Source organism: Enterococcus sp. 12C11_DIV0727 (assembly GCF_002148425.2).
Classification (GTDB): domain Bacteria; phylum Bacillota; class Bacilli; order Lactobacillales; family Enterococcaceae; genus Enterococcus_L; species Enterococcus_L lemimoniae.
On the sequence record NZ_CP147248.1, the window covers coordinates 2,833,594 to 2,948,936 of the forward strand.

The 115,343-nt window shown below is 36.3% G+C and carries 114 protein-coding genes, 1 pseudogene and 3 other annotated features (2 of these 118 only partly in view); of the genes and pseudogenes, 92 read left to right on the plus strand and 23 right to left on the minus strand.

All coding sequences use genetic code 11. The features are described 5' to 3' along the window. The 3 genes from metK to A5866_RS13485 form a co-directional block, all read left to right on the plus strand. Positions 1–180: the 3' portion of a methionine adenosyltransferase gene (gene metK, locus A5866_RS13475; protein WP_086445133.1), read on the plus strand. The gene continues 1,008 nt to the left of window position 1, outside the view; only the last 180 of its 1,188 coding nucleotides appear in the window; its start codon lies beyond the left edge, outside the window; the stop codon is at positions 178–180. A 521-nt stretch (positions 181–701) separates the two neighbouring features. Further along, on the plus strand, positions 702–2,162 hold the full coding sequence (locus tag A5866_RS13480; protein ID WP_086445132.1) for an MDR family MFS transporter: 1,461 nt from the start codon (positions 702–704) through the stop codon (positions 2,160–2,162). Between the two features lie 246 nt (positions 2,163–2,408). Beyond that, positions 2,409–3,197 carry an alpha/beta hydrolase gene (locus A5866_RS13485; protein ID WP_086281753.1) on the plus strand — a complete coding sequence of 263 codons (789 nt, stop codon included), beginning with the start codon at positions 2,409–2,411 and terminating at the stop codon, positions 3,195–3,197. Positions 3,198–3,247: 50 nt separating this feature from the next. Here the strand turns inward: A5866_RS13485 and A5866_RS13490 are convergent, their stop codons facing one another. After that, positions 3,248–3,895 (minus strand): TetR/AcrR family transcriptional regulator C-terminal domain-containing protein, encoded by a 648-nt coding sequence (locus A5866_RS13490; RefSeq protein WP_086281754.1) that lies wholly within the window; start codon positions 3,893–3,895, stop codon positions 3,248–3,250. 227 nt (positions 3,896–4,122) lie between these two features. Between A5866_RS13490 and A5866_RS13495 the strand changes: the two genes are divergently transcribed. Both A5866_RS13495 and A5866_RS13500 read left to right on the plus strand, forming a co-directional pair. Further along, on the plus strand, positions 4,123–5,832 hold the full coding sequence (locus A5866_RS13495; RefSeq protein ID WP_422389662.1) for an ABC transporter ATP-binding protein: 1,710 nt from the start codon (positions 4,123–4,125) through the stop codon (positions 5,830–5,832). After that, on the plus strand, positions 5,825–7,594 hold the full coding sequence (locus A5866_RS13500) for an ABC transporter ATP-binding protein (protein WP_086445131.1): 1,770 nt from the start codon (positions 5,825–5,827) through the stop codon (positions 7,592–7,594). Before A5866_RS13495 ends, A5866_RS13500 begins: the two co-directional genes overlap by 8 nt. A 76-nt stretch (positions 7,595–7,670) precedes the next feature. On the opposite strand, the gene A5866_RS13505 is transcribed toward A5866_RS13500, so the two are convergent. The 5 genes from A5866_RS13505 to A5866_RS13525 all read right to left on the minus strand — a co-directional run bounded on the left by A5866_RS13505 (position 7,671) and on the right by A5866_RS13525 (position 11,693). Next, the gene (locus A5866_RS13505) at positions 7,671–8,234 is read right to left on the minus strand and encodes a class I SAM-dependent methyltransferase (protein WP_086281757.1); all 564 of its coding nucleotides are present in this window, start codon (positions 8,232–8,234) and stop codon (positions 7,671–7,673) included. Position 8,235: 1 nt separating this feature from the next. Next, positions 8,236–9,204, minus strand: coding sequence for a TIGR01212 family radical SAM protein (locus tag A5866_RS13510; protein WP_086445130.1), 969 nt, complete (start codon positions 9,202–9,204; stop codon positions 8,236–8,238). 14 nt (positions 9,205–9,218) lie between these two features. Next, positions 9,219–9,869, minus strand: a complete 651-nt coding sequence (locus tag A5866_RS13515) for a phosphatase PAP2 family protein (protein ID WP_086281759.1) — start codon at positions 9,867–9,869, stop codon at positions 9,219–9,221. A gap of 134 nt (positions 9,870–10,003) precedes the next feature. Next, on the minus strand, positions 10,004–11,035 hold the full coding sequence (locus A5866_RS13520) for a DUF4097 family beta strand repeat-containing protein (protein WP_086445129.1): 1,032 nt from the start codon (positions 11,033–11,035) through the stop codon (positions 10,004–10,006). 1 nt (position 11,036) lies between these two features. After that, the gene (locus A5866_RS13525) at positions 11,037–11,693 is read right to left on the minus strand and encodes a DUF1700 domain-containing protein (RefSeq protein WP_086281761.1); all 657 of its coding nucleotides are present in this window, start codon (positions 11,691–11,693) and stop codon (positions 11,037–11,039) included. Between the two features lie 292 nt (positions 11,694–11,985). Here A5866_RS13525 and A5866_RS13530 point away from each other — a divergent pair, with 292 nt between their 5' ends. The 14 genes from A5866_RS13530 to wrbA all read left to right on the plus strand — a co-directional run bounded on the left by A5866_RS13530 (position 11,986) and on the right by wrbA (position 31,534). Beyond that, a complete protein-coding gene (locus A5866_RS13530; protein WP_086445128.1) occupies positions 11,986–14,070 on the plus strand; it encodes a muramidase family protein in 2,085 nt (694 codons plus the stop codon). 50 nt (positions 14,071–14,120) lie between these two features. Continuing rightward, positions 14,121–14,346, plus strand: a binding site (T-box leader). A 293-nt stretch (positions 14,347–14,639) separates the two neighbouring features. Next, the gene (gene leuS, locus A5866_RS13535; RefSeq protein ID WP_086445127.1) at positions 14,640–17,153 is read left to right on the plus strand and encodes a leucine--tRNA ligase; all 2,514 of its coding nucleotides are present in this window, start codon (positions 14,640–14,642) and stop codon (positions 17,151–17,153) included. A gap of 78 nt (positions 17,154–17,231) precedes the next feature. After that, complete coding sequence (fosX, locus tag A5866_RS13540) at positions 17,232–17,633, plus strand: FosX/FosE/FosI family fosfomycin resistance hydrolase (protein WP_086445126.1); 402 nt, start codon at positions 17,232–17,234, stop codon at positions 17,631–17,633. 447 nt (positions 17,634–18,080) lie between these two features. Then, positions 18,081–19,676: a ribosomal protection-like ABC-F family protein gene (gene abc-f, locus A5866_RS13545; RefSeq protein ID WP_086445125.1), complete on the plus strand. Its 1,596-nt coding sequence runs from the start codon at positions 18,081–18,083 to the stop codon at positions 19,674–19,676. Positions 19,677–20,035: 359 nt separating this feature from the next. After that, positions 20,036–22,684 (plus strand): fibronectin type III domain-containing protein, encoded by a 2,649-nt coding sequence (locus A5866_RS13550; protein WP_086445124.1) that lies wholly within the window; start codon positions 20,036–20,038, stop codon positions 22,682–22,684. Positions 22,685–22,694: 10 nt separating this feature from the next. Beyond that, on the plus strand, positions 22,695–23,234 hold the full coding sequence (locus A5866_RS13555) for a hypothetical protein (protein WP_086281767.1): 540 nt from the start codon (positions 22,695–22,697) through the stop codon (positions 23,232–23,234). Between the two features lie 63 nt (positions 23,235–23,297). Further along, complete coding sequence (locus A5866_RS13560; protein ID WP_086281768.1) at positions 23,298–23,954, plus strand: hypothetical protein; 657 nt, start codon at positions 23,298–23,300, stop codon at positions 23,952–23,954. 24 nt (positions 23,955–23,978) lie between these two features. Further along, on the plus strand, positions 23,979–24,311 hold the full coding sequence (locus A5866_RS13565) for a hypothetical protein (RefSeq protein ID WP_086281769.1): 333 nt from the start codon (positions 23,979–23,981) through the stop codon (positions 24,309–24,311). Positions 24,312–24,741: 430 nt separating this feature from the next. Continuing rightward, positions 24,742–25,575: a PRD domain-containing protein gene (locus A5866_RS13570; protein ID WP_086281770.1), complete on the plus strand. Its 834-nt coding sequence runs from the start codon at positions 24,742–24,744 to the stop codon at positions 25,573–25,575. Between the two features lie 150 nt (positions 25,576–25,725). Continuing rightward, positions 25,726–27,630, plus strand: a complete 1,905-nt coding sequence (locus tag A5866_RS13575; RefSeq protein WP_086445123.1) for a beta-glucoside-specific PTS transporter subunit IIABC — start codon at positions 25,726–25,728, stop codon at positions 27,628–27,630. A gap of 439 nt (positions 27,631–28,069) precedes the next feature. Next, complete coding sequence (locus tag A5866_RS13580) at positions 28,070–28,792, plus strand: glucosamine-6-phosphate deaminase (protein WP_086445122.1); 723 nt, start codon at positions 28,070–28,072, stop codon at positions 28,790–28,792. Positions 28,793–28,795: 3 nt separating this feature from the next. Beyond that, the gene (locus A5866_RS13585; protein WP_086445121.1) at positions 28,796–30,262 is read left to right on the plus strand and encodes a glycoside hydrolase family 1 protein; all 1,467 of its coding nucleotides are present in this window, start codon (positions 28,796–28,798) and stop codon (positions 30,260–30,262) included. Between the two features lie 181 nt (positions 30,263–30,443). Then, a complete protein-coding gene (locus A5866_RS13590; protein ID WP_086281774.1) occupies positions 30,444–30,761 on the plus strand; it encodes a rhodanese-like domain-containing protein in 318 nt (105 codons plus the stop codon). 164 nt (positions 30,762–30,925) lie between these two features. Beyond that, positions 30,926–31,534: an NAD(P)H:quinone oxidoreductase type IV gene (gene wrbA, locus A5866_RS13595; RefSeq protein ID WP_086445120.1), complete on the plus strand. Its 609-nt coding sequence runs from the start codon at positions 30,926–30,928 to the stop codon at positions 31,532–31,534. Positions 31,535–31,687: 153 nt separating this feature from the next. On the opposite strand, the gene A5866_RS13600 is transcribed toward wrbA, so the two are convergent. The 3 genes from A5866_RS13600 to A5866_RS13610 all read right to left on the minus strand — a co-directional run bounded on the left by A5866_RS13600 (position 31,688) and on the right by A5866_RS13610 (position 33,920). After that, on the minus strand, positions 31,688–32,506 hold the full coding sequence (locus A5866_RS13600; protein ID WP_086281776.1) for an amino acid ABC transporter substrate-binding protein: 819 nt from the start codon (positions 32,504–32,506) through the stop codon (positions 31,688–31,690). Between the two features lie 15 nt (positions 32,507–32,521). Further along, a complete protein-coding gene (locus A5866_RS13605) occupies positions 32,522–33,157 on the minus strand; it encodes an amino acid ABC transporter ATP-binding protein (protein ID WP_086281777.1) in 636 nt (211 codons plus the stop codon). A gap of 121 nt (positions 33,158–33,278) precedes the next feature. After that, positions 33,279–33,920 carry an amino acid ABC transporter permease gene (locus A5866_RS13610; RefSeq protein WP_086281778.1) on the minus strand — a complete coding sequence of 214 codons (642 nt, stop codon included), beginning with the start codon at positions 33,918–33,920 and terminating at the stop codon, positions 33,279–33,281. Positions 33,921–33,995: 75 nt separating this feature from the next. Beyond that, positions 33,996–34,235, minus strand: a binding site (T-box leader). 289 nt (positions 34,236–34,524) lie between these two features. Further along, positions 34,525–34,755, minus strand: a binding site (T-box leader). 253 nt (positions 34,756–35,008) lie between these two features. Between A5866_RS13610 and A5866_RS13615 the strand changes: the two genes are divergently transcribed. The 6 genes from A5866_RS13615 (at position 35,009) to A5866_RS13640 (ending at position 39,314) form a co-directional block, all read left to right on the plus strand. Continuing rightward, positions 35,009–35,731 (plus strand): gamma-glutamyl-gamma-aminobutyrate hydrolase family protein, encoded by a 723-nt coding sequence (locus tag A5866_RS13615; RefSeq protein WP_086445119.1) that lies wholly within the window; start codon positions 35,009–35,011, stop codon positions 35,729–35,731. Between the two features lie 73 nt (positions 35,732–35,804). Further along, positions 35,805–37,451 (plus strand): peptide ABC transporter substrate-binding protein, encoded by a 1,647-nt coding sequence (locus tag A5866_RS13620; RefSeq protein ID WP_086281780.1) that lies wholly within the window; start codon positions 35,805–35,807, stop codon positions 37,449–37,451. 228 nt (positions 37,452–37,679) lie between these two features. After that, on the plus strand, positions 37,680–38,243 hold the full coding sequence (amaP, locus tag A5866_RS13625; protein WP_086445118.1) for an alkaline shock response membrane anchor protein AmaP: 564 nt from the start codon (positions 37,680–37,682) through the stop codon (positions 38,241–38,243). A gap of 13 nt (positions 38,244–38,256) precedes the next feature. Then, on the plus strand, positions 38,257–38,472 hold the full coding sequence (locus tag A5866_RS13630) for a DUF2273 domain-containing protein (RefSeq protein WP_086281781.1): 216 nt from the start codon (positions 38,257–38,259) through the stop codon (positions 38,470–38,472). A gap of 39 nt (positions 38,473–38,511) precedes the next feature. Then, positions 38,512–38,982, plus strand: coding sequence for an Asp23/Gls24 family envelope stress response protein (locus A5866_RS13635; RefSeq protein ID WP_086281782.1), 471 nt, complete (start codon positions 38,512–38,514; stop codon positions 38,980–38,982). Positions 38,983–39,065: 83 nt separating this feature from the next. After that, positions 39,066–39,314 carry a GlsB/YeaQ/YmgE family stress response membrane protein gene (locus A5866_RS13640; RefSeq protein WP_069638886.1) on the plus strand — a complete coding sequence of 83 codons (249 nt, stop codon included), beginning with the start codon at positions 39,066–39,068 and terminating at the stop codon, positions 39,312–39,314. A gap of 60 nt (positions 39,315–39,374) precedes the next feature. Here the strand turns inward: A5866_RS13640 and A5866_RS13645 are convergent, their stop codons facing one another. Then, positions 39,375–39,695, minus strand: a complete 321-nt coding sequence (locus tag A5866_RS13645; protein ID WP_086445117.1) for a DUF960 domain-containing protein — start codon at positions 39,693–39,695, stop codon at positions 39,375–39,377. A gap of 247 nt (positions 39,696–39,942) precedes the next feature. Continuing rightward, positions 39,943–40,557: a 50S ribosomal protein L25/general stress protein Ctc gene (locus tag A5866_RS13650; protein WP_086445116.1), complete on the minus strand. Its 615-nt coding sequence runs from the start codon at positions 40,555–40,557 to the stop codon at positions 39,943–39,945. Between the two features lie 699 nt (positions 40,558–41,256). Between A5866_RS13650 and A5866_RS13655 the strand changes: the two genes are divergently transcribed. Together A5866_RS13655 and A5866_RS13660 are read left to right on the plus strand one after the other, a co-directional pair. After that, on the plus strand, positions 41,257–42,012 hold the full coding sequence (locus A5866_RS13655; protein WP_086281785.1) for a 16S rRNA pseudouridine(516) synthase: 756 nt from the start codon (positions 41,257–41,259) through the stop codon (positions 42,010–42,012). Further along, entirely contained in the window at positions 42,002–42,685 is a 684-nt protein-coding gene (locus A5866_RS13660; protein WP_086281786.1) for a YjjG family noncanonical pyrimidine nucleotidase, read from the plus strand. The genes A5866_RS13655 and A5866_RS13660 overlap by 11 nt, the downstream gene beginning before the upstream one ends. 108 nt (positions 42,686–42,793) lie before the next feature. Here the strand turns inward: A5866_RS13660 and A5866_RS13665 are convergent, their stop codons facing one another. Further along, a complete protein-coding gene (locus A5866_RS13665) occupies positions 42,794–43,246 on the minus strand; it encodes a GNAT family N-acetyltransferase (protein WP_086445115.1) in 453 nt (150 codons plus the stop codon). Positions 43,247–43,390: 144 nt separating this feature from the next. Here A5866_RS13665 and udk point away from each other — a divergent pair, with 144 nt between their 5' ends. From udk to lepB, 34 genes are all read left to right on the plus strand, one after another. Next, positions 43,391–44,017, plus strand: coding sequence for a uridine kinase (gene udk, locus A5866_RS13670; RefSeq protein WP_086445114.1), 627 nt, complete (start codon positions 43,391–43,393; stop codon positions 44,015–44,017). Positions 44,018–44,196: 179 nt separating this feature from the next. Beyond that, positions 44,197–44,865, plus strand: coding sequence for a response regulator transcription factor (locus A5866_RS13675; RefSeq protein ID WP_086281789.1), 669 nt, complete (start codon positions 44,197–44,199; stop codon positions 44,863–44,865). After that, positions 44,856–45,947, plus strand: a complete 1,092-nt coding sequence (locus tag A5866_RS13680; protein WP_086445113.1) for a sensor histidine kinase — start codon at positions 44,856–44,858, stop codon at positions 45,945–45,947. The genes A5866_RS13675 and A5866_RS13680 overlap by 10 nt, the downstream gene beginning before the upstream one ends. A 57-nt stretch (positions 45,948–46,004) precedes the next feature. Next, positions 46,005–47,351, plus strand: coding sequence for an ABC transporter permease (locus tag A5866_RS13685; RefSeq protein WP_086445112.1), 1,347 nt, complete (start codon positions 46,005–46,007; stop codon positions 47,349–47,351). Continuing rightward, entirely contained in the window at positions 47,351–48,034 is a 684-nt protein-coding gene (locus tag A5866_RS13690) for an ATP-binding cassette domain-containing protein (RefSeq protein WP_086445111.1), read from the plus strand. The genes A5866_RS13685 and A5866_RS13690 overlap by 1 nt, the downstream gene beginning before the upstream one ends. A gap of 94 nt (positions 48,035–48,128) precedes the next feature. Further along, the gene (locus tag A5866_RS13695) at positions 48,129–49,613 is read left to right on the plus strand and encodes an ABC transporter permease (RefSeq protein ID WP_086445110.1); all 1,485 of its coding nucleotides are present in this window, start codon (positions 48,129–48,131) and stop codon (positions 49,611–49,613) included. Positions 49,614–49,745: 132 nt separating this feature from the next. Beyond that, positions 49,746–50,420: an ABC transporter ATP-binding protein gene (locus tag A5866_RS13700; RefSeq protein WP_086445109.1), complete on the plus strand. Its 675-nt coding sequence runs from the start codon at positions 49,746–49,748 to the stop codon at positions 50,418–50,420. Then, on the plus strand, positions 50,413–51,900 hold the full coding sequence (locus tag A5866_RS13705) for a PASTA domain-containing protein (RefSeq protein WP_086445108.1): 1,488 nt from the start codon (positions 50,413–50,415) through the stop codon (positions 51,898–51,900). Before A5866_RS13700 ends, A5866_RS13705 begins: the two co-directional genes overlap by 8 nt. 503 nt (positions 51,901–52,403) lie before the next feature. Beyond that, positions 52,404–52,745: a type II toxin-antitoxin system PemK/MazF family toxin gene (locus A5866_RS13710; RefSeq protein ID WP_086281796.1), complete on the plus strand. Its 342-nt coding sequence runs from the start codon at positions 52,404–52,406 to the stop codon at positions 52,743–52,745. A 273-nt stretch (positions 52,746–53,018) separates the two neighbouring features. Next, positions 53,019–53,987, plus strand: a complete 969-nt coding sequence (locus A5866_RS13715; protein WP_086281797.1) for a Gfo/Idh/MocA family protein — start codon at positions 53,019–53,021, stop codon at positions 53,985–53,987. Positions 53,988–54,515: 528 nt separating this feature from the next. After that, positions 54,516–56,393 carry a BglG family transcription antiterminator gene (locus A5866_RS13720; RefSeq protein WP_086281798.1) on the plus strand — a complete coding sequence of 626 codons (1,878 nt, stop codon included), beginning with the start codon at positions 54,516–54,518 and terminating at the stop codon, positions 56,391–56,393. Continuing rightward, positions 56,390–56,728 (plus strand): PRD domain-containing protein, encoded by a 339-nt coding sequence (locus tag A5866_RS13725; RefSeq protein WP_086281799.1) that lies wholly within the window; start codon positions 56,390–56,392, stop codon positions 56,726–56,728. The genes A5866_RS13720 and A5866_RS13725 overlap by 4 nt, the downstream gene beginning before the upstream one ends. An 84-nt stretch (positions 56,729–56,812) precedes the next feature. Beyond that, the gene (locus tag A5866_RS13730) at positions 56,813–57,166 is read left to right on the plus strand and encodes a glycine-rich SFCGS family protein (RefSeq protein WP_086281800.1); all 354 of its coding nucleotides are present in this window, start codon (positions 56,813–56,815) and stop codon (positions 57,164–57,166) included. Positions 57,167–57,296: 130 nt separating this feature from the next. After that, positions 57,297–57,671: a DUF4312 family protein gene (locus tag A5866_RS13735; protein WP_086281801.1), complete on the plus strand. Its 375-nt coding sequence runs from the start codon at positions 57,297–57,299 to the stop codon at positions 57,669–57,671. Then, a complete protein-coding gene (locus A5866_RS13740; protein WP_086281802.1) occupies positions 57,672–58,454 on the plus strand; it encodes a DUF4311 domain-containing protein in 783 nt (260 codons plus the stop codon). It abuts the gene before it with no gap. 24 nt (positions 58,455–58,478) lie between these two features. Then, positions 58,479–59,141, plus strand: a complete 663-nt coding sequence (locus A5866_RS13745; RefSeq protein ID WP_086445107.1) for a DUF4310 family protein — start codon at positions 58,479–58,481, stop codon at positions 59,139–59,141. A gap of 123 nt (positions 59,142–59,264) precedes the next feature. Further along, positions 59,265–60,593, plus strand: a complete 1,329-nt coding sequence (locus A5866_RS13750) for a PTS sugar transporter subunit IIC (protein WP_086445106.1) — start codon at positions 59,265–59,267, stop codon at positions 60,591–60,593. A 301-nt stretch (positions 60,594–60,894) separates the two neighbouring features. Beyond that, entirely contained in the window at positions 60,895–61,983 is a 1,089-nt protein-coding gene (locus A5866_RS13755) for a DUF871 domain-containing protein (protein WP_086281806.1), read from the plus strand. 8 nt (positions 61,984–61,991) lie between these two features. Then, positions 61,992–63,101, plus strand: a complete 1,110-nt coding sequence (locus A5866_RS13760) for an amidohydrolase/deacetylase family metallohydrolase (RefSeq protein ID WP_086445104.1) — start codon at positions 61,992–61,994, stop codon at positions 63,099–63,101. After that, complete coding sequence (locus A5866_RS13765; RefSeq protein WP_086281808.1) at positions 63,091–64,185, plus strand: DgaE family pyridoxal phosphate-dependent ammonia lyase; 1,095 nt, start codon at positions 63,091–63,093, stop codon at positions 64,183–64,185. The genes A5866_RS13760 and A5866_RS13765 overlap by 11 nt, the downstream gene beginning before the upstream one ends. Before the next feature lie 26 nt (positions 64,186–64,211). Next, the gene (gene dagF / locus A5866_RS13770) at positions 64,212–64,955 is read left to right on the plus strand and encodes a 2-dehydro-3-deoxy-phosphogluconate aldolase (protein ID WP_086445103.1); all 744 of its coding nucleotides are present in this window, start codon (positions 64,212–64,214) and stop codon (positions 64,953–64,955) included. Positions 64,956–65,122: 167 nt separating this feature from the next. Further along, positions 65,123–66,133 carry a sugar kinase gene (locus tag A5866_RS13775; protein WP_086445102.1) on the plus strand — a complete coding sequence of 337 codons (1,011 nt, stop codon included), beginning with the start codon at positions 65,123–65,125 and terminating at the stop codon, positions 66,131–66,133. 194 nt (positions 66,134–66,327) lie between these two features. Beyond that, complete coding sequence (locus A5866_RS13780) at positions 66,328–67,338, plus strand: hypothetical protein (protein WP_086281811.1); 1,011 nt, start codon at positions 66,328–66,330, stop codon at positions 67,336–67,338. Between the two features lie 26 nt (positions 67,339–67,364). Further along, entirely contained in the window at positions 67,365–67,805 is a 441-nt protein-coding gene (locus tag A5866_RS13785; protein ID WP_086445101.1) for a YaiI/YqxD family protein, read from the plus strand. Positions 67,806–68,175: 370 nt separating this feature from the next. Further along, positions 68,176–69,252, plus strand: a complete 1,077-nt coding sequence (locus A5866_RS13790) for a D-alanine--D-alanine ligase (protein ID WP_086281813.1) — start codon at positions 68,176–68,178, stop codon at positions 69,250–69,252. Positions 69,253–69,364: 112 nt separating this feature from the next. Beyond that, the gene (locus A5866_RS13795; protein ID WP_086445100.1) at positions 69,365–70,732 is read left to right on the plus strand and encodes a UDP-N-acetylmuramoyl-tripeptide--D-alanyl-D-alanine ligase; all 1,368 of its coding nucleotides are present in this window, start codon (positions 69,365–69,367) and stop codon (positions 70,730–70,732) included. A 332-nt stretch (positions 70,733–71,064) separates the two neighbouring features. After that, positions 71,065–72,603, plus strand: a complete 1,539-nt coding sequence (gene cshA, locus A5866_RS13800) for a degradosome RNA helicase CshA (RefSeq protein ID WP_086281815.1) — start codon at positions 71,065–71,067, stop codon at positions 72,601–72,603. A gap of 229 nt (positions 72,604–72,832) precedes the next feature. Continuing rightward, positions 72,833–73,186: a holo-ACP synthase gene (gene acpS, locus A5866_RS13805; RefSeq protein ID WP_086281816.1), complete on the plus strand. Its 354-nt coding sequence runs from the start codon at positions 72,833–72,835 to the stop codon at positions 73,184–73,186. Positions 73,187–73,310: 124 nt separating this feature from the next. Next, positions 73,311–74,429 (plus strand): alanine racemase, encoded by a 1,119-nt coding sequence (gene alr, locus A5866_RS13810; RefSeq protein WP_086281817.1) that lies wholly within the window; start codon positions 73,311–73,313, stop codon positions 74,427–74,429. A 15-nt stretch (positions 74,430–74,444) separates the two neighbouring features. After that, a complete protein-coding gene (locus A5866_RS13815; RefSeq protein ID WP_086445099.1) occupies positions 74,445–74,825 on the plus strand; it encodes a type II toxin-antitoxin system PemK/MazF family toxin in 381 nt (126 codons plus the stop codon). Between the two features lie 497 nt (positions 74,826–75,322). Beyond that, a complete protein-coding gene (locus tag A5866_RS13820; RefSeq protein ID WP_254907604.1) occupies positions 75,323–75,919 on the plus strand; it encodes a hypothetical protein in 597 nt (198 codons plus the stop codon). Between the two features lie 35 nt (positions 75,920–75,954). Beyond that, positions 75,955–77,310 carry a hypothetical protein gene (locus A5866_RS13825; RefSeq protein ID WP_086445098.1) on the plus strand — a complete coding sequence of 452 codons (1,356 nt, stop codon included), beginning with the start codon at positions 75,955–75,957 and terminating at the stop codon, positions 77,308–77,310. A gap of 36 nt (positions 77,311–77,346) precedes the next feature. Beyond that, a complete protein-coding gene (locus A5866_RS13830; RefSeq protein ID WP_086281821.1) occupies positions 77,347–77,715 on the plus strand; it encodes a LysM peptidoglycan-binding domain-containing protein in 369 nt (122 codons plus the stop codon). A 171-nt stretch (positions 77,716–77,886) separates the two neighbouring features. After that, positions 77,887–78,729 (plus strand): signal peptidase I, encoded by an 843-nt coding sequence (gene lepB / locus A5866_RS13835; RefSeq protein ID WP_086281822.1) that lies wholly within the window; start codon positions 77,887–77,889, stop codon positions 78,727–78,729. Positions 78,730–78,967: 238 nt separating this feature from the next. Here the strand turns inward: lepB and A5866_RS13840 are convergent, their stop codons facing one another. Beyond that, entirely contained in the window at positions 78,968–80,449 is a 1,482-nt protein-coding gene (locus A5866_RS13840; protein ID WP_086281823.1) for a helix-turn-helix domain-containing protein, read from the minus strand. 191 nt (positions 80,450–80,640) lie between these two features. Here A5866_RS13840 and A5866_RS13845 point away from each other — a divergent pair, with 191 nt between their 5' ends. The 6 genes from A5866_RS13845 (at position 80,641) to A5866_RS13870 (ending at position 89,056) form a co-directional block, all read left to right on the plus strand. After that, positions 80,641–81,984: an FAD-dependent oxidoreductase gene (locus tag A5866_RS13845; protein WP_086445097.1), complete on the plus strand. Its 1,344-nt coding sequence runs from the start codon at positions 80,641–80,643 to the stop codon at positions 81,982–81,984. Between the two features lie 217 nt (positions 81,985–82,201). Beyond that, positions 82,202–82,429, plus strand: a complete 228-nt coding sequence (locus A5866_RS13850) for a hypothetical protein (RefSeq protein ID WP_086281825.1) — start codon at positions 82,202–82,204, stop codon at positions 82,427–82,429. A 251-nt stretch (positions 82,430–82,680) separates the two neighbouring features. Further along, complete coding sequence (locus tag A5866_RS13855) at positions 82,681–85,380, plus strand: YhgE/Pip domain-containing protein (RefSeq protein WP_086445096.1); 2,700 nt, start codon at positions 82,681–82,683, stop codon at positions 85,378–85,380. A 252-nt stretch (positions 85,381–85,632) separates the two neighbouring features. Continuing rightward, on the plus strand, positions 85,633–86,796 hold the full coding sequence (locus A5866_RS13860) for a cation diffusion facilitator family transporter (RefSeq protein ID WP_176271352.1): 1,164 nt from the start codon (positions 85,633–85,635) through the stop codon (positions 86,794–86,796). 147 nt (positions 86,797–86,943) lie between these two features. Beyond that, a complete protein-coding gene (locus tag A5866_RS13865; protein WP_176271351.1) occupies positions 86,944–87,282 on the plus strand; it encodes a hypothetical protein in 339 nt (112 codons plus the stop codon). A 112-nt stretch (positions 87,283–87,394) separates the two neighbouring features. Continuing rightward, positions 87,395–89,056: a MutS-related protein gene (locus A5866_RS13870; RefSeq protein WP_086445095.1), complete on the plus strand. Its 1,662-nt coding sequence runs from the start codon at positions 87,395–87,397 to the stop codon at positions 89,054–89,056. A 126-nt stretch (positions 89,057–89,182) separates the two neighbouring features. Here A5866_RS13870 and A5866_RS13875 read toward each other — a convergent pair whose 3' ends face one another. Beyond that, positions 89,183–89,791, minus strand: coding sequence for a hypothetical protein (locus A5866_RS13875; protein ID WP_086445094.1), 609 nt, complete (start codon positions 89,789–89,791; stop codon positions 89,183–89,185). 90 nt (positions 89,792–89,881) lie between these two features. Beyond that, a complete protein-coding gene (locus A5866_RS13880) occupies positions 89,882–90,205 on the minus strand; it encodes a winged helix-turn-helix transcriptional regulator (protein WP_086445093.1) in 324 nt (107 codons plus the stop codon). A gap of 504 nt (positions 90,206–90,709) precedes the next feature. Between A5866_RS13880 and A5866_RS13885 the strand changes: the two genes are divergently transcribed. Further along, a complete protein-coding gene (locus tag A5866_RS13885; protein ID WP_086445092.1) occupies positions 90,710–92,533 on the plus strand; it encodes an APC family permease in 1,824 nt (607 codons plus the stop codon). 116 nt (positions 92,534–92,649) lie between these two features. On the opposite strand, the gene A5866_RS13890 is transcribed toward A5866_RS13885, so the two are convergent. Then, positions 92,650–92,781 (minus strand): hypothetical protein, encoded by a 132-nt coding sequence (locus tag A5866_RS13890; protein ID WP_254907603.1) that lies wholly within the window; start codon positions 92,779–92,781, stop codon positions 92,650–92,652. 332 nt (positions 92,782–93,113) lie between these two features. Here A5866_RS13890 and A5866_RS13895 point away from each other — a divergent pair, with 332 nt between their 5' ends. From A5866_RS13895 to A5866_RS13935, 9 genes are all read left to right on the plus strand, one after another. Next, a complete protein-coding gene (locus A5866_RS13895) occupies positions 93,114–93,386 on the plus strand; it encodes a TIGR04197 family type VII secretion effector (RefSeq protein WP_086445091.1) in 273 nt (90 codons plus the stop codon). A gap of 57 nt (positions 93,387–93,443) precedes the next feature. Beyond that, positions 93,444–93,809 carry a hypothetical protein gene (locus A5866_RS13900; RefSeq protein WP_086445090.1) on the plus strand — a complete coding sequence of 122 codons (366 nt, stop codon included), beginning with the start codon at positions 93,444–93,446 and terminating at the stop codon, positions 93,807–93,809. Then, positions 93,781–95,322: an EndoU domain-containing protein gene (locus tag A5866_RS13905; RefSeq protein ID WP_339099686.1), complete on the plus strand. Its 1,542-nt coding sequence runs from the start codon at positions 93,781–93,783 to the stop codon at positions 95,320–95,322. The genes A5866_RS13900 and A5866_RS13905 overlap by 29 nt, the downstream gene beginning before the upstream one ends. 14 nt (positions 95,323–95,336) lie before the next feature. After that, positions 95,337–95,744, plus strand: a complete 408-nt coding sequence (locus tag A5866_RS13910; RefSeq protein WP_086445088.1) for a hypothetical protein — start codon at positions 95,337–95,339, stop codon at positions 95,742–95,744. Between the two features lie 180 nt (positions 95,745–95,924). Beyond that, positions 95,925–96,458, plus strand: a complete 534-nt coding sequence (locus tag A5866_RS13915; protein WP_140335141.1) for a hypothetical protein — start codon at positions 95,925–95,927, stop codon at positions 96,456–96,458. Beyond that, positions 96,451–96,768, plus strand: a complete 318-nt coding sequence (locus tag A5866_RS13920) for a hypothetical protein (protein WP_086445086.1) — start codon at positions 96,451–96,453, stop codon at positions 96,766–96,768. Before A5866_RS13915 ends, A5866_RS13920 begins: the two co-directional genes overlap by 8 nt. Next, positions 96,768–97,295, plus strand: a complete 528-nt coding sequence (locus A5866_RS13925; protein ID WP_086445085.1) for a DUF2247 family protein — start codon at positions 96,768–96,770, stop codon at positions 97,293–97,295. Before A5866_RS13920 ends, A5866_RS13925 begins: the two co-directional genes overlap by 1 nt. Before the next feature lie 32 nt (positions 97,296–97,327). Continuing rightward, positions 97,328–97,771, plus strand: a complete 444-nt coding sequence (locus A5866_RS13930; RefSeq protein WP_086445084.1) for an LMxysn_1693 family intestinal colonization protein — start codon at positions 97,328–97,330, stop codon at positions 97,769–97,771. A 29-nt stretch (positions 97,772–97,800) separates the two neighbouring features. After that, complete coding sequence (locus tag A5866_RS13935) at positions 97,801–98,397, plus strand: CPBP family intramembrane glutamic endopeptidase (protein ID WP_086445083.1); 597 nt, start codon at positions 97,801–97,803, stop codon at positions 98,395–98,397. A gap of 184 nt (positions 98,398–98,581) precedes the next feature. Here A5866_RS13935 and A5866_RS13940 read toward each other — a convergent pair whose 3' ends face one another. Genes A5866_RS13940 through A5866_RS13955 form a run of 4 tightly spaced genes read right to left on the minus strand, consistent with a single transcriptional unit; the run spans position 98,582 to position 102,018 of the window. Continuing rightward, positions 98,582–99,250: an ABC transporter permease gene (locus A5866_RS13940; RefSeq protein WP_010762606.1), complete on the minus strand. Its 669-nt coding sequence runs from the start codon at positions 99,248–99,250 to the stop codon at positions 98,582–98,584. Next, the gene (locus tag A5866_RS13945; RefSeq protein WP_086445082.1) at positions 99,250–100,182 is read right to left on the minus strand and encodes an osmoprotectant ABC transporter substrate-binding protein; all 933 of its coding nucleotides are present in this window, start codon (positions 100,180–100,182) and stop codon (positions 99,250–99,252) included. Before A5866_RS13945 ends, A5866_RS13940 begins: the two co-directional genes overlap by 1 nt. 2 nt (positions 100,183–100,184) lie before the next feature. Beyond that, positions 100,185–100,820, minus strand: a complete 636-nt coding sequence (locus A5866_RS13950) for an ABC transporter permease (protein ID WP_086445081.1) — start codon at positions 100,818–100,820, stop codon at positions 100,185–100,187. 4 nt (positions 100,821–100,824) lie between these two features. After that, positions 100,825–102,018, minus strand: coding sequence for a betaine/proline/choline family ABC transporter ATP-binding protein (locus tag A5866_RS13955; RefSeq protein ID WP_176271349.1), 1,194 nt, complete (start codon positions 102,016–102,018; stop codon positions 100,825–100,827). A gap of 303 nt (positions 102,019–102,321) precedes the next feature. On the opposite strand from A5866_RS13955, the gene A5866_RS13960 reads away from it, so the two are divergent. The 10 genes from A5866_RS13960 (at position 102,322) to A5866_RS14005 (ending at position 108,366) form a co-directional block, all read left to right on the plus strand. Next, on the plus strand, positions 102,322–103,065 hold the full coding sequence (locus A5866_RS13960) for a glycosyltransferase (RefSeq protein ID WP_086445080.1): 744 nt from the start codon (positions 102,322–102,324) through the stop codon (positions 103,063–103,065). Then, positions 103,053–104,285, plus strand: coding sequence for a glycosyltransferase family 2 protein (locus A5866_RS13965; protein ID WP_086445079.1), 1,233 nt, complete (start codon positions 103,053–103,055; stop codon positions 104,283–104,285). Before A5866_RS13960 ends, A5866_RS13965 begins: the two co-directional genes overlap by 13 nt. A gap of 62 nt (positions 104,286–104,347) precedes the next feature. Beyond that, on the plus strand, positions 104,348–104,485 hold the full coding sequence (locus A5866_RS13970) for a hypothetical protein (protein ID WP_254907602.1): 138 nt from the start codon (positions 104,348–104,350) through the stop codon (positions 104,483–104,485). 41 nt (positions 104,486–104,526) lie between these two features. After that, positions 104,527–105,015, plus strand: coding sequence for a hypothetical protein (locus A5866_RS13975; protein ID WP_254907601.1), 489 nt, complete (start codon positions 104,527–104,529; stop codon positions 105,013–105,015). Positions 105,016–105,053: 38 nt separating this feature from the next. Beyond that, positions 105,054–105,611 (plus strand): hypothetical protein, encoded by a 558-nt coding sequence (locus A5866_RS13980; RefSeq protein ID WP_086445078.1) that lies wholly within the window; start codon positions 105,054–105,056, stop codon positions 105,609–105,611. 169 nt (positions 105,612–105,780) lie between these two features. Next, entirely contained in the window at positions 105,781–106,098 is a 318-nt protein-coding gene (locus A5866_RS13985) for a PadR family transcriptional regulator (RefSeq protein ID WP_086445077.1), read from the plus strand. Between the two features lie 281 nt (positions 106,099–106,379). After that, positions 106,380–106,583: a hypothetical protein gene (locus A5866_RS13990; RefSeq protein ID WP_254907210.1), complete on the plus strand. Its 204-nt coding sequence runs from the start codon at positions 106,380–106,382 to the stop codon at positions 106,581–106,583. Between the two features lie 3 nt (positions 106,584–106,586). Next, on the plus strand, positions 106,587–107,327 hold the full coding sequence (locus A5866_RS13995; RefSeq protein WP_254907600.1) for a DUF4097 family beta strand repeat-containing protein: 741 nt from the start codon (positions 106,587–106,589) through the stop codon (positions 107,325–107,327). Beyond that, the gene (locus tag A5866_RS14000; RefSeq protein ID WP_254907599.1) at positions 107,328–107,654 is read left to right on the plus strand and encodes a hypothetical protein; all 327 of its coding nucleotides are present in this window, start codon (positions 107,328–107,330) and stop codon (positions 107,652–107,654) included. 205 nt (positions 107,655–107,859) lie between these two features. After that, positions 107,860–108,366 (plus strand): hypothetical protein, encoded by a 507-nt coding sequence (locus A5866_RS14005; protein WP_086281838.1) that lies wholly within the window; start codon positions 107,860–107,862, stop codon positions 108,364–108,366. Between the two features lie 144 nt (positions 108,367–108,510). Here A5866_RS14005 and A5866_RS14010 read toward each other — a convergent pair whose 3' ends face one another. Both A5866_RS14010 and A5866_RS14015 read right to left on the minus strand, forming a co-directional pair. Beyond that, positions 108,511–108,705 carry a hypothetical protein gene (locus A5866_RS14010; RefSeq protein WP_086281839.1) on the minus strand — a complete coding sequence of 65 codons (195 nt, stop codon included), beginning with the start codon at positions 108,703–108,705 and terminating at the stop codon, positions 108,511–108,513. 445 nt (positions 108,706–109,150) lie between these two features. After that, positions 109,151–110,041: pseudogene (locus A5866_RS14015) on the minus strand (VOC family protein). A 115-nt stretch (positions 110,042–110,156) separates the two neighbouring features. On the opposite strand from A5866_RS14015, the gene queA reads away from it, so the two are divergent. Then, positions 110,157–111,188 (plus strand): tRNA preQ1(34) S-adenosylmethionine ribosyltransferase-isomerase QueA, encoded by a 1,032-nt coding sequence (gene queA, locus A5866_RS14020; protein WP_086445076.1) that lies wholly within the window; start codon positions 110,157–110,159, stop codon positions 111,186–111,188. A 199-nt stretch (positions 111,189–111,387) separates the two neighbouring features. Here queA and spxA read toward each other — a convergent pair whose 3' ends face one another. After that, complete coding sequence (gene spxA / locus A5866_RS14025; protein ID WP_086445075.1) at positions 111,388–111,786, minus strand: transcriptional regulator SpxA; 399 nt, start codon at positions 111,784–111,786, stop codon at positions 111,388–111,390. Between the two features lie 420 nt (positions 111,787–112,206). Between spxA and A5866_RS14030 the strand changes: the two genes are divergently transcribed. The 4 genes from A5866_RS14030 to lanM all read left to right on the plus strand — a co-directional run. Continuing rightward, positions 112,207–112,962 (plus strand): MerR family transcriptional regulator, encoded by a 756-nt coding sequence (locus A5866_RS14030; protein ID WP_086445074.1) that lies wholly within the window; start codon positions 112,207–112,209, stop codon positions 112,960–112,962. Between the two features lie 7 nt (positions 112,963–112,969). Further along, on the plus strand, positions 112,970–113,578 hold the full coding sequence (locus A5866_RS14035) for a GNAT family N-acetyltransferase (RefSeq protein ID WP_086445073.1): 609 nt from the start codon (positions 112,970–112,972) through the stop codon (positions 113,576–113,578). 1 nt (position 113,579) lies between these two features. Next, the gene (locus A5866_RS14040; protein WP_086445072.1) at positions 113,580–114,584 is read left to right on the plus strand and encodes an alpha/beta hydrolase family protein; all 1,005 of its coding nucleotides are present in this window, start codon (positions 113,580–113,582) and stop codon (positions 114,582–114,584) included. Positions 114,585–114,731: 147 nt separating this feature from the next. Beyond that, positions 114,732–115,343, plus strand: the 5' portion of a protein-coding gene (gene lanM / locus A5866_RS14045; protein ID WP_086445071.1) for a type 2 lanthipeptide synthetase LanM. 2,265 nt of this gene lie beyond the right edge of the window; only the first 612 of its 2,877 coding nucleotides appear in the window; its start codon is at positions 114,732–114,734; its stop codon lies beyond the right edge, outside the window.

Genomic DNA, 115,343 nt, shown 5'->3' on the forward strand with positions numbered 1-115,343 from the left:
ATTAAAGCTGTTAGAGAAAACTTTGACCTGCGTCCAGCAGGAATAATTGAAATGCTTGACCTACGCCGTCCAATCTACAAACAAACGGCAGCATATGGTCATTTTGGTCGTACAGACATTGAACTATCTTGGGAGCAGACAGATAAAGTCGAAGCAATCAAGAAAAGCTTGATGGAGTAAACGAGGCGGCGCTACTAATGAAAATTAGTGGCGCCGTTTTGCTGTGAATCACCACGACTGGCTCCGCCAGAGTGGATGATGAACAGTACTTGGCGACCAAAGGGAGCGAAGTTTCATTACTAGTGAATCACCAAACGCTATAATGCTAATAACAAATAGAAGCCAGCGACCAAGGGAGCGAAGTTTCATCACTAGTGAATCACCAAACGTGTTAAACTAAATGACAAATAGAAGTCGACCACTTTATTAATCGAACGGCTGACAATCATAAAGTGTTGCAGAGCAGATGATGAACAATACTAGGCGACTAAAGGGAGCGTAGCTACCTTACTAGTGAATTGCTAAGCATGTTAAACCAAACAATAGATAAAAGCCAACAACCCACAAAATAAATCATCAAGTTAGTTACAATAAACTTAAAAACGCTCATATTCAATGTAAAGTCTCGAAATAGTCTCAACAAAACTCTGTAAATGAATAAGTAACCGTATCAAAAAGAATAGCCAAAAGGATGGAGATACATGGAAAGAAAAACAAACGTCAAACTTGTAACGATCAGTGTTTTTGTTGCAACCTTTATGACAGCAATCGAAGGAACGATCGTTTCAACTGCAATGCCGACAATCGTCGGATCATTACATGGTATGGAGATCATGAACTGGGTCTTCTCTATTTACTTATTAACTAATGCAATGTTAACGCCAATTTATGGGAAGTTGGCAGATAAAATCGGGCGTAAGCCAATTTTTATGATCGGAATTATTATTTTTATTATTGGATCATCCTTATGTGGTTTGGCGCAAAATATGATAACGTTGATCATTGCCCGAGCAATTCAAGGAATTGGGGCAGGAGCAATCATGCCTGTTGCTTTGACGATTTTGGCCGATATTTATTCAATTGACAAACGTGCAAAAATGCTAGGATTAAATAGTGCAGCTTGGGGAATTGCCAGTATTTTCGGTCCTCTGGCTGGAGGGTTCATCGTAGATACTGTTGGTTGGCACTGGATTTTCTTTATTAACGTACCAATTGGTATTGTGTTAATGGGATTGATTGCTTACTTTTTAGTTGAACCAAAACGAGAAAAAAGCAAAGTGCCGATGGATATTTTGGGTAGTATTCAACTGATGCTAGTCTTATTAACCTTATTATTAGGGTTTCAATTGATCGGTGATGGCGGTTTTGATTTAAAAGTATTCCTGTGCTTAGGAGCCTCATTTCTATTTTTTATCCTGTTCATCTTGGTGGAAAAAAGAGCCAAAGATCCTGTTATTGATTTGAAGCTGTTTAAAAACTCTACTTTTGTGATCGTCAATATCGTAGCGGCGTTGATCAGTGGCTTTTTGATGGGGGTAGAAGTTTATATACCAATGTGGATGCAAGGCGTACTAGGAAAAAGTGCCGGAATCGGTGGCTTAGTATTAGCCCCTATGTCGATTTTGTGGATGGTCGGTTCATTTATTGCTAGTAATTTAATGGAAAAACATACGACAAAACGAGTATTAACAATCGGGTTAAGTATTACGTTACTAGGGGGGATTTTCTTAGTATTAGTTCCAGCAACGATTTCATTTGTTTGGTTTTTTGCGATTTCTTCTGTTTTAGGCGTTGGTTTTGGGATCACGATCACAACTACTACTGTGACGGCTCAAAGCAGTGTCGATCCATCAGAAATGGGGGTTGCAACATCATTCAATACGTTAGCTAGAACAATCGGACAAACGTTAATGGTTTCGATTTTTGGTGTGATCATCAATGCCGTAACAACTTCAGAGTTAGCTAAAAGTACCTTGAAGGTTGACTCAGATGTTATGAACCAGTTAGTTAATCCGCATACAGCTAATACCATTCCAGCTGATTTACTTAAACCTCTGCGCGGCATGCTTTATGCTGGTCTGCATAATGTCTATGTAGTTGGTATTGGGCTAATCATCATTGCAATGATTTTGAATATCAGTGTCAAAAAGAAACTAGCATAATAATGGAGTTATGATTTTCTTTAAAAAAAATGACCATATTATACGTAAATTTGGCACATAAAGTTCATATTTACTTTGTATTATATTGACATACCAAAAGACAACAACTTAAGCAAATCATTTTTCATTTTTAACTCCTCCCCGCTCGTTCTTCCTAGAAGAACGAGTTTTTTGATATGTAGGTCTTAAGTCAAAACGAATCGATTTAATGGTACAATGATAGAAAAAGAAAATGAGGGATGTTGGATGGCTTTTTTACAAGTAAGTATTTATTCAAATGTATTGGAAATGGAAATGTCAATGAACGTTATACTACCACAAAAAACAGAGAAAAAAGTCGGTACAGCAACGAATGGTAGACTAACCGATGTTCCAGTAATGTATCTGCTTCATGGAATGGGCGGCAATCACAGTGTATGGGAACGACGGACATCGATAGAACGCTATGTCGCTGATTTAGGATTAGCTGTGATCATGCCATCTACTGATCTTGGCTGGTATACAGATACACGCTATGATATGAAATACTGGACCTTTATCTCAGAAGAATTGCCAACTATTTGCCATGAACTTTTCCCGCAATTAACAACGAAAAGAGCTAAAACATTTGCAGTTGGTCTTTCAATGGGTGGTTATGGTGCGATAAAACTCGGTTTGGCTAAGCCAGAAAGTTTTGGCGCTGTGGCTTCTTTGTCAGGGGCGGTAAATCTTGCTGATAGAATGGAAGATCTTTTGGCTGTTAGAGGACAAAAATTCTGGGAAGGGATTTTTGGTCCTTTCGAGCAAGTTCAAGGATCAAGCAACGATCCAATGTTTTTACTTGATCAATTAGTTAAAAGCGGCAAAACACCGCCTAATATTTTTCTTTGTTGTGGTGAGGAGGATTTGCTTTTATATGGAAATAAAAAGATGGCATCGGCGTTGACTTCTAATACTATTGAACACACATTTGAAACGGGTCCAGGAAATCATGATTGGATTTTTTGGGATACGTGGATTCAACGAGTATTGGCATGGTTGCCGTTAGAAAAATAAAGAAAAAAAGCTTGGATGAAAAAAACTCCAAGCTTTTTGCGTATTTATTATTAGAGGAACGTATCTAACCCATTTAAAAATACGCGCAAGGTTTTCATAAAAAATTCCTTTTGCTTTTCTTTTTGTCGGTATTGAATACTTTCGCTGATGTTGTTCAACTCATGTTCTTGCACGTATTGTTTCATCAAAATAATTTGTTTTTTTAAATAGTCATCCCCAGCCATGACTTTATTGTATAATTTTTTTTCCTCTGATGAATCCATTAGCATGCCGAATAATAAATGTTGTAAAGAAGTAATCGTCATATAACTTAATTCTATGGAGAACCCAGCTTCATTTAAAATTCCAAGGATCGCATCAAGGTTTCTTAAGCGGGATGGATAAGAAGGGATCGTTTGGATTTCAATTTCTGTGGCACAAGGATAGTGTTGATACAGCTCATAATAGTTTTCCATATAAGCATAAATCGTTTCTTTCCAGTTTGCTTGCGTTTTTGGCGGTATAAAGTGATTCTCGATTTCTTCAGCCATACTTTGGAGCAAGGCTTGTTTATTTTCTATGTGCCAATAAATTGCTGGGGCTTGAATACCAAGTTTTTGCGCCACTTTCCGCATCGATAGTTTTTCCAATTCAGGTTTTTCTGACAGCAATTGGAATGCTGCTTGAACGATTTTTTCTTTTGATAATTTTGAGTCCAAATTTTCTCATCCTTTTATCTAAAATAGAAGCTAACTCCTTGAATTACACTGCTAAAAATGGTAAATTGTTATGCAGCCTTATTTTACAGTGTTAAGTTTGTGAAATCAATTAAGGTAATTGTGTCTTGCCTACATCACATAATAACATTAAATGATCGTTGAAAGTTGCACAATGAATCAGGTAGGGTTAGTTTTACAAAGAAAGTTGGGATTAAGTGAGTATTATTATGGAACATGTCAAAAAGTACAAGCTAGAAGTTTCCATAGCCTTGATTACTGTTGTTGTCATGGTCATGTCGGCTTTATGGCAGCCTAAACTATTACAAAAAGTGCTAGAAGCAATTATTAAAGATGATAAGAGTCAAATGAAAGAACTTGGATTGTATTTGATTGGGATCGCAGGCTTAGGCTTGATTGCCGGTGTCTTCAATACGATTTATTCTGCTAAAGTCGCACAAGGTGTGAGTGCAGATATTCGTGAAGCAACATTTCGCAAAATCCAAACATTTTCATTTGGAAATATTGAAGAATTTTCAGCAGGTAACTTAGTGGTTCGTCTGACCAATGATGTCACTCAAATTCAAAATGTGATCATGATCGCATTGCAGTCATTATTTAGAATCCCGATCCTATTTATCGGAAGTTTTATTTTAGCGATGATGACATTACCACAATTGTGGTGGGTGATCGTCTTGCTAGTTGTTGCGGTATTCATTATTACGGCTCTATCATTTTCGCAAATGGGCAAACATTTTATGATCATTCAAACATTGATCGATAAAGTCAATGGCTTAGCCAAAGAGAATCTTTTAGGGATTCGCGTGGTTAAATCTTTTGTCCAAGAAAAAAATGAATTAAATCGTTTCACTAAAGTCAGTGAAGAGTTGACGAAACATAATTTGATCGTAGGAACGCTCTTTTCTGTGATGATCCCATCATTTATGTTGGCAGCTAATCTAGCGGTTGTAGGATCGATTTTTCTTGTTAGTAACTTAGTTAAAGATGATCCGACTGTTATCGGCAGTGTTGCATCATTTATGAGCTATTTGATGCAAATCATGATGGCTATCATTATCGGTGGAATGATGATGATGATGACTTCTCGTGCAGCTGTTTCTATCAAACGAATCAAAGAGGTGATGGATACTGTTCCAGCACTGACTTACAAAGATGTACCCGAACAAGAGTTAAATGGCAGTGTTGTTTTTGACCATGTTAGTTTCCGCTATCCAGGAGATGAGACTGATACTTTGAAAGATATTTCATTTTCTATTAAACCTGGTGAGATGATTGGGATCGTAGGAGCTACAGGAGCTGGTAAATCCACGCTAGCACAACTGATTCCACGATTGTTCGATCCATCTGAAGGAAGTGTAAAAGTTGGTGGAGTTGATTTGAAGGATGTTAATGAACATAGCCTACGTAAAGCTGTGTCATTTGTTCTTCAAAAAGCGATTCTTTTCTCTGGTACAATTTCACAAAATCTACGCCAAGGGAAAAAAGATGCGAATGAAGCAGATATGAGCCGGGCAACTGAAATTGCTCAGGCTAAAGAATTTATCGAGAAATTATCCTTACAATATGAAGCGCCAGTAGCTGAAAGAAGTAACAACTTTTCTGGTGGACAAAAACAACGTCTATCCATTTCACGTGGTGTGATCGGTGATCCGAAAATTTTGATTCTTGATGACAGTACTAGTGCATTGGATGCTAGATCAGAGCGTTTAGTTAGAGAAGCGTTAGATAACGATCTAAAAGAAACAACGACGATCGTAATTGCACAAAAAATTTCTTCTGTTGTTCATGCTGACCGAATTTTGGTGTTAGACAAAGGGCAATTAGTGGGTGAGGGAACGCACGAGGAGTTAGCGAAAACAAACCCTATTTATCAAGAAATCTATGAAACACAAAAAGGAAAGGATGAAAATAATGACTGATTTAATAAGAGCAAGTAAATTCTTTTTTCATTATTTAAAACGTTATAAACTTTCCTTCTTGTTTATTTTTGTGACGATTGTTATTGCTACTTATTTACAAGTGAAAGCACCTCAATTTATTGGTGAAGCTATTCAAGAGTTAGCAAACTATGTCGGCGCTTTGATGCAAGGAACAGATGATAAAAGCAAATTTATTGAGATTATCTGGAAGTTGTTGATTTTTTATGTATTGACCAGTGCAGCAAGCTTTATTTATAGTATCTTGTTTACCCAAGTGGTTGGGAAATCAACAAATCGGATGCGAATTGGTCTATTTAATAAATTGGAAAAATTAACGATCCGTTTCTTTGATTCACATCAAGATGGTGAAATTTTGAGCCGATTTACAAGTGATTTGGATAATATCCAAAACAGTTTGAATCAAGCGTTACTCCAAGTATTGACGAATGCTGCATTATTTGTCGGAATCTTGATCATGATGTTCCGTCAAAATGTCCAGTTGGCTTGGGCAACGATCGCCTCAACTCCTGTAGCAATTTTGATTGCAGTCGTTGTGATCAGTAAAGCGCGGAAATATGTCGATATTCAGCAAGATGAAGTTGGTAAACTGAATGGCTATATGGATGAAAAAATTAGTGGTCAACGAGTGATTATTACCAATGGCCTGCAAGAAGAAACGATTGATGGTTTTTTAGAGCATAATGAAACAGTACGTAAAGCAACCTTTAAAGGGCAAGTTTATTCAGGGCTTTTATTTCCGATGATGCAAGGGATGTCGCTTGTTAACACAGCAATCGTGATTTTCTTTGGGGGTTGGTTAGCGTTGAATGGTGACTTAGAAAAGACTGTTGCATTAGGTTTAGTTGTAACTTTCGTTCAGTATTCACAACAATATTATCAACCGTTGATGCAGATTTCATCAGGCTACAGCATGATTCAATTAGCAATCACAGGTGCTCGCCGTTTGAATGAAATGTTCGATGAACCAGATGAAGTCAATCCAAAAGATGGCAAGCAAATTGATGGAATCAGCGAATCTGTTTCCTTGAATCATGTTGATTTTGGTTATGATCCAGAAGTGCCGATTTTAAAAGATGTTTCGATAAATGTTAAAAAAGGTGAGATGGTCGCTTTAGTTGGCCCAACAGGTTCAGGAAAAACGACGATCATGAACTTGCTTAATCGTTTTTATGATGTAAATAGTGGTTCAGTAACGTTTGATGGAACAGATATTCGAGAAATAGAATTAAGCAGTTTACGTTCGCATGTAGGTATCGTGTTGCAAGACTCTGTATTATTTTCTGGTACGATTCGTGCCAATATTGCATTTGGTAATCCAGAAGCGAGTGAGGATGCAATCATTGCTGCAGCCAAACAAGCGAATATCCATGAGTTTATCATGGAACTAGAAAATGGCTACGATACAGAAATCACTGAAGAAAATAATGTTTTTAGTACAGGTCAAAAGCAGTTGATCAGTATTGCTAGAACAATCATTACGAATCCTTCATTATTGATTTTAGATGAAGCGACAAGTAATGTAGATACAGTTACAGAAGCGAAGATCCAAAAAGCGATGGATGAAGCAATCAAAGGCCGAACTAGTTTTGTAATTGCCCACCGATTGAAGACGATTTTGAATGCCGATCGCATCGTTGTTCTAAGAAACGGTGAAGTGATTGAAGAAGGAAATCATCATGAACTATTGGAGAAAGATGGTTTTTATTCGGAGCTTTATCATAATCAGTTTGTATTTGAATAAACGACTAAAAAAACTTGAGCCTTGCGTAAAGCAAGACTCAAGTTTTTTATTTATATACTCTGTTTGTTATGGCATCTTATTTTTTCTCAATACAAAACAAAATCGGTGGGTTATTCTTCTGATTAATAAACTGATAAGTCAGTACACTGTATTCTTCTTGTGGTAGTTGTTGACAATAGTTTTGTACCATAGCCAATTCAGCTTCACCACCAGTATGTCCATAATAAACAACCAAAACGATCCGTCCTTTAGATTCTAATCTAGCAAGAAGGGCACCTAAAGCTTGTTTCGTTGTATCTGGTTTTGTGATGATTTGCTTATCACTTTTAGGCAGGTAACCTAGATTGAAAATAGCTGCTCGCAATGTTGTTTCTTTTGGGATAATCGTTGCGATTGTTTCATGACCTTGATGGACTAGACGTACTTGCTCTCTTACTCCTGATTCTACAAGTTTCTTCTCAGTATTTTGCAGAGCTTGTTCTTGGACATCAAAAGCGTAGACTGAACCATTCAAGCCGACAAGTTGTGCCAGAAAAGCTGTATCATTTCCATTGCCCATCGTAGCATCTACAACCGTATCACCAGCTTGAATCACTTCTTTTAACAGTGTATGACTATAACGCATAGCAGTCTGTAACATATCAGATAAGAACCTCCTTAGCGGTACGGACATTATAGATTCCTTGCATACTATTGCGTCGTTTCATTTCATCATCGATCGCATTTAATACTTCCCATTTTTTCAAGCTCCACATGGGACCAACCAAAGCATCAGTTGGAGCGTCACCGGTCAGTCGATGAATCACGATCTCTGGCGGAATCATCTCCAACTGATCACAAATAACATTGACGTAATTTTCTCGAGTCATCAATTGTAGTCGACCTTCATGGTAATCACGTAACATTCGTGTATTGGTCATTAAATGTAGTAGATGCAACTTAATTCCTTGAATATCCGAATCAAGAATCGTTCGGCGGACATTTTCACGCATCATTTCTAAACTTTCACCGGGTAATCCGTTGATTAGGTGTGTGCAGACCCGAATCTGATGTTTGCGTAATTTCGCAACACCATCTAGATAGGTTTGATAGTTATGAGCTCTATTGATTGTATTACTGGTATGCTCATAAGTCGTCTGTAGACCTAACTCCACCCATAAATAGTAGCGTTGATTTAGCTCAGCTAAATAGTCAACTACATCATCTGGTAAACAGTCTGGACGTGTACCGATAGAAATACCGACAACACCTTTTTCATTTAACACTTGCTCAAATCGATGCCGAATTACTTCGACAGGTGCATGGGTATTGGTGAAATTTTGGAAATAAACGATATATTGATCGACCTGAGGCCATTTTTTATGCATCATATGCACTTCTTTTTGAAATTGAATCGGTAAGGGATCTTGGGGTGCTACGATCATATCTCCTGATCCAGAAACACTACAAAAGGTACAACCGCCCTTAGCCACCGTGCCATCACGATTAGGGCAATCAAATCCACCATCTAAAGGCACCTTGAAAATCTTTCCGCCAAACTGTTGACGTAAAGCATAATTCCACGTGTGATAACGTTTATTGGGATCTTCAGTATAATCAAAATCAGACATGTTCATTCTTCTTTCTATTGTTGTTTGCTTTTAAAACGCCAGACAAAGCGTTTTTCTAAATAAATCGGATAGGTCATCAATAGCCAAGCTAAACCAAAACAGAAGCCACCTAAAACGTCACTCGGGAAATGAACTCCAGCATAAATGCGGCTGATACCAATCAGCAAAATACCAAAACCTAAGATAATTTGTAAAAATAAACAAAGATTTTTTTGTTTAATAAATTGCGGTAAAAGTAAAATAATCGTTCCGTATAATAACACACTTCCCGTAGAATGCCCGCTAGGAAAGCTGTAACTATGTTCTGTGACCAAATGATCCAAGGTTGGACGCGGACGCATAAATACTAACTTGATCAATGGATTCGCCACACCAGCAATCAAAGCTGTATTGATCAAAAGCCAAAACATTTCTGCATAGTATTTTCCTCTATAGAAGATGAAAGCAATCGCAAAAGTGAGAATTCCAACAGTCAAAGGATCCGCAAATTTTGTATACCAAATAAAAAACTGATTGGCAGAAGGATAGGGAGTCCGTACGAGAGTGGTGATGGTTTGGTCAAATCCTTTCAACCAGCCAGGATAAAAACGGACGACATAACCTAGGAACATAAAGACAACTAAAAAACAGCTGCCTGCAAATTGATAGTATAATTTATTTTTCATAAAAGATCCTTTCCAAATTAGCTAAAATCCATTATAACATCAAATAAATAAGAACACATCTGAGAATATCAAAAAAAAGAAGCCTATACAAAAACTTTAAAAGTTCCAGTATAGGCTCTAAAAGCGATAGAAAATTAATCATCTTCTCCATCTTCATAATCTGATGGTCCCTCAACCGAAATATCACCAGAATTTGTTTGTAATGTGAATGTCTTCGTTCCTTTTCCTCGTGTATAAGAAGTTCGTTCTTTACCAAAAATCGTACTATCACCTAGCTTAGTCTTAGTTTTGATCGTCACGTCATATAAAACTTCTTCTGTATGCAAATCGATACTCCCTTGTTGGGTTTCGACAAATAAGTCTTTAGGAATCTCTGTTCCATATAAAGAAAAATCGCCATTAATGCTTTTGACTTTCGCTTGACCTTTAAGATCAGTTACTTGGATTTCACCATTGGTTGATTCTATTGTAGAAATTCCTTTGGCAGTATTTATATAGATATCGCCAGACGTACTAGTAGCAGACCAAGTAGAAGCAGCAAAATCATTTACTTGAAGATCGCCATTTGTTGTTTTAAGTGTTGCTTTGTCTGCTCGAACCTCACTATAAATATTAAGGTCACCATTAGCCGTTTCGATTGCTAATTTTTCTGCATTGACATCACTCACATTAATATCTGGATTATTTAGAGTGATGTCTAATTCTTTTGTTTGAACCGTTGAAAGATTGATTGTTCCAGTTGCTTTACCATCAATGATTAAACGCTCCGTATCATTTGGAATCGTTAAGGTTACGGCTGAACCTCTATCGAAAAGATCAAATTTTAATCCGTCAAGTTCCAATTTTTTCTTGTCACTATTTGCTGAAATAGCTAATTGATTGTCTTTTTCTTTAACATCTAGTGAGCTTTCAAGTGAAACTGGGACAGAACTTCGAGTCTGCATCTTTACCTTATTTGTATTTTCAGTCAAAATATAAAATTCAGCATTCCCTGAAAGATTAAGATGAATTTCTTTTGTACTTTGTTTATTTTTTATTTCGTAATTTTGTGTTTTCATGTCCGTCATAGAATGTTCAGCGCGTCTGAAATAAACGGCACTGCCTATTCCGCCGATGATCATTGCTAAAACTCCAATGGTTAGAAAAAAAGCAGTTGTCTTCTTCATATTAAATCTCTCCTCTTAAAACGCAAATATTCCATTGTAGGTAACGTCTTAATACTTTCCCAAAGAATTTTGTAAGTGGTGTCAGAATTAATAAGCCAATAACCCCAGCGCCAGAAAGAAATATACTAAAGAACAACTGGAATAGTGTACCGTCATTAAAGCCGGCAAAAACGGAGATGCCGCCCAAAATTGGTGAAAACAAGAAAAGAACAGCAACTAACCAACCAGAGAATAAAACCATAATAGCAGCAAAAATCATCCAAAACATAAAAAGAAAATTAAATGCAAGGACGCCAGCAACCTGACAGAATCGGACAAATCCGTTATGTCGTGGTCGTTCATAAGAACGGTAAGTATCATCATAAGGATGTTCTAATGTTTCTTCATAATAATAATCATCGTTTACAATCGGCTGAATTTCTTGCCAACCATCTCTTTCCAGTTTCTTTTCAGGAACGCTAATATCAAATTCTTGTAAGATTTCTTCAGCGATTCCCCGTGGTTTTCCTAAGCTTTTGGCAATTTGTTCCTCTGTTTCCCCAGCAGCGGATCGTTCTTCAAAAATTGTTTCATATTTATTCAAAACAAACATTTGCTGTTGGCTAGTCAGAGGTTTTAAGTAGATTTTCAATTCGATCAAAAAGTGCTCTTTATTCATTCGTTTTCCCCCATCTCATTTTACAATCCTGTAACTTCTTCTCCACTATAATTTTTTTTAGAGGGAATAACAAGCCCTTAATCAAAAAATCAGCCTAAGGTAAAGAGCGGAATCAGTCTTGAGACCTAGTCGGAAAAAATAATAACGGAATCAAGGTAAAACAATAAGAAAAAACTGTGTTTTAATTGTATATTTGAAAAATAAAAAAATAAAAAATATTTCTATTTTCTTTGAAAAAAGGGTATACTATAAGTTAGAGAATACTTTTTTTAGAAAATTCGGAGGATATATTATGGAGAAGTACAAATTGTCAAGAAAAGAGCGGAGGAAAGCCGAACAGAATAAGCTTGCTTATGGTCAGTTAAAAAAAGGGACAACTGTGCTTAGTTCTGCAATCGTTGTTTCATCGATTGCTGCACCGATTGCCGCACCTAAAATAGCTGAAGCCGCAGAAGATCAAAATGCTAGTGCACAAGTAAGTTACTCAGATACACCTACACATACAGAAGGCGTTCAAACACAAACGACGACTGACACAAACGATTCGATGACACAAGAGACAGAAACGACAGCACCTGATTCTTCAAGTGAAGAGACGTCTGGGACACAAGAATCATCTGAATTAAATACATCAGAAACAACCCAAAGTACTGAGACTACTGAAACGACAGATGCATCAACTGACTCTTCAACAACTGAAACCGAAAAACCAGAAGTACCTGAAACACCAAATCTTGCAATGCGTTCAGCATTTGCTGCGCAATCTAGAAGTATTAGTCCGAGTACGTTTATCGCTGAGATTGCTGGACATGCACGCTCTGTAGCAGCAGCAAATGATTTATACGCTTCTGTAATGATGGCCCAAGCTATTCTTGAAAGTGACTGGGGCAGAAGTACTCTATCGGCAGCGCCTAATCATAATTTATTTGGGATCAAAGGAAGTTATCAAGGACAATCTGTTACGATGAAGACATGGGAAGTACTGAATGGACAATGGGTTCAAGTCGATGCTGCGTTTAGAAAATATCCTTCGTATTCAGAATCATTTAGTGATAATGCTTACGTCTTGAGGAATACATCATTCCAAGCAGGAGTGTATTACTATTCTGGCGCTTGGAAAAGTAACACGAATTCATACAGAGATGCAACTGCGTGGTTAACAGGACGTTATGCAACAGATCCTAGCTATAATTCAAAACTAAATAATATTATTACAACGTATAATTTAACACAATATGATACTCCTTCATCAGGCGGCGGCAACACTGGTGGAAGTACAGGAGAAGGTAATACAGGCGGTAATGGCAATACAGGAGGCAACACAGGTGGTGAGACAAGCGGCCAAGATGTGACACATACAGTAAAAGCTGGTGATAGCCTTTGGGCATTGTCTGCTAAATACGGCACGTCGATCGCGAACATCAAGAGCTGGAATAAACTTTCTAGTGATGTCATTTATGTAGGCCAAAAACTGATTGTGAAAAAGGGCTCTGGTAATACAGGAGGTAACAATAACGGTAATACAGGCGGTAACACAGGAGGCTCTGGCAACACAGGTGGTTCTGGTAATGTTGGAACAACAAACACGTACTACACAGTAAAATCAGGCGACTCATTATGGGCGATTGCTAATGCGAATGGTATTAGTCTTACTAATTTACGCCAATGGAACAATTTAAGCGGAGATATGATTTATCCTGGACAAAAACTAATCGTGAAAAAAGGTGCTGGTAACGCTAGTGGTGGTAGCACAGGCGGTAATACTGGCGGTTCTGGCAATACAGGTGGTTCCGGTAATACTGGAACAATAAATACGAATTACACAGTAAAATCAGGCGACTCATTATGGGCGATTGCTAATGCGAATGGTGTTAGTATTGCTAATTTACGCCAATGGAACAATCTAAGCGGAGATATGATTTATCCTGGCCAAAAATTGATTGTGAAAAAGGGTTCCGGCAGCACTGGTGGTAATACGAGTGGCAGCAATAGCGGCTCAACAGGTAACACAGGTGGTTCAAATAATGCTGGATCAACAACTGGTTCGTACACAGTAAAATCAGGTGATTCTCTTTGGGCAATTGCTAATGCGAATGGTGTAAGTGTTGCTAATCTACGTCAATGGAATAATTTAAGCGGAGATATGATTTATCCTGGTCAAAAATTAATCGTGAAAAAAGGAACTGGCGGTTCTGCTGGGTCATCGAATACTGGTAATCAAGGCGGCGGACAAACAACAGGTTCGCATTCTGTAAAAAGTGGCGACACTTTATGGGGACTTGCTCAAAAATATGGAACTAGCGTTCAAAGAATCAAACAACTGAACGGTTTATCCGGCGATATCATTTATATTGGTCAAACGTTAAAAGTAAAATAAAAGATTGAACTTGACTTGAATATTTGGTAGTATGATAGCATATAGAATATAGCTAAACGGTGAAAAGGAATAGTAGAAAGAACCATGTTTTAGAGAGCGTATGGTTGGTGAAAATACGTACAGAAGCTTTCGAACTCGCCTTTGAGTTATTTTACTGAACAAGTATAAAGAATCCACTTTATTAAGTAAAATCGGCGGCGGTCGTTACAACGCTGAGGCTTGTATGTATACAAGTGAATTTAGGTGGTACCACGTTGTCAATTATACGTCCTATAGGAGTTTTTCCTGTAGGGCGTTTTTGTTGCAAATCACAGCGATTGCTTGCTGAGCTGATGATGCGCAATACTTGGCGACCACAGGGAGCGAAGTAACCATACTAGTGAATCACCAAAAGTCTAGATCTAAAAAAGTTAAGAGATGGTAAGTAAATCACCATTAAGGTCTTAAATGATCAAAGCTAGGCTACGCCAGAGTAGATGATGCATAATACAAGGCGTACAATGGCAGTAAAGTTAAATCGCCACTAAAACATACGAATAAAAAAGCTACTTAAACAGGAGGAGAAAAACGTGAGTTACAATCACAAGCAAATCGAGAAAAAATGGCAAAAATATTGGGCAAAGCACAATAGCTTTACAACCCATGACGATCCTAGCAAGGAAAAATTCTATGCTCTAGATATGTTTCCTTATCCATCTGGACAAGGTCTTCATGTTGGACATCCAGAAGGATATACTGCAACAGATATTTTATCTCGAATGAAGAGAAGTCAAGGATACAGTGTTTTACATCCAATGGGGTGGGATGCCTTTGGTTTACCAGCAGAACAATATGCACTTGATACTGGAAATGATCCAGCAGAATTTACGAAAAAAAATATTGAAACGTTTAAACGTCAGATCAATTCATTAGGATTCAGCTATGATTGGAACCGTGAAATTAATACGACAGATCCAGAATATTACAAATGGACACAGTGGATCTTTACAAAATTATATGAACATGGCTTAGCTTATGAAGCAGAAGTTGCCGTTAACTGGGTACCAGAACTTGGAACAGTAATTTCAAATGAAGAAGTTATTGATGGGAAAAGTGAACGCGGTGGCTATGATGTTGTCAGAAAACCGATGCGCCAATGGATGCTTAAAATCACAGCTTATGCAGATCGTTTACTGGATGACTTAGAGTTAGTGGACTGGCCTGAGAGCATTAAAGATATGCAACGAAATTGGATTGGCCGCTCAGAAGGTGCAAATGTTGATTTCAAAATCAAAGGCAGTGAGGACACTATCACAGTTTTCACTACCCGAGCAGATACTTTATTTGGTGCTAGTTACTTAGTTGTAGCGCCTGAATTGAAGATAGTGGATGATATTACGACCCCAGAGCAAAAGGCCGCAGTTACAGCTTATCAAGAAGAAGTAAGCAAAAAATCTGATTTAGACCGTACAGACTTATCTAAAACAAAAACGGGAGCCTTTACAGGAGCGTATGCAATCAATCCAGTGAATGGAAAAGAAATTCCAATTTGGATCGCAGATTATGTTTTAGGAAGTTATGGAACAGGAGCGGTGATGGCAGTACCTGCTCACGATGAAAGAGATCACGAATTTGCTACTAAATTTGAGATTGAAATGATTCAAGTCATTGAAGGTGGCGATATTACAAAAGCTGCTTATACTGGTGATGGTTTGCATATCAATTCTGATTTCTTAGATGGTTTAGGGAAAGATGCTGCAAATGAAAAAATGTACCAATGGTTAGAAGAAAAAGGATGCGGCAAAAAAGAAGTTACTTATCGTTTACGTGACTGGTTGTTTTCTCGCCAACGTTATTGGGGGGAACCAATCCCTATGATTCATTGGGAAGATGGTACAACGACAACTGTTCCAGAAAATGAATTGCCACTAAGATTACCAAAAACAGATGATATTAAACCAAGTGGAACAGGAGAATCACCACTTGCAAATATCACTGAATGGATCAATGTAGTTGATCCTGAGACAGGTAAAAAAGGCAAACGCGAAACCAACACAATGCCGCAATGGGCAGGAAGCTCGTGGTATCATTTACGTTATATCGATCCTCATAACAAAAATGAACTTGCTAACTATGAAAAACTAGAGCGTTGGTTGCCTGTCGATATTTATATTGGTGGAGCGGAACATGCAGTTCTTCACTTGTTGTATGCACGTTTCTGGCATAAATTCTTATATGATATCGGCGTTGTACCAACGAAAGAGCCGTACCAAAAATTATATAACCAAGGAATGATCTTAGGCCAAAGCTTCCGTAATAGCCGTGGTGTATTAGTACCAACCAATATGGTTGAAAAACGAGACGGAGTTTGGATCAATAGTGAAACTGGTGAAGAGCTTGAAGAAGCACCAGCCAAAATGAGTAAGTCATTGAAAAATGTTGTGAATCCAGATGATGTTGTTGAAAAATACGGAGCGGACACGCTTAGAATGTATGAAATGTTCATGGGACCTCTAGATGCTTCAATTGCTTGGAGTGAAAATGGACTTGAGGGTAGCCGTAAATTCCTAGATCGTGTGTGGCGCCTGATCGTAGATGAAAATAATAAAATGCGTGACCGAATTACAACGATAAATGATGGACGTTTAACTAAGGTTTATAATCAAACAGTTAAAAAAGTAACAGAAGATATGGAAAACCTACATTTCAATACAGCGATTTCTCAATTGATGGTCTTTGTTAATGAAGCAAACAAAGTAGATGTTTTACCATATGAATACATTGAAGGTTTTGTTCAATTACTAGCACCGATCGCACCGCATATCGGTGAAGAACTATGGGCGATCCTAGGAAATAAAGAAAGTTTAACCAATGCTCCTTGGCCGACATATGATGAAGCAGCCTTGATCGAAGATGAGGTTGAAGTTGTGTTCCAGGTCAACGGAAAAGTTCGTGCAAAATTGAATATTGCTCGAGGATTAAGCAGAGACGAATTAGAAGAAAAAGCTTTAGCAGCTGAAGAAATCCAATCATTTATCAATGGAAAAACAGTACGCAAAGTGATTGTTGTTCCAGATAAATTGGTAAATATCGTAGCAAATTAAAGAGGAAAGAAACAGAGATGCTGAATAAAACCAGTATCTCTGTTCTATTTTACTATCAATTAAAAAAGGAGCAAGAAAATGATTAGTCATGTAACCTTTATCGTTCAAGATTTAGAAAAAGCCACACTATTTTTTGAAACAATATTTGATGCAAAAGAAGTGTATTCAAGTGGCGTAGACACGTTTTCGATAGCGCAAGAAAAATTTTTTTTAATCGATGATCTTTGGATAGCAGTCATGCAAGGAGAATCATTACCAACAAAAACATACAACCACGTTGCCTTTAAAATCACTGAAAGTGACTATGAGACTTACTTAGACAAAATCAATTCTTTAGGTTTAGAAATAAAAGCTGGTCGCCCGCGAATAGCTGGAGAAGCAAGCTCGATTTACTTCTATGATTTCGATAATCACTTATTTGAACTACACACAGGTACACTATCTGAACGCTTAAAAGTCTATCAATCAGTTTCAGAATAACCCTATTTTGCACAATGTATGGGATCATGCTACAATATAACTAAGAAATGACGAAGGTGGTGAATAAGTACAATGGTCAACATGCCAAAAATAACAGCGGGTTTTTCATATATAATAACGTACCTAGCGTTTTGTCATGTTATTATTTCCGATTTTTTATCTCAAGGGACAAGTGTGTCCAAAAAAGGATAAAAAATTAAATAAAACAGACCATTCAGACTTATTTACTTGTAAATGACCAGTCATAAAATAACGTGAGGTTAGTTTTTTTAATCGCTCTATGTAATGAATCAGAGCATTAAATAATTAACGAACAGTAAATAATGAAGGTTGAGCGAAGAACTTTGTTCAGCCTTTTTGCTTACGCTAAAAAGTAAATAAAGTGTCGTTTAAAAACAGAACCAAGCTATTTTTATCGATCTGTCTGAGTGGCAGAAAGAGGAGTATATGTTAGTACAATTACAAAAAATAACTAAGAATTATGGAACTATCCCACTATTTGAATCATTAAATCTACAAATAAATCAGGGAGAAAAAATAGGGTTGATCGGTGTAAATGGCTCCGGTAAGTCGACTATTTTGAAAATCATTACAGGACTTGAAACAGTTGACTCAGGAACCGTCAGTTGTAAAAAGCATGGGCGGATTGGTTATTTGGCTCAAATGCCAAAAGCAAGTGAACAGTGTGTAAAAGAGTATCTGTTAGAGACGTTTACAGTGCTAAATTCGCTTCAAAAACAATTAACACATTTAGAAGAACAAATGATTAGCTCAGAGATAGAACTAGAAAAAGTACTCGTTCACTATGGGCAAAAGCAAGAAGAATTTCAACAAGCCGGTGGATATGAAATGGAAAACAAATTAGAGATGATTGCGAATGGTTTAATGATTAAGTACTTGCTATCAAAAAAACTTTCGGAATTAAGCGGTGGGGAACAGACTATCGTCAATTTAGCTAGAATTTTATTACAGGAAAATGATCTTGTCCTATTGGATGAGCCAACAAATCATTTGGATGCTAAAAGAATTACTTGGCTAGAGGGTTATTTATCACATGAAAAAACGGCTTATTTGATTGTTTCACATGACCGCTTATTTTTGGATCATACGGTAGAAAAAATTGTTGAATTGGAAGATGGGCGTATTCAAGAGTATAAAGGAAACTATTCTATCTATAAAAAGCAAAAAAATGAGCAACTAGAAAAAATAAGAAAAGATTTTGCAGAACAACAAAAAGAAATCAAAAAATTGAAATTAGCAATTCGGCGTTTTCGACAATGGGGGCATGAAGGAGATAATGAAAAATTCTTCAAAAAGGCCAAACAGTTAGAGAAACGCTTAGAAAAAATTCAAAAAATTCCTAAGCCTAAAGATGAATCAAGTAAAGTAAGTAAAAAATTCAAAGAAAGTAACCGATCAGGTAAAGAGGTTCTTCAATTTAAGGAAGTTAGCAAGTATTATTCGGACCGCTTATTATTTGATAAGATCGATTTTTCATTATTCTGGCAAGAACATTCTGCAATCATAGGCGAAAACGGTGTTGGTAAAAGCACGTTGTTGAAACTTGCCTTAAAAATAGAGGCTTTCGATAGTGGTGAAATCAAACAGGGGACAAATCTTCAAATTGGGTATTTACCTCAAGTAATTGAGTATAAAACACCTAGCCAAACAGTCTTGCAGTTCTTCAGTCAAGCTTGCTCATTAGGAGAACAAACCAGTCGCCAAGTGTTAGCGAGGTACTCTTTTTATAGTGAAGACGTAATGAAACAAGTTCGTTTTTTAAGCGGTGGTGAGAAAATCCGCTTAGAGCTAGCGAAACTAATGCATAAAGAGGTCAATTTTTTATTGTTGGATGAACCTACTAATCATTTAGATATTGAAACAAGAGAAGAGATTGAAGAGATTTTAGAAGAGTTTAAGGGAACTATGTTGGTAGTGTCACATGATCGTTTCTTTCTTCAAAAAATGTTTGAAACATTTTTAATTGTCGACCAGTGTAAGATCAGAAAAGAGATAGGAAAATATATGGATGTGACGATGTAAGAGTAACAATATAATCTAAAAAGGGAAGAATGAGATAAAACAGCGTCTATATTTTGTCTCATTCTTCACCAGTTAGTGCCAAGGAATTAAGAAAAAGAACATGAAAATATAAAAAAATAAAGAATGAATCGGAGAACTTTATAAAAACTTAATAAGTGTGAGTTAGCGAACAATTCCTTATAAATGTGGGAAAAAGAAATCAAAAGATTGAAATTGTTTACTATAATTTGAATATAAAATAAATGAAATATAAAAATTAGTACTATTAAATTGAAATTGGCCATGAATTGCAATACAATAATAAAGCATTATCAAAAAATGTTTGTTTTAGTTTCTATAAAATTGCTGGGAGGACTGTCATGAAAAAAATTAATCATTTGATATTTACTTGTTTAATTATTTTAATAATTTTTCCGAATGATTGGTCCTATGCCATGGGAACTAGTCAATCGGTTGAGGAGACTTCAAAAACGACTGAGACAACTGAGTCCGACTTATCATCAGATTCTACGGAAGTCGAAACTGTAGATTCTTCAATTATACAGGATTCCATCACCGAAGAAACGGATAGTACTGAAAATGAAAAAATAACAGATACTATTGATATAAAAAATAGAACAAATGAAGATGAACCTAAAACAGTTAAAAACAGAGCTTTGAAGGTCGCTTCACAAGCCGAAGATGGCTTCTGGCTAGTTGATTCGGTAGCTACATTGACCGAATATTTAAAAGACAGCCAAAAACTAAATTTTCGTTTAACAAATGATATTGACTTAGGCTCAACTGGTTTTCAGCTTAAAGATAAGATGATTATTGATGGGGCAAATCACATTATTACATATAATAAAGGTGGCTCATCTGCAAGCGGTTTTTATGCAAATCAAGCAAATGCTGTAATTGAGATTCGTAACACACAATTTGGTAATAGCGATGGCTCAGGTGCAGTAGGCTATTACGGAATTATCTCCGGTGGATCGGCAGCTAATATGACTTTTATCTTTGACAGGGTTGATTATTATTCTACAAACGGGCAAATGATATACAACGTAAATGGATCGGTCATCATGCGCGGGCAAAATACGATTGACCAAAGAGGCACAAGTACATATTCCCAAGAATGGGCAGAAATAAATTATGTAGAAATTCAAAGTGGTCATACATCAATCAAACATTCAGGGACGACAGAAGCATTTATTTGGTCGAATGGTAATGCTGCTGCTAATCCGCATGCGGGAACTTCTCAAATCGTAGTGAAAGAAAATGCTCAACTAGATATACAAACGAATGGAAACGTTATGTATGGAACACTATCTCCGAGTTATATTGTTGAAAAAAATAGTGTTTTCAATTTGGACAAAGTTACGTTAGCGTCAACAAGTTCAAGAAACCGATTTTTTGCCGCCAACCTAACACAACCAATTACGTTTGATTTTAAAGAGAATTCGCAAGTGAATTTTACATTACCATTGCCTATTAATCTTTATACGGCTAATGGTGGTATGACAATTGGTGAAAATGCAGATGTTTCAATAGATGTCGCAAATGGCAGTGTCTTTTCATCATCTGCTTCCAGCTCTTTTGCAGTTAATATGAACAAAGTCAAACAAGCTTCATTTGCTGGTACAAGTCCTGGAACTTTGGGACTTAATGGTGCTAGTGGTGCTAATAATTTGTCATTTACAAGTAATTACTTACAAAAAATTGAGACATTTTCAAGTAAAGAGAATAACACGCCCACACAAGAACTATTTAAAAGTGCTTCTGATTTAAGTGTCCAAGGAAGTAACTTTAGCAATATCGCTAGTTCGCCAGATCCTTTTACTGCACAAGAAATTAGTGCTTTAAACGGGGCTAAGAAACTTGTTTTTAGTGAATTTATGGAAGTTCCGGATCAATTAGGCTTGACTGCGGCTGATGAAACAGATACGTCAGTTTCACTATACGGTTCATCAATAAACAATGGCAGCGCGGCGACAGAAGTGAAATTTTTCTTGTTTACTGCACAAGAAGATACGAATGATTTGGGCAAAGCTAAGCACATTGTGACGTTGGATGACTTTACCGAGCAAGAAAATACCAGACTTAATTCAACTTATAAGGTAACGATTGCTGATTTAAACCCGAATACTACGTATTGGGCGCAAATGGTTGTTATCAATCAAGCTGGTGCAAGTGAGTTTTCTGATTCTGAGCAGTTTGTTACGAAGCCTCAACTAAAAAAAATCACGGCAGATGTTACTACGACTTCAGCATTCATTAATGGCGAACTAGCTAGCGATACGGGACAATGGACCGATTATTCAAATGGAGAAGATGGTGCTATTCCTGGTCAACCAGCCTATTATGGCGGTGTTTATCAACAAGTCAAGGTTGAGTATAGCCAAAATAAAGACTTTCCAGCTCAGGAAACAAAATCCCAATTTGCAGATCTTTCAGGCGACAAAAACCAAAAATTCTCAACCAAATTAAAAGGATTAGTTGGTGACGTCACGTACTATGTTCGGTTAAGAGTCATTGGCATTTCTGGTGAAGAAGTTATCTTGGCGATGACGCCTTTGACTGAATTTCAAACAGTAACGGAAATCATCAAAGTTGAAGTACCGATCGAAATGGCTTTTCAGACACAGAATAAAGATCTTGGCACAGCTCAAGCAGGTGAATTATCATCTGGAGATTATCAGGTTATAAATAAAGGAAATACAGATACAAAGATATCAATAACAAATCTAATTAAAGAAAATAAAGATGCTGATCAGTTGCTACTATTGAACAGTCTTTCTGGAAATGCTGGGCAAAATGAACTTGCTTTACAAATGCTGATCAATAATGATCAAGCAGCCCCACTTTTTTTAACGAGTGATTTAACAAGCAATCCTTTATCGATCGGTACATTGAATGCCAATGAACAAAAAAATCTGACGCTTAGAGGAAAGTATTTTAACCCAACGAAACAAGCGATATTTCCATCGTATAAGATGACGTTTAAAGTTGAAAAAAATGAAGAATGAGAGGGATTCTATGGATAAAACAACTCAAACTGATGAAGAAAAAAAGAAAAAGAAACGATTACTGCTCATACTTTTACTACTCTTGTTAGCTGTTTCAGCAGGTGGCTTATATTATTATTTTTCAACAAAAACAGAACCAGTTCAAGTCGTTTCCGGAGATTACTTGCCTGATACAAAAGGTGCTAAGAAAATGAACGACAAGGAAGTAAAAGAGGCTGAACAAAAAGCAGTTGATGCGAGTAAGTTCAATATGGTCATCAAATCAGAAGCTGTCTTTGAGACTGGTGACAGTGAAGGTAGTCTATATATTCAAAATCCAGTTGAAAACGGCTATCCAATCAATGTGGTGATTCGTTTAGACAGTAATAATGAACAGATTTATTCATCTGGCGCAATTCAACCAGGTTATGAAATAAATGGAGCAAAACTGGATAAAAAACTTGCTCAAGGAGATCATCCAGCAACGGCCACATTTGACATCTATGATGCAAAAACAACTGAAAAACGTGGACAAGTACAAGCTGGAATTACAATTCGTGTCAACAACTAATATCGTTATTTAGCAGGTTTTCTGTTAAAAATAAATCATCTAACACATAGAGGGAGAAATAATATGAAAAAAACGAATTTTTTACTTACTGCAATGATGCTAGGTCTAAGCATATCAGGATTAACACAACTAGCTTCAGCTGAAACAATCGATGGAGAAAACTCAGCAGATGTTATTATCAATGGAACGATTGGTAAATTAGATAATACAGATCCAGATACAAACATTCCAGAAGGGTCTGATGAATGGATCAATGTTACAGTGGATACAACAACTGCATTCCATACAACAACTGCAAGCGCACATAAAAACATTGAGTCCGCTGATTATAGCATTACAAATAATTCAGGTCGTGGTGTTGCTGTGACCTTGAATAAAATGGTGGGAACACCCAAATATGTCGACACCCTAACAATCAATGCTAAAGGTAGTGGTTTAGTTGCGGCCCCTACAGCAACTAATTTAGTTGAGAGCAATGCATTAGCAGATTTGACAAGTGCACCTGTTTGGATGCGTTTAGCTAATAAAGATGGACGTTTAAATATTGATACAGATGCTGCCTCTGCGTATGCTAACACTGCAAAATTCTACTATACAGGTACAACGGTTGCTGATTTACCAGCAAATGTTGAGCAAAACACGACAGCAGAAAACTACACATTGACATTAAAATTCACATCGATCCAAAAAGATGGGACGACACTTGGTGTAACACCATAATTCAATAAAGGACTGTGATAAACAATGAAGCAATTTAGTTGTCACATCATTATGCTCATTCTTTTGATTGTGGGAATTGGTTTTCATCAAGAAGCTATCTATGCTGTTTCAGCGGAAGTTGAAGTGAATGGGCAAATCGGTGGAAATAAAACGAATGCGCAGCCACAACCGCCAAAAGAAATCGAATCAGAACCAAATCAAAAATTAGCACAGCCGAAACAAACACACATAGGACTAAGAGAATTTCCAAGTACAGGTAGTATTATAGAAGTGATCACGCCCATTGGGTTATTATTGCTATTGATTTATTTACTACTTAATAGATGGGAAGCACATAGAAAAACTACTCATAAATGATGAAGAGCCTAAAGCGTAACTCCAAAAGTTATGCTTTAGGCTCTTAGTATTCGAAGAAATGGTGGGAGCAGAGAGAACTACTACTCTTTCTGAGTGCTAAGAATTGAAGGATTGTGGCTGGCTTTTTTCAGAGTAGATAGTGAAGTTCTTTCAATTGCATTTCAACAATAAAAGTAGTAAAAAAGGAATTGACAGCGTTTTCTTGTTGTGCTATATTTAGTGTAGTTGATGGAATTGTTACTGATTTTTTCAGGCATAACCATAATATAGTAAAGATGATAAAATCGTTTTTTTATCGTTCTTGCTATGTTATGGTTTTTCTTATTTTATGTTGTTACTGTTTCAATTATCTGACTTCGTGGTTTAGTATTACGTTTTTAGAATTATCTAGCTTCACGAGCTCGTTCAGCTTTTAGAATGGAGGTGGAACATGCATATAAAAAAACGGATCAATAATAATGTTGTATTAGCTATGGATGGCGAATTAGAAGTGATCGTTGTTGGTAAAGGCTTAGGCTTTCAGGTATATCCTAATGATCCTATAGACACAACACTGATTCAAAAAATCTATCTGCCTACTGAAAAAATGAGTGTTAAGCAAATGGCTGTTTTATTGAATGAAGCAAGTTTTGAAGAGATTTTATTGGTAGAGAAAATAGTTAAAATTGGTGAAGCTGAGCTAGGTAGAACAATCAACCCAGTTATTTTATTTAGTTTATTGGATCATCTATTATTTGCTTTTAAGCGGCATGAAGAAAACTTGAGAATTCGTAGTCCAATCGAATGGGAGATCAAACAATTTTATCCAAAAGAAGTTGAAGTTGGTTTGCAGGCAATCAGCTTAATAAAGGAAGAAAAAGAGATTGTTTTAGCCGAATCAGAAGCTATCTTTATCGCGATGCATTTTGTGAATTATCAATTTGATCAAGAGTCAATGGAGACAACTATGGATTATATGGAAGCGATGGGGGATATTACACAGCTCGTTCGGTACTACTTTCAAGTAGAGTTAGACGAAACTTCAATCAACTATCAGCGTTTCTTAAATCATTTACGTTACTATTTAATGCGTTTGAATACACAAGAAACGATGAATCCACTTGATAATGAGGAAATCGTTTTGACTGTTAAAAAGAAATACCCAAAAGAATTCAAATGCAGTTTGAAAATTAGCAATTATTTAGAAGAACGCTACAATAAACAAGCTACCTTTGATGAACAGTTGTACTTAACATTGCATTTGGTCCGCTTGTTGCATTCGTAAATATCAATACAAGGATTCGTTACAGTTTGGCTGGCAAAACCTGTTTGAAAAAGATTATTTTCTAAAGAAAATAGTTTTTTTGAACAGGTTTTGTTTTTTTATGAAAGTGTTGGATATAAAGAAACTATTGAGTAGAAAAGAGGAGAAAATATGCAGGATTTAGCCAAGAAAATCATTACACTTGTGGGCGGTGATGAGAATATCAACAGCTTGACTCATTGTGTCACAAGACTACGGTTCAATTTAAAAAATGAATCTAAAGCACAAACAAAAGCGCTTGAAGAACTTGATGGAGTGATGGGGGTTCAAAGACAGGGCGGACAATATCAAGTAATCATTGGCGGAAAAGTCGGAAAAGTCTACGCTGAAATTATCAAAATTTTGCCTCGTCTAGATGACTATGATGCGCAAGAAGAGACGAGTGGAGAAAAAGATTCTTTATTAAACCGTTTGATCAATACCTTATCAGCGATTCTTGTTCCCAGTTTGGCGCCAATTGTAGGCGGAGGGATGCTAAAAGGATTCTTATTTATGCTGACTAGTCTAGGGTGGGCTGATCCAGAAAGTGGTACGATGTTTGTACTAAATATGACTGGGGATGCAATGTTTTATTTTTTCCCATTTCTATTAGCGGTGAGCAGTGCACGTAGATTTAAAACGAATGAGTACATGGCATTAAGTTTGGCGGGAGTTTTGATGTATCCAACATTGCTTAATGCGGCGCTTGCAGGTGAGATGACCAATGTTCAGTTTTTAGGTTTCTTACCTGTTCCAGTTGTCAATTACAGCAGTTCGATTTTACCGATTATTTTGGCGGTTTGGCTATTGAGTTATGTTTATCGTTTCTTTGAAAAAGTGATTCCAAGTATGATTACAGTGATTTTTACACCATTGCTTACGTTGCTCCTGATGGTTCCAGTGATGCTAGTCGTTTTAGCACCGATTGGTTTTTATGTCGGGGAATATATTGCCCTAGGAATTGAAGCATTGATCAATTTTTCACCATTAGTATCCGGGTTTGTGATTGGTGCAAGTCGACCGTTACTAGTCTTAATGGGGATGCATCATGCGATTCGTCCAATCACGCAACAGCAAATCGCAACTTATGGCTATTCTACAATGGGACCAATGAATTTTATGAGCACAATGGCTCAAGCTACGGCTGCTTTTGCTATATATTTCTTGATTTCAAATAAAAAAATGAAACAAGTAGCATTGTCTTCAACGGTTTCAGGTTATCTTGGAATTACTGAACCTGCTTTATATGGTGTTTTAGTAAAGTATAAAGCTGCTTTTGTCGGTGCGTCTTTAGGTGGTGGAATCGGTGGTGCTGTTGGGGCTCTTTTAGGGGCGAAATCGATGGCACCGGTAATGCCAAGTGTTCTGTCTATTCCAGTTTTTCTGAATGATGGGGCAGCGGGATTTATTATTGGTTTGATTGTTACGTTGATTGCTACTTTCCTCATTACGTTTTTATTAGCCAAGAGTATCCTTAAAATCGATGATCAACCTGAAACAAGTAAGGTGAAAGAAGGGCAGATTGAGAAGGGACAAAATGTTGTAACAATTGGGACTCCAGTTTCAGGTACTGTATATCCAATTAGTGATGTTGCAGATCAAACATTTTCAAAAGAACTCGTTGGCAAAGGAATTGCGATTATGCCGGATGAAGATAGAATCGTCTCGCCGATCGACGGTATAGTCACAATCGCTTTTAAGACAAAACATGCTATTGGTTTAACGACAAAAGAGGGGATCGAACTATTGATCCATGTAGGGTTAGACACGGTGGAGCTGGAAGGAGAGCACTTTGAGTTATTGTGTAAACAAGGACAAACAGTTCATGTAGGAACGCCTCTGATTCAATTTGACCGTAAGAAAATCAGCGAATTAGGGTACGATATCAGTGTGATAGTTGTTGTTACAAACTCGGATGAGTATTTATCTGTTTTGGCACTTGATGATCAAAAAAAGATAACGGAAGAAGAGACGTTGATCACGATTGTGCCTGGACTATCGCATGCTGAGGATGAGGTAGATTTAGTTTTGGAGTAAGTGGGAAAAAGATGTGGAAAAGGACAAGGTGAAGTGGAGCGGAACGATGTTACCATATGTTATCTAGCTGCACAAATCAATCCTTAGGAAAATAGATAAATTGTCAGTGAAACAAAGAACGTTTCAATGCCAATTTCCTAATTTTCTACAGGATTAAACGATTTGTTCCGCTTTTATAGTTATCTAGCTACATGGGCTAGCTCTTCGGGAAAAAGATAAAAATAGTTTGTGGTAAAGAGCACCACAATCGATTTTTCCTATTTTCCTGTCAGAGCTGAACGAGCCCGCTACGCTTTTAATGTTATCTAGCTTCACGGGCTAGCCTCTCGGAAAAAAAGATAAAATCTGATTGTGACAAAGAACGTCACCCTCATATTTTCCAATTTTTCTGTCGAGGCTTAACGAGCCCGCTACGCTTTTAAATTTAGGAGGAAATAATATGAAAATTATTACAGTAAAAAATTATGATGAATTAAGTAAAGTTGCAGCACAAATGTTGATAGGAGAAATGTTTCAACGTCATGAACGGGTGAATTTAGCTATTACAGCTGGGACTACACCGATTGGGATGTATGAAAAACTGGTTGCGGAAGTGAAAAATAAAGATTATTTTTCTAATGTACACTACTATAATTTTGATGAAATCCCTTATAAATCAGGGATACGTGAAGGAGTAACGATCGGAGATCTAAGAGAATTATACTTTGATCCTGCAGGGATTTCAGAGGATCAAATCCATATTTTAGATGGAGAAAATTATGAAAAGCAAGATGAACGAATTGAGGCTGCTGGTGGTTTAGATGCAATTTTATTAGGAATTGGTTCAGATGGACACTATTGTGGAAACTTGCCTGGAACAACTAAGTTTACTGATTTTACAACGAAAGTTATTTGTGATGAAGCGATGAAAGAACGGATTGCTCCGCATTTTGAAGATCGTGCTGAAACACCAGATTTTTATGTTACAATGGGACCTAGAAGTGTGATGGCTGCAAGACACTTGATTCTTTTTGCTAGTGGTACAAAAAAAGCGAAAATTATGAAAGCGTTTATTGAAGGCGCAATCACTGATGAAATCCCTGCTTCTATTTTGAAAATGCATCCGCATTTGACAATTATTCTTGATGAGGAAGCAGCTAGTTTATTAGATAAGGAGAAATGATCAATGAGTAAATCAGTATTTCCAGACAATTTTTTATGGGGCGGTGCGACAGCTGCTAATCAATATGAAGGGGGGTATCTTTCAGGTGGCAAAGGGTTAAGCACTTTAGATGCAATCACAGGTGGTAACCATACAACACCAAGAATGATCACTTATAAAACTAAAGAAGGTAAGATCGAAACCTGTACGAGGGGAGCTGCGTTGCCAGAAGGGGCAGTTGGGTATGTGGATCCTAACCAATACTATCCAAGTCATGTAGCAACCGATTTTTACCATCATTATAAAGAAGATATTGCTCTATTTGCAGAGATGGGGTTTAAATGTTTTAGACTATCGATCGCTTGGTCTAGAATTTGTCCAAAAGGAACGACTGAAATCAATGAAAAAGGATTAGCCTTTTATGATAAAGTATTTGATGAGCTATTAAGCTATGGCATTGAGCCAATCGTAACGATTAATCATTTTGATATCCCCATGTATTTAGCAGATGAACTAGATGGTTGGTCAAGTAGAAAAGTAATTGATTACTTCTTATTTTTCTGTGAAACGTTATTTAAACGCTATAAAGATAAAGTCAAATACTGGATGACGTTTAATGAAATTAATTTTTTACGTAGTTGGACTCAAATCGGTATCCATCAAAATGATAAACAAGCAAAATATCAAGCAGCCCATCACTTATTTGTAGCAAGTGCTAAAGCTGTTACATTAGGTCGTGCGATCAATCCGGATTTTAATATTGGAATGATGGTGGCTTATATCCCAAGTTATCCAATGAGCTGCAATCCAGAAGATGTGATGGAAGCAATCCAATTTAATCGTGAGCAAGAATTTTATATTGATATACAAGTTAAGGGCTATTATCCAGCTCATAAACTGAAAGAATTCGAACGGGAAAATATTGTGATCAAAAAAGAGGCTGGTGATGACGAGCTTATTCAAGCTGGAACAGTTGATTACATTGGCTTTAGTTATTATATGTCAACCGTTTCTGCATCTAATCCAGATGAAGTCAAATTTGTGGGGGGAAATCAAATGCCCGCTGTTAAAAATCCATACTTACAAGAATCAGATTGGGGTTGGGCGGTTGATCCATTAGGGTTGCGTATTTCTTTATGTAAACTGTATGATCGTTATAATGTACCATTATTTGTTGTAGAGAACGGTTTTGGTGCGGTGGATCAAGTTGAAACGGACGGTACGATCCAAGATGATTACCGGATCGATTACTTCAGTAAACATATCGCTGCAATGAGCGATGCAATCGAATTAGACGGTGTGGAATTGATTGGGTATACGCCTTGGGGATGTATTGATTTAGTTTCAGCTGGAACTGGTGAAATGAAAAAACGTTATGGTTTTATTTATGTCGATATGGACGATGACGGTAATGGGACATTAGATCGCTCTAGAAAACAGTCGTTTTATTGGTATAAAAAGGTCATTGCCGCAAATGGCAGACAAGATTAAGCAAAATTGGGCTTACTTCAAGAAATTGAAGTAAGTTTTTTTATAAAATTCAAAAAATGGACGTAAAATGTTGTAGTAAAAGTCAACCGTGGTATACTGCTAATGAGGCAAATTTACTGATTACAGCATTGAATGCTAATAGTCGGATAATTGAAAAAGCTGCAGGGGGAATAATACTAGGATGAAAAGAGTATCAATCAAGGAACTTAAAAAATTAATCGAATTAACGGTGAACGAACCAGTTTCGATCATTGATGTACGAGAAGTAGATGAATTTGCGGAAGGTCATATTATAACAGCCAAAAATTATCCACTGTCTACTTTACCAGAAGCAATGTCACAAATTGATCGGGAGCAACCCCATTATGTTATTTGCCAACATGGCGTGCGTTCTGAGCATGCCTGTTCATTTCTTGAAAATTATGGATACAATGTTGTCTCAGTGTCAGAAGGCATGTCCGTTTGGGATGGAGAAAGTAAAGTCAATACTTATAGATAAGAGAAGCCGTGATGAGTAAGCACTCATTACGGCTTTTTTGTTGATGAAACAAAGGGATTTGAAAGAAACTTATTTTTAGTAAGTAAAAATGCTTGTCAATTCACTTACTTTTTGTTAGTATATAAATGTAGATAAGAAACCAATAGTTATTGGAGGAAAAAAACATGACAACAAAATTATTAATTGCATACTACAGTTCAACAGGAACAGGAACACAAATGGTAAACTGGGCGAAAGAAGCTGCTGAAGCAAATGGTGCTGAAGTTCGTTTGAGAAAAGTCCATGAATTAGCTCCTGATGTGGCAATCGATTCAAATCCAGCTTGGCGTAAAAATGTTGAAGCAAGTGCTGATATCCCAGAAGTAACAAGTGATGACTTATTATGGGCAGATGCTTATATCTTCTCTTCACCTTCACGTTTTGGTGTAATGGCTAGTCAGTTAAAACAATTCTTTGACTTACAAGGTGGTCTTTGGGCACAAGGGAAATTAGCAAATAAATTTGTAACAGCCTTTTCTTCTGCACAAAATCCAAATGGCGGACAAGAGCAAGTAATTCAAGGAATTTATACAGTAATGCAACACTGGGGTGCCATTATCGTACCAGCTGGATACGTAAATCCATCAACTTTTGCAGCAGGAGGCAATCCTTATGGAACAAGTGCATCTATTGATGGTGAAGGAAATATGTTGAAAGCTGCCGAAGTGAAAGCTGCTATTCAAGATCAAACAAAACGTTTGGTAGAAGTAACAAGCAAGTATCTTAGTGAATAAAATAGTCTCTTTTGATCGTTTAAAAAAATAATATAATTAGTGTACAAATAGCGATAGTATGGAAACATTAAACCCCAAGAGAATGAGCTTCTCTTGGGGTTTTTCATTTTAGCATACGTAAACTAAAAACTATTGTATCTGAAGAACATCATTTTATTTCGTTACATCTTCTCCAAACCATTCCTTAGAGATCTCAGCCAGTTTACCGGATTCTCTAAGCTTTGCAAAAGCAATATTGATTTTATCTGCTACTATTTTATCTGACTTTCTCAAGCCCACAGCAAATGCTTCACTTTCAAATTGACCACTAACAATCGAAAAATCGGCTAAATTATCTTCATGAGAAAGGTAATAGTTAGCATAAACTCGATCGATCAGTAACCCATCGATTCGTCCAGATTTCAAATCCATGAAAGCTTCATTAAAGCCATCATATAAAATAGCGGTTTGATCTTTGACTAAATTTTTTAAAATTTCAGGTTGTTCTTCAAAGCTGTTATAACCAGAAGAACCATTTTGTGCGCCTAAAATTTTTCCTTTCATATCAGCGAAACGATTGATATTGTTCTTTTTTAGCGAAACGACTACTTGTTCATTTTTCATATATTCATCACTGAAAAGGACTTTTTCTTTTCGTTCAGCACTCTTCGAATAGCCATTCCAAATCAAATCGATCGTTTGATTTTGTAATTCATTTTCTTTCATTGACCAATCAATTGGCTGGAAATCAACAGTGATATCGTATAAATCAAACACAGCTCGAGCTAAATCTACATCAAAACCAATGATTTCGCCCGCCTTATTTTGAAAGCCCATGGGAACAAACGAATCATCTAAGCCAACGATCACTCGTTTTTCAGAACTGATCCGAGACCACTGATCTGTATCTGTTTTTTTTCTACCACAGCCAGCTATTGTTAGAACAAAGAATAAAGTGGCTATAGTAAATAGTAGATATTTTTTTTTCTTCATAGTTTGTTGTCCTTTCTACTGAACAGGTTTTACTGTTAATAAGTTATCAGCAATATTTTCAGCGAATGTCATATCATGTGTGACCACGATTTGGGTCATGCCTTGAGCTTTAAGCGTTAAGATCACTTCTTCGACTTGTTGACGCAATTCAGGATCAAGTGCACTAGTTGGTTCATCGTAGCCCAATACTTTTGGTTTCATGGCAAGGGCGCGAGCAAGAGCGACTCTTTGCTTTTGACCACCAGATAATTGATAAGGATACAAGGACTCTTTTCCGCTAAGCCCAAATTTTGTCAGCAAATCAAGTGCTTCTGCTTCACTTTCAGTTTTCGTTTGTTTGAGAGATAGAATCGGTGCCAAGGTGATATTATCTAATACAGAAAGGTGAGGGAATAATTGGAAATCCTGAAACACGATCCCAACCACTTGATCCGCATTGTCCATTTCAACAGGATTAAAGGCTACTCCATCCATCGTCAACTCACCAGAATCAATCGTTTCTAAACCAGCTAAACAACGTAGCAAAGTTGTTTTTCCACCACCTGAAGGTCCGACGATAGTTAAAATTTCGCCATCTTTAATTTCTAAATTTAATTGATCGATAATTCGCCGACCGTCAAAGCTTTTTGTTAAATTTTTTATTAATAACATGATTTTCCTCCTTATATAAGTAACAACATTCCGCTTTGCTACACCTTGTACTTTTCAACTTTTCGAGAGGTTAGCCCGAGAAGCTGGATATTATATGGTAATAACGTTCCCCATCCTCAACTCATTTATAATACTGATAATGTTTTTCTAATTTTTTCGATGCTAAAGTCAATATTGCGGTTAACAATAGATAAATAATCCCTACTAAAACCAATGGTAATAGATTAACATCACGGCTCATCGCAATTTTACCTGCTCGTAATAAATCTCCTAAACCAAGTACATAAATCAATGAAGTATCTTTCACTAAATTAATAACTTCGTTGCCAATTGAAGGCAAGACGACTTTGATCACTTGAGGTAAGATAATCTTTTTAACTGTTTGAAAACGAGTCAAACGTAAAACCTTTGCTGCTTCATATTGTCCTTCTGGAATTGACTGAATTCCTCCTCTAAAAATTTCAGCAAAATAAGCCGCATAGTTTAAGATAAACGCAAATAATGCTGCATCGTATCGTTCAAAAACGATTCCAATCAAGGGTAAACCATAAAAAACAAAAATAAGTTGTAATAGTAAAGGTGTTCCCCGCATTAGCCAAATATAAATATTGATCAAAAAGTTCAAGGGTTTAAAATTGGTTTGTAAAGCAAATGCAACGATGATCCCGAGCGGAATGGATCCCAGTAGTGTAAAAATAAAGACTTTCAATGTCATAAGTGCACCGTCTAATAATGCCGGCATGATTTCTAAAATGTACTCCATAATTTCTCCTCCATTTTTTGTTTCGTGTAATATTGTGTTATAAGATAATGCAAAAAGTCCCCTTGGCAAGTATGCCAAGAGGACGAAAGAATCGTGGTTCCACCTCAATTTGTTAATACCTCGCGATAGTAACCTCATGGAATCTTTAGTGTTAGTAAAGATTCTTTTCTGATAACGGAGAAAGCCGCATCTTCTTACTTATTTCAGAAGATGACTGAATCAGATGTGTTCATCACAGGTTTCCAGCTTTTTTTCTCAGCGAATAAAAAAGTCTCTGTCAGGAAATGGTCTGTGATTACTTGTTCTGATTGTGTGTTCGTTTTATTGGAATGGTTTGTTTCTGTTTGTTGTTTAGATGTTAGTAAGGAAACTTCGCTCCTTTTGTTAGCCAAGTGTTATTCGTCATCTATTGTGCAACACTCTATGAGTATCAGCCGTTCAATCAATAAAGTAGTTGATTTCTATTTGTTGTTTAGTTTAGCGTGCTGGGTGATTCACTAGTAAGGAAACTTCGCTCCCTTTGGTCGCCAAGTAGTGTTCATCATCTGTTCTGTCCTTTGGCCAATCACAGTGATTCACATCAAAAAGTCCTCTAGCAATTAAGCTAAAGGACGTAAAATTCGTGGTTCCACCTTTTTTCATTATCGTCTCACAACGGTAATCTCATGAAGTCATAGACTTCCATGCGCTAACGGGCACTCCCGAACTTTCCTACTGACTACTTTCAAAAAGTTAACTCCCAGATGTGTTTCGCTTTATTTTCCTGTCTTTTTCCACCAGCCAAAGACTCTCTTTAACGAAATAATAAAGGTACTCTTCTGTTCTTTGTTTTTTATAACTTTACCACCAGTTTTTCTGCCTGTCAACCGTTGATTGTATAGAATATTCAGAAAAAATTTCTTTTAAGCATAAAAGTTACTGATTCAATGAATTTAGGGTAAAATAGTATTAGTTATTCACTTTTAAAAAGTAAGTAAACGGTGATAGTTAAAAACTATCGCACAGCCTTGATTTGTACTATCCTTTCACCTATATATCTGATAAACTATGTACAATTATTATCGGATAGTAAAAAGGAGTGGTGTTGATTGAGACGGTCAATTATAGGGATTGCAGCGAATGAGATTAATGATGCGGGAGCAAAGTTGTATCATTTACCGATCAGTTACACACCTTGCGGCTATGTAAAAGCCATTCAAAATGCTGGTGGATTGCCATTAGTTTTACCAGTTGGCTCGCCTATTTTAGCCAGAGAGTATATAAATCAAATCGATAAGTTGATTTTAGCAGGTGGGCAAAATGTCTCACCCACATTATATGGAGAAACGCTCCAAGTTGAAGAAGCGTCGTTATCTGAAGAACGTGATCAATTTGAATTAGCTTTGATTGAAGAAGCTATCAAGCAAAAAAAACCTATTTTTGCAGTTTGTCGCGGGCTACAGTTAGTCAATGTAGCACTTGGGGGGAGTTTGCATCAAGATATTAGTCAGTTGAACAAGAGTACTGTTGCGCACATGCAAGCACCGATAGCTAGAGAAATTCCCACACATCAGATTCGGACAGAAGCTGGAAGTGTTTTACGTAAAATTTATGGGAAAGAAACAATTGTTAATTCATTTCATTTTCAGGCAGTAAAAGAGTTAGCAGAGGAATTAAGTGTTACAGCTCTTAGTGAAGATGGCATCATCGAAGGTGTAGAAAGTACCGATCCTAGTTTAGCTTTTTTAGGCGTACAGTGGCATCCTGATTTTGCTTATGATCATTTAAAACAAGAGCAGGCGGTTTTTCGTTATGTTGTTGAAGAGTTATAAAGTATTTAGCTTGACAGAACTATTCAAGAAGTAAGCGTTCTATTCAGCTTTAAAAAAGAGGAGGAATTAGAGAATGAAGAAAAAATTTGGTGTTTTTGTTTTAGCGGCGGGATTGTTATTAACGGCCTGTGGCGGTGGTAATGGGGCAACGGATACGTCTGGTAAAAAAGATGACGGAAAAACAGCAGAGACGCAAGTAATCAAAGTTGCTTCAGGGGGCGAATTGTCAACACTGGATAGTGCTCATTACACAGATGTTTATAGCTCAGATATGATCGGTCAAGTGGTCGAAGGTCTTTATCGAATGGATAAAAATCATGATCCAGAATTGGCAGTTGCAGCAAGTGAACCAACTGTTAGTGATGATGGGCTTGTCTACACCTTCAAACTAAAAGAAACCAAATGGAGCAATGGCGATCCAGTTATAGCTGGCGATTTTGTATCTGCATTTAAAAATGTTGTTGATCCAAGTTTTGGTTCAAGTAGCAGTAATCAAATGGATATTTTTAAAAATGGTCGAAAAATCCGTGAAGGACAAGCCAAGTTAGATGAGCTTGGTGTAAAAGCTATCGATGATCAAACCTTGGAAATGACACTGGAATATCCAATTCCTTATTTAGCTCAAGTCTTAGTTGGGACACCATTTATGCCCAAAAACGAAAAATTCGTCAAAGAAAAAGGCGATGCGTATGGAACCTCTACGGATAATTTTGTTGGAAATGGTCCATTTGTTATTTCTGGTTGGGACGGTAACACAGAAAATTGGACATTGACAAAAAATAAAGATTATTGGGATCAAAAAAATGTCAAACTAGATACGATCGATGTTAATGTTGTGAAAGAAATCGGTACAGGTACAAATTTATTCGATGCAGGCGATTTGGATTATACTGTTTTAGCAGATACTTATGCATTGCAATATAAAGATTCACCTCAAGCACATTTTACGCCTAAAGCCATGGTCGGATATTTGAGCCCTAACCATAAACGTGAAGTTACGGGAAATGTAAATGTTCGCAAAGCGATTTTACAAGCAATCGATAAAGATACGTTTGCAAAAGATATCTTAGGTGATGGTTCAACGGCAATCAACGGTTTTGTGCCTAAAGATTTTGCAAAAGATCCAGAGAATGGTGAAGATTTCCGCAAAGAAAATGGTGATTTCTTGCCATTTGATTTAAAAGCGGCTCAAAAAAGTTGGGAAACAGCTAAGAAAGAATTAGGCAAAGAAGAAATCGAATTAGAATTGCTTTCAGCTGATTCTGCGCTGGCTAAAAAAACAATTGAATATGTTCAAGGACAATTACAACAAAATCTACCTGGTTTAAAAATTACATTAAAATCAGTACCACTGCAAAATCGTTTAGATTTACAAACAGCTAGCAACTTTGATTTAGTTTTTGGTACATGGACACCAGATTACGCTGACCCAATCAATTTCTTAGAGTTCTATGATTCTAAAAGTGGATTGAATACGGCAGGCTATAATAATCCAGAATATGATAAAGGGTTGAATGATGCAAGAATCACTCTAGCTAATGAACCAGAAAAACGCTGGGACAAACTGAAAGAACTAGAAGAAACACTGATTGAAAAAGACGCCGCTGTACTTCCTTTGTATCAAGGCGCAATCGGCTATCTTAAAGCCGATAAATTAAAAGATCTACAAGTATTCCCATTCGGAAGAACTGTTTCTTATCGTTTGGCTTATGTAGCGTAAGTAAAAAAACAAGTTGAGTGACTATGGTGAAAACTGTAGCATTCAACTTTTTTTGTGAATTAATTTAATTGCTTGAACGAACTCATACCGGGGTTTAGAAGGGGGATGCATCCTGAAAATCAGACAAGAGGTATGCGTATCTTTTGTAATTGTCGGAAAATGAGTTTAACATAAAATGTAGATATGGAAATAGAAATAGTTGAAAAAATAACGTTGGAGGGACATTCTATGCGAGTGATCAAAGGACTTATTGCTTTACTATTAATAGCAGGTATTTTTGGTATTCTTGGCTTGTATTCTCAATTGGAAAACCTAGGCGTTGTGACGACATTTTTCCAAGATTTATCGTTTCAGTACGATTGGTTGTTCTATTTTTATCAAGTGGTTATGTTAACGCTATTAGCGATTTTAGTTTTAGCATTTGGGTTGGTTTTATTCAAGCCAATCCGCAAAAAAGAAATCTATCTGAAAAAAGAAATGGGGCAAGTAAATGTACCATTACGCTCATTAGAATCAATTGCTAGAGTTTCGTTACGTGACATTGTCAACATTGAGGAGACACAGGTGAAAATAAGACTGACAAAACACCAAAAAGCGGATGTCGAAGTCACCGTAATCGACGAAAAACAGCAACAACTTTTGAGTAAAGGAAAACAAATCCAAGAGCAAATCCCGCAAGCATTACAGCAGATGGCCAAACTTGAGACAAATAAGACGAAAGTTGTTTTTAAAAAACGTAAAGCAGACGCTTCTTTGTTGCCAAGTAATAAAAAAGGCTCACGTGTGATTTAAAGGAGGAACTAGCTTGAAAAAACTAAAGACATTAGCTCCTTATCGAAACCAGATTCTTTTTACAAGTTTGTTTATCGTTGTAGCGATTCTTTTGATGACGATTGGTTTTTGGAAAACTGTTTTACTCATTCTATTTCCTTGCATTGGTTATTTTATTGGAACGATGCAAGATGAAAAACGTTCTATCTCTTCAATTTTAGCGTCCATACAGGCTTTTTTTGAAAGATGAAAATAAATTGAAACAAATCACAGAAAGGTTGAGAAGAAAATGGATAACAAAGCAAATGTGAACACAACTGAAGGAACAAATGCAACAGGAATCAAAACGAAACTAACATTTGACGATCAAGTCGTGAAAAAAATTGCTGGTATCGCCGTATCGGAAATTCCTGGTATTTTAGGATTGAGCGGAAATGCCATTACTAACTTGACCGAAAAATTTACGAATGGCAATAATCCGACGAAAGGCATCAGTGCCGAAGTGGGGACGAAGCAAGTGGCGATTGATTTGGATGTCATTGGCGAATATGGTAAAAATATTGCCCAAGTATTTGACACTGCTACGAAAAAAGTTGCAGAAGAAGTTAAAAATATGACAGGGTTAGATGTGATTGAATTCAATATGAATGTTGATGATATCATGACGAAAGATCAATATGCTGAGAAGTTTGAAAATAAGAAAAAAGAAGATAGTGAGTCTGAAAAAACAAACGAAAATAGTACGCGTACGTTAGAATAAGTAATCTATTATTTTAATGTTGAAAAGTACAAGGTGCTGCGAAGCGGAACGTTGTTACTTATATATTAAGGAGGAAAATTATTATGTTAAGTTTTATTTGGTCATTAATCGTAGGTGGTGTGCTAGGTGCGATTGCCGGAGCGATTTTAGGGAGAGATGTGCCAGGTGGTGTAATCGGCAATATTATTGTCGGTTTTATCGGAAGCTGGGTCGGTACAATGTTGCTAGGTAATTTTGGTCCGATCATTGGAGGATTTCCAATTATATCAGCTTTGATCGGTGCTGTAATTTGTATTGCGATTTATTCATTTATTGCGAAACGAATGGCATAATCATAAAAATAAAAACAATACCAGACAGTTTAATAAACTGTCTGGTATTGTTTTTTATCGTTATTCCAACATTTCTGCTGGCAGTAAAATCGTTTCTTTGTTTCCATCATCAAAGGCAAAAACTTGAGATGGATATTCTTCATAGTAAGGAAAAGGCAAATCAACAGCCATTTGGACATCACTGATTTCTTGTGAAAAATGAATCGTTACTTTTCCGCCATTATCAATCAAATCAAAATATAACATGTTCGTCAGAGGAATGACTCCTTTTAAATCCAAATCAATAATCAGCCAGATACTGTCAATCAAAGCACCTGGTAACCTTTCAACCACACCAAGAGAAGCATAACGACTACGTTTATTATCAAAACTTTCAACCATTTATTTGACCCCCTTTAGCTATCTAATATCCATAGTATACCTTATTTAGTCAAAACTGGCTTCTGTCATGTTTGATGAAAAAATCAAGTAGAATGCTTGATAAATGAAAGAAAAGAGGGTAGGACATAACTCTATGAGTCATATCCTATCCTCAAGGAATCTGAATAAACGGTGGGTACAGAAGCAACTCCTTCGGAATTAAACACTTCTGACCCAACCTCTTTAAAAGTATAGTTAATGAAGCTAATTATTCTGGTTTTTCACCGATCACTGTTGGTTCAGCGGCAGCTTCAGAAGTTTCTTCTTCAGTTGCAGATTTTGCTTCAACAACCGCTGCGATTTGTTCTTCGCCATCCGTTATAATGTCGTAATCTTTATTAACTGGTAAATCAGCAACTGTGATTGCATCACCAATAGCAAGTTTTGTAATGTCTACTTCAACACGTTCTGGTAATTTATCAGGTGTCGCTGAAACTAAAACATTATATAAGTTTTGTGCTAGCTCACCACCAGCTTTTACACCTTCAGATTCGCCAACAAGAACGATCTCAGCTTCAACTTCTGTTGTTTCTTTCATGTTTACAGCTAGAAATTCAATATGTTTCATTTGACTTGTGAAAGTGTCCAATTGTACTTTAAACACTAACGTATTGATTTTTTTACCACCAATCGTCATTGTGATTACGGCATTGGCACCATTATCTCGTAAAATTTTTGTTAATTCTTTTTGATCAACTGAAACAGGTGTGCTTTCGATATCGTACCCATAAACGACTGCAGGAACTTGACCAGAGTGACGTAGTTGATTTCTTAGGGAACGTGGACGGACAGCTCTTTCTTTAACTTCTAATGATACTGACATAACCAAAATCCTCCTTAAATTTAAAGCGGAACAAATCGCTTGATCCTGTAGAAAATTAGGAAATGGACATTGAAACGTTTTTTGTCTCATTGCAATTTATCTATTTTCCTAAGGATTGATTTGAGCAGCTTGATGTGATTTATTGCTGAACGAGCTCGTTTAGTCTCGACAGAAAAATAGGTAAATATGTTTGTGACGCTTTTTGTCATAGGCATATTTTATCTTTTTTCCGAAAGGCTAGCTCGTGAAGCTAAATAAATCAAAATGAATTTGTATTTGGTTATCTGCAAAAGGCAAAATGATGGAAAATAGGAGTCTTACTTGTTGCTGTGAATCCATGTAAAGTCAATTACTTAGCTAAGCATTCCTGTCCAAATAAAAATTGAACAAAGAGCCTTTACAAAATGCACTGCAAAAACAAAAAATCCCGAATAATTGTGCACAATTATCCAGGGGAAAATTCCTATAATACGTTATTCTCTCCCAGGTCATTACGCTGTTTTTGAGAAACCTTATTCACTTTCTATAGCAACCATAACGCGAATCCAAAGTTAAGTCAAGGGAAGTGAGGAATAGAAGGAAGTCTTTTAAACATTACTTAAAGTTTATTTTGTTAAAATACGTGTCGTTTTTGAATCCTGTTTTCTTTTCATTCTCCAAAGTTTATACTAAACTATTAGTTGAAATGAGGAAAAATAGATGCGTTTAGATAAATTATTGGAACTAGAAAAAATTGGTTCTAGAAGAAAAGTCAAAGCACTGATTCGCAGTAAACAAGTCACAGTGGATGGACAGATCATACTAGATGAAAGCCAAAACGTAGATGCCGAGCTGCAAAATATTTATGTTGGTAATAAAAAAATCAAGCGAAGCGCTCATGTTTATTATATGTTGAATAAGCCTCAAGGTGTTGTGACTGCAGTCAAGGATGCACACCATCAAACAGTCATTGAGCTACTGGATGTAAAGGATCAAAGAGCAGGAATCTATCCGATTGGGAGGTTGGATCGCGATACAGAAGGGCTGTTGTTGCTTACTGATAATGGTCAGTTGGGTTATCAATTGCTACTCCCGCACAAAAAAGTAACGAAACGCTATGAGGTTGTGGTGAATGAACGATTGACTGAAGCTGACTGTGAAACCTTTGCGGACGGAATCATTTTTTCAGATGGTAAAAAATGTAAGCCAGCAGAACTGACGATTTTATCTTCAGAAACAAAGAAAAGTCGTGCATACTTAGATATTACGGAAGGCAAATTTCATCAGGTGAAAAAAATGTTTTTATCTGTTGGAAAAAAAGTAGTTTATTTAAAACGTTTATCCATGGGACCGATCCAATTAGATCCTACCCTTAGTTTAGGCGAGTATCGTTCGTTGAACCAAGAGGAATTAAAGACGCTACTACCTTATTTTACGATTCATAAAAAAGAAAAGAGAGTGGACTATGAAATTTAAAACCTTATTATTTGATGTTGATGATACATTGCTAGATTTTCAATTAACAGAAAAAAAAGCATTACAGGCACTTTTTGAAGAAGAAGATATAACGTTGACGGATGAAATAGAAGCAACTTATAAAAAAATCAATAGTCAATTATGGCGTGAATTTGAGCAAGGAAAAACAGATAAAAAGACAGTTACTGATACTCGTTTTAGTTTGTTGTTTGCGCAGCTGGATAAAAAGGTAGATGGGAAAAAAATGGGAGAACAATATCGTGAACATTTAAGTCAAGGTCACGATTTGCTTGGAAATAGTAAAGCGATTATTGAACGCCTTAAACCTGATTATGACTTATATATTGTGACAAACGGTGTAGCAAAGACGCAGTATCAACGGCTAAAAGATTCAAGTATGACTGAATTTTTTAACGATATTTTTGTTTCAGAAGAAGTAGGTTATCAAAAACCGATGAAAGAATATTTTGATTATGTGTTTGAACGAATTCCTGATTTTGAACATGAAAAAACAATGATCATTGGCGATTCCTTGGCTTCAGATATTCAAGGGGGGAATTTAGCTAAAATTCAAACATTATGGTTAAATCCATCAAAACAACCAGCACATTCAGAGATTCAGCCAACGTATGAAATTAGTCGTTTGGATGAGATTTTTGATGTATTAGAATAATAACAAAAGAGAACAAACGCTTTGTGAAGACTGAACCGACCCAAAAAATTAGATTTTTGGTCTAACTTTTTGGAGTCACTAAAAAGACGTTTGCTCTCTTTTTTTAGGTTATACATCAATACTTAAACGAACCATATCTTTTAAAATCAGCTTATTTTCTACGATTTCTTCTTCATAGTGACGAAGAAAGAAGTCTCGATCAATACTAGTCATCCGGAAGCCACATTTTTGATACAGATATAATTGACCAAAACTAGTGCTACCCGTGCCGATTTCTACTGTTTTGTACTGGCCATTTTGAGCATAACTCAGTGCAAATTGTAGCAATTCCTCGCTGATTCCTTGACCTTGATATGGTTTAGCTACAGCAATATTGACGATTTCCAAGGTTTCTGGCCTAGTAGGAAGCAAAGCTAAAATACCTGCTTCGGTATCGTCAAACACAGCTTCAAAACAAACGCTACGTTTGACGTAGTTTTCAACTAAAAGTTTGTCTGGATCGGCTAATAATAATAGGTCGTAGTGGGCAGCTTGAAGTTCTCGGATTTCTCTAATTATCATCGGATCGTTCCTTTCTAATAAATTGATTGAATAAATGAACAGTTTTTTTAATTAAATAGATAAAATTGTAGCTTTCTTGCTCGTTTCTATTATAATAGAAAAAGGTTATTATGACTATTACACATAAGAGAGAGGTTTCGTTGAATGAAAAATACTCAACCAATCGTGATTGGTGTTACTGGCGGTTCCGGCAGTGGAAAAACCAGTGTTAGTCGGGCGATTTTCAATCATTTCCCCAATCATTCGATCATGATGTTGGAACAAGATTCTTATTATAAAGATCAAAGCCATCTGAGTTTTGAAGAAAGACTGGCCACGAATTATGATCATCCGTTTGCTTTTGATACAGACCTGTTGATCGAACATTTACAGCAGTTGATAAACTATCAGACGATTGAAAAACCAGTGTATGATTATGTTGCCCATACAAGAAGTTCGGATATCATTATTCAAGAACCAAAAGAAGTAATTATTTTAGAAGGTATTTTAATTTTGGAAGATAGCCGTTTAAGAGAATTAATGGATATTAAATTGTATGTAGATACTGATGATGATATTCGGATCATCCGTAGAATCAAACGTGATATGGAAGAGCGTGGTAGAACATTAGACTCTGTTATTGAACAGTATCTGACTGTGGTAAAACCAATGTACCATCAGTTTATTGAGTCTACGAAGCGTTATGCAGATGTGATCGTTCCAGAAGGTGGCGAAAATCATGTAGCGATTGATTTGATCACGACAAAAGTCGCTAGTATTTTACACGAATGATCAATAAAGATAGGTAAAAAAATCCAGCAACTGTATTTGAAATTCCCAAATACAATTGATGGATTTTTGTTATTTTATTTTCGCGCTCAAAAATGAAGCATAGACAAATCATTCTTGGGTGTAGTATCTTATGAGATACCTATTGAGCCGTGTCGGCTATTTGGAAAGGAACGTGACAGATGAGAATATTAATTATTGAAGACAATCGAGAGTTGGCATTATCTGTACAAAAAGGCTTAGAACGAGAAAAGTTCGTAGTAGACTTAGCTTTTTCTGGTTTGGCTGGAGAAGAAAAAGCTTATGTAAATACATATGATGCTATTTTATTAGATTTAAATTTACCTGATAAAGATGGTTTATCGATTTTAAACTTTTTAAGGAATTCCAATATAGATAGCCCGATTATCATTATCACAGCGAGAGATGAAATTGAAGAGCGGGCGAAGGGACTTGATTTTGGAGCGGATGATTATTTAGTGAAACCTTTTGAATTATTAGAATTAGTTGCCCGCATTCGTGCGGTTATTCGGCGTTTTCATGGGCGCTCCTCGCCACATATCAAGATTGGGCAATTAACGATTGATCCAGTCAAGCGTTTTGTCAGCTATAGCGGTAAGGAAGTTATTTTAAAGCCTAAAGAATTTGATATTTTATTGTGTATCGCTCAAAGCTATCCTGCTGTAGTTTCAACAGAAGAGATTGCGGAGCATGTCTATGACGAAAACTTTGATCCATTTTCTTCTGTTTTACGAGTACACTTGGCTCGCTTAAAAAAACAGCTAGCTCAGGTTTCAGACAAAGAACTACTTAAAACAATTCGAGCGAAAGGATATCAATTATGCGAGTAAATTTGAAAATCAGTTTGACTGTATTGACGTTTGCCTTTTTTGTCATTTTGATTATTAGCGGTGGTTTTTTTGCAATAAAAAGTAACTGGAGTTCTATGAATATTGGTCAATCGCTTGGTTCTGCTGTCTATGTCATCAATGATTCAACGGAAATGACGGCCCAACCAGCTACTACATTAGAAGTTAGGGCTGATGAGATGGTCAGCACCAAAGCGCTGGATGATATTTATTTAAATAGCCTCTTAAAGTATTTACCAATGATCATCTTGGTCGTATGTTCTGCTTTGTTAGTCTTGACCATGACATTATGGTATGTGCTGCGGCGCATTTACACGAAGCAAATGGTGACGATTATCCATGATCTGCAGTTTTTAGAAAAATTCTCAGAAAAAGAAGTGGAAGATCAAGCAGTTGCTAAAGCGTTTAAACAGCTTAAAGGTAAATTTGATGGGCATTTGAATGATTATAAACGCTTAAGCAGCTATCTAACACATGAGCAAAAAAATGCGATCGCAATTTTAAGAGCTAATCTAGAATTAGAGCAAAACGAAACCGCTAATCTGCATATTTTGGACCGTCTGACGGATAGCATCGATGATATTTTAACCTTGTCAAATAGTACAGACGAAGCGATGAGTGAACAAGTAGATGTCTCATTGATTTGTGCGGAAGTGTGTGATACCTATCGTAAAAGTTACCCAGAGCTTTCATTTTCTTTTGACGAAGTTGGTTCAACCTTTATTTTAGGAAAGAATCGCTGGATTTATCGCGCAGTGTCAAATTTAGTCGATAATGCCATTAAATACGGTGAACAAAAACCAATAACTGTTTCTGTCAATAATCGTAAAGGGAGTATTATCGTTGAGATCAAAGATCAGGGAAAAGGAATTGATCCCAATGTGCATGCGACTATTTTTGATCATAACTATCGAATCAATGGACTAAAACAAGATGGTTACGGAATCGGTTTATCCGTAGTTTCCCATGTATGTGATTTATGTCAGGGCTTTGTGTATGTAGAAAGCAAGAAGAATTTGGGGTCGACTTTTTATCTGTCATTTCCCCAAGTTGCTGAAAGTTAACATTCAGTTAACAATTGGTTTGGTATGGTAGGAACAAGAAAGGAGGAGAGCAAGAACATGTTCGTCTTGAAACATGCTTTCTTAAATCTTAGAAGACATAGTTGGAAATGTTTAGTTGTCTGTATTTTTTTATTTCTGTTGATTTTAGGCATCATCGTTACTGAAACTATTTATACTTCAGCCAAACGCTTTACAAGTGACTACAGCCAACAATTTTCCACTGTCGCAACGGTTATAGAACCAGATTTAAGTAATTCAACGCATGAAAAAAAACTAACAAAAGAACAGTATCTCAAATTTGGAGAGTCTAAATATGTCAATAGTGTAAAAATGATGGCTAGTATTCCGATTTCATTCAATACGTTAAAACCAATCGAAATACCAAGTCCTATTCAGTTTCAGAAATTAGAGGGAAATGAGCTGGAAAAGAGTTTCTATCAAGTCAGCGCAAATTGGTTTGGTGTAGGTCCACAAGATTTGGTTAAAGAGCTTGCTGAAAGTGGCATGGAAATCAGTACGGGAAATTCAACGTTAAAGATGAATGAGTGCGTGGTCAGCAGTGAGTTCGCTCAGCTAAATGAACTGAAAATAGGGGATTCGATTCAAGTAACGGTAACAGGAAATGAAAAACTGGAGCCTCAAACGTTGAGTATTGCCGGAATATATCAACCTAAAAAAACAGCCAAAATAGTTGGAACTAGTGAATTTATGGTGATTCAAAGCAATGATATTTTTACAAATTGGGAAACGATCCATGCTGTGGAAAATTTCGACCAGGTTGGCTATAACAATGTGTCATATGAATTGAAAAACCAGAACGATTTTGATCGTTTTCTAAAGGAAATGGAAACAAAGGGGTTACCTAGTGAGTACCAAGTCATGACGAACGAAGCTAATCTTAAAATGCTTTTAAGTCCAGTTAATGGAGTAGGAACACTTGCTGGGACTATTTTGCTAGGGATTTTTATTTTTGGCAATTTTGGATTGGCATTGTTTTCACTGCGACAATTTAGGCAAAGACAGGCGGAGATTTGTGTATTGCGTAATCTAGGCATTACTAAGAAACAATTGATCAAAAGTCGGCTACTTGAATTACTTGTCGTGACAGGATTTAGTTTTGGCATAGCCCTACTAGTGACAAACTGGATCGTACAACCGATCGCTGATTGGCAATTATTAAATCAGAAAATGTGGATGGGAAATGTTGACCAGTTATTCAGCAACATGCCTAATGGGAAAACTGAAACTATAAAATCAATTCCGATGATGCTCAACAAGAGTTCCTTTTTCAACACATTGGGAATCACCAGCCTATTTTTAATGACAATTACAGCCATTGATAGTTATCAGCTTTTCAAATTTGAACCACTTGAATTTTTGTTAGAAAGGAACGTAGACGAGTGATGATTCTCTCTCTTAAAAATATAGTATATACGCATAAAAAGAACAACGTGACTGTGTTGGACGATGTAACCATCGATTTTTCGTTGGGGCAGGTCTATGGTGTTTTAGGGAAAAGTGGTGCGGGTAAAACGACGTTACTGGCACTGCTTGCCGGACTGGATCAGGTCAGTTCGGGTGACATTCTTTTTAAAAATCATAATCTAAATGCAATTAATCGAGACCATTATCGTCAACAAGAGCTAGGGGCCATCTTTCAACAGTACAATGTTCTCTCTAATGAAACAGCTTTGACGATGCTTAAATTGTGTGCACTCAATTCGACTGTGCAAGGAAAAGGTGATCCCTATTTTTATGAAGCTTTAAAAAAAGTTGGGATCAATGAGAAATTGGCCAAGCAGAAAATAAAAAAATTATCTGTTGCCAATCAGCAAAGAGTCTATTTGGCCCAAGCGGTGATCAAGGATCCTAAGATTGTTTTGATCGATGAACCGATTGAGTCATTAAGTGAACTTTCGCTAGAGATGGTCATGGAGTACATACGTATATACGCAAAAAATGAAAACAAGTGTGTCATCATCAGTTCACGATCAAAAGCGATCGCAGAGCATGTTGATGAGTTATGGGGATTGAATGGTGGGAAACTATCATTTATCAAAGACAATGTAGAACAAAAAACGTTTTAAAGGATATCGAAGGTTGTTGTTGATTCGACTGAATAGTGTAATGATATCTGACTAAGCCGTTTCTTCATTGTTTTTAAGTAGGAAGGAAGACTATATGAACTATTGGAATCGAGCATTATGCAGTGTTACAAGAAGAAAAGGAAAATCAATTATTTTATTTGCAGTTATTTTTATATTAGGCAATGTGATTGCAGGATCGATCGCGATACAGCAATCAACCGCAAATGTCGAAAAGAAAATTAAACATGACCTAGGTGCAACGGTCAGTGTTGAGTTAGATTATCAAAAAATGATGGATGAAGGTCAGTCATTTTCACCAGATGCCTTAAAAGTCGAGGACATCAAAAAATTAGGTGATTCGACGTATGTTAAAGAATTTGACTATAATGTAAAAACCAATCTTTTTGTGAAAAAAATCAAAACGTATGAAATGGAAAATGCTTCGACAATGAGTAACATGCCAAAAACCTTGAGTCTTAAAGGGAATAATTTACTCGAACCCTTGGACTTTAAGGATAAAAAAGTGAAATTAGTCGAGGGGCGAACGTTTAAACAAGATGAGATCAACAGTGGTAAAGATGTTGCAATCATTTCAAAGAAAGTTGCCGAAGCAAATGGATTTAATGTTGGCGACAAAGTTGTTTTAGATAGTTCTGTGATGGACTTTAAGCAAGATGGATCAATGGAAGAACTGGCTAGTCAAGACCATCCTGTTGAAATCATTGGGATATTTGAACCTACAAGTGTTGAGAAGAAAAAGTCAGATGGCAAAGATCAAAAGGGCTTCGAAGCACAATTTATGGAAACAGAGCAGTTTAATACGGTTTATATGCCAAACGATGCTGTGATGACTATTAATAAAGTCGAATTTGAAAAAGGGAAAGCATTAGTGCCTGATCGCTATAAAAAGGCCGATGGCACAGAGGCAAGCGAAGAAGATATGAATCAAATTACCCCTATCTATGTGCTTAAATCGCCAGAAGATGTGGAGGCCTTTAAAGAAGAAGCGAAATCTTCGATTCCAGAGGGGTATAAATTGACCGCATCGACCGATCAGTATGATCAAGTTGGCGGTACGTTTAAAAAAATGTCGCAAATTTCTGGTTATGTAGTTCTTTTAGCGATTGGCGCAACCTTATTGATTATTTCATTAGTCGTTATTCTCTTCTTGCGTGACCGTAAGCATGAATTGGGCATTTACTTATCGCTAGGTGAAACAAGGACAAAAGTGATGCAGCAGATTCTAATCGAATTATTGTTGATCAGTCTAGTAGCGATGTGCTTATCGTTGATCACTGGAAATCTGCTTGGAAAAATGGTTTCAGAATCGTTGATTGCGAGTGATGCCTTTGCTCAAGCAGGAGACGCCGCAAATAGTGGTGGTACCATGATGATAGGAGGGACCGGAGCGAGTATGCCGACTTTAACAACGGAAGATGTTTCCAGCGCATATGAAGTGAAATTTTCAATCAGCTATATCCTGACATTCTTGATTGCAGGATTAAGTACGGTTCTATTATCTGCGGTTTTACCTTTAACCTATGTTTTGCGGTTGAATCCAAAGAAAATCATGATGTAGCGACATCATAAGTCAGCATCTCGGAAAAATGATAAAACATCAATGTGACAAGAAACGTCATATTCATATTTTCCTATTTTTGGTCGATGCTAAACGGGATTATTCAGCTTTTAAAACGAGGAGGAAACGAATATGACAATTTTACAAACAAAGAATGTGAGCTATTTTTATCAAGACGGAGATAAACGTCGCATGATTTTACAAGATACATCGATAAATTTTGAACAAGGACAATTCTATACGATTTTAGGACATTCTGGTTCTGGTAAAACAACCTTCTTGTCATTGATCAGTGCCTTGGATGAACCTAAATCTGGGGAAGTTCTTTATAAAGGGCAAAATATTAAATCGATCGGATTAGAGAAATACCGCCGAGACGATATTAGTATTATTTTCCAAAGTTATAATTTAGTTCCTTATTTAACTGCTCTAGAAAATGTGCTAGTAGCAATGTCGATCACAGATAATGACATGCCAAAAGATAATCGCGAAGTAGCCTATAACTTATTAGATTATATTGGGATCAATAAAGCAAAGGCAGATCGTTTGGTCGGTCAGTTATCAGGTGGTGAGCAGCAGCGGGTAGCGATTGCCAGAGCTTTGGCAACAAACGTTGATATCATTCTTGCAGATGAACCAACCGGAAATTTAGATGAAGGGATGGAGCAAGAAATTGTTGATATCTTTAAAGATTTAGCCGAGACACATAACAAATGTGTAGTCGTTGTAACACACTCAAATGAAATAGCAAAGCAATCAGATAAAACCTATTTTTTAAAGCAAGGTGAGTTGATGCTGAATGAGTGATTTTTTATCTAATTTCAATAAATCGAATTATGATAATACCAAAGAGAAAAAATTACAAGATGGCTCTGATAAAAAAGAACAAACCAAACAGGAATCAGAAAGATCATCATCGAACGAACGAATTAGCGAAAAGAAAGATCCTGTTCAAGAGCCCATCGGACCAGTTAATGTAACGGAGCCGAAAAAGGATCAGGATAAAATAGAGCAAGAACCAATGACACAAACAAGGAGTAGTCAGCCAGATGATGGAACCGAAATAGACCCAACTTACCATAAGAGAAGAAAACAAAAATTTAGATTGATTGGTATTGGGACCTTTGTAGCACTTTGTCTCCTGTATTTTGGCTACTATCAAATGACCCACGTAAAACTACCAGATTTTACTGGTAAAGATCTATCTGAAGCACGAGCATGGGCAACTGAAAATAAACTAAAATTAAAAGTGGATCAAAAGTATAATAACAAGATAGAGACCAATAAAGTCATTTCACAAAAGCCAAAAAAAGAGAGCAAAATTAAAAAAGGTTCCGAATTAATAGTAGAATCAAGTTTAGGGGCTGACCCAGAAGAAAAATTGACATTGCCAGATTTTATGACAATGAAAAAATCAGATGCGGAAAAATGGATCAAAGAAAATAAAGCAGAGAATATTTCTTTGATCGATGAATACAACGAGACGTTAGAAAAAGGCAAGCCAGCTCGATTTGAAATCGTTAATAAAGAGGTCACAAAAGAGAATTACAAACGCAAAGACAAAGCGAATATGTATTATTCTAAAGGAAAAGAGACCTTTGAAAAAAATATTTCTGTTCCCGATTTTACTAAAAAAATGAAGACGGAAGTTGAAAGCTGGGCTAAAACAAATGATATAAAAGTAACCTATGAAGAAGCCAGTTCAGCAGAAATTCCAGCAGAAAGCATTATATCTCAAAGTGTTGCCAAAGACCAAAAGGTGGCTAAAAAAGATAGTTTAACGGTGACGGTATCTTTAGGTAAAGGTTACACAGTTCCTAATTTCGCTGACTATACACAAGAAGAAGCTGGAACTGCTGTAGATGGATTAACAGTTCAAGCCAAAAGTGTTTTTACAAATAATGTACCATACGGCCAGTTGATTTCTCAAAGTGTTGAGGCGGGAACTCAATTGACGAGTAAAGATGATTTGAAAGTCAAAGTGTATTATTCTGCTGGTCAACCTTATCTCAAAGATTTGAGAGGAAACACAGTAGAAGGGGATCTACAAAAAAAATTCTATGAAGAATTCCAATCAAAAGGTGCAAATATTCAGTACACAGTCAAATACGTTGATTCAGCAGAACCTAAAGGAACTGTTGTCGGCATGAGTGCATACAATCTATATGTACCGTTAGAGTACACGGTGAATCTAGAAATTAGTTTGGGCAACCTAGCAGGCGGGTCAAATTACTCCCCTAAATCTCCTGAGAAAGGTTCTGAGGAGAAGGACATGTCACAGCCATAATCTAGAAAAAGGAGGCAAGAAAGGAGTTTTCTTGCCTCCTTTTTCTCATTTTTCTAAAAACTATAAAATGAAATTTTGGTGAGAAATAGATTTTTATTGAACCAGAGGTGAAAATTAAGCAGCATAGATAAATGAAAAAAATTATAAAAAAATACTATTTTTGATGGAAACGAAAAAAAATCAAAGTACTTTTTAATAATGATTATTTATCTATTGTTTTCATCTAAATATGGCTAATAAAGTGATTTTAAGTTATGTATGATAATTTTTATGATTTAAATTTCTATTGTTTCTTTATTTAATGGTTTTAGCCCTTATTTATTTAGAGATTATTGTTTTTTTTGAATGAAAGGAAAATGACTATTTTTTCTCATGAAATCCTCTTTTTTGTAGAGTTTATCAAAGTTTTAAGGGATGGGTACAAAATATTGAAAAACTCCTCAATAAAAGCATGATATAATTTACACAAGTGCAGTTTTGTTAGTTAGGGGTGATAAACTATTATGATGCGAAGGGGAGAAATTTTTTATGCTAATCTCTCACCTGTTGTTGGTTCAGAGCAAGGAGGAATTAGACCAGTATTGATTATTCAAAATAATAAGGGGAACTTATTTAGTCCAACGTTGATCGTTGCACCTATCACGCGGAATGTGAATAAGAAAATGCAGCCGACTCAGGTCAAAGTGGATATACCTCATGACGATCGTATGACGCCGTCATTGGTATTACTAGAACAAATCCGAACATTGGATAAGGAACGAATCCTTCACAAAATTTGTCAGCTACAGGAAGAGGATATGGTGAAGGTCAATCAAGCATTGAAAATAAGTATTGGGATTCGTTGAATGGGAGTAGTACATAGATAAAGATATACATAAATATTCGTAGACAATGGATTGAATAAATTAGGGTGTATGGAATGATTAGACAAACGATTCACGAATATGCTTTTTTATCAGATGAATGAGCTATCATTTATTTGTATTTAGGGTGTGAAACAAAAGTGTTTTTTACTTTTGTCTCACACCTGTTTGTTTTTTATGAAGGAATCATCTCAAAGAAACTTTTTGAAATTTTCTTTGTTTATAGCTATAGTATGATCAAAGGAGTCGATCAAGATGAAGGAAATTCACTATGGGATTTTGAGTACCGCTCAAATCGTGCCGCGCTTTGTAGAAGGAATCAAAAAAAGCCGGATGGGGCAAGCAACCGCAATTGCATCAAGAAGCTTGGAAAAAGCAGAAAAGATGGCAACAGAGCTGGCTATCACTAGAGCTTATGGTAGTTATGAAGAATTATGTATGGATAATGAGATAGATGTTGTTTATGTTGCAACCTATAATAAAGGTCATTACGCAGCTGCAAAAATGGCATTGGCACATCACAAGCATGTTTTAGTTGAAAAGCCTTTTACATTACAGACAGATCAAGCGGAAGAATTATTTAAACTGGCAGAAAAAAATGGTTGTTTTTTGATGGAAGCGCAGAAGTCAGTCTTTTTACCAATTAGTTTACAAGTAAAAGAAGCAATCAAAATGAATAAAATTGGAAAGGTTCATTGGCTACAGTCGATTACAGCTTACCCAAATGTTGATCACATTAGTTGGTTTCACTCGCTTGAAGCTGGCGGAGGAACCTTACATGGATCGGGAAGTTACCCAATCCAGTATATGCAATTTCTATTAGACCAGCCAATTAAAGAGACCAGTGGTAGTGTGACGAGACAAAAAGGTGCAACGGATGATCAAGTAAATTTAACGTTGAAGTTTCAAAATCAAACAGTTGCCAATATTTTTATTTCAGTAAAATTAGCTATTCCGAGTAAAATGACGATCTATGGTGAAAAAGGGCGGATAGAAATTCCCTATTTCTGGAAAACGAAGCAAGCAACTATTCATTATGAAGATGGAAGCCAAGAAAAACTGACTGGCGATTTTAAAAGTGAATTTGTTTTTGAAGTTGAACACGTGAACGAATGCTTGCAAAATAATTTGTTGGAGAGTCCAGTAATGACAAGAAAAATGACTTTAGAAACAGTAAACATAGTAGAACAATTATATTCCGGTTGGCTGATAGAAGATGAGTAAGCATAAAGAGGTTGCAAACAAGGGATATCTGTGTTAAAGTAATCCTCATGCGACGAGTTGACTTAATCAGACAGTTTCGACTGTTCCGTTTTGACGGCTAGTGATTAACAAAACAACAGAGGCACATATGTTAAATCATACCTACCGGATGTAGGCGTGTCGGATAAATATTTTTGTGGAGAAGATGTTATCTATTTATTTTTATAAATACTGTGGTAAAAAAGAAGACTTCGGTCTTCTTTTTTGCTTATTAGCGTTATTTTATCTTTTTGAAATAGAATTAGTTTGAGTTGGTGCAAAAAATATTCAATAATGGATAGTTTTTGTTGCACTAAAAAAAAAGTAAGTATCCACGGTTAAAATGCTAAGGAAAAGTAGTATTAAATAACGAATAAGAGAATATAAATAGTCAACTAATAATAGTATACTAATAAAGTTGCACTTGTGTAAGTGCAACTTTTTTGTGTTGTTATGGGATAAAAATCAAGCTATAGTTCAAGTGTAAGGGAAAGAAAGTTGGTGAGTAGGATGTCGCTGCACTTATCAAAACGGGAAATAAAAATTTTGCTACTGCTTTTAGATTTAGAAGACAGCGTGACAACAAAAGAATTGGCAGAAACTTTTCAAGTCAGTGTACGGACAATCAAATATGACTTAGAAAATGTTCGTGATTGGTTCAAAGAACAAAACGTATTGCTACAAACCCGCCGCAACAAAGGAATTTGGTTAGAAATACCTGATTCAGAACGTTTGACTTTGAAAAATGAAATTATCGAAGTTGAGCGATTTGAAACGTATCCGGATCAAGAATTACGTGTCAATCAGTTGATTTTCCGTTTGTTGTTAGCTCAATCAGCTTTGACTTCTCAGGAGTTGGCGGACGAACTGCAGGTGAGTAGAAATACCATCATTAATGATTTGGATCGTGTAGACGAGTTGATTCAACATTATAACCTAAAACTTAATCGTCAAAGTCGCCAAGGATTTTCGATCATTGGTGAAGAAAGCAAGATTCGTTTGCTGATGGAATATATCACGCAAAAGGAAATAACCGAATATGATATTTATCAAATCATGAGTTACTTTGTTCAGTCTGGACAACAGAAAAAAATGCAGGAAGTTCATGTTGGTGTCAATACGATTTTTCAAAAAATCTATCAAGTTTCTCTAAAGGAAATGACAGGACTTTTGGATCCTTCTTTATTCGATCAATTTAACTATGCTGAAATTCTTTCAATCACATTACGAGTGGCGATTGCGGCGTCTAGAATGCAGCTCCATCATACGGTCGGTACTTATAAGATGTTGACGAATCAAAAAATGTTGCAGCAAAAACAAGAGTTGCCGTTTTTATTGATGAAAAAAGTTTTCAATCATTATGAATTACCGCTTTTAGCAGATGAATATTTCTATATTTATAGCGATGTCTTTGTAGCGAATAATCAGCAGGACATCGTAAGGCTGACGGAAGAGTTGATCAAGGATGTCTCAGAAGAAATCAAATTTCCCTTTTATCGAGATCGGCAATTATTTACAAATCTTTTTGCTCATTTGTCCTTACGACTGACCAAGAAACACCTCTTTATAAATGAGTACAATCCGTTTGTTGATGATATCAAGGCAAAGTATCCACAATTATTTTCAGCGATCCAGCTGGCTAGTCAAAGTAGTATTGTCGGATCAGCATTGTTGATTAATGATTCATTTATCGCCTATATTGCGTTGCACTTTTTGGTGGCTTACGAGAAAAATCTTCATGAAGTCAATGTTGTCCGAATTGTCTATGTTTGTTCCACAGGTTTAGGGGTAACGAGTTTGATCGAGCAAAAAATTTTAGAAGAAGTTTCAAATGTTGAGATTGCTGGGTTTGCTTCTGTCTTAAATGCAGTTGATGTAATAGAAGAAAAAAATCCCGACTTAGTTTTGAGTATTTTTCCAATAGAAATCGTGAATCGTCCGTTTATCAAAGTGAATCCGCTACCGACACAAGCGGATCTTCATACCGTTCAAGAAGAGGTCAATAAAATTCTGACGCACACGAAATCAGGAAAAGTACCACGCTTGATTCCTCGGCAACAGGTCAAAGAAAAACAAGGAATTGAGGCGGAAAGTCGAGATATTCTTGTACGAGCCTATGTGATTTATGAAGAACTGCTCAAGGCGTTTGCAGAGAAATTGACTCAAGAATATAAGGAAGCATTTTTACTACACGTGATGTTGATGGTCCACCGAATTACGTTTGATAGTCAATATGAAAATGAGGGCAATATCGTGAAAGAAACATTATTAGCTCAACAAGAACTGGTAGAGCAGATAGAACGGATTTTTGCTAAGAATGATTTGATGGTTAATCAAGCAGAAATTACTGCTTTATTGAATTATATAAGAGAGGAGGAGCACGTGTGAAGTTAACTGACGATGCTCAAAAAATCATTGATGAAAGTCCGAATAAAGTTGAGTTAGAAGCAGCACTTGAACAAATCAACGAGTTATTAGAAGAACAAGTAATTCAACCGACTGAATTACAATGGACGATTTTGATCAATCACGTCAATGAAATGATCAAACGGTCGATTGCAGGAGAAAAAATGTCTGGGGTCGATCCACAAATGTTTGAAGAAGTATCTAAAGAGGCACTAATGATTTCAAATAAAGTTGTTCAACACATCGGTAATTTACCGCAAGATGAAATGTACGTATTATCCATTCATTTTGAAGCAGCTAGACAAAATGAAGCATAAGAAAGACTAGCTATTATTAGAGTAAAAAAACTATCTAGCTTTGCAGGCTAGCCTGTTCAGCTTTTAAAAATTGGAGGAATTATTATGATAACAGTAGTAATCGCAGATCGCTTAGGAAAAGGTCAAAATGTAGCAAAAGGGGTAGAAGCCGCAGGAGCAAAAGCAGTTGTTGTTCCAGGAATGGGTGCAGATATGCGTTTAGGTGACGTGATGCAGCAAGAAAACGCAGATCTTGGAATCTCATTTTGTGGTAGTGGTGGTGCTGGAGCGTTAACAGCTGCAACAAAATATGGGTATCTAGAACGCCATGGTATGCGTTCGATCGATGAAGGTGTTACGGCGATCAATGATGGCAAAACAGTTTTAGGCTTTGGTTTTATGGATCAAGAAGAATTAGGTAAACGAATCGTTGAAGCTTATATGAAAAAGAATGGCTAGTAGGTGAAGTTCTAAGGATTGAAGGGCTTCGGAAAAAAACGGAAATAAAATGTGACCAAAAGCGTTGCAGTTAATGTTTCAGCTTTTTCAGATAGAGTTGAACGAGCTTAAATAAGGGGAGGAACAATCAATGGAAAACGTAACAATGAAACAACGTCAGAACATTCAAGTTGAAGGAACTGGAAAAGAAAAGAATTTGGCGTTTGCAAATGCACTGAATCAAATCCACAATCGTGTGCTGAAAGAAAAAAATGATGTGATTGTACGCATTGAACCGCTTGACATTCAAGTTGTTAAAGCAGAGCAAGAGACCTTTACAGAACGGTTTTTCTTTTTCTTTTTACCTCGTACTCGTGCGGATTATCGTGTATTACTGGATGTGGAAGTGGAAATCACATTGATCGAAATGGAAACAATCCCGTTTGTAGAAAAAAGAGTTACTGATCCCAATGGTCTTCCAATCCCTTTTGGTAAGAAAAAAAGAATGCAGAAGGAGGCAAATTAAATGGATGTTTTAGTCGTTTTACTCAAGTCTTTATTGATTGGGGGAGTAGTTGGATTTGCGGCAGGAGCAGGAGCTGCCAGAATGTTTCATGCACCAAGCACACAGGGATTAGGTGCATTTAGAACATTAGGTGAGATGAATGCCTGTGAGGGAGATGCGGCGAGTCATTTTTCTTTTGGGCTAGGGTTCTTTTTTAATGCTTGGGCGTCGACAGTGGGTGCTGGAGCCTTTACCCAAGATGTAGATCATCGTGTAATACCTAACTGGGCAGCTGCAGCTTTATTAGTAAAAAATAAAAATATTGCTGAAACAATGCATAATCCTAAGAAAATGGGGATTTCAGGTGCAATCATTGGGATGTTGGTCGTTGCATTCTTAAATACGACAGCTTCCGCAATTCCTGAGTCACTACAAGTAACGGCAGTCGCTGTCTTAGTGCCAGCAGCAAATCTTTTGATCAACACAGTAATGCCAGTTTTATTCTGGTTAGCAGCAATCGATGCGGGTAAACGTTCAGGTCTTTGGGCAACGATTTTTGGCGGACTTGCAACGATGATCATGGGTAATGCTGTTCCTGGTGTTGTACTTGGAATTTTGATTGGTAAAGGTGTAGATGAAATTGGTTGGAACAAGGTAACGAAAAGTATGATGGCAGCAGTTATTCTATTATTTGTCTTTAGTGCCTTTTTCCGTGGCTTTGATCTACAAATGATTGAAAGCTTCCGCTTACAGATTCCAAACTGGTTACAAAATATGCATGATGTTTTTAGTATTGGTAAATAATTCAGAAGAAAGTGAGGAACTGAGATGGATGAAATAGTAGAGTTGGAAAAAAAGAATTTTTGGTTTGCTGATTGGTCATTTCCAATTTTAGTTGGTTTATTGTCAGCAGGCGTTTTTGCTGGAACACATATGTATATTGAACATGGTGTGGGAGCTTTTAATGAGGTAGCGATCGTGGCTATGTTAAAAGCTGGAATGGACGGTGGTTCATATGGTGCAGCTGCAGCATTTGGCGCAAGTTTCTTATTTGCCCGAATTTTGGAAGGGTCACTTGTTGGGATTTTAGATATTGGTGGTGCAATCCTAACTGGAGTTGGAATTGGTGTTCCAGCGATTCTGTTAAGTATGGGGATCACAGCACCTGTTGAAAATTTTGGCCTTTCTTTATTAACTGGGATGGTCCTTGGTTTGCTTATCGGTGGTATCATTATTGTGATTCGCAAATTTACGATCAACCAGTCAAATTCCACTTTTGGTGCTGATGTTATGATGGGCGCTGGAAATGCTTCAGGGAGATTCTTAGGTCCATTGATCATTATTAGTGCGTGTGGTGCTTCTGCTCCAATCGGTATTGGTTCTATTATTGGAGCTGTGATTTTCTATGTGTGGAAAAAGCCGATTGCTGGTGGCGCAATTCTAGGTGCAATGATCTTTGGTGCAATATTCCCGGTTGATTTACCTAGTTAAAGATGAAAAAATGTTGCACTTTTCTTTTGAAAAACGTTTACATTATAATGTTACCATGTTATTATGAATGGGAAATAATTTGATTTTTATTCATATTAATTTTTTGAACGGAGGACAAAAGAAATGAATGGTTTTGTGCAGTGGATGGAAGTAAAATTGATGCCGATTGCCAATAAATTTGGCTCTCAAAGACACATGACAGCAATTAGAAAGGGACTTATCGCAACGATGCCTTTGACAATTGTTGGTGCTTTTTTTACCGTATTTCAGAATATTCCAATTGATGCTTATATGAAGTTTATTGAGCCTTATCAAGTAGTGTTGGATATTCCATCTCGTTATACAATGGGGATTTTGGCGTTGTATGCAACTTTTGGGATTGCCTCTTCCTTGGCAACAAGTTACAAATTGGATTCTTTGACTTGTGGAATCTTAGCTGTGATGGCCTTTTTGGTCACAGCAGCACCCCCAACAAGAGTTTTTGAAGATGTTAAAGATGTTATTGGGGCTGGGCGTTATATTAATTTAGCGAATATTGGTTCAGCTTCATTATTTGGGGCAATCGTGACAGCACTTGTCTCTGTTGAAATTTATCGTTTCTTTATACAAAAGGATATTACAATCAAAATGCCAGATGGTGTTCCACCAGAAGTATCTAATTCATTTATCGCGTTGATTCCTGGCGCTGTGATTTTATTGTTATTCTGGGTGATTCGTCATGTGATTGGTTTTGATTTAAATGGTTTCTTAAGTACTTTATTAATGCCATTGAAAGATACGTTAGCTGGGAATAGTTTATTTGGTGGACTACTTACAGTCTTCTTGATCTGTTTCTTCTGGGTTTTAGGGATTCACGGACCTGCGATTATGGGACCTGTTATTAGACCGTTTTGGGATATGTCGATCGCAGAAAATACACTTGCTTTCCAAGAAGGTGCCTCTGTTCATACTTTACCGAATATCTTTACTGAACAATTTTTACAATGGTTTATCTGGATCGGCGGTGCGGGGACTACTTTAGCTTTAGTCGTTTTAATGATGTTTTCTAAATCAACTTATCTGAAAAGTTTAGGTCGTTTATCTTTCTTACCAGGTTTATTCAATATTAATGAACCAGTGATTTTTGGTACGCCGATCGTCATGAACCCGATTTTAGGGATTCCATTTATCGTGGCACCTTTGATCACAACAACATTTTCTTACTTTTTAACGGTTACAAATGTCATCCCGATGATGGCGGCCCGTTTACCATTTGCCATACCGGCACCTGTTGCTGCTTGGATGAGTACAAACTGGAGTATTCCAGCAGCCCTACTTGTCTGTGTCAACTTTGCAATTACTTTGGCGATCTACTACCCGTTCTTCAAAGTATACGAAAAACAACAATTAGACAAAGAAGCAGAAGAGTTAGCAGCTGAACAAAAAGCGAAAGCAGCTGCTAAATTAAAATGAGAGGGAGGGTAGTCGCTGTACTACCCTCTTTGGTGATTAAGGTCATGATAATTTGGTTCATCGTATTTTTTATTCTTAGTCAGGTAATGATTGAAAGAAACTGGCTACCTACAAGATTTACAGATTTACGCTTGTTTCATCTATGTCTAGCTTCAATAGGGTTGATTTTTCTAGCAATTGTAGTTGGAATTTTAGTTAAACAACCGCAATTCATAGTAGGAAGTGTAACCATTTTGTGCAGTTCAGTTATTTCTTGGAAGTACAGACATAAATTCGACCATATAAAGCGAGGACAAAATCAATGAAAAGAGCATTAGGAGTATCCGTTTACCCAGATCATAGTGAAATAGAAAAAGACAAAGCTTATTTAAAAAAGGCAAGTGAATGTGGATTTTCACGGATCTTTATGAGTATGTTGGAAGTAACTGAAGGAAAAGAAGTAGTGAAAGAAAAGTTTAAGTCATTGATTTCCTATGCAAAAGATTTAGGCTATGAAACGATTTTAGATGTAGCGCCGAATATTTTTGACGAATTAGAAATTTCGTATGATGATTTAACCTTCTTTTATGAAACGGGCGCTGATGGCATTCGTTTGGATGTAGGATTTGATGGTAATAAAGAAGCAAAGTTGACCTTTAATCCTTTTGATTTAGCGATCGAATTGAATATGAGTAATGATGTGGCTTACCTAGATAATATTTTGACTTATGAAGCCAATGTGCCATTTCTTTACGGCTGTCATAATTTTTATCCGCAAGAAGGTACGGCATTGCCGTATGATTTCTTTGAGCGTTGTAGTGTTCGCTTCAAAAAACATGGCATTCGTACAGCAGCGTTTATCAATTCTCAAGCAGGCAAAATCGGTCCATGGGATGTCAATGATGGGTTGCCAACATTAGAAATGCACCGACATTTACCAGTGGATGTTCAAACGAAACATTTATTTGCGACAGGTCTGATCGATGATGTGATTATAGGCAATGCTTATGCTTCAGATGAAGAATTAGAGTTGTTAGGTAGCTTAAATCGTTATCAATTAGAATTAGCAGTGGAATTTACGAAAGAGGCAAGTGACGTTGAAAAAGCAATTACATTGACAGAACAGCATTTTCGCCGTGGAGACATTACAGATCAAGTGGTTCGTTCTACTGAAGTTCGTAAAAAATACCAACATAAAGCCAATCCAGCGCATGATAATACCCAAGAGTTTCAAGTAGGTGATGTTGTGATCGGTAATGATGCATTCGGGAAATACAAAAATGAACTGCAAATTGTTTTACAGCCGCATTCAGACGACCGTAAAAATAAAGTAGGGCAAATAACAGAGAAAGAATTGTTGTTGTTAGATTTTGTAAAACCCTGGACAAAATTTAGATTTACAGAAAAGTAGGGGATAAAATGAGTTACGACTTAATTATAAAAAATGGCAAAACCATTGAGGGAAAACCGATAGAAGTAGCAATCAATGCTGGAAAAATCGTAAAAATTTCAGAAAAAATCGAAGCAGATAGTAAAGAACGAATGGAATTAGCCACCGATACTTATCTATCAGCTGGTTGGATTGACGATCATGTTCATTGTTTTGAAAAAATGACTTTATACTACGATTTTCCAGATGAAATTGGTGTTAAAAAAGGCGTAACGACAGTGATCGATGCTGGTACAACTGGAGCTGAAAATATCCATGAGTTTTATGACTTAGCGAAACAAGCGACAACCAATGTGTATGCGTTGTTGAATATTTCAAAGTGGGGTATCGTTGAGCAAGATGAACTAGCAGATCTGAGCAAAGTCAAAGAAGAATTAGTATATAAAGCGCTGACTGAACTGCCTGACTTTGTCGTAGGAATCAAAGCACGCATGAGTAAAACTGTTATCGGAGATAATGGCATCACTCCGTTAGAAATGGCCAAAAACATCCAAAAAGAAAATAATAATCTACCCTTGATGGTACATGTGGGCTCAGCACCGCCAGAATTAGATGAAATCTTAGCACATATGTCTAAAGGTGATGTATTGACTCATTGTTTTAATGGAAAACCAAATGGTATTTTAAATCAAGAAACAGATAAGATTAAAGCTTTTGCGCGAACTGCATATGAAAAAGGGATTGCGTTTGATATTGGTCATGGGACAGATAGTTTCAATTTCCATGTTGCTGAAACAGCTATGGAAGAAGGTCTAAAAGCAACATCGATCAGTACCGATATTTATATCCGCAACCGCGAAAATGGTCCAGTTCATGATTTAGCAACGACAATGGAAAAGTTGCGGGTTGTAGGCTATGATTGGACAGAAATTATTAAAAAAGTGACTGAAGCACCTGCTGAAAACTTTCATTTTGATACAAAAGGTCATCTGAAAGAAGGCTATGATGCGGATATTACAATCTTTACAATCGAAAAAGGACAGAAGACTTTAACTGATTCAAATGGGTATACCAGAGAAGCAAAAGAATTGATCAAACCTGTAAAAACCATTATTGGAGGAACAGTTTATGACAATTAGTTACGAAAAATTCAATCTAAAAGAAGTCATCAACGCTTCAGGCAGAATGACGATCTTAGGCGTCTCAAAAGTGTCTGGAAATGTCTTAGCTGCACAAAAATTTGGTGGGGAACATTTCTTTGAAATAAGCGAACTAAGTATTCAAACAGGCGCTTATTTAGCGAAACTCTTAAACGTTGAAGATGCGCAAGTCGTGTCCTCTGCATCTGCCGGAATCGCGCAAAGTGTGGCAGCGTTAATCGGTGAAGGGTCCGTTTATCATGCGTATCATCCGTATACTGATAAAGTGACCAAACGTGAAATCATCCTGCCAAAAGGGCATAACGTCGATTACGGCACACCTGTCGAAGTAATGGTGGCACAAGGCGGTGGACAAGTGGTCGAAGCGGGCTATGCCAATATGTGTACACCCGAGCATATCGACATGATGGTCACGGATCAAACAGCTGCGATTCTTTATATAAAGAGCCATCACACCGTTCAAAAAAGTATGTTAAGTGTGGCAGAAGCCGCAACCGTAGCGCGAGCTCGTAAATTACCATTGATCGTTGACGCCGCAGCGGAAGAAGATTTGTTCAAATACATCGAGGCGGGCGCAGATTTAGTAATATACAGTGGTGCCAAAGCCATCGAAGGCCCAAGCGCTGGACTGGTGATTGGGAAAAAGGACTACATCGAGTGGATCCGTCTCCAAGGCAAAGGCATCGGCCGTGCAATGAAAATCGGCAAAGACAACATTTTAGGCTTTACCCAAGCTGTGGAAGATTACGTGAAAAACGGCAGTGAATCAGGCGAATCGATGCAAGCACGATTAGAACCGTTTATCGAAGCTCTGAATAACATCACAAACATCGAAGCCAAAGTGGTTCAAGATGGAGCGGGCAGAGAGATTTACCGTGCCAGCATCAAAGTAAGCGGCACAAAATCAGCCAAAGAAGTCATTCAAGCATTAAAAGCGGAGAGTCCCGCAATTTATACCCGTGAATACCAAGCCAACAATGGGATCATCGAATTCGATATCCGTTCTGTGAATGAAGAGGAAATGAACAAAATTGTGACACGATTAACAACAATCATGAACTAAAAAATAGAAACAGGAGTGAATCAACTATGACATTAACACCAAACTATTTAGAAAACCGTATTTGCTTAAACGTATTAGCGAACTCAGTAGAAAACGCGAAAGACTGTTACACAGCCGCCGAAGGTCATATCGTGTTAGGTGTATTATCAAAAAATTACCCAATCGATGAAGCAGCGATCGAAGACATGAAAAAATACGCCGCTGCAACAAACAACGCTTTATCAGTCGGTTTAGGCGCAGGCGATCCGAATCAAAGCCAAATGGTATCAAGAATTTCAAAAGAATTACAACCCCAACACGTAAACCAAGTCTTTACAGGTGTAGGCACCTCTCGTGCCTTATTAGGTCAAAACGAAACCATCATCAATGGCTTAGTCTCACCAACTGGTAAAGTCGGCATCGTCAATATCGCTACAGGTCCCCTAAGCTCACAAAGCCCAGCAGGAGAAGTGACGATTGAAACGGCGATCCGTCTGTTACAAGACATGGGCGGCAGCTCCATCAAATTCTTCCCAATGAAAGGGTTAGCCCATATCGAAGAATACAAAGCAGTGGCTGAAGCATGTGCTAAATATGACTTCTATCTAGAGCCAACAGGAGGAATCGATTTAGAAAACTTTGAAGAAATCGTACAAATCGCAGTAGATGCCGGAGTGAAGAAAATCATCCCTCACGTTTATAGCTCAATCATCGATTCAACAACAGGAGACACAAGACCAGAAGATGTGAAAACATTACTTGGTATGATCAAAAATACATTAAAAAAATAAAAGCTGAGTGAAGCTCGTTCGGCGCTGACAGAAAAATAGGAAAATATGACTGAGGCGAAATGTGCCTCATTCATATTTTGTCTTTTTTCCGAAACGCAAGTTCACAAAGCGAGATAAAAATAAAAGCTGAACGAACTCGTGAAGCTAAGAAATAGGCAGGGATCGACATGAGAATTGCGGCATTTGGTGAAATAATGATGCGTTTGACCCCACCAGAATATCTGATGTTGGAACAAACCAAAGAATTACGTTTAGATTTTACAGGAACAGGAGTTAATATTTTAAGTAATCTCGCTCATTTTGGCTGTCAAACAAGTCTGTTGACGAACCTTCCTAATAATCGATTAGGCGAAGCCGCCAAAGCGAGCGTTCGACAGTTAGGGATTCAAGATCACTGGGTTGGTATTTCTGGTGATCATATAGGTTCATACTTTGCTGAAATGGGCTTTGGTCCAAGACCTACACAAGTTACGTATCAAAACCGCCGCAACAGTTCGTTTGGTGTGAGTGGGGCTTCTAATTATGATTTTGATGCTTTTTTAGCTGAAACTGATTTAGTGCATATTTGTGGGATTTCATTAAGTTTGACAGAAAAAACGCGTGAAGCAGCTTTTGTTTTAGCTGAAAAAGCTCACGTATTGGGGAAAAAAGTTTGTTTTGACTTTAATTTTCGGCCTAGTTTGAATGAAGTGCATGGTGTTGCTTTTATGAAAGAACAATATGAAAAAATGTTACCCTATTGTGATCTAGTTTTTGGTAGTCAGCGAGATTTGACTGATCTATTAGACATGCCGCTAAGTGAAACAGTGGATTGTGCGAATCAGTTTGAAGAATTAGTTCATCGATTTATGACGAAATATCAGATTGAGCGTTTTGCTGGAACTATTCGTCAAGGTGAAGGGGATAAACATTATTTGACGGGATTTCTATTTGATTCAGAAAACTATGTTCAGGCAGCTCCAAGAGAAATCATTAATTTAGATCGGATCGGGGCTGGTGATGGCTATGCTGCCGGGATTTTACTTGGATATAGTGAATCCTGGTCATTAGTTGAAAGTGTAGAGTTTGCCATAGCAAATGGTGTTTTAGCGCATACGATCCAAGGCGATGTGCCTTTAACAACGCGCAAACAAGTCCGACATATCATGGAACAACCGACAGTGGATTTGATCCGTTAATAAAAAGAGTGGAATGAAATAGTGTAAATGCGTTTATACTACTTTCGTTCTACTCTTTTTTTCATTATAATAAGAAGAGTAGGTAATTTAGCGAAATCATTTACGTAGCTCAGATAAATTGGTATGCTTAAGATCGACAGTTATTATTTTGTACGTTATTTAGATAGGAAAATCTGTTTACAGGAGGAGATCATATGACCGATGAAAATATTTGGAAAGCACTAGATGATGATGTTTTGAAAGATAGTATTCGAAAACGACCAAGTATGTACATTGGTGGGATTGGTCCGACTGGCTTAGAGAGCATGGTCCTGCAAGTATTGGATCATCTACTGCAATTAGCGGTTGATTTAAAGCAGACAGAGCTTTCGATCGAGCTTTCCGAGAAACAATTTATTTTTTCTTTTTTTAGTAAAAAAGGATTATTTTTAGATAAAACTCCGGAAGAACAATATACACCGCCCTATCTTTTTCTATCGGTAGTCAATGCTTTATCGGAACAATTAGGTTTTGGGGTGGAAAAATTAGGCAAGCGGACAATCCAAATCTATCAAAATGGACAGCTGAATAAAAAAGCATTGATCCCTTCTGAAGATGAAGGGCAACGAATCGAACTCGCTTTCACACCGGATGAAACATTATTTGGAAACAAGCCATTATCCTATTTTATCTTATTCAATCGCTGTCAAGAGCTCGCTATGTTGAACAGCGGTTTAACGATTTCATTAACGGATGGGAAGCAGCAAAAAAATTATTTTCATTATGAACAAGGACTTGTAGACTATATTTTTCAAAAAGATGATAGCATTACGAGAAGCGGTCAGCCGTTGATTATCAATACGATCAGCGAAGGTGTCACGATCCAAGCTGTAATTTCTAAAAACGGTTCGACTAGCATTAAAGACAGCTTTGTCAATGGTCATTTGCCCTCAGATGGTGGGACGCACCTTGATGGTTTTGTTCAAGGAACGGTGGATGCTATCAATCAGTTTTTAGAAGAAACCAATCGCTTGAAATACCTGACCATAGATAATTTTCCTGAACGATTCGATGTTGTACTTTCAATTAAAGTCAAACGACCAAGGTACACTGGAGCGATCAAAAAGAAAATCAGGAATCCAGAGCTGTATAAAATCGTGAAGGAAGCTGTTTTTGCGGAAGTAGCAACCTTTTTAAAACGGCATCCAGCTTGGTATTTAAATTAAATACAAACCGCTGAAAGGGAACGATGATGAGAATTTTTATTGATGGTGATGGCTCACCAGTAAAAGACACGACAATTGACGTTGCACTAACGCACTCGCTCGATGTTGTGATCGTAACAAGCATTGATCACTATTCACTGAAAGAATACCCTAAAAATGTTTCTTTTGTGTATGTAGACAAAGGAGCCGATGCAGCAGATTATAAGATTGTTCAGCTAATCGACAAAGGCGATATTTTAGTAACCCAAGACTATGGACTGGCTTCTTTAGTCTTACCTAAAGGGGTACGAGTATTGCATCAACTAGGCTATGAATATACTGGGGAAAATATGGATGGTTTATTGGAGCAACGCTATTTTAGTGCAAAAGTCCGAAAAAGCGGTGGTCGTACGAAAGGACCAAAGGCTTTCACACAGGATGATCGGGAGAAATTTAGAGCGAAACTAGTGACTTTGATTACAGAATAGGTTAAATTCGTTCTATCAAAGTAAGGATCTTAGTTTTATATGATTAAGAGCTATCAGGGAAAGTAAATAAAAATAGTCTTCTAGTTTGAAACAACAGTAATTATGAAACTTTTTCTTTTATTTGATGATTTGTTTCTATTCGGACTAGTTCTTTTATGCTAAAATATGAAAGAGTTATTTTGAATTTCTTTGTTGGATATAGGAGCCTTGTGATATCTGGATACTTTAAAAATTATCTAGCTTCGCGGACTAACCCTTCGGAAAAAAGATAAAAATGGAATGTGCCAAAGAACGACACAGTCAATTTTTCCTATTTTCCTGTCAAGACTAAATGAGCTCTTTCAGCTTTAAAAATTAGGAGGAAAAGCATTTGAAGATTACTTTGCTATATGGTGGGAGAAGTGAGGAGCATGATGTTTCAATATTATCTGCTTATTCAGTTTTAAATGCGATTTATTATAATTATTATCAAGTTCAATTGGTTTTTATTAGTAAAGATGGTGAATGGGTCAAAGGGCCGCTTTTGTCAGAAAAACCTGAGAGTAAAGATATTCTTAAATTGACTTGGTCTAAAGATGGTGATGTAGATAAGTGGGGCGAGTTTACAGGTCGTGTGATCATGCCGTGTGAAATCAAGGAAGAAGATACGATTGTTTTCCCTGTTTTACATGGACCTAACGGAGAAGATGGTACGATCCAAGGATTTTTAGAAACTTTAGGACTACCGTATGTTGGTGCAGGCGTCTTAGCAAGTGCAAATGCAATGGATAAGATCATGACTAAATATTTACTACAAACAGCTGGGATTCCTCAGGTGCCATTTGTTCCCGTACTAAGAAGCGATTGGAAAGAAAATCCTAAAAAAGTCTTTGAGCAATGTGAAGGTTCATTGATTTATCCAGTCTTTGTCAAACCTGCTAATATGGGTTCTAGTGTGGGAATCAGTAAAGCTGAAAATCGTGAAGAACTACAAAATGCATTAGAAGAAGCTTACCGTTATGATTCCAGAGCAATTGTTGAGCAAGGAATCGAAGCGCGTGAAATCGAAGTAGCGATTTTAGGTAATGAAGATGTGCGAACAACCTTACCAGGCGAAATCGTTAAAGATGTTGAGTTTTATGATTACAATTCAAAATATATCGATAACCAAATCACGATGCAAATTCCAGCTGAAGTGCCCGATGAAGTACATCAAAAAGCACAAGAATTTGCTAAAAAAGCCTATACTATATTAGACGGCAGTGGTTTAAGCCGATGTGATTTCTTTTTAACAAGTAAGAATGAGTTGTTCTTAAATGAGCTAAACACAATGCCTGGTTTTACAGAATTTAGTATGTATCCATTATTGTGGGAAAATATGGGCTTGAAATATAACGATTTGATTGAAGAACTAATTCAATTAGCGTTAAATCGATTCAAACAAAGACAAAGTTTTTACGAAAGATAAACGACAAAAAGGGAGGAGACAAAACGGAATCAGTTTTGTTTCAGCCCTTTTATGTATGAGTAGCTGTTTATAAGAAACGTTGATGTTAAAGGAAATCTAAGGAGAGAGACCAATGAAACTTACTTTTTGGGAAGCAGCCAAAGCGGTACAAGCGACAAATGATTGGAGACAATGGGCAGATTTTGAATTGACAGGGATCGAATTTGACAGCCGATTGATTGGACCAGGAAATCTTTTTGTTCCGTTGAAAGGTGAAAATGACGGGCATTCATTTATTAAAGGTGCTATGGATAAAGGAGCGCACGCAGCCTTTTTGAGTAGAACAGAGGCCGCACCTGCTCAATTACCGATCTTACAAGTAGCGGATACATTGAAGGCTATGCAGGACTTAGCTGTGTATTATCTAAAGAAAATGCAGCCAACAGTGATTGCGATTACAGGAAGCAATGGTAAAACGACAACAAAAGATATGACCGAAGCCGTTTTAGCTAAACAGTTTAAAACCTATAAAACACAAGGGAATTATAATAATGATATCGGGCTACCGTATACTATTTTACATATGCCGGATGAAACTGAAAAACTGATTTTAGAAATGGGTATGGATCATGCAAATGAGATCGATTTTTTATCCAAATTGGCTCAGCCAGAAGTAGCAGCAATTACAATGATCGGCGAAGCACATATTGAAAATTTGGGATCAAGAGCAGGCATTGCCAAAGCAAAAATGGAAATTGCATCAGGTCTTGCTAAAAATGGCCTGCTGATCATTCCTGCAGATGAACCTTTACTAGTATCGTTGACAAAGGAGCAACCACAAACGATCAAAACATTTAGTTTAGGAGCAGCAGATTGTCAGGCCCAAATCATAGAAGTACAAAAAGAATATACTTCCTTTAAAGTCAATGGGTCAAAAACACTGTTTACGATCCCAGTTCCAGGGAAATACAACGTTGGCAATGCCTTGATTGCAATTACTATTGGGCAATGGTTCGATTTATCAGAAGAAAAAATTCAAGCAGGCTTATCTGAATTTCAATTAACAAAAAATCGAACGGAATGGTTAAAAAGTAGTAAAGGCATCGAAATTTTAAGTGATGTCTACAATGCGAATCCAACCGCTATGAAATTAGTTTTAGATAGTTTTAGCCAAATGCCTACACAAGGCAAGAGAGTAGCCGTGTTAGGAGATATGCTTGAATTAGGACCTGATTCAGCACTGATGCATGCTTCTGTGAGTGAGCATTTAAATCCTGCGGAAGTTACGGATGTTATTCTCTACGGAACTGAGATGCAGGCATTACATGATGAAATTAAGAAAAAATATCAAGAAGATAAGATTCACTATTTTGATAAAGAAGAAAAAGAAATATTGATAAACACATTAAAGTTACTCCTTGAACCAGAAGATATGGTTGTTTTAAAAGCAAGTAATGGTATGGGATTAAATGAAGTCGTTACAAAACTTCTTGAAATGTAGCAAGCTTTCATAAAACTTGCTGAAAATATAAAACTATGCTAAAATAACCTATTGCCGGAAGATCGAAGTAGATAAATCGAAAGTACCTATTGAAGATACTTTTCTATCATATAAAGATTAAAAAAGCTGAACGAACTCGTTTGGCTTTTCTAGTGCCTGTAGCTTCATAAGGTGGATTTTTCGGTAACACTAATGAGAAAATACGCGAAACCTATGTAGAAGGTTTACTGATTCCATGAACATTTTCGAAGTTAGTGAAAGTCAAATCACCTGTAACATCATGTTAGAAGAAAAAATTTCTTCTGCAACAAACACTATTAGGAGGATATCATTTGAAATTTAAAGAACTTGGCTTAGAACCAGAATTATTGGCATCAATCGAGCGCTCAGGATTTGAAGAAGCAACACCGATTCAAGAGGAAACAATCCCTCTAGCATTACAAGGTAAAGACGTAATTGGACAAGCACAAACAGGAACTGGTAAAACAGCTGCGTTTGGTTTGCCAATGTTACAAAAAATCGACACTTCGAACCGTGTATTACAAGGAATCGTAATTGCACCAACACGTGAGCTAGCAATCCAAACACAAGAGGAATTATACCGTTTAGGCCGCGATAAAAAAATCCGCGTTCAAGCAGTATACGGCGGAGCAGACATCGGCCGTCAAATTCGCGGATTAAAAGAAAATCCACATGTTGTAGTAGGTACACCTGGACGTTTATTAGATCACATCAATCGTCGCACTCTAAAATTAGATGCAATCGAAACATTAGTTTTAGATGAAGCAGATGAAATGTTGAATATGGGATTCTTAGAAGATATCGAAAAAATCATCTCTAAAATTCCGTCAACACGTCAAACATTACTATTTTCAGCAACAATGCCACCAGCAATCAAAAACATCGGCGTGAAGTTCATGAAAGAACCAGAACACGTGAAAATCAAAGCTAAAGAAATGACTGCTGATTTGATCGATCAATACTATGTTCGTTCAAAAGACTTCGAAAAATTCGATGTAATGACTCGTTTATTAGATGTTCAAACACCAGAATTAACAATCGTATTTGGTCGTACTAAACGCCGCGTAGATGAATTAGCTCGTGGGTTAGAAGCACGCGGATATAAAGCAGAAGGAATTCATGGCGACTTATCTCAACAAAAACGTATGAGCGTTTTACGTTCATTCAAGAGCGGAAACTTAGATATTTTAGTTGCAACAGACGTTGCGGCTCGTGGATTAGATATTTCAGGAGTCACACATGTTTACAACTACGATATCCCACAAGATCCTGAAAGCTATGTTCACCGTATTGGCCGTACTGGTCGTGCTGGTAAAGGCGGAATGTCTGTGACTTTCGTTACACCAAATGAAATGGGCTATTTACACGTCATTGAAGAATTAACGAAAAAACGTATGACACCATTACGTCCACCAAATGAACAAGAAGCATTTAAAGGACAATTGGGTGCCGCAATCGAAACAGTTGAAGAAAAAATTTCAGAAAATGGTCTAGAAAACTACTTACCATCTGCTAAAAATCTTTTAGAAAAATATTCTGCAGAAGATTTAGCTGCATTATTACTAAAAACAATTTCTAAAGATCCATCAGATGCTGTACCAGTAAAAATTACACCAGAACGCCCATTACCATCAAATAAAAAAGGGTTCAACAAAAACAATCGCAGCGGTGGTGGTAATAGCCGTAATCGTAACAAAAATGGCGGTGGTGGTTACCGTGGGAACAAAAATAACAAAGGCACAGGCGGCAGCGGAAACGGTGGCGGCTACAATAAGAGCAAAGACAATCGTTCAGCAAAACGTCATAACGATAAAAAACGTAGCTTTGTTATTAGAGATAACTCAAACTAATAAATCAATAAAAAGTCAAAGTTAATTTAATTTAGCTAATTATTGAATTTTAAGAGGGTAGAACAAGGCTTAAAAGCTGTGTTCTGCCCTCTTTTGTTTATCTGGATGAACGAGTTGAACGAACTTGTTCAGCTTTTTATTAATTTTTTACATTATTGTGTGGAAAAATTGCTAAAATTTGATAGAATAAGAGTGATTTATAAAAATAAAAAAAGAAGGACTCAGAAGGATGATTAAGGGAATTGGTATAGACATGGTAGAACTGTCAAGAATCGAAAAAATTATCGAAAATAAAACGTCTTTTGTTCAGAGAGTTCTCACCGATAATGAATATGTACTTTTTCAGAAATTACCACATAAACGCCAGATCGAGTTTTTAGCAGGTCGCTTTGCTTGCAAGGAAGCTTTTTCTAAAGCTTGGGGAACTGGGATCGGACGCGTGGGATTACATGACATTGAGGTTTTAAAAGAAGACAATGGTGCTCCTAAAGTGACAAAATCACCTCATGATGGAAAGGTGTTTGTATCCATTTCGCATACAGATACTTTTGCGATTGCACAGATTATTTTGGAAGCCAGCTAAAATTTTTATCGAATAAAGGTCGAGATAGACGGTATTGATCTGACAAATGCTGATATTTTTCATATGAAGTAAATACTGAGTATGGCTTATTTTTATCTCGAGCATAAAAGAAAGAAGGACACATATGGCAGTAGGATGGCATCGTCCCACAAAGTTAGTGATCGATACACAAGCAATCAAGGAAAATGTTTACAATGAAGTAAAACGAATGCCGCAAGGGACAGAATTATTTGCTGTAGTGAAAGCAAATGGTTATGGACATGGAGCTGTTCAAACAGCTAAAGCAGCCATTCAGGGTGGTGCTACAGGTTTTTGTGTAGCAATCTTGGATGAAGCGATGGAACTGCGTGAAGCTGGTATTACAGAGCCGATACTCATTTTAAGTATCGTGGATGTTTCTTACATAGAATTGCTGCTGAAATATGACCTGTCTGTCACAGTCGCAACTCAAGATTGGCTGGAACAAGCAATTGATCGCTTAAATTATATAGAAACACTAACACCATTAAAAATACATATAAAAGTTGATACAGGTATGGGGCGTATTGGATTTAGGACCCCAAAAGATGTAAAACAAACAGTTGAATTAGTGCAATCAACACAAATGGTGGTTTGGGAAGGATTATTTACTCATTTTTCAACAGCAGATGAACAAGACGTCAGCTATTTTGAAAAACAAACAGAACGTTTTCAAGCAGTGTTATCAGGACTTTTTGAGTTGCCAAAATATGTCCACGTGAGCAATAGTGCAACAGCATTATGGCACCCAGATAATGTAGGGAATATGATTCGATTTGGGATAGCGATGTATGGGTTGAATCCATCTGGCCGTATCCTGCCTGAGGTTTATCCTTTAAAACCAGCCTTGAGCTTAGTATCGGAATTGATTCATGTGAAAGAATTGCCGGCTGGAGAAGGAATTGGGTATGGCAACACCTATACGACCACAGAAAATGAATGGATCGGCACAATACCAATCGGTTATGCCGATGGCTGGTTGCGTCATTTACAAGGTTTTTCAGTATTAGTTGATGGGCAACCGTGTGAAATTATCGGAAGAATCTGCATGGATCAATGCATGATTCGATTGCCTGGGGAAACAACTGCTGGCACACAAGTCACATTGATTGGACATGATCACGGAGCAGATATCACATTACAGATGGTGGCAGATAAATTAGAGACGATCCACTATGAAGTGGCATGTACATTTTCTGAACGCATGCCAAGGGAGTATAAATAGAATAGGAGGCTTCAAATGGTCAAAAGGGGTGACATATATTTTGCAGACTTATCCCCTGTTGTAGGATCAGAACAAGGGGGAGTACGTCCAGTACTAGTCATACAGAATAATTTAGGCAATCATTTTAGTCCAACAATTATCGTAGCCGCGATTACAGCAAAGATGGCTAAACCAAAGTTGCCAACACATATAGGTATCAACTCAGAAGAAACTGGAATCGAACGAGATTCAGTTATATTACTGGAACAGATCCGCACCATTGATAAAATACGCTTAAAAGAAAAAGTTTGCCATTTAGGAATCGACATCATGGATTCAGTCGACCGTGCGTTAGGTGTTAGCGTAGGTATTTTTGAAGCTGAGCTAGAAGAAGAAAATCTTGGTACATATCGGTAAAAGTATCGGGTGTTTGAATTGAAGAACATAAGACAGACCAATTGCTATAAGTACAGGGACAGTTGTTTCTAACCACATAATCTTACTTGGAAGTCGTTGTTATTTTTACGATTAATTAATAATTAGTGAAAATACTAACATCAAAAAGAATAAACTGTAAATTAACAGCATAATACATGTCTTTATTCGAATGAAATGATAAAAAACCACTAAAATTTACTACTTAAACTCCTATTTTTATTGACTTTTCGTTGTGTTTATAAAAAAAAGTTGGCAATAACGTAACGTAATGTTACAATAAACTATGTATAATTGGGTAGAAAGTGGATAACTTTCAAAAAAATAGATATATTTAGTGTTTTTTTATTAAGGAATAAAGGAGTTTATATTTGATGACGATTTTCATGTTTGTATTAGTAGTAATACTGTTTCTTTTTTTCAGTTATCAGTTGTACGTCCGATTCCAGCTGGAGAGCTTGGATTCTGATAGTCCAAAAATGAAACGCAAGATCAATTTTTATAAATATCAAGAGAATAATCGATCATTATTATTTTTGATGATTGCAGCAATTATTTTTTGCTTACTATTTTTTGGGATACTTTATAATCAAGATACTTTGAGAAAAGATAATAAAGATTTAGAATTGAAGATAGAAGAGATTAAAGATGCCAGAGGTACAGCTTCTGGCGCTGAAATCGAAAGCTATAAAGAGAACTCATTGAAATTGGCTGAATTTCCTTGGAAAAAAGTCGTGGAAAGCCGAGATGCTCAAGCACTGGATAACTACGAACTTCAACTTCTAAGAGATTGGCAGCCCTTTTTTGGAGAAGCGAATGTAGCAATTTTGATTAGCCAAAAAACAGAGACATTAACAGTTTCAGTCTTTCCAACAGCATTGACATTTAGTGATTTCCAAACAGCTGAGAAAAACATTGAAACCTTTATCAAAGAGTTACAGCCTGTAAAAGAAATCACGATGATTGATTTTAACTTTACATATCGAGATAAAACAAACAAACTATCTAAAAAGTCAATTATTTATACAAGAGAGTCTAAAGACAATAACTTAGAAAAAGTAACATTAGATAAATAGAGTAAGCTAGAAATAAAAGACGGGGTGTAAAAAGGATGGCAAAGAGACGGTTAATTAAAAAAATTAACGAGGTTTCTGAGGAAGAATTGACGCAAGATATCGAGTTCAATTCGGAAGAGGAACAACGACCAGTTTCAGTAACGACAACAAATAATAGCAGCTTATTAGCTGAACAAGAACAAGAGATCACACGCTTAAGAGAGTTGATCGAAGAATATAGATTACAGGAAACTGAATTTGAACAAAATAAAGAGGAAAACTTCCGTTTATCGCAACAAAACAAACAATTGGTCATCAAGGTTGAAAGTAACCAAAATGAACTTGAATTATTAAAAGAAAAAAATGATGAGCTGGCAACACAGCTTAACCAAAAAGAAACAGAAATTTTTGAGTTAGAAGATGCTAATGAATCCGCTGATTCTACAGAAGAAATCAATCGCTTAAAAGCGCAAATCGAAGAGCTGAAAAAAGAAAATACTAATGGGCAAGAACAAATTGCTTACTTAGAAACAGCACTTGTTGAAAAAGACAAAGCGTTAGATACAAAAATTCTTGAAAAAGAAAAAGAAATCCAACAATTACAAGCAGATCTAGCAGCCCGAGGAACAATCGGAGAAAAACAAGAAGCATTGGAGACGGTGAAGATGGAATTAGAATCATTGAATGAAAAACTTCAAACTACTGATAAAGAAAATCAAGAGTTAACACAAAAACTTGCTAATCTTCAAGCACAAATGCACCAATTACAACAAGAAAATCAAGACTTAAAAGATAAAGAAATCACCTTGTCAACAAGCAGTGATGCATCTGTAGACAATAGCCGTGTTGAAGAATTGAAGAAAGAATTAGAGTCAGTGCTTAAAGAGAAAAGTGATTTAGAAACAAATCTTGGCCGTATCCAAGGCTTGAATGATAAATACTCTATCCAAAAAAATGTATTTGAATCTGAATTAGCTGGATTAAGAAGCATTTACAAAGAAAAAGAAGAAGAATTAGAAAACTTAAATGCAGAGCTTGAAACAATGCGCAGCATGTCTACAACAGGTGAAGCAACGGGTAACCAATTAGCTGAGTTATTACAAGCGAAACAACAAATCAATGACTTATTATTGAAAAACCAATCATTACAAGAAGAAGCCTTGAAATCACAACAAGAAATCGGTGAAGTAATGGTTTCTGCTAAGAAAGAAGCGAATCGCATCATCAGTGAAGCACAAGTTGAAGCGAAACACATGGTCAACTCAGCTGAACTTGAAATGTTGAATATTGGCAACCGTGCGAAAAATATCTCTAATGAAGTGGAAGAATCTAAGAATGAAGTTATGACGATTTATCGTGAATTAGAAGAACGCTTAAGCAAATTATCACGTCTAGATAAAACTGGCAACTAAACGATCGATCAGCGATCGAATGAAGGGAAGAACAATATGAAAAAACGAATCAATAAAAAATATCTTATCCTGTTGATTTCTTCTGCAATATTGTTTAGTACTGCTATTTACTTTATGTCTAGTTCAATGATCTTGGGCGCATCGGTAGGTGGCGGTGAAGTTGTAACACCAGTAGCTCCGATTCCAACGACACAGACAGCAGAAAAGCCAAAGACAACAGAAGCTGAAAATGCTAGTGCTGTAAGTAAGGAAAAAGAAGTACCTAAAGAAGTCTACATCGTAAAAGAAGGTCAGACCTTATGGGAAATTGCTCAAGATTCAGGTGTATCTATACAAACATTGATGAACAAAAATCAGCTTAGCAGTAGTGTTATTGTTGAGGGACAAGAATTAGTATTCGATTGATAGTACGTTTAGGTGGGGGGAGCGAAACTTTTAGAGTTTTGCTTAGCTCCCCTTTTTTATTAGGAAGAGAACTTATGGCAGGGTTTTGATTAGCTAGTTTTTATATGGAAAAATGGACAGCAGTCTGTTATCCTTAATTGAGAGTATTAATCGGTATGATTGAGGTGTATCATGGATGAAATAAAGGAATATTTTGAACGACTAAAACGAAAAATAAAACGAAAATTTGCTAAAAAGCAAAAAGTGAAAAACAACACGAAGAATAGAAAACGCCCACCAGCTGGTCCTAAAAAGAAACGTCCACAACATAGAGAACGCATTGAAGGAATTCGAGAAGAACCTAGAGGTAGTGCAAGACCGAAAGTGGAACTAGATAGAAAAGCCGGGCCAAGCAAGAAAAAGCGAAAAAAGAAAAAATTAACCAAAGAAGAATTTGAAAAAAGAAAAAAGAAAAAAAGAAAAGAGAATATCATTGAAATCATTAAATTTATGCTTCCAGTTGTATTATTTGCCGTTTTGGTCTTTTTCTTTATTTTAAATACGTCACCACATATGGTTGATGGAGATTCGATGAAACCCACTATGCTCAATGGCGATCGTGTTATTGTTCGTCGTACAAAGGAACCTAAACGATATGAGATCATTACATTTAAACCACCTGTGAAAAGTGAGTTTCAATATGTAAAACGAGTGATTGGAATGCCAGGAGATCTAGTTTGGACTGAAGGGAACGATTTGTTTATCAATCACCAAGCCGAGTCTTTACCTAAAGCTTCTGAGTTATCTGCTGCAAATGAATTACCAGATGGGACAATCAAAGTAAATTTGTCGCAGGATAGCTTGGATCAAATGGCACAATTTAAAAAGATCCCAAAAGGATATTATTTTGTTTTGGGAGATAATCGTAATAATTCTAGTGATAGTAGAACCTTTGGATTGGTTGATGGACAGGCAATTGAGGGAGTTGTTTCCTTTAGATTTGCACCATTTAATAGTATCGGGTGGATTAAATAGAGATTGAGAGCGAAACAAAACTAATCTTCAGTTTTGTTTCGCTCTTTTTCTTTTTTAAAATATTAAAAATATTTAGAATTAAAAATAATCACAAAATAAAAATAAATAGATTAATAATAATTTTCTTTGAATTTACGATTATTCTCATTAAATTTAATAGGTACAAAGAAAACAGAGAACATAAGGGATACGTTCTCTGTTATAATTTCAATTAGTGATAGATGGAACAAGCAATAGGCTATCGCGTGTCAATCAACTGAATAATCAATTTTTCAATTTCGGTCATATCATAACTATTTCCAATATCTGAAAAAATATAAACTAATTCTTGTTTTTCAGATATTGTTTCACTATAGATATTGGAAAGTAGGATATCATAATGACTGTCTTCTTTGAATGCTTCTGCTTTAATTGGATATTTATGACCTAAAACGTTTGTCAAATGCTGGATAACTAATTCACCAATAAATGGATTGAGTGAATGGTAGACACCAATTGCAATTTTTTCTTCATTTAATTCCGCAATATGATTTAATATGATCGTATAATGGATTTCAGTGAATTTATTTTTATAACTGCCTTTTTCACCATCTTGATCAAACTTTTTTGTAGCGATATCCATCAATTCAAAAACTTCATTACCAGAAAACGGATGACGATGTGCGTTGACGATGGACTTCACTGTCCAGCTATCAAAGGCCAAGATAAATCCGTCAAAGTAATAAAGCTGAGAATGAAGTTGAAACAATAGATTTTCAATATACAGTAAACGAGCAGAGGAAGCGTAACTCGATAAATATCCTTGCTGCTTTAGGTATTTTAAAATCACTTTATTCATGTAGTTTAAGTAAGAACTTTCTCTACGTTGCTTTTCTGCTAATCTAAAAGCAAAAGCAGAATTAGGCGAAAAATTATTCATAGAACAAAAGAAGTCATAAAACATGTATGCTTCATAAATAGTATATGGACGTTCGATTTTTTTCATATATGTATGTAAGGCTAAATTAATTTCTTCAAATAATGGTCGATCTGGATAATCATAGTTCGAACTAATGACTGGGTTGTACTCTGTCGTAAGTCGTCTAAAGGATATTTTCATCCATAATTTAATTTGCAGGACTTCGGTCGGATCAAATACCAAGTTAAGCGATTCTTTTAAAATATCTACAAAGCCAAGATACTGGTTGGCAGTTTCCTTCTCCAAACTTGTTTTATCCTCAAAAAGAAACCAGAAAAAACTAAAGAAAAAATAACGGATTTGCTTTTCTTCTCCAATAAGTTTTCCACGTTTGATTTGGAGGCGAAACTCCTTTAAAAGATCATTTAGCTCAGTGATTTTTCGATAATACGTTGCAGAACTGATTGCGTAGTTCAGCTGAAAATAGTCACAAGTCAATTCTCCTTTCGAAAATAACTGATTGACCATTTGAAATTTGATCGACTTTTCCAGAAAAAGGACAACAATTTTTTTTAATGGAAAAGTTGGTTCTTTTTTCAAAGAGATATTCTCACCGTGTATTGTTATTTCAACTTGCTCGTTCACCTGATTTTCTTCAAGAAAACTTTGCAGGAAAGACAAATATTCATTTAATGTTGGTAAGCTAATTTGGAATTCACTGACTAGCTCGTTTTTTGTTGCGTGGCCTTGATTGTTGTATAAAAATAATAATATATCATTCATATAATCAAAGGGCTTTTCTAAAAAATCTCGTTTCAGCATAATAGACACCTCACTTTAAGGATACTTGATTCATAGGGAAATGGCAATACGCAACTTATAAAAAGAAATTTACTGGCTATTATTATTTTAAAAAAACGAATTTTTATATATAATGGGATATAATGTTATTGTTATTTTGTATATATATAAACATAGTGATGGCATAGTTGATTGAAGGGAGAAGAACCTTAGTGAAAGTAGTAATTATCGGAGCCTCCCATGGGGGACTCCAGGCCGCATTAACATTAAAGAGATTAAATCCTCAAACTGAGGTTATTCTAATTGAAAAAAGAAGTGAGATCAGTTTTGTTTCAAGCGGAATCGTATTGAAAATGAATCAATTGGTTGATGAATTGGACAAAGTGAGATATCTGACTCTAGAAGAATTGAATAATAAAGGGGTAGACGTTTTAATTAATGCAACAGTTACTACAATAGATCCAGAGAAAAAATACGTTATTTATGAGGACGCTTCTAACAACGTGAGTGAGATTAGCTATGAAAAGCTGATCCTTACAACAGGTTCAAATCAATTTTCAACAAATATAACATTGCCAAGTAAAGATAAAGTAACTGTCTTCAAAAGTTATCCTAGCTCTGTAGAAGTATTGGAAAAATTGGAACAGTCAAAATCGATCTCAATTGTTGGTGGAGGTTACATTGGTGTAGAATTGTGCGATGCCTTGAAAGATCAAGGGAAAGAAATTCATTTGATTGAAAGTGCAGGTTCAGTTCTTTTTCGATACTTAGATAAGGAACTTTCTTCACTGATTGAAGAAAAAATCGTTGCATCTGGTGTGAAACTTCATTTAAATGAAAGTGTTATTAGCTTCTCAGAATTGGAAGAAGAGCTGTTTGTTACAAATACAACAAATGAAGAAATTAGAAATGATTATGTAATCATCGCGGTAAACGCTCGTCCAGATAGTCGATTAGTCAAAGAGTTTTTAGATTTAAATGCTAATGGAACGATACGAGTCAACGAACATATGCAAACAAGTGATCCAGATATATTTGCTTTAGGTGATGTGATTTCTTATCCAGTTCGTAATAGCTACCGTAAATCGTTTGTTCCTTTAGTGAATAATGTTGTCAGAAGTGCAACAGTTGCGGCAATGAATGTTCTGGGACATACGATAAAATATAACACGACTCAAAAAACAACGGCAACGAAAATCTTCAACAGTTATGTTGCTAGCACAGGCTTAACAGAAGAGGAAGCAAAGTTTGAAGGAATCGAAGTGGAAAGTACCTTTTTAACATTACCATGTCAACTGCCTTATCTTGAATTACAAGAAGAAGTACATATCAAAATGGTTTTCGAAAAAGGAACGCACAAACTGATTGGTGGTCAATTAATGTCTGAAAGAGACATTACACAATCAATTAATACCCTATCTTTGGCAATTGAGAAAGAGACGACCTTAGAAGAATTAGTGACACTAGATTTTTATTTTAATCCAGGAATCAATCAGCCAATGGGAATTATAGGACGAGCAGCATACGAATTTTTGATAGAAAAGTATAAATCTTGATAATTTAATAACATATATTATTATATTTTTGAAATGATTGAGCAAATGAATTAAACATAAAAAATGGCTTCCCCGATTCGTTAGAGAAACAGCAGAACAATATCCTTTTCGTTTTGTTGTTTTTTTGCATAATTGTTATTTTTATAAATAAATCAAAATACTACTACTTATTGTTATTTAAGTTTATAATAGAATAAAATTCTAGGGGGCATCGCCAATGAAAGCAGAAGAAAAGAAATTTTATGACTTCATAATGGATCGAACCAAGCCAGATCATCAAGAAGACATGAAACATTTGCTGGCAGAATTGATGGAAAGAAAATCAACGGATAAACTCGATAAAATGTACCTTATGAGTGTGGTTCCTAGAGCACTTTCTTATCTGGATCCTGATTCAGTAAACGAAGTCAAAAAAGTTGTATCAGAGTTTTCAGCAAAATTATAAGCAAAAAAATAAAGGCAAGCTGATTCATTCGGATGAGTTTGTCTTTTTTTTAGGTGTTAGAAAGAATGAGTAGAAGAGGTAAATCAATAAAAAATAGTTGGTTAAATGATGAAAACAAATACATAGAAGAACTCTCTACGACAGTTCTAGAAACTTGTCGTAGAAATAGACAAAAAATGGATTTTTCATTTGTTATTGATAAAAAAACTATGCTAAAGTATATCAGTCATTAAAAAGAGTAGGTGAGCAGGATGAAACATATAAAAAATACATTCAAGTTATTTAAATTAGATTGGCAACGTATTTTTAAGAACCCAATTGCTACATTTTTGATCATTGCACTGATGATTATTCCATCACTTTATGCATGGTTCAATATCAAAGCTTTGTGGGATCCTTACGCAAACACTGGAGAATTGCCAATTGCGGTATACAGTGACGACAAAGCAGCAAGTTTTCAAGGTAAGGAAGTTGATATCGGGAAAGAAGTCCTGAAAAACCTCCATGAAAATAAACAATTAGGTTGGAAGTTTGTTGATTCAAAAGAAGAATTAGACAAAGGGGTAAAATCCGGGAAATATTTCGCTGGGATTTATTTACCGAAAGATTTTTCTAAAGATTTATTGAGTTTTACTACAGGTGAAATCGTCAAACCTAAAATAGAGTATTCTATCAATGAAAAAATCAATGCGATCGCTCCAAAGATTGCAGAAAAAGGCGCTTCTTCTTTACAAGCCCAAATAACCGATCAATTTACCAAAACTGCAAGTAGTACCTTAGTTACGGTATTTAATGATATAGGCTATAATTTAGATTCTAATTTAGTCAGTATCACCAAAGTAAAAAATATGATTTTATCAACGGATGAGAACATTGAGCAAATCGATAAGTATACACAAGAAGTCGTAACACTTCATGACAAAATGCCAGAACTGAAAACAAAATTAGCGAAAGCAAATGAATTTGTTGACTATTTACCGCAAGTGGATGCTTTAGGAACAAAATTGGTAGATTTAAATGATAAGATGCCAACGATCAAAGAACAGGCTAAAGTTATTTTAACCTTGCAAGAAAAAATTCCGGAAATTCAAAATGCTGGTAAACAATTAGCGATGATCGATGAAGATTTTGCTTCAGTTGAACAAACGATGACTGATGGAATCAATGAAGCAAAACAAGGATTAACGATCATCCAGCAAGTTCAAACGGCGTTACCAGATATTGAAAAACTTGGAGATCAGGCAGATCAATTAGCAACAGTGACCAAAGATGGTGCAACAAAATTACAAGAAGCGTTGCCAAGTATTACTAGCTGTATCAAAGTAACCTTGGAGTCTGTTCAAACCATTGGCTCCAATGTATCAGCAATTGCTGGACAAATCGAACAATTATTGACAGATAATGAATTAACACCAGATGAACGTGCAGCTTTAAAACAAATGTTGCAACAATTTAGCGATAGTTTAGGCAAACAACAGGCAGCGATCGATCAATTAGTGGCGATGCTGACAGATATTCAAAATTCTTCTGGTAATCAAGACCTTCAACCAATCATTGATAGCTTGAACAATTTGAGCACACTGATCGGTGGTTTGAAAGCGAGAGTAGATAGTATCGACGCGGATTCAATTTCAGTTGATCAATTAAAAGCTGTTCTTGCTGAGATCGAAAGTATGGCTGGAAACATTGCTGGGAGTGCAGGTAGTATCAATGTCGATGCGGTTGCAGCGGATGTAAATGATATACTAACCAAACTGATCAATACGATTTCAACTGCACAAGGTCTGCTTAGTCAAGCAAAACAAATCGACTTTGCAACACTATTAAATTCAACTCAAGCGACGGTTGCCAATGCAATCGGTATTTTAGAAAAATATCAAGCAGAATTACCAGCGATCAAACAAGAAGTTCATGATGCGAATGTATTACTGAATGGACACATGGAAACAATCGTCAATGGTATCAATAAAGGCGCAGATCTTTATAACAACGAGTTACCTGTAATAGAAGAAAAACTGGGCTTAGCAGCAAGCTTTATTAAAAATGATTACCCAGAAATCAAAGAAAACATTACGGGAACATTAAAAACAGTCAATGAAAAAATGCCGGATTTAGAATCTGCTTTAAACAAAGCCAATGAATTAGTTCAAAACGATTGGCCAAACATTAAAACAGGGCTTCATAAAGCCGCTGAAGCAATTCGTAAAGGTGAAAAGGACGTTGACCTTGGACAAGTGATAAAACTGCTTAAACTGGATGCTAACGCGGAAAGTGACTTCTTTGCAAAACCTGTTGAAGTATCTGAACATAAAATTTATCCAATTGCCAATAACGGTTCAGCTAGTACGCCGTTTTACACAGCATTGTGTCTGTGGGTCGGAGCCGTATTATTTTCAAGTGTAGCAACCACTGATTTTTATTTAGATGAAAAAGACCGTGGTAAATATTCTAAACGAGAACAATTTTCTGCAAGAATGCTAACATTCTTAGTGATGGGCTTAGCGCAAGCCTTGATCGTGACTTTAGGTAATTACTTCGTGCTAGGAGTAGATGTGAGACAGCCATTTTATAGTGTCTTGTTTGCCTTGTTGATCGCCTTTACGTTTATGATGATGGTTTATGTACTTGTGGCGCTGTTCGGCAATGTCGGAAAAGGTGCTGCGATCATTATCTTAGTCCTCTCCATTTCAGGCGGGGGCGGAAATTATCCGATCCAAGTTTCCGGCAAGTTCTTCCAGTTTATCAATCCGTTTTTACCATTTACCCATGCGGTGAATTTATTACGGGAGTCGGCAGGCGGAATTTATTGGCCAAATGCTTGGAAAGCGATTATTATTTTAGGCATGATCGCAATTGTATTCTGTGCATTGGGGATATTCTTATATCCTTATATTGAAGAAAAAACGAAGAAATTTGCGAAAGTTTCTCATGAAAGTCGTATCTTCCATTAAAATGAATCACAAATTGAAAAAGGCCGAGTCAAAAGTGTTTAGCTCCGAGATATCAGTAGGAGCAGCCTTTTTCTCGCTCTTTTTTGTTCATTTTTTCAAGGCAAACCTAACAAAAAAACAAAGAAAGCCCATCAATCAACTTGGGTCTTTCTAAACAATAAAAAGTCACTAATAAAAATAGGATTTCACTATACAAATGACCAAAATCATTTTATAGTCTTAAGATATGCTAAAAATGAGGTAGGGATGATTATGATAAATTTTTTAATAGATCGTTTTGAAAAAAGACAACCAAAAAATTCAGATACGCGAACAGCCTTTGGTATTTTTGCAGGAGTTGTCGGCTTGTTATCTAACTTACTCCTTTTTGTAGGGAAACTATTGATCGGCTTGATTTCAGGCAGTGTGTCGATCATGGCCGATGCCATGAATAACTTGTCAGATACCGTTTCTTCGGTTTTAACCTTAGTTGGTTTTTATATTGCGGGAAAACCTGCAGATAAAGAGCATCCGTACGGTCATGAACGTTTTGAGTATATCAGTGGGATGTTAGTGTCATTGTTGATCACCTTTGTAGGGTTTCAATTCTTTATGACTTCGATTGAACGAATCAAAGCACCACAAAGCATCAAAGTGACGCCAGTGATTCTGATCATTTTAGTTTTGTCGATTTTGATCAAAGTTTGGCAAAGTCTGTTTTATAAACGGGTAGCTAAAAAAATTGATTCAAATACCCTTGTTGCAACGGCTAAAGATAGTTTAAACGACGTCTTCACAACGATTGCGGTTTTAGTCTCAGCAACGGTTGAAGGTGTTACGGGGCTAAAAATCGATGGCATCGTTGGTTTGGTCATTGCTTGTTATATTATTTTTAGTGGCTTGCAATTGATTCGTGAGTTTATAAATGAGTTGATGGGGTTACGCCCAGACCAAGCAGCGATCGATCAAATGAAGTTGTATCTATCCTCTGTTTCAGAAATTGTGGGCTATCATGACTTGCTGATCCACCAATATGGTCCAAACAAAACCTTTGCGTCAGTTCATATTGAAATTGATGATCGCTGGGATTTGACCAAAGCACATGAAACAATTGATGAAATCGAGTTAGAGTTTAGGCAAAAGCTAGGCGTGGATCTAGTTTGCCATATTGATCCAGTAAATTTATATGACCAAAGACAACAGTTTATTCATCAGGAACTGAAAAAAATCATTAAAGGAATCGATAGTGAATTAAAAGGACATGACATTCGTTTAGTTGAACATGGTGGTAAACCGCGTATCTTATTTGATTTAGTTGTTCCAAATCAATTTAAAGCGACAGATCAGGAGCTAAAGATTCGAATTCAGGAACAAGTTTACAGAAATATTGGTGACTATCCAGTGAAAGTAACCTTTGACCACAATTATCTACTTTAAATATTTAGAAAATGATGAACTATCGATATAAATATGTTTTATTTTCTCAAAAAAAATATAAAATCGGTTGTTTTATCTAAAAAAATGAAAAAATATTCTTCTTTAACGTGGTACCATAGGGATGGATTGTTAGGAGGAATTAAAAAGATGAATAGTGAGTTATTGGTTGTTCTATATTTTTTCGTTGTGGTGATCGTTGTGTTGACATTGGTGATTGTCAGGGATAAGCAATTTTTAAGAAATTTATTAGGGAAAAAGGATTTGCAGCAAGAGGAAATCACGGATTTAAAATTAGAAAAAGTCCGTTTGAAACATATTATAAAAATGCAGGATGAAACCATTACCCATATGTTGAATGCAAGCCCTCAATACTCTAAACAGATAGAGTTAGAGTATTCAAAAAAAGCGATGGTAGAAGAACATGTCCCCTTAGAGTGGGATTTGGGTGAGTATGAAAGTATGAACCAAGAGTATTATCAATCGTAAAATAAAAAGAAGTGACTGAGCGATATCCACAAAGGATTTACCTCAGTTGTTTCTTTTTTTCTTGTATCTAAATTCACAAAACCATATACTGATTAAAAAAGGGGGATTTTGAATGGAAGCTCAATTGATTGTCCTTGGTTTTGTGGGACTGATTGTTTTAATCATCACTGTAATGGAAATCTATAATCGCCTAAAACTGAGAGCAATGGTTAAAAGTCAATGGGGAACGTTTCCAAGTTCGCGTTTCTTTGATAAAGAAGAAAGCTTGAAAGAAGCATGGAGTCAGGCAAAAAAGTACCGAGATTATGATAGTGAAATCGATGATATTACTTGGTATGACTTAGACGGCTTTGCTTTATTTGAGCGAATTAATGGAACCTATTCTAGTGTAGGATCAGAGGCGCTGTATCAACGTTTACGAAATTTTAATTTTTCTAAAGAAAGCCATGATCGTTTAGAGCGGTTGATCGATTATTATCAACAAAAACCGACGATTAGAGAAGAGCTGCAATTTCATTTTGCTTGTTTAGGGAAGCAAGACAAAAATAATGTAGAAAGCTATTTAAGTGAAACCAGAAGCCAAGAATTGCCTAAAACAAACTTGTATCTATTCTGCGGATTTTTGCCTATTCTATTACTGATAGTAGTGTTGGTATTTCCAACGTCGTTATCCATTTTATTACTATTAGGCTCGATTTTATTCAACGTCATCTATTATCAAGTAAAAAAGGCAAAACTCCAACGTGAGCTGACTTGTATGGGCTATTTGGTTCAAACGGTTGCCTGTGCTAAAAAAATAGCGAAAATAAAAACACCTTTTCAAGAAGAGCTGGCGAAAAATTTACGACCACTCGCTGCGATGACTAAGTTTGGTATTTCTTTTCGAATGAAGTCAAATAGTGATGCGGAGCTGATGTTTGATTATTTTGCGATGATTTTTATGTTACCATTCATTTCCTACAATTTTGTTTTGGAAAAATTGAAGAATTATGAGTTGCAGGCAAAAGAAATGTGGCGTTTGTTGGGAGAGCTAGAAGTAGCTGCCGCCGTGTTAAATTTCCGAATGGTCATGCCTGATACCAGTCAGCCAGTTTTTTCAGAGGAAGTTCAAGTGCTGGGTGAAGAAGTCTATCATCCATTACTAACAACACCAGTGCCAAATGAGGTGAATTGGACCAAAAATACACTTGTAACAGGTTCTAATGCTTCAGGTAAGTCAACGTATGTCAAGAGTGTCGCAATCAGCTGTATTCTTTCTGCAACGATTCACACAGCTTTAGCAACGCACTTCCAATTACCATTTGGCCATATTTTAACGTCAATGGCAGTTGAAGACGATATTTTTGAAGGGGACAGCTATTTTATAGCAGAAATAAAATCGGTCAAACGCGTGCTGGACTTGGCTGAAACAACTGTTCCCTGTTTGTGTTTTATCGATGAAATATTAAAAGGCACGAATACGATCGAGCGCATTGCCGCCTCATCTAGTATGGTGCATTGGTTAGGTGCGTATCCGTCCTTAGCGTTTGTTGCGACTCATGATATTGAACTGACAGAAATTTTAAAAGGATCGTGTGATAATGTTCATTTTGAAGAACAGGTTACTAAAGAACAAGGTGTGACTTTTGATTATCAATTGCGACAAGGTCCTTCTACAACAAGAAATGCCATTCAACTGTTGCATGTGCTGAATTATCCCCAAAGCATTGTTGAACAGGCGAAAAAAGAAGCAGACTATTTTGATCAACATCGGTCATGGCAAACAGTAGAATAGCAAATAAGGCAGTCCAAATTAGTATAATCGCCTTGAATTTGTTTACTTGTATTTAGTGGCTGAGGCCAAAGTGATTGTCACTTTGGCCTCAGCCACTTTAAAAAATTTTCATAGTCATTGTATTAGTTAGTCGTATGAAGTAATCTCTAAATCTTTGAAAAAGCCTTGCGTACCAATATCTACAAAAAGCCCAATGGAACCTCTTGTTTTAGCACCCAATATCAAATTATCCACAATAAGTGTAGGAACATCTTCATTATTTACATAGAAAACTGCTTTTTGATCTTTTATAACAGCTTTGATTGTAATCCACTCATCAAGACCGATATCTGCTGGGCCTTCAAAATCTGTAATCCCTCGATTTCTAAAATAGTCAAACGTATATTTGGGATAGGAAAAATATTGTACGCCTCTATTTTTTCTAACCGGATTGTTTACTCGTCCATTCGTTGGTCTAACATAAAAAGATTCAAAAGAAGAATCGTCCTCACTGATTCGAAAGGCAATTCCAATGAAGCCTCTCGCAAAATCAGGTGCATCTGGTAACAGTTTACTCAGAACTTTTACTTCAATTACTCCATTATGAAATGACCGATTTTCTACTTTTGAATAGGTATTTTCATCGAATTCCATTATTTTCTCACTTTTTATTACTTGTAGAGCAGATTCATTTTCCAATTCTACTAGTTTAGACGTCGTATGAACGGAAGTAAATTCAAATAGTTCTATATTCATTATTCTCTTCTCCTCACTAATTATGTTATACACATAATACTATGTTATCAAACTCAATCTGTGAAGTAGGAACAAAAAGGTACCTATGAGTTAGATCTGCGACTTGTAGTACTTTCCCCATTGCCTCATAGCTTCAATAACTGGAAGAAATGACTTTCCAAGAGGAGTTAACCTGTATTCAACATGAGGTGGCACCTTTTTAAAGTCCAGCCTATTTACAAGTCCATCCTCTATCATGGAATTTAAGCTTTCAGTCAAAACCTTTTGAGAGATACCTGACAAAGAACGTTTGAGTTCGGATGTTCTTTTAGGGCCTGAAATAAGATCCCTGAGTATTAATAACTTCCACTTACTTCCTACTAATTCGACTGTAGTTGCGACATCACATAAAGGCATTTCTTCTTTTTTTATCATCAGAGCTCCTTACAGTTTTTGATTTTTCCATAATTGCTTACCCTCTATTTTAGTTAAATAATGCTTATTATACTTCATTCCTTAAAACTTGTCATAACAACTAAAGGTGATTTTAAGCTTAGTTATTTTCTAGATTGATAATGAACTTTATCAAGGAAAACTGGAACCATGATATATAAATATTATTTCTCGTATACGTGTAGTAAGATGGGTGTATGAAGTCATAGAAAAAATTTCTCCCAATGGGTTTGCCAAATCAATACCATTATAATAGGAATTTTCTTTATAATTTTTTGGTGTTGCATTTAAAATGTATATCCACCTAGAATGTTCTAAGAATTTGTTAAATAGCGAAAGAAGAAGGGATAAATATTTCAGTAGTTTAGCAGATAAATAATTGACAATCGTCATTTATGGGCGTAGCATATGTGATTGTTTGCGGAAAAAGCATAATTTTTTTCTGAAAATAAAATAGAAAAAATCAAAGAAGGAGAGGTTGATCAAATGGACTACTTAAAACGATTATTTATCGGAAAACCGTTAAAATCAACTGAAAACGATGAGCATAAGTTGAGTCGTTTTGCTGCACTGGCCTTATTGTCATCAGATGCATTATCATCAATTGCCTATGGGACAGAACAAATCGTTGTCGTACTGGTTACATTATCTGCTGCTGCTATTTGGTATTCGTTACCCATCGCTGCTTTTGTTATTATTTTACTTATTTCGTTAACGTTATCTTATCGGCAAATCATTCACGCCTATCCTCATGGTGGTGGCGCTTATGTTGTCAGTAGCGAAAATTTAGGAAAGAATGCCGGTTTAGTGGCTGGTGGTTCATTGCTGGTCGACTATATGCTGACCGTGGCTGTATCCGTTTCAGCAGGTGCTGAGGCGATCATTTCAGCGGTGCCAGCATTGTATGGTCACCAAGTGGCAATCTCGATCGTGATCGTGTTGTTGATCATGCTGATGAATTTGCGCGGTTTGAGAGAATCCGCTAGTTTCTTGATGTTTCCTGTGTATAGTTTTATTGCTGTGATCACATTATTGATTGGGACTGGTTTGTTCAAAATCATGACAGGGGCAGTCCCTTTACATGCTACTGCTATTCCGGGAACTGTTGTACCAGGGATTACGATTGCCTTGATTTTAAGAGCATTTTCTTCTGGTTCTTCTTCATTGACTGGAGTGGAAGCCATCAGTAATGCGGTCCCTTTTTTCAAAAAGCCTAGAGCAAAAAATGCTGCAGGAACACTCACCTTGATGGCAGCTATCTTAGGATTTTTCTTTGTGGGGATCACCTTTATCAACTACTGGTATGGAATCGTTCCTCAAACGGAAGTGACCGTGTTAGCACAGATTGGAAAAGCTGTTTTTGGTCAAAATATCCTTTATTATGTATTGCAATTTACGACAGCGCTGATTTTAGCAGTAGCCGCTAATACCGGTTTTTCAGCCTTTCCAGTATTAGCCTATAATTTAGCCAAGGATAAATTCATGCCGCATATGTACATGGATCGTGGTGATCGTTTAGGCTATTCAAATGGGATTTTGACCTTGGCGGCAGGTTCTGTCGTATTGTTATTGATCTTCCAAGGGTCAACAGAACGCTTGATTCCCCTTTATTCAATCGGGGTATTCATACCCTTTGCCTTATCTCAGACTGGGATGGTGCTGAAATGGCGGAAAGAAACGAAGAAATGGTTATCAAAATCAATTGCGAATATTGTTGGAGCTTTCATTTCTTATGCTATCATCGTTATTTTGTTCATGTATCGTTTAGGCGATATCTGGCCATTCTTTATTATTATGCCTGTGTTGATTTTTGTTTTTTACAATATTCATACTCATTACCAAAATGTAGCTGAACAACTACGCTTAGAAGAAACAGTTAAACAGCAGGAATTTTATGGCAATACAGTGATTGTCTTAGTCGGAAATGCCACCCAAGCCAATGTGGGAGCTGTCAATTATGCTCGTTCGATCGGTGATTATGTAGTAGCGATGCATGTCTCCTTAGATGAAAACGTTGAAAAGGAAAAAGAAATCGAAGCCGCTTTTAAGCAACATTTTCCAGATATTCGTTTTTCTGTCGTCCATTCATCTTATCGTTCGATCACCAATCCAATTCTTCGTTATGTGGACTTAGTAAGTCGGAATTCAGCCAAACGGAATTACACGACAACCGTTTTGATTCCACAGTTTGTACCTAATCGGCGCTGGCAAAATATTCTGCATAACCAAACGAGTTTGCGCTTACGGTTGCGTTTATCTTGGCGGGAAAATATTGTGGTTGCGACGTATAGTTATCATTTGAAGAAATAGTAAGATCTAGCAAATAGCAAATCAGGATAAAGGGTTGGAGCAAAAGCTGTTTCCTTAAAGACTGCTAGGACTTTCTGCTAGCAATTGGCAACTTGTATAGATAGTTTACGCTGTCTTTACAAGGCTTCATTATCTGGTTGTCGCCAGCTAATGAAGTGCCAATTTATTTTTATATTCTGATTTGAACAGCTCATCGTGATGGGCTGTTTTTTTTGTTGTAAACCATAGCGATGAATTCTTTCCATCATTCTATTCTACTCCATAAGTATATACGAAAAGAATACGAACGTGCAACCTGATTTTCTGCTTGAATCATATTAAATAACACTGGAAATCGTTCCTTTATATATAAGAAAAAAATTTTTAGTTTTGATTGTTATCATTCTGAATCTTAGCGAAAATGAAGCGTATTAATATGAAAATGAAAAGAATATTCTTCTTTTTTTATTTATTTTTAGAGCAATTAAGTATAGAAAAGGATCTTTTAGTTTTGTTTATTTATAAAAATGGTATTTATTTGATTTTTTTAATAAGATATACTTGATAGTAGGATTAAAAAAACAAAAGGAGTTTATATTCTATGATTGACATCAATGCAGCAGAAATCCAGAATCAAGCGACTAAAATTGGTCAAGCTAATGACAAATTAACGATTTTCCAAACGGTGACTTTTTCATCTGGGACAACAGTTCCTGGTAACAGTAGTGCAAGTAGTGGCTTTGAAAAATTAAAAGGTTCAGCTACTACTATCCAACAACTGTTAAACCGTGATACTACAAATATTCAAAGCGCAGTTGCGTCTTTTAAACGGGCAGATACACAAGTTCAACAACTGTTTAAGAAACCATTTTAAGAGTATCTAGCTATGCGGAATGTTGTTACCATTTTTAAATGAATTAAGGAGAGAAGCATGAAAGAGGTAGAAATTAGAAAAAAACGAATTGAAAATGAAGAAAAACAAGAAGAAAATAGCCAAATCTCTACGTTATTAGAACGGAAAATGGAAGAATGCGGACAGTTATATGCAAGTGAACGCCTCCATAATGAACGAGTGATTGCTTATTTTTACCGACAAGAAGAAGGAGCATTTTTTGAAGAAATCATTGAAGATGCCCGCATCGAAGAACATCGATTTTTTGAGGAAATGACTGATGGACAAGAAATGTTAGCCAAGAAAAAACGTCAACTAGAAGATCAATCGGAAAGCTTGTATGAAGCAGACTTACAAGTGCTCAGAGAGGAGGACGATGTCCATGGTCAAAATGGTGATTGGTGAAGTTCAAACTCAAACAGAACAGATCAAAGCCTTTGGAAAAACTTACAGTCAAGCCTTGGATTCTGTTTCAAGTGCCACACAGGGAATTCTACTAACAGTCGGTATGAGCGGCGAAGGAATGGATGCGATAAAAAGCTATATTTCCAGTGTTTATCCAGCACTGTGTAAAGCGGCAATTCTGCATAGTGAAGCCACAGTAGAAGCCAACGATCAATATCTAAGTGACTATACTTCCCAGTGTGGTGGTGAAGATCTAGATTCAGAAGAATTACAAGAGCAAATTAACGAAGCGAATCAGCTGATTCAAGGATTTCAATCCTCAAAAGATAGCTTTGCTCAAGCCAAGCGGAATTTATCAGAGGATAACTCAAAACTTATGGGCATGATTTTCCAAGCTGCGATCAACAGTATGGATGCTGGAATCACTCGAAATCAAGCGAAGAAGGCAAAAATAGAAGAAAAACTCCGCAAGTTTCTAGCGTTTTCCGATAATTCCACAAGCTATTTTGACGGATTGGAAGGGTCTGAAAGCCTGTTGACAAAGGGCATGCAGGCTTTGGGTGTAGATGGTTCTGGGAATATTGGTGTAGGGAGTTGGAATGGCAAAGGTTTTTCAGTGAAAGACACATCTTGGATGACGGATGTAAATAAGAACTGGAATGATCGTGTTGAAAGACGGGATAAAAAAATACTAGATGGCTGTCAGATCATTCGTGTGTTTGATGAGCGATTTGGAACAGATGTTTATATGTTTGAAAAAGATGGGTATCGTTACGCATTGAATGAAGAGGATTTGTCGGCAGATTTAAAGAAATTGATTAAAAAATATGGTTTAGATGTGTTAGAATTGAGTCCTACAGAAATTACCAAACGGGTCAACGATTTCCAGAAAAGTGGACGAGATTACTTTAGTGGAGATAAGGTAGGTATGCCAGGATTTGGTGCATTAGCTCATGGGGAAGATTTTATGGGGAAAGCACAAGAATCAGGAATATGGGATGCAATGTGGGCACTTGGATTGACAGGGGCTGCGTTGAGAAATGCGCAGATTTATGATAAGAAAGTTAGTGGGGCTAAATCAGTTATTACTCCAGAAATGGAAGAAAAAATCCTTTGGGGACAAAGGAAAAATCCTACTAAGAATGAAATAATTGGTGGGCATTCTTCAAGTATTAACAATAATCATCCAAACTTTGCAACTGAAACTATCAAAATTAATCCTGATGGTACAAAAGACATCAAAATTGTTACCCAATTTCCAGATGGAAATCTTTCTAAAATAAAAAATAGTACAGTTTTTCCAGATGGATGGAGTGATACTAAAATTTTAGATAGTATTAAGAATGTTGGTAACTCACCTACAATAAGTGTTAGAGGACGAGACGGAGCAACATGGCATAGAGCAATTGCTGATGGCGTAGAGATAGATGTAATTAAGCTAGGAGATAATATTGTAAGTGGATATCCAACAGGGAAAGTAAATGCACCGATTCCAGGAGGATTTACTAAATAGAGGAGGAGAAAATAATGTATGAAAAAGTAGATGAAGTTTTATCTGAGAATAGTTCGGACAATTACTTTTTTGATGATGAATTTTTGTATGTACGAGAATTATTAAGTGAATTTACAGAAAATGATTGGAAAGATTTAACTCATAATTTAAAGAATAAGGAAGAGAAGTATAAAATTAGGTTAGCCTATTGTATTGATGAGGAAACAGGTATTAATGGCTTCAATGTATTATTAGAATTGCTACATGAAAATGATGAGGTAGTTGAATATGCTTTAGATTCATTACGTTCATTTGATGGAGAACCATACAGAAATTTGATTATTTCAGACAAGGCAATAATCGAAAAAGCAGAAAATTTATTGAAAAATGCTAGTTTACCAGTGAAACGAATTTTGGAGGCATTTTTACAACAAAATAAATAGAGAGGCACTTTACCATCTTATTAACACCAGATAGTAAGCCTTAATTCACTAATCAAGATCAAGGTGCAATAACTAATAAAAAAGTACAACAAATTAATTAAAAAGGTATTAGTGAATAAACAATTGCTGATACCTTTTTTTTCGTGTATCAAAAATTGTTGGAATGGCAAAGGTTTTTCAGTGAAAGATACATCTTGGATGACGGATGTAAATAAGAACTGGAATGATCGTGTTGAAAGACGGGATAAAAAAATACTAGATGGCTGTCAGATCATTCGTGTTTTTGATGAGCGGTATGGAACAGATAGATATATGATTGAGAAAAACGGCTGTCGTTATCAGGTGAATGAGGATGATTTATCCGCAGATCTGAAAAGTTTGATCAAAAAATATGGGCTAAATGTGTTAGAATTAAGTCCAGCAGAAATGACCAAACGGGTCAACGATTTCCAGAAAAGCGGACGAGATTACTTTGGTGGTGACAAAGGAAAGATATCAGGACTGATTGGATTGTCACATGGACAAGATTTTATGGGAAATGTGCAAGAGTCGGGTGTTTGGGATGCACTGTGGGCGCTTGGATTGACAGGGGCTGCGGTGAGAAATGCGCAGATTTATGATAAAGTTAGTGGGACTAATAAGGAAGTAGTGGACGAAGTCACTAATTCTGTTTTAGAAGCTCCTAGGTCTGGAAGTGGTTTTGAAGGTGGATGATATTAAACCAGTTAAAGCTAAAGGTTCCATTTATGATATTGACCCATTAACAGGAAATCCATCTACAAAACAAACTCAAATCATTATAGATGAATTTCCCAATGTTCCCAAAGTGCATGGCTTTTCTGACATTATTGATAATTACGCTGGATTAGCGGAAATCACAGATTTAGGGAATGCTACATTATATCAAATTCAAGGAAGCCAGAATGGTCTTAAGGGGCGTTTTGAATGGATAATTCAAGCCGGAAAAGTTACACATAGAATGTTTGTTAGAAATCCAGAATTGAGTGGAGTGCCTATAAAATAATGAACTATATAGATGAATTTAAAAAAAATAATATTCCTTTTTCTTGGAATGAACTTAAGATAGGTAGATTTGGTCATGCAGATAATCATTTTTACTTACAAGGAATGCTTGATGATGAATTTGTAATGAAATACACGTTAGATCATCTATCTAAAAATGAAAATGAAGAAAACGATTATTTATGGGAGCTTGGAAGTTTATTTTCACCATATGATGAGAATGAAATATATAAGTTTCTAGATTTGATTGAAAATTCTAGTGAAAAAGATTTGAATTCCTATTATAGATGGAGATGGATTTTAGTTAACGATCTATTAAATAAAATTTCAGATAAAGATTATGTTAATGCTTTGTTAGAAATTAGTGAGTTCTGGCTGGATTTAAAGTCTCCAATAGATATGCCTTATCAGTACCAAGGTGTTGAAAACCAACTAACACCACAAGAGTTTTATACGGAGAAACATTCATCTAAAGTTCTTTCAAACCATAAAAGATGGTTGAAAGAGGAAAAAGAGCAATTAAAATGATAGTATCAAAATAGAGAGGCACTTTACCATTTATGAAAAAAATGGTAGTAAGTATGTTGTTTAGTAGTCTAACGTTTGGGACATTTTCTGAAGCGAATGAATTAAATAATAATATCGAACCAATAAGTGGAGTAGTTAATGAAAACGATGAATTTTACTATGTAATTGAAGACACTTCAGGTATTCAATCACGGACATGGGCAAAAACGCAAAGTTATACTATAAAAAAAGGTAAGAGGACTTTCTTAGGAAATTATACAGTATCAAGAAAAACGACTATTGAAATATCTACTGTCGCAGGGCCAGTTACAATAAAATTAGGTCATGCTTATTCTGAAAGTGGTAAATTTAAAAAATATAAACAAGAAGCGAAAATCACTGTCACTTATAAAAGATATAGAAAAGTAGATAATAAGTATGTTGATACTAAGACTGTAACAGCTAACACATCATATACAGATTATGTCCCTGCATAATCTAATCTACGAAATGAGTGAAGTGACTAATGCTTAAGTTTATATATCTTTTGATTTATTTTTTAGCTACAAAAATTATTCCAGCTATGGGAACTAGCTGGAATAGTTTTGATCCAAATTTTATGATTATCCAAAAGATATTCTTTGTATTATTATCAATTTTATTTTTTAAAAATGAATTGATTGAGAGCTTTAAAAAAATAGAGCTCAAAAAAACTATGAGTACCGTATTGATAGCACTAACTTTATTGTTGTTGACGTACGTGATTATGGCTACTTTATTAGATACAACATTAAATTTTGCAGCATATTCTTGGACAATATCTTTCTTTTTAGAAAGTATTTTGTTTGCCCCTTTTATAGAAGAAATAGTCTATCGATATTGTTTTCTTAGTTCCAATCATAGCTATGTAAAACTAGGTATGATGCTGATATCTAGTCTATTATTTGCATTTAGTCATGCAGCGGCAGCAAGTTATAGTTTGATACTTTTAATCCCATTTTTAGTATTAGGGCTCATTTTAAGCACTATTTATATCATTAAAAACAATATTTGGTATAGTATTTTTACTCACTTCTTTTGTAATTTGATTATTTTTGTAATGCCACTAATTATAAGCAGTTAAATAATAGTGTAGCATTCAAAACACTCAAATTTGCTAGATTATTTTAGTAATGACTAAAAAGACGACTCCAACAACTATTTTGCAATTTGGATGCAGAAAAGTCGTTGAAGTCGTTTTTTACTACTCAACTTACCGATAGTAAAACTGTTCCTTTCTAGGATATGAAGAGTACAAAATTTTAGTTCTATGAATGTTTACTCGCTGGATCTAATCGGCGTTCGATCATACCCAACACCCAGTCAGTAATGATCGCCATCAAAGCAGTTGGTAAAGCCCCAACAAGAATAATGGCGGTACCATCTGTGGCATTGGTTCCGCGGATGATGATATCACCCAGTCCACCAGCCCCGACAAAAGCACCAATTGCGGTGATTCCGATCGCTACAACTAAAGCATTTCTAATTCCTGCCATGATCACGGAGACGGAAAGGGGTAATTCTACCATGTAAAGGCGTTGCCACTTAGTCATCCCCATGCCTTTACCGACATCTAAAATATTTCGATCGACCTGGATCATCCCAGTATACGTATTTTTGATGATCGGTAACAGTGAATAGAGAAAGACGGTGACAATAACCGTATTGACACCAAGTCCTAGACCTAGCATTAAAATGGAGAGCATTGCTAGAGAAGGAACTGTTTGGATCAAGTTGGCAATACTAACGACCCAGCCGGCCATTTTTCTTCTACGGGCAATGAAAATCCCGATTGGAATACCCACGATAGCGGCAAATAATACACCGTAAATAGAGATTAGAAAATGCCGAACAAATTGACTCAATACATAGCTGCCGTTTTGTTCAAAGTAATAGATAAACTGCTGGAGCAGATTCATATCTTGTAAATTCTGCATTATTTTCCACCTCCTTCAGATTCGAAGAAATGGTGTTCTTTTAAGAAATTATCAGCCACTGTTGCAGGTTCCATCAAATCATTGTCGGCTTGATAATTTAACTTTTGCATTGTTTCTGTTGAAATTTTTCCAGATAATTTAGCTAAGACATCCTTTAGTTCAGGATGTTTTTTTAAGATTTCGTCTGTTGCAACTGCACAGGCATCATAAGGTGGGAAGAAGTGTAGATCATCTTCTAAAATCACCAGATCATAGCTGCCGATCCGACCATCTGTTGAATAACCTAAGACAACATCCATCTTGTTAGCAGCAACAGCATCATAGACTAAACCGATCTGCATTGGGAAAACACGTTTAAAATCGAAGCCGTATGTTTCGGTGAAGCCTTTGTAGCCATCTCCTTTACGGTCGATCCAAGACGTATCAACACCAGCAGTCAATTGATCACCAACTTTTTTGAGGTCACTGATGGTTTTCAAATTATACTTTTTAGCGGTTTCTTTTGTGACCATAAAAGCGTAGGTATTAGCAAATCCATAGGAATTAAACCATTTTTGCTGAAATCTTTTTTGAAATTCAGATTGAACAACATCAAAGGCCTTTTTCGGATCTTTGATCGGTTCTAAGTTAAGCGTCGTTGTTAAATCAGTTCCAGTATAACGGGCAGCTGAAATTTGTGCATCGCCATTCATCATAGCCTGATGATTGATCGTAGTTGTTGCTAAGTTGTTGATGATCGTCGTTTTTTCATCCGTATAATGTTCGATCATGCCGGCAACTAAGCTGGCTAAAATCTGTGCTTCTGATGTGATTCCTCCGGTAATGGAAATGGTTGAATCATTAGAGTTAGATGCGAGTCCAGGTAAAGAACAGCCTGCTAATAGCAACGCACTGCAACAAGTTAACAGTAATAATTTAAGTTTTTGTTTCATTATTATTCCGCCTCCCTTAATGCTTTAGGCGTCAATTTTTTCTCCAACAGTCCTAATAATAAGTCGGCAGCTAAAGCCAAAATAGTCACAGGAATCGTTCCAGCGAAAATCAAATCAGGTTGGTAGTTGTTTAACCCACTGAAAATGAAATCGCCAAGACCACCAGCACCAATGTAAGAAGCAAGTGTTGCCCATGCAATCACATAGACTGCAGCAAGGCGAATCCCAGCCATGATCGTTGGCATAGCGATTGGTAACTCGACCATAAAAATCGATTGGACATTAGTCATCCCCATCCCTTTAGCAGCATCTTTATAATCTGAGCTGACTTCGCGGATACCGATATACGTATTTCGTAAAATAGGTAATAAGGAGTAAATAAACAATGCAATGATTGCTGGAATTTTTCCAACACCAAAAATTGGGATCATCAAAGCAAGTAAAGCCAGTGATGGAACGGTTTGTAAGGCACTGGTCAACCCAATAACGATTGCAGCGGTTCTTTTGGTTCTGGTCAACAGGATTCCAATCGGTACAGCAAATAAAATCCCTAGTAGCAGTGCTATACCAGAAATAAAAATATGTTCACCAATTTTAGTGACAAGTTCATTTCCTCTTTCTAATAAAAACTGATTCATTTTTTTACACCTCCGCTTGAGGCTGTTTGACATCAGTTGGTTCTGATTCATTTTGAGTTGGAGCAGTTTCTTCTGTTTCTTCTTCACCCCAGATAACATCGTAAACGATATCTACTAGAGAAGCTCTGGTTAAAATACCAACGACTTTTTGTTGGTCGTCTACAACAGGAACATATTTTAAGCCACGTTTTAAAATTCGTTGCAACGTATCACGCAATAAAGAAGATTTTTTTACAAAGAAGACTTTTGGATTCATGATATCACTAACACTGGTAGCCGTATTTCTACGACGGTCAAGGGTTTCAACATCGATAAAGCCTTTTAAAACACCAGATCCGTCAACGACTAGTAAGGTATCAACCCGTTTTTCTCTCATTAGTTTGATTGCTTCAGATAATGATTTTTCTGGTGTGATCGTGATAGCGTTATTAAGCATCACTTCACCAACCGTAGTAATATCAGGTTTTGCTTGGATCAAACGATCTTCACCAATTAATTCTTCGACAAATTCATTGACTGGATGACGTAAAATATTATCCGGCGTATCAAATTGAATCACTTTACCTTCACTCATAATGGCAATTCGATTGGCTAATTTAAGGGCCTCATCCATATCGTGAGTAACAAATACAATTGTTTTTCCTAATCGTTCTTGTAAATCTTTGACTAAGTCTTGTAAAGAGTCTCTAGTGATTGGATCTAGTGCACCAAAAGGTTCATCCATCAAGATAATATCTTGATTGGCTGCAAGAGCCCGAACAACGCCGATTCGTTGTTGTTGTCCACCAGATAATTCGTTTGGATAACGATCAAGCATTTCTCTAGGTAGTTCCACTAAATCGATCATTTTTTCTGCGATTTTATTGCGTTCTTCAAGGTCTACTTTTAATAACTTCGGTACAAGTACGATGTTTTCTCTAATTGTCATATGTGGCATCAACCCGATATTTTGAATAACATACCCGATTTTTCTACGCAACTCAACAGGATTAATCGTTTGGATATCTTCACCATTGATCAAGATTTTCCCTTTTGAAGGATCCGTCATCCGATTGATCATCCGCATTGAAGTTGTTTTTCCGCTACCACTGGTTCCGATAAAGCAGATAAATTCACCTTTATCAAAAGACAGATTGATGTCATCTACAGCGATTTTCCCGCCTTTGTAAATTTTTGAAACATGTTGAAATTCGATCAACTTTCTCACCCCAAATTCTTTTTTCTTGGTCTCGTTTCTTACATAATTACAATGTTTCCTAACAAATGTTTCTACTACTAGTATGCTACAAAACAACGATTTGGACAAATCAGAGGTTTTTATGACCATTCTTAAGGTCAAAAAGAATGAGATGAGCAACGTATTTTTCTAAGAAATGCTGGAAAAAGAGAGGAAAGAAGGATTTATTAACTATTATTCTATTAACAATAGTTGAAAACCTTAGTATATTGTTGACTAGCAACTACTGTTTTATGAATAACAGGAGGCGAAAAGGAGGAAAAAATGGAAAAATTTGGGTTATGGTATTTGGTATTTAGTTTGAGTTATTTGTTTTTATTTTATCTTGTAGCGAAGAGAAATGAAAACTATCGGAAATTTGTCTTAACTGGTTTTGTTATTATCCAATTTATTTACTTAGCTTGGCGGTTTGTTTATACAATTCTTAGTGGAAGTATTGTTGAAACGATTGCCGGGAGTTTATTATATCTGGCAGAATTTATGGGATTCATTCAGGCCTTTACTCTAGTAATCTTATTTTGGAAGCCGTATAAACGGAAAGAAAAAACCGTAGATGAATTAAAAGTGTTACGCACTGTTGATATTTTGATCGCTACCTATAATGAAAATATTGATATTTTAGAAAGAACTGTTGTAGGGTGTTTATCTATTGACTATCCTAAAGAGCTATTAAAGATCTATCTTTGTGATGATGGAGATCGCTTGATAGTAAAAAAATTAGCAGAAAAACATCATGTTGAATTCATTGCTCGTCCAACACATGAGCATGCCAAAGCTGGGAATTTAAATTATGCACTAACCAAAACTAGCAGAGAAATTATTGTGACTCAAGATGCAGATATGGTGCCTAAACGTGAGTTTTTACAACGAACGCTTGGGTATTTTGCGCAAGAGGATGTTGGGTTTATTCAAACACCGCAAACGTTTTTTAATTCCGATATATTTCAACACAATCTATATTTAGATAGTGAAATCAATAATGAGCAAGACTTTTTATGCGTAGTTTAGAAGAAGGCAAAGATCAATTCAATGCAGTACTGTACGTAGGAAGTAATGCATTATTTAAGCGGGCCGCCTTAGATTCGATCGGTGGATTCACAACCGGTGTGATCACAGAAGATATGGCTACAGGTTTATTGTTGCAAAATAATGGCTGGCAAGGCGTCTTTGTCAATGAAGCGCTCGCTTCAGGCCTTTCTCCAGAAACGTTAGCAGATTATGTGAAACAACGGGATCGTTGGGGACGTGGTAATGTCCAAGTTGCTAAAAAAATATACATTAAAGAAACTGAAAAATTAAGCTTCATTCAAAAATGGTTTTATCTTGATGGTGTGCTGTACTGGTATTCTGGCATGTATAAATTGATTTATTTACTATGTCCATTTTTATATTTGGTTTTTAACATTTCAAGCTTGAAAATGACGTTGGCGCAACTAGTGATATTTTGGTTACCAGCATTTTTATCGGGAAGTCTGATGTATAAGTCAGTTACTAGAAAAAAATATAATTCCTTCATAAGTAATATTTATGAACTTGTTACAGCACCGCAAATTTCTTGGGCAGTTTGGAAAGAGACCTTGTTTAGTCCTAAAAAGAATAAAAAATTCCATGTGACGATTAAAGGGATCCAAGGGGAAAAAAGCTACTTTGATTGGCGCAACTGCAAAATTCAGATCCTATTATTAGGGGTAAACTGTTTCGCTTTGATTTATTATATCCGGCAATTAGATCTAAGTCAGCTACAGTGGAGGAATGTTTTATCCATCAATATTTATTGGTTGTTGCATAACATTGTTAGTTTGACGGTAGCCGTGTGTGTGGCGTATGAACGACCAGGTTTACCAATGATCATTCCAGTTGATTATCAAGGCAAATTAATAAAAGAAGATCAAGAGATCCCAGTTCAAATCAATTATTTAGGTGAGAAAAGCGTGACTATCATTGCCAATCAACAAGATCCGTATCTAAGCACGTTACTTGATCAAGAAACAGGATTTCTGTCTTTTCAGAAAATAAAAAATGTGAAATTGATTCGTTCGCGTACTATTAATTTAGCGGGAAAAGTTGAAATCACATTCAAAATTCAAAAGTTTTCACGAAAAAATCACTATCGCTGGTTATGGCTGATTTATTCTGATCCAACCTATGGAATTGGGGATATCCAGTCAATTAGAGTTAAGTTTTATACGATTTTTAAATATATAGTCAAAAATAGAAAAGATGCATAAAAAAATCAACAGTTACTGTCACTAAGGAGCCAATTAGACGTATGAAAAAAAAGAGAATAATTATGATGCTAGCGTTTATAGTTGTTGTTTTCACTGGATGCGCAAAGAATGCTGATCCTAAAGATGTCGCTACAGCTTTCATCAATAATGTAATTTATGATCGAGATAAAGAAGCGGGGAAAACTATTTTTATCAGTTAGGCGCACCTAGCCAAGAAGACCTGACACAAGATTTTTCTGAATTGTTCGGACTTTCAAAAGAACAAGCAAAAGAGTTAGTAACGATCTATCAGGAGCGACTTGAAAAGGAAACTAGTTTTTCAATAAAGGTAAAAAATAGCAAGTCAAAGAAACAAGAAGTAGAAGTGACGGTTACAGGACTGGATCAGACAACATTTGATCAAGTCATTGATCAAAAAAACGATGAAGAATTGGTCCAATGGTTAAAGAATAAAGGCTATGATACGATCGGAAAATTAGATGATATCGACAAGCTTTCTGACGAAAAGCAATTAAATGGGATTTTAAAAGAATTAGACGCATTAAAAGAAGAAGACCTTAATCAAATCCAATTTGAAGCATTGAAAAAAACGTTTAAAGAATTGAAGGCTTCCAAAGAGTCAAAGACGATCCATTTAGAACTGGAACCAGATAAAAAAGAGCAGAAATATTGGATCATTATAGATGAAGAAAAACGTTTTAACGAATTGCTAGATGCTTTCCAAGGATAACTAGAGTAAAGAAATATGTTGATTAAGGAGAAGTTAGAATGAAAAAATTTATAGTATTTTGCATAGCTCTTTTAATAATCGGGATCGGGACGACCCAGACGGTAAATACCGCAGATGCTGCTTTTTCAAAAGATGAAGCAGTTAGGGAGCGGTTTGCTTTAAAAAGAGAAAGACTAGCAGAAGTCGTTTCTAAAAAGATCGCTCATGTAGAGAACTCAATCAAGACAAAACTAAAAGAGCAAGAAGCAAAAAAAGTTCAAAAACAAAAAGAAGAGACTGAAAAGAAAGAGACCGCTAAAAAAGCGGAAGAAGAAAAAGTAGTCAGTCAAACCGTAGCTCAAGAAGCAGCAAATGAACAAGCAGCAGGCCAAGATCAAGCTGCAGCACAACAACCAGTAGAACAGACCCAAACGCCACTAGCACCTGTTCCTGTTGAGGAGCCCGAAGCGGTGTCTGGCGCCTCATCTAGTGGGCGGGAAAGAGGTCAGCAAAATAGAGAGTGGGGCCGGCAGTTGGGTGATCCTAATTTGACACCAGAAGAGCGTCAAGGTATCATTCAAGAGAAAAAGAATTACAACCGCAATAACCACCGATAAAGGACTGAACAAGAATTGTACCAAAGAATAAAGCACTTTGGTGCAGCGCTTAATGTGCTGTTTTTTAGAAATTAGACATGTGCTCTTTTCATAGTCGATTTATTTCAGTGGTTACGTATAGAAACTGCGGGTAATTTGTCAATCAAAACTGTGATAAGGGGATTGAGCGATGAGGGCTTCCAGCCAATTTAAAAAAGGTGCTTTAGAAATGTGTGTACTTCATTTTATTCAAAAAGAAGATCGATATGGATACGAATTAACACAACGAGTGAATCAGTTTATACCAATTACCGAAGGGGCGCTTTACCCAGTTTTACGCCGATTAGTTAAAGAATCATATTGTGAGATTTATACCAAAGAATCACCAGATGGTCCTTCCAGAAAGTACTACCAAATGACGGATAAAGGAAAAGAATATTTGGAGCTTTTAGAGCGTGATTGGGACGAATTCGTTGAACAAGTAAGTAAACTGAGGGAGGCAGATTAGTGAACACAATGGAAGAATATTTAAACCAACTAAAGGCTGCTTTTGCTGAAGAAGATATAGAAGATTTTAACGAGCTGAAAGAAGATTTATTGAAGTAATTAGCTATTTGTTTAGAAGAAGGACAAACAGAAGCAGAAGTTGTTGCCAGACTTGCTCCGCCAGAAGAAATAGCTGCTGATTTTTACGCAGATCTAAGCTTAGATGCTGCAATCAATGCCAAAACTTCTGTTGTTCCTAGAGAAGAAATTCAAGATGTATTCATTCAAACTCAGAAAAAAAGAATGCAAAAATTTATCAAGACGGTATTTAAAGTGTTGAGACCATTATTTCTTTTAGGACTGTTGGCAGTCTTTGGATTTTTCTTGATCTATGTCGTAAAAGAATTGATAGAAGAACGAAATCTTGCTGGTATTCCAACAATTTTATGTTTATTTTTATTGGCGATTATCTTACAAGTTATTAAAAGTTGGTTTAGTCAAAAGTAGCGCTTGATCATTGGGGTTGCAATTGGTTTATCTGGACTTGGCATCGCATTGTTGCTATTTTTTTCAGTAACAGGCCAGTTAATGTATAGCGGTAGACAATATTACAAAGAAATCAATCTAGCTTCCAGCAATCATGCTGCTTTTAGTTTTGATTCAGATGCAGATGTTGAGATCACCACAGTTGAGGTATCTAGTACTGAAAAACCAAGCTTAATGGTGAAAGGCAGATTCAAAGAAAGTGACATTAAAAAGATCGAAAATGGCTCATATGACCATAAAGTTGACTTAACATTGGATGAGGAAAATATTTTTGATTCATTCACACGAACAGGACGTTCAGAAGTGATTTTCTTTATTCCGAAAGGGACGATCCTCGATGATTTTCACTTAGGTTTAAGCCAAGTCGATTTACGTTTGCTGGATATCCAAACGAAAAATTTTGACTTAGATTTAATTTCAGGAGATGTTTATGCCAAAAATATTATTGCAGATGAAGGCAATGTAGCTAGTGATTATGGCGACGTAATTATCGAAGAATCAGCGATGAATTTAAACGTTAAAAGTACTTCGGGCAAAACAGTTATCACTGGTATGCTGGGTGATTTAACGATCGAAGGCAATAAGGGACTTTCTATTTTGAAATTTTTACGTTCGGATAATGTTGTTTTGAACAATCATTCAGGACGAATGATTTTAGAAGACTCCGAAACAAAGAAACTCACGGCCACGGCAACAGATGGTTAAGTGATTGTAAAAAGAACCAAAGGGGATCTTTTAATGGTCAATGAGAGCGGCAAAATCGTTTCAGAAGAAAATCAAGGGACATTAGATTTAAAAAATGGCTCTGGACCAACAATTGCTATTCAAGAAAGTAAAGTAAATGCAACTGTATCCAGCCAATCGGGTTTTATCAAATGGCTCCAAGACCCAAGTCAAGCAATCAAAGTTATTGCTAGTACTGGGACTGGCGAATTGAGAAATGATTTTTCTGATGTATCAAATGACGGAAAATATAAAATTGATGTAAAATCAAAAACTGGCGATGTTAAAATTTTGGAAAAAGTTGAATAGGTTTTAGCAGTTTGTCGAAGAGATGACAATGGTCTAGTTTTATGAATTACAACGGGTCTATTATATAAGGGGAGTTAGGCAAAACATTCTCCTTAAGCTTGAATGGGTGTTATAAAAAAATCGAAGGTTGAATCTATGTTTTAATAAAGCAGCACTTTGGTAGCTGTCTTTGCTCGTTTTTCAAAAAAGTTTTAAGGAGAAAAGGATGTTTAAAAAAAGGAAGATTAAAAAGTGGTTTGAACAAGGAAAGCGTTCCTTGGAAACAAAAGATTACCAACAAGCAGTTTATTTTTTCAAATTGGTTATAGAAGCAAGTATCAAAAATGGCGGCATTCAACTAAATGAGTGTTTCAATGCGTTTATTTCACTTGGTGATATTTATAACGAGGAATTGTGTTTTGAAGAGGCTGATCAGCTATATCTTATGGCTGCAGGGATGGATTTTTCAGCAAAATTTGTGTTGTTGAAAGAAGAGTTGTTTCATGACGATTCAAAATATAACCTAGATAGAAAAAAATGGTTGAAAAAAAATATGATTGATTTTACCGATATCATTCAAGCCAATGATGGTAAAAAATGGTTTTTTTTAATTGAAGAGGGAAAAACGAGACAACCAAAATTAATACCAACCAAAAAAAGAAAACCTCAAACTCCGATAGATGAAGAATCCTTTTGGTCCAATGAGGACTATCTAGATACTCAGAATATCTAGATGGATGTCCAACAGAGAGGCTGAGAGAAACACCTATGAGGGCGATAGCTCTCATAGGTGTTTCTCTCGCTCTTTTTTTTACCTATTTTAATTAACAAAGAAGTCAAGTAGGCTACTAAAAAATAGAGAATAATTCGCTTATTTTCATAATAAAACAAGATAAATGAAATATTTTCTGACACTTTGTTGACTATGAAATTGTTTTTCTTTAAAATGAGTAATAGATAGAAACGAATATAATAAAAAAGGCACTTCACAAATCAGTTGGCGCTGATTCGTGAAGCCCTGATAAGTCAGAGAAAGCTGACCAATCAAGTTGCCCTTGTCAATGCGTAACATCGACATATTCCATTTTACTCAATTTTGGGAGAAATATCTAGAACTTTCTTTTCCAGAATTTAAGATGGATTATGTGATGCCTATTTGTTGAACATGCAATGGTGTTGGTAGAGTTTACCGATACCATTTTTTTGTTTCTATCTAGAGAGTGTAAAGAGTTGGATTGTGAATTGCTTTAACTGAAGCCGACAGTCAAAAGCTGTTTCATAAATTTGATCTTTGCAGTTTTGCAAAAATCAAAGCTGGACAAACCTAGTAGAATCGTTGAGATGGTAATGTTCTGTTTTGTTTGATCTAGTCTTTGATTTTCAAGAGGTATAAACAGGAGCAGAAGAACAAAAATAATCTTGACCTATTCTAGATAAGTTCATTTATTTTTGTCTTTGGCACCTGTTTGTATCTTAGGGTAAGCTACATAGAGGATTTTACTTAAGAGTCATTCAATTTATGGTTCATGATAAAGAGTTGCTTCGATCTCTGTCCGCTTTTTTTCCAAGAAGGGCGGCAGTGCAAGCTGTTCACCTAAAGCGTCTAAGGGTTCATCGATCGTAAATCCAGGTGTTAAAGTAGCGAATTCAACACGATTACCGCCGGGTTCTCTGATGTACAAGCTTTTAAAATAACTACGATGGATTATTTTTTCAATATGCTAACCTTGTTGTTTCGCTTTTTTATATAGATGATCAAGAGCCGTTTCATCTTTAATCGAAAAGGCTACATGATCCATACTGCCTCGACCCATCCTCGTTTTTTCTGCTGTATCGGTCTGCACTAGCTGAATAAAGTCTGTTCCATTCAGCTGTAGATACCCCTGATCAGTTTTCCACCCTAACAATCGATAAAAAAATTCTGCTGTTTTTTCAAGATCAGCGACATGAAATTCGGTCGACAAAAGACCTAAAATTTGCTTGTCGCCAGGAATGGAGTTTTGAACCTGTAACGCCTTAGCTAATGATGGTTGTTCTACTTCAACTAGCCGAATAGTTACTTGATCTCGATCTTGAAAATATAATGTGTTTTGTTCTTTAGTGAAGATCGTTTGAGCTTCAGTTAACCGCTGTTCCCAAAAGTGCAAGCTGCCTTTGGGGATTTTTAGTCCGATTGAATTTAAAAAATGGTCATTATCATACCGATTAGCGAGTGCCGCAACAACGAAAAAGGTAATGACAGAACCAGGTGTTCCAGCGTAATCTCCGTAATAGTAGTGAAGCATTTTGTGATTCTCTTGATTGACTGTTTTTTTTACAAAACGCAACCCAAGAAGCGTTGTGTAAAAAAAGTGATTTTCCTCAGCGTATCTAGTCAATAAGGAAACATGATGAAGTGGTGCAAACATGATAAACCTCCTAGTTTCAAGTATTTTGTCTTTTAGCAAGGTGTTTTCTTCGTAGCCAGATAACGTAAAAAATGGTAGAATAGCCAAGACAAATCAAGTAGAAAGAGTGACAAATATGCTTAGTACAGAAGATTTTGATTTTGATTTACCAGAAGAGCTAATTGCTCAAACCCCTTTAAAAGATCGAACGAGTTCACGTCTTCTGGTTTTAAACCGTGATACAAAGGAGATAGAAGATAAACATTTTCATGATATTATTGATGAATTAAACGCTGGAGATGCGCTAGTCATGAATGATACGCGTGTATTACCAGCGCGCTTATATGGAGAAAAACCTGAAACTGGTGGCCATTTGGAAGTGCTGCTTTTGACAAATACAGAAGGTGATACGTGGGAAACGCTGATCAAACCAGCCAAGCGCGCAAAAGTTGGCACAAAAATCAGCTTTGGCGATGGTCGTTTAAGTGCAACCGTTGTTGAAGAACTAGAACATGGTGGTCGAATCGTTACGTTCAGTTATGATGGAATCTTCTTAGAAATCTTGGAATCACTTGGCGAAATGCCTTTGCCACCGTATATAAAAGAGCGTTTAGAAGACCCAGAGCGATACCAAACCGTCTATGCAAAAGAAAATGGCTCTGCAGCGGCTCCTACTGCTGGTTTGCACTTTACACAGGAACTACTTGCTAAAATCCAGTCAAAGGGCGTGAGGCTAGTTTATTTGACCTTACACGTCGGTTTGGGTACATTTCGTCCGGTTAGTGTTGACAATATTGCAGAACATGAAATGCACAGTGAATTTTATCGTTTAACTGAAGATGCGGCTAGCCAATTAAATGAAGTTCGTACGAACGGCGGTAAAATTGTTGCAGTAGGCACGACCTCGATTCGGACTTTAGAAACAATCGGAACGAAGTTTGATGGCCAAATCAAAGCAGATAGTGGTTGGACAGATATTTTTATTACCCCTGGCTATGAATTTAAAATTGTCCAAGCCTTTTCTACTAATTTTCATCTACCTAAATCAACATTAGTGATGTTGGTCAGTGCATTTGCTGGGCGTGATCTAACCTTGGCTGCGTATCAACATGCAATCGATGAACGTTACCGTTTCTTTAGCTTCGGTGATGCTATGTTTGTAAAGTGAGATAACGAAAAATCAATCAGAAAAAGACTCGTTCTATTTGAACAGAGTTGGAATAAGAGCCTGAAACATACCTTTAAAAGGTATGTTTCAGGCTCTTATTATCCGAATAAACGGTGGGGTTGTTTCTGCCCCAACCTCTTCATGCTCAAATTTAGAAGAAGCCGATTTTTTTACGTTATTAGATTCGAGGTAGTAACAGTTATAAGCCGCTTAAAAGCAATGTTTGTGATAATTCTCTTTTGCGAACAGATCTTGGTAAAAAGCAACGAATTTCATCTTCGTTAAAGCCAATCTGCAATCTTTTTTCATCGATCATAATCGGGCGGCGTAATAATCCGGGGTTGTCTTTCACCAGCTCCAATAATGCATGTAAAGATAATTCGTTGATATCTATATCTAGTTTTTGAAAAACTTTGGAACGGATTGAAATAATATCTTCCGTGCCTTCTTCAGTAAGAATTAATATATTTTTTAGTTCGTCTAATGTAATGGGAGTAGTGCCAAAGTTCTTTTCTTTAAATGGAATATCATGATCAATTAGCCAACGCCGCGCTTTTCTACATGATGTACAGCTATTTGTAGTATATAATTTTAACATAGTTTTCATATCCTTTCGAAAATATTGGTACATACCTATTAATAACTATAATATACTAAAAGTAAAGAATTCACAAAATAAATGCTTATAAAATAGCTGTTTATCTCTAGTAAAAGGAAGAAATAACTGAAAATTCACAAACTTTTGTTATTTTTTTCGGATAAATTACACTATTAGCTTTAATACATAGTGAAGTTGTTTGTTATGTATGCACGAACATCCAATAGCATTTTTTTTATTATGATTTTGAAATCGCTTTCGTATGGTGTGGAAAAGGAACTATTTTTTATCGGCACTTGACTGTTGGGTGACCTCATAGTTTATGCTAACAGAACTAAGAACAAACGCTCACCAAAAAACTGGACCACATTTTTAGTCGTTTTAGATGAGCATATCTATTTTTTATTGGAGGAGATCAAAATGGAAACATATTTAACTATGGGACAATTAGCTGAATTATTGGCTATTTCCAAACACCAAATTCGCTATAACGAAGAAAAAGGCTTGTTGTCGCCAGCATTTATTGATAATAATGGATACCACAAATACGGTATTGATCAAGTGTATCAGTTGGCAAATATTCTTTTAATGAGAAGTTTAGGCGTATCAACGGCTCAAATTACTAAGTTTATGACCAATCAGGATAACGTTTGGGCGGAACAAACGTTAAAAGAAACACTACAAGCTACAGAAGACAAAATTCACCAATTAGTCGTTGCTAAAAAGAAAATTGAAGCGTTATTGCCAGAGATCGAACAAAAAGAGGAAGGATATCTTAGCTTGCCAGCAAGAAATTTGAGGAAAGTCTATTCATATCCAGTGATGGAATCAATGAATATAGTTGGCTTCTTTAAAGCTTTCAAAAATACTCAAAACAACCAACCTATGCTTTTTGAATCACTCTATTATTTAGTCTGCGATCAGCAGATGGATGTTTACGTTGAAGACCCTTTGGCAAAAGATAAACGTCTAAAAGCGGGTGACTATGTAGTAAAAAGAGTTTGGGTAGAAGAAGAGGCAGAATTGTTAGAAGCTGTTGATAACTTTAAGCAAGACACCAACTATCCATCCTTAGGTGTATCAGAAGTGATCATCAAAGAGGAAGCCTATTCTTCTATTTTAATGAACAATAAACTTTTGTATGAACTTCAAGGGTTTATTTCAATGAAAGGGTGAGGGGGGTATGAATAATAGCATCCATGTGATTGCTCGTGATCAATTAAGTCAGCAGGAAGAAAAGGAGGTACTTAGGTTGTTGCTAACATCTTTTTCCGCTAAATTTGGAACACTCCATCTAAAGCTAGCTGAAAAGCTGAATATTTTAGTTTATCTTGAACGAAAATATTCTCAGCAGATCGCTCCCGTTGATTATATTGCAAAGAAGGAAAACAAAATCGTCGGGTTATTGACTATTGCGGGAAAAAATAATTATACCCAAAAACTAGCGTATCCTTTTGATTTAGTTAAAAAGTATGGTTTTTTTACTATCGCTCACTATCTCTTATTGCTGACAGCGCTAGAGTATCGTCCAGCTGATGAGGAGCAGTATATTGAAAATATTGCAGTATACGAAAAATTTCAAAAACAGGGAATTGCGAAGGAGTTAATCCAGACGGCACAAACAAATACGAAAAAAGGTGAAAAGCTGACCCTTCTTGTTTCCGCTAAAAATACACATGCAAAGCGCCTATATTTGAAGTGCGGGTTTTCAATCGTTAAAAGGAAAAGAAAAGTTCTTTTAGGTTTTTTAGTGAATGAACCAAATTGGCTTTTTATGGAATGGAGTAGATAAGATGAAACGAGTGAAAAAGTTGATCCTGCTCTTTACAGGATTACTTATGATTTTAGGCATATTTATTTGGTATGAACATTTTTATGATATGCATGAGACCACTAAATGGATTCCAACTACTAAAGGCCGTTTAGCTGCTGTGTTAACACAACCAAAAGGGCGTGAGTCTCGTGGAATCGTAGTGCTAGTTCATGGAGATGCAGCAGTTGATGCCACAAACGAAGGTGGTTATAGGCCTATGATGGAACAATTTGCTAAAGCTGGATTTACAACTATTTCTTGGGCAAAACCAGGGGTTACTGGATCAGCAGGAAACTGGCTGAATCAATCGATGGATGATCGGGCAGATGAAGTAACTGAAGTCATTCAATGGGCAAGGAAGCAGCCAACCATAAATACAGAGAAAATTGTGTTATGGGGAATAAGTCAAGGTGGTTGGGTTGTCCCAAAAGTTGCTGCGCAAAAGAAAGTCCCGCTTTCTAAAATAATCTTGGTATCGCCAGCGATTGACTGGTTAACGCAAAATACGTATTATACGACACAAAAATTAAAACGAGAAGGCAAAACACCGCAACAAATCACAGAAGCCTTAGGAAAAGAAGCACAAGTAATCACGTTATTAAAAAATAATGTATCTTTTCAAGAATATCTAGCAAATACGCCAGAATCAGAGCCAATGTCAAAAGAGCGCTGGTCCTTTGTTAAAAAAAACTTCAGAGGGAACAGTCGAGCTGATTTAGAAAAAATAGATGTCCCAGTTGAGTTGATCCTTGCTGACCATGACCAAAACGTAGATATTAAGGACACTGAAAAAACATACTCAGAAAAAATACCAACAGACTTGCTATCTGTTTATAAAATGAAAAATGCCGCTCATAGCATGGTATATGCCAATCTTGCCCAATCAGAATTTTTAACAACCGCAGCCTATTTGTTAGCACCTAAAGATTTTTTGATCAATAGAGCCTTTTTAAGGCAATCATTTTTATCTGTTGCAAGAGATTGAGTATCCCTTACTATTTTTTGCTAGTACTTCAGTTGATTACTACGATATTTTTATTTACTTTTAAAGAAAATAAAAATACCGTAGTATTTTTGCTACTTTTTTATTATGATTATAAAGAGGAGACACAATGCTAAAGGAGAGAAAACGATGATCGAAGAGTTGACCTATAGTTATGCTACAACCATTTCTGAAAGAATCCAGTGTTGGAGAAACCTACATGTAGACACCGAGGAACCCGTTTACTTAAAGCAATGGCAAGTACGCAAGAGTTTATTACAAGAGTCAGATTATCATAAAATGATGCACCATTATCAATGGAACGAGCAGCAATTTAACAGCGGACTGGTGCCTTTTACAGAAGAACGAGCACAATTATTATTACCAACTGTTGAAAAAAGTGAGTGGTTCCAATTACATAGACAGTTATTTGCAGAGGAAATTCCAATAAAAGAAATGAACTTAGCAGCTGGACTTCGTTTTCACTTAAACTACTATGAACAATATATTAGACGTCTAATACCAAAATACCCATTGATTCAACTACCAGAAAATGTGATCGAGGAATTGATCGAGCAATTATCTGCTGAATTCTTTTTTATTGCGCAAAAAACTTTGGTTTGGGATGTTCATCAAATGATTGAAGAATACCAGTTACAGGCGGAATCAAAAGAAGCAGAATTTGCCAAGTACATTGAAGAATTTCTTGGAGATAAACAACGAACGTATCTTTTTTATGGAGAATATCCGACACTTGCCAGA

Coding starts and splice junctions, on each gene's coding strand:
- A5866_RS13480 (WP_086445132.1), top strand. CDS start 702: ATGGAAAGAAAAACAAACGTCAAACTTGTAACGATCAGTGTTTTTGTT.
- A5866_RS13485 (WP_086281753.1), top strand. CDS start 2,409: ATGGCTTTTTTACAAGTAAGTATTTATTCAAATGTATTGGAAATGGAA.
- A5866_RS13495 (WP_422389662.1), top strand. CDS start 4,123: ATGGAACATGTCAAAAAGTACAAGCTAGAAGTTTCCATAGCCTTGATT.
- A5866_RS13500 (WP_086445131.1), top strand. CDS start 5,825: ATGACTGATTTAATAAGAGCAAGTAAATTCTTTTTTCATTATTTAAAA.
- A5866_RS13505 (WP_086281757.1), bottom strand. CDS start 8,234: ATGTTACAGACTGCTATGCGTTATAGTCATACACTGTTAAAAGAAGTG.
- A5866_RS13510 (WP_086445130.1), bottom strand. CDS start 9,204: ATGTCTGATTTTGATTATACTGAAGATCCCAATAAACGTTATCACACG.
- A5866_RS13515 (WP_086281759.1), bottom strand. CDS start 9,869: ATGAAAAATAAATTATACTATCAATTTGCAGGCAGCTGTTTTTTAGTT.
- A5866_RS13520 (WP_086445129.1), bottom strand. CDS start 11,035: ATGAAGAAGACAACTGCTTTTTTTCTAACCATTGGAGTTTTAGCAATG.
- A5866_RS13525 (WP_086281761.1), bottom strand. CDS start 11,693: ATGAATAAAGAGCACTTTTTGATCGAATTGAAAATCTACTTAAAACCT.
- A5866_RS13530 (WP_086445128.1), top strand. CDS start 11,986: ATGGAGAAGTACAAATTGTCAAGAAAAGAGCGGAGGAAAGCCGAACAG.
- fosX (WP_086445126.1), top strand. CDS start 17,232: ATGATTAGTCATGTAACCTTTATCGTTCAAGATTTAGAAAAAGCCACA.
- abc-f (WP_086445125.1), top strand. CDS start 18,081: ATGTTAGTACAATTACAAAAAATAACTAAGAATTATGGAACTATCCCA.
- A5866_RS13550 (WP_086445124.1), top strand. CDS start 20,036: ATGAAAAAAATTAATCATTTGATATTTACTTGTTTAATTATTTTAATA.
- A5866_RS13555 (WP_086281767.1), top strand. CDS start 22,695: ATGGATAAAACAACTCAAACTGATGAAGAAAAAAAGAAAAAGAAACGA.
- A5866_RS13560 (WP_086281768.1), top strand. CDS start 23,298: ATGAAAAAAACGAATTTTTTACTTACTGCAATGATGCTAGGTCTAAGC.
- A5866_RS13565 (WP_086281769.1), top strand. CDS start 23,979: ATGAAGCAATTTAGTTGTCACATCATTATGCTCATTCTTTTGATTGTG.
- A5866_RS13570 (WP_086281770.1), top strand. CDS start 24,742: ATGCATATAAAAAAACGGATCAATAATAATGTTGTATTAGCTATGGAT.
- A5866_RS13575 (WP_086445123.1), top strand. CDS start 25,726: ATGCAGGATTTAGCCAAGAAAATCATTACACTTGTGGGCGGTGATGAG.
- A5866_RS13580 (WP_086445122.1), top strand. CDS start 28,070: ATGAAAATTATTACAGTAAAAAATTATGATGAATTAAGTAAAGTTGCA.
- A5866_RS13585 (WP_086445121.1), top strand. CDS start 28,796: ATGAGTAAATCAGTATTTCCAGACAATTTTTTATGGGGCGGTGCGACA.
- A5866_RS13590 (WP_086281774.1), top strand. CDS start 30,444: ATGAAAAGAGTATCAATCAAGGAACTTAAAAAATTAATCGAATTAACG.
- wrbA (WP_086445120.1), top strand. CDS start 30,926: ATGACAACAAAATTATTAATTGCATACTACAGTTCAACAGGAACAGGA.
- A5866_RS13600 (WP_086281776.1), bottom strand. CDS start 32,506: ATGAAGAAAAAAAAATATCTACTATTTACTATAGCCACTTTATTCTTT.
- A5866_RS13605 (WP_086281777.1), bottom strand. CDS start 33,157: ATGTTATTAATAAAAAATTTAACAAAAAGCTTTGACGGTCGGCGAATT.
- A5866_RS13610 (WP_086281778.1), bottom strand. CDS start 33,920: ATGGAGTACATTTTAGAAATCATGCCGGCATTATTAGACGGTGCACTT.
- A5866_RS13620 (WP_086281780.1), top strand. CDS start 35,805: ATGAAGAAAAAATTTGGTGTTTTTGTTTTAGCGGCGGGATTGTTATTA.
- amaP (WP_086445118.1), top strand. CDS start 37,680: ATGCGAGTGATCAAAGGACTTATTGCTTTACTATTAATAGCAGGTATT.
- A5866_RS13635 (WP_086281782.1), top strand. CDS start 38,512: ATGGATAACAAAGCAAATGTGAACACAACTGAAGGAACAAATGCAACA.
- A5866_RS13640 (WP_069638886.1), top strand. CDS start 39,066: ATGTTAAGTTTTATTTGGTCATTAATCGTAGGTGGTGTGCTAGGTGCG.
- A5866_RS13645 (WP_086445117.1), bottom strand. CDS start 39,695: ATGGTTGAAAGTTTTGATAATAAACGTAGTCGTTATGCTTCTCTTGGT.
- A5866_RS13650 (WP_086445116.1), bottom strand. CDS start 40,557: ATGTCAGTATCATTAGAAGTTAAAGAAAGAGCTGTCCGTCCACGTTCC.
- A5866_RS13655 (WP_086281785.1), top strand. CDS start 41,257: ATGCGTTTAGATAAATTATTGGAACTAGAAAAAATTGGTTCTAGAAGA.
- A5866_RS13660 (WP_086281786.1), top strand. CDS start 42,002: ATGAAATTTAAAACCTTATTATTTGATGTTGATGATACATTGCTAGAT.
- A5866_RS13665 (WP_086445115.1), bottom strand. CDS start 43,246: ATGATAATTAGAGAAATCCGAGAACTTCAAGCTGCCCACTACGACCTA.
- udk (WP_086445114.1), top strand. CDS start 43,391: ATGAAAAATACTCAACCAATCGTGATTGGTGTTACTGGCGGTTCCGGC.
- A5866_RS13675 (WP_086281789.1), top strand. CDS start 44,197: ATGAGAATATTAATTATTGAAGACAATCGAGAGTTGGCATTATCTGTA.
- A5866_RS13680 (WP_086445113.1), top strand. CDS start 44,856: ATGCGAGTAAATTTGAAAATCAGTTTGACTGTATTGACGTTTGCCTTT.
- A5866_RS13685 (WP_086445112.1), top strand. CDS start 46,005: ATGTTCGTCTTGAAACATGCTTTCTTAAATCTTAGAAGACATAGTTGG.
- A5866_RS13690 (WP_086445111.1), top strand. CDS start 47,351: ATGATTCTCTCTCTTAAAAATATAGTATATACGCATAAAAAGAACAAC.
- A5866_RS13695 (WP_086445110.1), top strand. CDS start 48,129: ATGAACTATTGGAATCGAGCATTATGCAGTGTTACAAGAAGAAAAGGA.
- A5866_RS13700 (WP_086445109.1), top strand. CDS start 49,746: ATGACAATTTTACAAACAAAGAATGTGAGCTATTTTTATCAAGACGGA.
- A5866_RS13705 (WP_086445108.1), top strand. CDS start 50,413: ATGAGTGATTTTTTATCTAATTTCAATAAATCGAATTATGATAATACC.
- A5866_RS13710 (WP_086281796.1), top strand. CDS start 52,404: ATGATGCGAAGGGGAGAAATTTTTTATGCTAATCTCTCACCTGTTGTT.
- A5866_RS13715 (WP_086281797.1), top strand. CDS start 53,019: ATGAAGGAAATTCACTATGGGATTTTGAGTACCGCTCAAATCGTGCCG.
- A5866_RS13720 (WP_086281798.1), top strand. CDS start 54,516: ATGTCGCTGCACTTATCAAAACGGGAAATAAAAATTTTGCTACTGCTT.
- A5866_RS13730 (WP_086281800.1), top strand. CDS start 56,813: ATGATAACAGTAGTAATCGCAGATCGCTTAGGAAAAGGTCAAAATGTA.
- A5866_RS13735 (WP_086281801.1), top strand. CDS start 57,297: ATGGAAAACGTAACAATGAAACAACGTCAGAACATTCAAGTTGAAGGA.
- A5866_RS13740 (WP_086281802.1), top strand. CDS start 57,672: ATGGATGTTTTAGTCGTTTTACTCAAGTCTTTATTGATTGGGGGAGTA.
- A5866_RS13745 (WP_086445107.1), top strand. CDS start 58,479: ATGGATGAAATAGTAGAGTTGGAAAAAAAGAATTTTTGGTTTGCTGAT.
- A5866_RS13750 (WP_086445106.1), top strand. CDS start 59,265: ATGAATGGTTTTGTGCAGTGGATGGAAGTAAAATTGATGCCGATTGCC.
- A5866_RS13755 (WP_086281806.1), top strand. CDS start 60,895: ATGAAAAGAGCATTAGGAGTATCCGTTTACCCAGATCATAGTGAAATA.
- A5866_RS13760 (WP_086445104.1), top strand. CDS start 61,992: ATGAGTTACGACTTAATTATAAAAAATGGCAAAACCATTGAGGGAAAA.
- A5866_RS13765 (WP_086281808.1), top strand. CDS start 63,091: ATGACAATTAGTTACGAAAAATTCAATCTAAAAGAAGTCATCAACGCT.
- dagF (WP_086445103.1), top strand. CDS start 64,212: ATGACATTAACACCAAACTATTTAGAAAACCGTATTTGCTTAAACGTA.
- A5866_RS13775 (WP_086445102.1), top strand. CDS start 65,123: ATGAGAATTGCGGCATTTGGTGAAATAATGATGCGTTTGACCCCACCA.
- A5866_RS13780 (WP_086281811.1), top strand. CDS start 66,328: ATGACCGATGAAAATATTTGGAAAGCACTAGATGATGATGTTTTGAAA.
- A5866_RS13785 (WP_086445101.1), top strand. CDS start 67,365: ATGAGAATTTTTATTGATGGTGATGGCTCACCAGTAAAAGACACGACA.
- A5866_RS13795 (WP_086445100.1), top strand. CDS start 69,365: ATGAAACTTACTTTTTGGGAAGCAGCCAAAGCGGTACAAGCGACAAAT.
- acpS (WP_086281816.1), top strand. CDS start 72,833: ATGATTAAGGGAATTGGTATAGACATGGTAGAACTGTCAAGAATCGAA.
- alr (WP_086281817.1), top strand. CDS start 73,311: ATGGCAGTAGGATGGCATCGTCCCACAAAGTTAGTGATCGATACACAA.
- A5866_RS13815 (WP_086445099.1), top strand. CDS start 74,445: ATGGTCAAAAGGGGTGACATATATTTTGCAGACTTATCCCCTGTTGTA.
- A5866_RS13820 (WP_254907604.1), top strand. CDS start 75,323: ATGAAACGCAAGATCAATTTTTATAAATATCAAGAGAATAATCGATCA.
- A5866_RS13825 (WP_086445098.1), top strand. CDS start 75,955: ATGGCAAAGAGACGGTTAATTAAAAAAATTAACGAGGTTTCTGAGGAA.
- A5866_RS13830 (WP_086281821.1), top strand. CDS start 77,347: ATGAAAAAACGAATCAATAAAAAATATCTTATCCTGTTGATTTCTTCT.
- lepB (WP_086281822.1), top strand. CDS start 77,887: ATGGATGAAATAAAGGAATATTTTGAACGACTAAAACGAAAAATAAAA.
- A5866_RS13840 (WP_086281823.1), bottom strand. CDS start 80,449: ATGCTGAAACGAGATTTTTTAGAAAAGCCCTTTGATTATATGAATGAT.
- A5866_RS13850 (WP_086281825.1), top strand. CDS start 82,202: ATGAAAGCAGAAGAAAAGAAATTTTATGACTTCATAATGGATCGAACC.
- A5866_RS13855 (WP_086445096.1), top strand. CDS start 82,681: ATGAAACATATAAAAAATACATTCAAGTTATTTAAATTAGATTGGCAA.
- A5866_RS13860 (WP_176271352.1), top strand. CDS start 85,633: ATGATAAATTTTTTAATAGATCGTTTTGAAAAAAGACAACCAAAAAAT.
- A5866_RS13865 (WP_176271351.1), top strand. CDS start 86,944: ATGAATAGTGAGTTATTGGTTGTTCTATATTTTTTCGTTGTGGTGATC.
- A5866_RS13870 (WP_086445095.1), top strand. CDS start 87,395: ATGGAAGCTCAATTGATTGTCCTTGGTTTTGTGGGACTGATTGTTTTA.
- A5866_RS13875 (WP_086445094.1), bottom strand. CDS start 89,791: ATGAATATAGAACTATTTGAATTTACTTCCGTTCATACGACGTCTAAA.
- A5866_RS13880 (WP_086445093.1), bottom strand. CDS start 90,205: ATGATAAAAAAAGAAGAAATGCCTTTATGTGATGTCGCAACTACAGTC.
- A5866_RS13885 (WP_086445092.1), top strand. CDS start 90,710: ATGGACTACTTAAAACGATTATTTATCGGAAAACCGTTAAAATCAACT.
- A5866_RS13890 (WP_254907603.1), bottom strand. CDS start 92,781: ATGATGGAAAGAATTCATCGCTATGGTTTACAACAAAAAAAACAGCCC.
- A5866_RS13895 (WP_086445091.1), top strand. CDS start 93,114: ATGATTGACATCAATGCAGCAGAAATCCAGAATCAAGCGACTAAAATT.
- A5866_RS13900 (WP_086445090.1), top strand. CDS start 93,444: ATGAAAGAGGTAGAAATTAGAAAAAAACGAATTGAAAATGAAGAAAAA.
- A5866_RS13905 (WP_339099686.1), top strand. CDS start 93,781: ATGTCCATGGTCAAAATGGTGATTGGTGAAGTTCAAACTCAAACAGAA.
- A5866_RS13910 (WP_086445088.1), top strand. CDS start 95,337: ATGTATGAAAAAGTAGATGAAGTTTTATCTGAGAATAGTTCGGACAAT.
- A5866_RS13925 (WP_086445085.1), top strand. CDS start 96,768: ATGAACTATATAGATGAATTTAAAAAAAATAATATTCCTTTTTCTTGG.
- A5866_RS13930 (WP_086445084.1), top strand. CDS start 97,328: ATGAAAAAAATGGTAGTAAGTATGTTGTTTAGTAGTCTAACGTTTGGG.
- A5866_RS13935 (WP_086445083.1), top strand. CDS start 97,801: ATGCTTAAGTTTATATATCTTTTGATTTATTTTTTAGCTACAAAAATT.
- A5866_RS13940 (WP_010762606.1), bottom strand. CDS start 99,250: ATGCAGAATTTACAAGATATGAATCTGCTCCAGCAGTTTATCTATTAC.
- A5866_RS13945 (WP_086445082.1), bottom strand. CDS start 100,182: ATGAAACAAAAACTTAAATTATTACTGTTAACTTGTTGCAGTGCGTTG.
- A5866_RS13950 (WP_086445081.1), bottom strand. CDS start 100,820: ATGAATCAGTTTTTATTAGAAAGAGGAAATGAACTTGTCACTAAAATT.
- A5866_RS13960 (WP_086445080.1), top strand. CDS start 102,322: ATGGAAAAATTTGGGTTATGGTATTTGGTATTTAGTTTGAGTTATTTG.
- A5866_RS13965 (WP_086445079.1), top strand. CDS start 103,053: ATGCGTAGTTTAGAAGAAGGCAAAGATCAATTCAATGCAGTACTGTAC.
- A5866_RS13970 (WP_254907602.1), top strand. CDS start 104,348: ATGATGCTAGCGTTTATAGTTGTTGTTTTCACTGGATGCGCAAAGAAT.
- A5866_RS13980 (WP_086445078.1), top strand. CDS start 105,054: ATGAAAAAATTTATAGTATTTTGCATAGCTCTTTTAATAATCGGGATC.
- A5866_RS13985 (WP_086445077.1), top strand. CDS start 105,781: ATGAGGGCTTCCAGCCAATTTAAAAAAGGTGCTTTAGAAATGTGTGTA.
- A5866_RS13990 (WP_254907210.1), top strand. CDS start 106,380: ATGCAAAAATTTATCAAGACGGTATTTAAAGTGTTGAGACCATTATTT.
- A5866_RS14005 (WP_086281838.1), top strand. CDS start 107,860: ATGTTTAAAAAAAGGAAGATTAAAAAGTGGTTTGAACAAGGAAAGCGT.
- A5866_RS14010 (WP_086281839.1), bottom strand. CDS start 108,705: ATGTTACGCATTGACAAGGGCAACTTGATTGGTCAGCTTTCTCTGACT.
- queA (WP_086445076.1), top strand. CDS start 110,157: ATGCTTAGTACAGAAGATTTTGATTTTGATTTACCAGAAGAGCTAATT.
- spxA (WP_086445075.1), bottom strand. CDS start 111,786: ATGTTAAAATTATATACTACAAATAGCTGTACATCATGTAGAAAAGCG.
- A5866_RS14030 (WP_086445074.1), top strand. CDS start 112,207: ATGGAAACATATTTAACTATGGGACAATTAGCTGAATTATTGGCTATT.
- A5866_RS14035 (WP_086445073.1), top strand. CDS start 112,970: ATGAATAATAGCATCCATGTGATTGCTCGTGATCAATTAAGTCAGCAG.
- A5866_RS14040 (WP_086445072.1), top strand. CDS start 113,580: ATGAAACGAGTGAAAAAGTTGATCCTGCTCTTTACAGGATTACTTATG.